Origin of the sequence: Streptomyces sp. NPDC086080, from assembly GCF_044540255.1 — a bacterium.
In the GTDB taxonomy this organism is placed as follows: domain Bacteria; phylum Actinomycetota; class Actinomycetes; order Streptomycetales; family Streptomycetaceae; genus Streptomyces.
This window is the reverse complement of the sequence record NZ_JBITRU010000032.1, coordinates 3,818-119,160: the sequence shown is the minus strand read 5'-3', so window position 1 is coordinate 119,160 and position 115,343 is coordinate 3,818. Positions and strand designations below refer to the sequence as shown.

Here is a 115,343-nt window from a genome sequence, read left to right as displayed (position 1 = left end):
CTCAGGGTACGAAGGGCTTTTTCGGGCGGGCCCGCCCGACGCAGCCGACGAAGGTGACGATGTACTGCGAGTGCGGCTACTGGCACGAGGACAGGCCCCCCGAGTCACCGGATACGGGGTGCGGCGCCTACTGGTCGGTCGACATCTCATGAGTGTCGAGCGCAAGCGGTGGGCCCAGCGTGCCCAGGAGTTGCGGCTCCAGCAGTTGCCGGCCGCACGTGAGCAGGCGGAGGCCTGGCGGGCCGGGCTGGCCGGTATGACCACTCTGCTGGGGGTCGTGTTGGTGGTGAAGGGGCGCGAGACCGTAAGCGATCTGGCTCCCTGGACGAGGGTGACCGTCGCCGTGCTTCTCGTCACGGCCCTCGGCATTCTCGTCTCGGCGACGGTTCTCGCTGTCCGGGCGGCTGCAGGGACGCCCGGCGCGGAGATCCTCCTGACCGGCGAGGGGCTTCGGGAGTGGACCAGGACCGAGGTCAGGGTCGTCGGCCGGCGGATCCGGTGTGCCGCTCTCCTGACCTTGGCGGCGCTCTCGCTGCTGGTGACCGCGCTCGCATTCACTTGGTTCGGTCCGATGCCGGAACCGGCGAAACCGACGGTCCGGGTGGTCACTCGAAGCGAGAGCATGTGCGGTGAACTTGTCGGAACCGCCGGTGGCAATGTCATCGTCAAGGGCGAGAGCCTGAGGCAGGCGCCGGTCGACCTGGTCGTCTCCATCGAGCCCGTCAAGACGTGCGGCCGAGGCGAAGGGTGACCGCGCTGGATCGGGCCGGCGGCCGGGCACGGAGCGGGCCGGTACGGATCGAGCCCGGGCGGGCCGTTCGCAGGGGGCAGCCGGTCACGAGGGCGGCGCACCGGGAGGCGCTGCGGTCCGCGGGTCTGTGGCCGTGACGGCTCGTACAGGCGGTGACAGGGGCGGTTGCTGGCCGCTCACGATGACCAAGGTAGGGAAGAAGTTGCCGACCGACTGCGGGATGCTGCTGTGAACCCAGTCATGTCCGTAGGTTCCGCCCGAGGGGAATCTCATCCGTCAGCTGACGGTGAATCTGACGGCCTCGCTCAGCGACGTTGCCGCACCGTCCAGATCGGCCATCCGGGCCGCGAGCGTGGCCGCGGCCAGACGTGGCGGAAGGGCCTCGCTGAACTTCAGCCCGGTCAGCGCGCGGGGATCCACCTCCGGGAGGCACAGGTGATCGACGGCGTCCGAGGTCGCCCGCTTCCAGTCCTGGGGTGTGATGTCCTCGCGCAGGCGGACGTACGTGTCCGTGGGGCGCTGAAACGGGTCGGTGATGGTGGAAAGGGTGGCGGCCAGAGTGGCGTTGGCGCGGTAGCCCGCCCATGTCCACCACCTCACATTGGTGTCACGGCCTCCACGCATGATGACAGTGCCGTCGCGGTGCACCACCTCGGCGTTCTCGTCGCGCACACGAGCGAGAGTGCTTTCGGCACGGCGAGTGAGTCCGACCGGAGGCGTCGAACCGAGCAGAACGTCGCGGGCCGCCCGCGTCAGCTCGTACGAGCAGGTCCGCGCCAGACCGATGCCGCCCCAGCGAGCCCGGCCGCCGCTTTCCACGGGTTCGACGAAACAGCGACGTCGTGACCAGTCGATGTACGTCACCTGCCAGCTGCGCCCGGCGAGCAGCAGCCGGCGCGGGCCCACGACCTCATCGGTGAGCAGCACGGGATCGGTCGTACCGATCTCGGTGCGGCCGGACAGCACGGTGAACTCCGGTGCGGCTGTGAAGACCGCGGTGAGGTCCATGAAGTGCCGATATCCGAAGCGCTGTTCGGCCTCAGGGCCGATGAACAACAACTCACCGTCCCGGTCCAGATAGCCCTGCTCCACCAGGTGCCGCACGATCGGCTCGGCGGACGGGCCGAAGGGGCCGAGCCCTCCCCACCACTCCTGCCACAGCCGGTCGCCGACCCGGTGCTCCTGGAGACAGAGCGCCAGCACCTGTTGCGCTGTGATGTGCCGTGGCTCCGGAGGAGGAACGACCGGCTCCACCCAGCCGCGCGACCAGAGCAGCAGGAGGGCCGCCGCGGACACCAGGCCGGCGTCGTCGGTCGTCAGGAACAGACAGTTGCGGATGGACCCGGGGCGTCGGCCGGTGCGCCCCAGGCGCTGCAGGAACGAGGCCACGGTGCGCGGTGCGTCGATCTGCACGACCCGGTCGAGGTCGCCGACGTCGATGCCCAGTTCCAGGGTGCTCGTGGAGACGATCACGCAATCGCGGGCCTCCGCGAAGGCCTCTTCCGCCCGACGCCGCTCGTCGGCGGACAGCGAGGCGTGGGACAGGAAGGTGGTCACACCCTTCTCACGCAGCGCCGCACCGAGTTCTTCGACCTGCTTGCGGGACTCGCAGAACACCAGTCGCTTCTCGCCCCTGTGGAGCGCCGCGATCACCGTGGCCGCGTTGGCCAGGGACCCGACATAGTCGAGTTGGATGTCCCCGGGAGGAGGGAGCTTCGGGGCGTCTTCCCGCAGGTGTGGGGCTACGACCCGTGACGCACGCTGCCCTGATGTCGCTCCCTGCAGCCAGGCGAGCAACTCGTCCGGGTTTCCCACGGTCGCGGACAGGCCCACCCGCTGCACCGGGCGTCCGGCCACCCGTTCCAGCCGTTCCAGGACGGCCAGCAGGTGCCACCCACGGTCGTCGCCCGCGAAGGCATGTACTTCGTCCACGACGATCGCCCGCAACCCGGAGAAGAACGCACGGTGATCGACTTTCGCACTGACCAGCATGGCCTCGAGGGACTCGGGGGTGGTCAGCAGCACGTCAGGTCGTTCACGCAGGATGCGCTTGCGGCGGGAGTGCGTCACGTCGCCGTGCCAGAGCGCGGCGGAACGTCCGATCCAGGAGGTGTACGTCTCCAACCGGGGCAGCAGGTTATTGAGCAGCGCTTTCAGCGGGCAGACGTAGAGGACCGATGTGCCGTCCCACTTCTCCTGCGCCATCCGCGACAGCAGGGGGAAGCACGCGGCCTCGGTCTTGCCTCCCGCGGTGGGAGCGATCAGTACGGCGTCCGCTCCGTCGGTCAGAGGGGTGATCGCCTCTTCCTGAAGTGCGCGCAGGCCCGGCCATCCCAGGGTGTTCACGATGTGGTGGACCAGTCCCGGGTGCAGCAGGTCCATCGGGTCGGGCGCGGCTCCGCTCACGGGAGGTCCAGTTCGACGTCGTCGGCGCGATCGGCCGCCGCGGCGTTGCGCTCCACCTCGGTCAGCTCCGCGGCGTTCACGGTGAGCGCGTAGTGCCGGCGCGGGTCGAAGTCCTCGAACTGGTCGACTCTGTCGAGGACATCGCCCACGAGCTTCTTGAGGAATAGCCGTGGTGCGATCCCCACCTTGCCCCCGAGCGCCCCTCCGACCGCCTTGGCCAGGTCGGCGACGTAAGCGTCGTCGACTACGTCCGTGATGTGCGTGGAGGCCGATGAACCTGACGCGTACAAATCCCGGATCGTCCTCCCCAGGTCGATCAGTGAGTCCTGACCGAACCCGGGCAGCCGGAGCTGCACGGCACGCGGGTTGTCGAAGCGTGGGTCGGTGCTGAAGTCGGTGGCCAGACGCTGGGCGAGCGGGGCCAGACGCTGTACGCCCTGACGGCCGTCGAAGAACGCCGGCGTGCCCGTGATCAGCAGGTAGAGGCCGGGGAAGCGCCCGGAGTGCACCTCGTCGATGAGCTGGCGCAGTGCGTTGAGCGCCTTGTCGCGGGCGTCGGAACGCACGCGCTGCAGGGTCTCGACTTCGTCCAGGACGACGAGCAATCCCGAGTGACCTGAGTCGCGCAGGACCGTGAGCAGTCCCTGCAGGAAGCCGAGAGCACCGAAGTGATCGAGGTCGCCACGCACCCCGGCGGTTCTGCGGGCGGCGGCGGCCACGTGCGGCTGTCCACCCAGCCAGGCCATGACGGCCGAGGCGGTGCCCTCGTCGCCTGCCTCGACTGCGGCTCGGTAGCCCCGCAGCGCCGTGGCGAATGACGGGGCGTGCCGGGACACCTCGGTGAGCCGCGCCGTCATCAACTGTTCGACTCTGCGGGGCAATTCTTCCTCGGTGGCCCCGGCGGCGAGCGCGTCCTCTTCGAGGGCGTAGAACCACGAGTCCACGACCGGCCGGAGCGCGCTCGGTGGGAACCCGGGTGTGGCCAGCCGTTCGGTGAGGCGACGGTAGACGGTCTCGAGTCTGTGCAGGGGCGTCTCGGTTTCCGAGATCTGAATCTCGGCGACGGCGAAGTTGCGGCGTTTGGCACGCTCACCGAGCCACCGTGCGAAGAACGTCTTGCCGGATCCGTACTCGCCGCGCACCGCCTTGAACACCGAGGATCCCGACCTGACGGCGTCGAGTTCCCCGTCGAGTGCGGTGCCGAAGTGGTCCAGGCCGGTCGCCAGCAGGTCCAGTCCATTTTCGGGGACCGCTCCTCGGCGCAGGGCGTCGAGCACGCCGCGACGCCGGGCGGCACTGACGGGTCCGCTTCCAGGGCTGTCTGTCCTCACCCGGACAGTCTCCCATTTGACCCGGATGCCTGACTGCCGCCCCGTGGAGGGACTCTGGGCGATGCGGCTGCCCTGGGGACACGGACTCGTGGACGGCCTCTGGAACTGTCCTTCGACCGTCTTGACTAGCCGCAAGTCCGTTGGTGCAATTGCATGTTCACCACAGGTGACCGGTGGCGACTCACCGTTCATGTCCGACACGGGAAGACACAGCGTGGCACTCGACAGTCTGAAACTCAGCGACGCGCTCGCCGACGTCGCATCCGGCGCGTTACAGCTCCCGGACTTCCAGCGTGAATGGAAATGGGACGACGAGCGCATCAGGGCCCTCATCGCGACGGTGACGCTCGACTATCCGCTGGGTGTGGTGATGGCGCTGCAGACCAACGGCACATCGCCGTTCCGCACCCGGACACTCAATGGTGCCGAGGACGCGCGGGCCGCGGTGCCGGATCTCCTGCTGCTCGACGGGCAACAGCGGCTGACGTCCCTGTTCCAGGCACTGCACCGGGACCGCCCCGTCGAGACGGTGGACGCCCGGGGCAAGGAACTGAGGCGCTGGTACTACATCGACATCGCCAAGTCCATCGGCTCGCCGGCCGACCGTGACGACGCCATCGTGTCGGTGCCCGAGGACCGGATCCTGAAGACGGGTTTCAATCGCAGGGACACCATCGACCTGACGACCGTCGAGGGGGAGTGCGCCGCCGGATACTTCCCGCTCCACTTCGTGTTCGACACCCAGCGGGTGAACGCCTGGCACCAGGAGTTCGTCAAGGTCGACGTCACGAACTGGGGGCTGTGGGGGCAGTTCCAGCAGTTCGTGCTCAGCCGTATGCAGTCGTTCCAGGTGCCGATGATCAAGCTTGCGGCCTCGACGACCATGGACGCGGTCTGCGCCGTCTTCGAGCGGGTGAACACCGGAGGTGTGCCGCTCAACGTCTTCGAGCTGCTGACGGCCACCTACGCCGGCAACCAGGAGTACGTGGCCCGGAACGGCGACTACTTCAAGCTCCCCGATGTCTGGCTCGACATCAAGAAGGGCCTGACGGCGTCGTACCCCGTGTTCGGGCGCATGGAGGCCGGTGTCGAGGACGGGCTCAGCAGCAGTGACTTCCTCCAGGCCGTGGCACTCGTCCGAACCTGGGAGCGCAAGCGGCAGGAGTCGCGTGCCGCGGTCTCCTGCAAGCGCCGTGACCTGCTGGAACTGCCGCTCGCCGACTTCAGTTCGCTCGCTCCGCGGGTGGCGGAGGCCTTCGAGTGGGTGGGGTCCTTCCTGGAGCGGCAGTGCATCGTGCGGGCCCCCGATCTGCCGTACCGAACGCAGCTCGTACCGCTGGCCGCCGTACGGACCATCCTGGGCGAGGAGACCGACACCGAGGCGGCCGACGAGCTGCTGACCCAGTGGTACTGGTGCGGTGTGCTCGGCGAGATGTACGGCGGTTCGACGGAGAGCCGTTTCACCCGTGACGTGGAACAGCTCATCGAACGTCTGCGGGGCAACCCCGAGGTGGTCCCGGACACGATCGCCGAGGCAGCCTTCCTGGACGACCGGCTGGACACCCTGAGCACCCGCAACAGCGCGGCCTACAAGGGCATCTACGCCCTCCTGGTCAAGCAGGGGGCGGTGGACTGGTACTTCACCGAGGCGCCCCTGAACGCGGCGCGCCTGGCCGAGTACAGCGTGGACGTGCGTCAGATCTTCCCCAAGGCGTGGATCGACAAGCACCACCGGGCCTACAGCGGCAGGGCCAACTCGATCATCAACAAGACACCCCTGTCCCTCCGGGCGAGCAAGAGCATGACCGGATCGCCCTCCGGTTACCTCAAGACACTCGCGCTGGAGTCGGGCATGCGTCCCGAGTGGTTCGACGACGTCGTCGGCACTCACCTCATCGACCCGGCCGCACTGCACTCGGGCGACTTCGAGCAGTTCTACCTGAGCAGGTCCAAGCAGCTGCTGGAACTGGTCATGTCCGCCATGGGCAAGCGCACCGTCTTCCGCGACGCGAAGGCCGGGTGAAGCGGTCGTGCTCCGGACGCCCCCCGAGGAAGAACTGCTGGCACTCAAAGGCCGGCGTATACCCCTTGTCGAACTCCTGGCCTGCTTCAACACCCGGTTCCGCAACGACCAGGCCATCCTGCACATCGAGCGGATCCTCAAGGACACCGGCCTGTCGACCGTGCCGTACTTCGCCACGTGCGGCAGCCAGACCGAGATCCTCGTCGTGGCCCGCGAGTCCGCCGTCAGTGAGTCCGCCGATGCGGACGCGGACCAGGAGGACGAGGCGGGGCTGTTGCCCGGCGCGCTGCCGCAGCACCCCCTGCGGATCGGCGACCTGCCGTGCGCCCACGCCGGGCTCGCCTCGGTCACCCCGGCCGAGGACCTCACCGATGCGACGTACATCATGCACACCCACAACTACTCCCAGGTTCCGGTTCTGGAGGGTCAGTACACGGTGATCGGTGTGGTGACCTGGCGCTCGCTGGCCAAGGTGCACGCCACGGGAGGAGAGGCGGCACTCGCCAACGCGATCGTGGAGGATCCTCCGGTCGTCCACGCCCACGACGACTTCTTCTCCGTGCTCCCCGCCATCTGCGAGCACGGATACGTGCTGGTCAGGGCGAACAGCGGACAGGTCAGCGGTATCGTCACCGCGGCGGACATCACCCAGCGCTTCGACGCCACGGCCTGGCCGTTCTTCGTGGTCGGAGAGATCGAGTTCCGGCTCCGCAAGTGCCTCGGCGCGAAGCTCGGCGGGGACGCCATCCGCGCCGTCCAGCGCAACGACCAGAAGACCGGGAACATCGCGGACCTCATGTTCGGCCAGTACGTGATGCTGCTGGACGGAGACCAGAGGAACAAGCAGGGGCACCGCAAGGAAGCCCTGTGCACCGCAGCCGACCAGAACTGGACCACGCTGGGCTGGACCGGAGTGAACCGCGTCCAGTTCGTCCGCCAGCTGGACCGGGTGCGCGACATCCGCAATCACATCGCGCACTTCGATCCCGAACCGCTGTCGCCGCAGCGGAGCGAGGAGCTGCGCCAGTTCGTGGGGCTGCTGCGTCAGCTCACCTGACGGGCGAGTGGAGCCCAGCCCTCCTCACGCAGTGCGGCAGGGCAGGGCTCCACCACCGCTCAACCCACCTCGAACTGGTCCCGCAGCAGCCCGGTGTGCAGCCGGAGGGTCCGCCCGTCCGGCAGGGTCTCCAGCACCTGGACACCGTCGTGATTGAGCAGTTGCCGCAACACGGCGGCGAAACCGTCGGCCGGCCGGCTCGCGGGCAGTCCGACGCGCTGGGCGAGAGCGGTCATCGGCAGGGTGCCGCCCGAGTCCAGCAGGGCGCGTACGGCCTTCTCCACGCGCACGAGGTCGGGTTTACGGGCCAGCAGCTGCACCTGAGCCGTGAAGACCTCCGACTCCAGGAGGGCTTCGACCAGGGCGTCCACCGGAGACACGGGGGCGGCGGAGAGCAGCGCGCCGTCCTCGGACGTCGAGGGAACCAACGCCACATCGAACAGCGTCTCGTGGTTCTTGGCGGGTTTCGCCTCACTCCTGGCCTTCTTGGGCGTCGCCTTTCTCGATACCGGAACCGGGGCCGCGGCGGTCTGAGCCCGCGACGGCTGTGCTTCCTCCCGGGGCAGTGACCACCAGGCCGGCTGCTGGCTGCCCAGCTCCCGCCAGCCGCTCGGCGGTTTCGCTCCGAAGGGCAGGAAGGCCAGCACCGGGATGGCGAACTCGGCCAGGGCGACGCCGCCGTGGTATCCGGCCTTGCGGGACGTGTACCGGGCGTCGGCGTCCCACAGGGCGACGATCCGGCTCTCCGGTTCCGGGTCGAGGACCCGGGGGCCCGTCAGCATGATCTCCTGCTCCCCAAGTGGTCGGCCGGGGGCCCGGTGCCGGGCCGAGCGTACGTCGTCGGCGTCGACCCGCGCGGCCCGCCGGTCGACGACGTGCCCGTGGTCGCTGGTGACGATCACGGCTCGGCCCTGGTCCGCGGCGGAGCGGAGCAGGGCGCGCAGCCCTCCTATGTCGGACAGCCGCCAGGCACCGTCGCCGAGTTTCTGCTCGGAGGCCAGCCGGTCGTCCACGGTGTTGAGGACCACCGCCACATGCGTACGGTCGCCCACGAGCGCGTCGTGCAGGTCGGGCCCGAACGGCTCACCGCTGCTCCCGGCGCGCAGGTCGTCCTTGTGGAAGACCGCGACGTCCTCCCCGCCCCAGAAGCGGTGAGCGGGGAACAGCCGCTTCTCGTCGGCCTGCGTGCCCTTCATCAGGCGCGCCGCGAAGAGCGAGGTCCGCGACACGGCGGTGACGGTGGGCAGCGCGGCCGCCATCGCGCGACGCCGGGGGGTGTCCTTCGCCCCCGGCAGCGGGTCGTACTCGGCCCAGTGGTCGCGCAGTTGCTCGCCGAGCTCGGCGGCGACGGCCGCGCTCATCCCGTCGAGCACGAGAAGGAGCACCCTGCGCTCCCTGGCCTTCACCACCGGGGCGACGACCTCGGGAAGGAACGTCTCCACGGCCAGCATCCCGCCGGGACCACGGTCGGTCGCCGACCGTGCGGCGAGCACCCGTGCGAAGTGCCGGTCGATCTCACGCCGACGCTCGCGCGCCGAGGTGCACAAGGTGTCGTACGCGGACCGGAGCGCCGGATCGGGATCGCCGCCGGACTCGATGTGCTCCAGTGCCAGGTCCACCCAGCCCGTCTCGCTGACGTGACGGGCGATGGCGTCCGCCACCGTGGCGGTGTCCACCGGGGGATCGGTCGCGAGCCAGCGTGCCAGCCGCTGTGCCATGCGCACCCGTTCGATACGGATGCCGTGATCGGGATCCGGGGCCAGCCGGTGCCGGCCGAGATCCTTCACCGCGGCGGCGATCCGCTCGGGGTCGCCGCTCGACAGCGCCTCGCCGGCGGCGGTGAAGCGCGCCGCGAGTCCCACCGCGAGCACCGGACTCGTCCCCGCGGCCCGTTCCGCCCCGAACTGCCGCGCCAGGGCGGCGGCCCGGTCGAGTACGGAGTTGGTCAGCCGCCGGGCCTCCGCCGCGGCTTCGTCGCCGTCCGCCCGCCCCGCGAGCAGCAGGGCGGAGACGAACTCCTCACAGGACCGTCCGAAGGCCGCCGCGAGCGCGTCCAGGTGCTCCCCTTCGGCGGGAGGCTCCTCTCCGAACCACCGCTCGGCCCGTCCCCGGGCCCGGTAGTCCTCGGCGTCCGCCGTGGCGTCGGCGTGCCCCCACAGCGCCGCGCAGACCAGCCCGAACGCGACGGCGTCCGGCCCGTGCTCCGCCGTCACGAGGGCGAGCAGGGCCTGCCCCGCGCGTCCGGCCTGCTCCTCCTCGCCCAGAAACCGCACGAGCCCGGTGCGCTCGGGTGTTCTCAGCGCCAGCAGCCGCTCGGGGCCGCCGGGCGTGAGGGACCACCGCAGCAGGGTGTGGATGTCCAGCTCGTCACCGCCGTCCGCCGTGGTGCGGGAGGATTCGGCGTCCGGGTCGTAGCGGCCGATCCCGAGCCTGCGCAGGGCGAGCGCGGTCAGCGCCTCGCGCCGCGACAGCACGCCGCCCGCGAGCTTCGGCCATCCGCCGTGCGGCGGAGCGGCGTCCAGCAGCGCCTCCGCGGCCCAGTTCTCCTCGAACAGCCGGTGGTCGGGGGCGTTCGCACCGAACGCCTCGCGCACGACGTCCCAGGTGTCGACGGCGTTGACCCGCTGCCTATGCACCTTGGCCAGCAGATCGGGACCGAGCTCCGCCTCCTCGCGGTCGGTGAGGACGACGAGCACCTCGGGCCCGTCGGCCGACGGCTTCTGGTGCGCGAGGATCAGCTCGTACACCCCGAGGGGCGAGGGCGCCGCCGCGACCCGGGCCCGCCGCTGCTCACCCCACGCCAGCTCGTCGGGGCCGTCCCAGGAGGGCGCGGCGCGCAGCAGCACGACCCTGCGTTTGTCCGGCTTGAGCCCGGATTCCGATGCCAGGTACTGCGTGATGGTCGCGGCGTTGAGCCGCACCGCGCTGGTGGTGGTCACGGCCGCCGTACTCACTGCTCCCACACCCTCTTCGCTCGTCGCCCGCCGCTCATTCCACGACCCGCCAGCTGATCTCGATCTCCGCGTCCGGCTCGGCGGCCGCCAGCTCGGCCAGTTCGGCCCGCAGCTCGGCCAGCGCGCGGGAGGCCGTGGTCCGGCCCCCGCCCGAGCGGCGTCCCGCGGCACGCCGGCCGTCGCCGGTACCGGGGTGGGCGGAGGACACGGGCGGTTGGCCGGTGCCGGTGCTCAGGCTGATCGCGTCGGGCCGGGTGAGGGGCTCGGTCGGCGCGGGCGCGGCGTACGCCTGTCGCGGGTCGGCGGTGCGTGCCTGGCTGCGTTCGATGACGGCGACGATGGACCGCCGTGCCTCCCGCAGCGCCTCCTTGAGGTCCTTGGTGCGCTGATCGACACGCGCCGCGCCGCGCAGCTCCTCCAGCACGGCCTCGCCCTGCGGCCCGTAGCTGGGCGCGAGCTTGAGCATGTCCCAGGCGGCGGTGGCCAGGGCCGCCGCGACGGCTTCGGCCTGCTTGATCGACGCACCGTAGCGGCTCGTCGGCACCTCGCCGAGATCGAAGCCGGCGAAGGCGGAGATGACCTGCTTGGCCACGGCGGAACCACCGGCCGGGCCCTGATCGAGGCCGCGCAGTTCGTCCAGCAGGTCCCGGGCCCGGCGGGCGATCGCCAGCCGGCCGGACTCGTCGGTGCCGTCCAGACCGAGGAGCGTCGCGTGCTGCTCCAGTTGCGTCACCAGATCGGCCGCGTGCGGCTGGTAGGTGCGGGCCCGCTCCGTGATGCGCCGGGCGAACTGCCCGACCATCCGGCCCCTGCGGAGCCGGGGCGGCTCCTCACCGAAGATCTCCCAGTAGCGGCGCCCGGCCTCCTCCCAGACGTGCTCCTCCGGCAGCGGCTGGGACCGCAGCGCGTCCTGGGGCTTGATCGCCGAGAGGTCGGGCGAGGGGTCGAGGAGCGCGCCGGCCCGTACCCAGACGCGGTCGTCCATCTCCGCGTACGACGCGATGACGAGGTGGGCGAGGAACGGCTCCAGGCCCATCGGTGCGGGACGGTCGATCCACTCGGTGAGGCGGCTGACGCTCAGGTCACCGGGACCGGCCTCGCCGCGCGCCTGGAGGGCGAAGTGCTCCGGCCAGCGGGTGGAGAGCCGGAAGTACGCCTCCTTCTGCTGACCGAGTCCCAGGGGCGTGGCGATGCGCCGCATGAGGTCGCGTTCCTTGCCCGGGATCTCGGTCTGCCGGTCACCTGCCTCCACGGCGGCGCGGATGTGCCCGAGCACGGCCCGCGCGTCGGCGAGCTTGACGAGGGTCCCCGTGCCGTCGGGGTCGAAGCCCGGGTGCGCGGGGAACTGGTGGGCCAGCAGCTTGCCCGCCACGTGCCGGATCGCGTCGCGCAGGGACTGCCCGATGGAGACGCGCAGGTCCGGCACGTCGGGCAGCGGTTCCAGGTGCTCGTTGAAGTCCGGGTTGACGTCGCCCGGCTTCTTGGCCGCGAGGCCGTAGGCCTGTTTGAAGGCCGCCTTCACGGTCTTGGTGAGCGTCTCGCGCTGGTCCTCCAGCAGTGCCTTGGCACGGGCCCGGTTGTCGGCGTTGAGGTGCTGGGCGTAGCTGGTGTCGAAGCGCCGCTGGTCGGCGAGCGCGTAGTGGAGGACGACCAGCCGCTGGAAGTCCTGGAAGCGGCCGGTGGACAGATGCGTGGGAATCCATCCCACGGTGCGCGGCCGGTCCCCGGGGAGCCGACGCAGCTCGGCCATGCGGTTGGCGTCCTCGCGCGGCCCGTACTCGCCCTCGTCGTACGGCAGATCGATGATCATCCGCCACAGCCCGTCCTGGCTGGGGGCGAAGTCGTGGTCCTGCAGGTCGTCGTGGTCGGCGATGTTGCCGAAGACGACCTCCATCGTGCGCTGCGAGCCGCGCCAGACGAACTTCAGCTCGTCCGCGGTGAGCCGTTCCTGGAGCTCGATGCCCAGCTCCTCGGCGAGGAGCCGCTTGGCGAGGGAGCGGCGGTTGGCGCGGTTGTTGTTGACGTTGGCGTTGGCGATGACGGAGTCCACGTCCACGCCGGCCAGTTCGAGCCGTACGCCCGGGTTGGTCTTGGTGCCGGTGGGCTTGATCTCTGCGAAACGCGCCGCCCACTCGTCGACCTTCGACTGGATCGCGCCGACTTCCGCTCCCGGGATGGGGGAGATGACCGAGCCGTGGTTGAGGGCCGCGAGCCGCCGGATCGTCAGGTCCCGCAGCGCGGGCACGCTGGGCGCCAGCGCGGACAGCAGCAGCGTGCACATCAGCCGGTCGTCGCCCACGAACGCCTTGCACCGCTGCAAGAGCCCCTGGTCGGTGACGGTCTCGCGGCGGTGGCGGTAGCGCTCGATGTCCTCCTCGGTGACGTCGTACATCGCGAGCAGGTAGGGCCGAAGCTTGGTGCGGTACAGCTTGTCCGCGGCCTGGAACTCCACCTTCAGACTGTCGACGAAGGGCCGGTCGCCGCCGTCGGCGATGACCGGGTAGAGGTCGCCGAGCGGGATGAGCTGCTCCAGCGTCGCGTCGTTGCGATGGTCGGCCAGCAGCTGGCCCATCAGCTTCAGACCGGTACGGGAGCGCTGCAGCGCCGAGGAGATGTGGACCAGGGTGTCCATGAAGGAGGGAGAAAAGGGATACGTCAGCCGGAAGGACGCCTCGTCGGCTCCGGTCGTCCCCTCGTCGGAGCCCAGCAGCACGTCCCACACCTGCGGCCCGACCCGCTTGATCTTCGCGAAGGCCGCGTCGAGCTGGGCGGCGGCCTCCGCGTCCTTGGGCCGCAGGAGACGGGCGTGGGCGATCTGCGGGAGGTTGCGGTCCTCCAGCGTGATCTTGTCGAAGCGGCCGGAGGCGAGGTTGAGACTGTCCTGGATGGCGGTCTCGGCGGCCCCGGACACCTCCTGGCCGACCAGCTCCCGCAGGTCCCGCTGCCGTGCGATGAACGACACGATCGGGATGGCGCGGCGCGAGTCGGCGCCCTCCACGAAGTTGGTGATCTTGTCGGCTTCGCGGGAGACGAACTTCTGGTCGTGGATACGGTTGGCGAGCCAGAGGATCAGCTCGTCCATGAACAGGATCAGCCCGTCGTACTTGAGCGACTTCGCGTGCTCGGCGATGACGGCGAGACCGGCGTCGAGCGAGATGAAGCCGTGCTCGTCCTCAGCGGCGTTCTTCGCGAAACCGGGGAACCAGCTGGTGCTCGCGTCGTGCACCAGCTTGGCCCGCAGCTCGGCAGGGGTGGTCGGGTTGACCAGGTTGAGGTTGGTCTCGGCACCGTCCAGTTCCTCGGCGGCGAGGGCGGTGTCGAGGAGCGCCGGGGTCCAGGCGAAGGAGTCCCCCCACTCGTCGTCGGTGTCGACGGCGTCCGCGTCGGACGCGGCTCCGGCGAGCCCTTCGATGAACTGGTCGTCGCCCATGCGGTCCCGCAGCGCGCGGATGTCCGCGAAGAGGGAGTCGGTCCGGTAGACCTGCGGAGTGGGCGCCTCGGGGTGCAGCGCCTTGACGTGGCCGACGTACCCGCCGAGCACCCGCTGCTCCAGGGACTTGGCCCCGAGCATGTGGTACGGCACGAGCAGGAACTTCTTCCCGTCGGTGCTCAGCCACTCGTGCTTGGCCAGCACCGGGTCGAAGTCGGTCCGGGCGCGCGCGGCCGCGTCGCCCCGGAGCAGGGCGTGCAGCACGGCCATGAAGTGCGACTTACCGGAACCGAACGAGCCGTGCAGATAGGCGGCCTTCGACGTCTGCCCGTCCAGCGCGGTCCTGATCAGACTCAGCGCCTCGTCGAAGTTCTCGAGCAGGCGCTCGGTGACGACGTAGTCGCGCAGCGCCCGCTCGGCGCCCTCCGGGGTGACGGCCTCGGCCAGCTTCAGGACGAAGTCGGAGGTGGAGATGGACGTCTTGATGTCGATGACATCGCGGAGGAGGGGGGCTGTGGCGGCGGTCGGTGCCATCTCTGTCTCGCGTCTCCTGCTGATCGTGTCCTGCGTCTACGTCCACCGGGCAGCGCGGCGCGTCCCCCCGTCGACCGGAACGACGAGCGACGGCCGGCACCGCGCACTGCCCCGGAAGCACCGTCCCCCACGGTGTGTCGCGTGGGGACGGCCTTCGATCGTATCGGGCGGGTCGGGCATGGGGTGTAGGGGTGAAGGGGACGAGGGGCGAGGGAGGGGGAACGGCCGACCCCCGGATACTCAAACGAGTCATAGTAAGAAGAATGTGAGCAAGCGGCTCACAGCAATCCGTTCTTCCTCGCCCACTCGGGGAAGTCACCGTGACCGCACGGGTAGCGAGCGCCTGACGCGAGCAGCGCGTCGACCAGGGTGGACGCCACGTACTCCGTCGCGCGGCCGTCCCGCACCCCCTCCGCGATCACCCGCAGCACACCCCACACGGTGAGGCCACCGGCGCGGGCCGCCCTGCGCGCGTCCAGGTCGTCGACCACGGCGACCGCGCCGTGCACGTCGGCCCAGGCGAGCACGGTCGCCTCACCGTGGTTGGACTTCTGTCCGGAGACGCGTTCCATCCATCGCACCAGCGCGGTCAGCTCGGCGAGACCGTCCACGTGCTGGACCTCCAGCCACCCCAGACCCGAGACGTCCAGGTCGTAGTGGCGCAGTTCCTCGATGACCGCGGCCGTGGTGACATTGCGGCGGGGTAATCCCCGGTACTCGGCGGCGAGGTCCGCCAGGGTGTCCACGCGTCCGGCTTTGATCGCGTGATGCAGCGGCGACGTGTCCCATACGAGAAGCTGTCCGGCCGGCCTCGTTCCCTCCCCTTGCATGCTCACGGCCCGACGTCCTCCAGGTCCTGCTCCGGCAGCTCGCTCTCCTGCAAGGCGCCGTACAGCAACTCGACCGTGCGTGCCGCCGACACCGCCCCGGCCTTCCAGGCGGCCAGGACCGCCTGTCTCCAGGCCGTTCCGGTGGCGCCCGTTTCGAGGTCCGGTACGGGCTCGGCACCACGGACGGCCAGGAAGTCGCCGCGTACCGGCGTATCGGCCTTGAGGCGGCGAGCGGCGGCCGTGCCCACCAGCCCGAGCCACCGTGCCCTCGACACGGTGGACGACCAGGAGAGCCTGTAGTCCGCGGCGATACCGATCAGGGCTTCCCGGGGGGAGACGCCCCGGTCGACCGCTTGCCGGAAAACGGCGTCGAATTCATCCTCGGGGAGCAGGAACTCCCCGGCGAAGTCGTCGATGGCCTGTTCCCGCTCGTCCCGGCTAGCGGAGACCCCCGCGTCGCTGTGGTATTCGTCCCGCAGCAGGTGGTGTCCGAGCTCGTGGGCGGCGGTCCAGCGTCGGCGGCCGGGGGCCGAGTGGCCGCTGATCACACTGACCCCGTAGGAGTCCAGGAGGAGGGAAGCACCCTCGGAGGGTTCCGGGGCGACGGTCAGATACAGGCCGAAGCGTTCGGCCACGGAGGCCATGGGCCCCAGTGGCCCCGGGGGGAGGCCGGCCACGCGTCGTGCTTCACGTGCCAGAGCGGTCGGATCGGCCTCGGTGCAGCCGAGGAGATTGTCCAGGTGGGGTGGGGTGAGGAAGCCCTCCGTCACCAGCCACTCCGCGTTGCGCGCGTGTTCCTCCAGCCGGATGTCCAGCCGGTAGCTGTCACGCGTGGCCGCGTCGGCGGGGGAGTCGAGCGTCTTACGGCGGGAGACGAGCGCAGCGGGTGGCTGGGTGAGGAAGTGCGCGGGCGGTGCGTCCAGGATCTCGGCGATCCCGAAGAGCTCGAGCGCGGACACCTTGCGCTCGCCCTGTTCCATGCGCACCACCGCAGTGCGGTCGACCCCTATGCGTGAGGCCAGCTCGCCTTGGCTCAACCCGGCTGACTCCCGGGTCTGGGCGATACGGCTACCGATCTCTGCCCAGCTCTGCACGCTCTCCATGTGTGCAATTTTCGCACACCTGGGGGGTGTGTCGAGCTGGTTGCGGTGACTGGGCACGGAGGAGTGAATGAGGAGGGCGTCGGTAGGGCCCCCAGCTGGGGGAGGGGGCGCGCTGCCGTGGTGGTCGGCTCAGCTGAGGTGGTTAACGAAGGCACGCCAGGCGTGAGGGGTGAAGGCGATCATGGGTCCGGAAGGACGCTTGCTGTCGCGAACAGGGATGAGGGTGGGGATGTTGTGGGCGACTTCAACGCACTCGCCTTGCCCGCCGCTGTAGCTGCTGACGCGCCATATCGCTTCCGCGAGGATGGGCGAGGAGAGGAGGTCCCGGCTCATTGTGTGTGCTCCTTGGCGATTCGGCGGATGAGCCTGAGCGATTCCGTTGGTGGCAGCGCCGACGTGCGGGCATCGTCGAAGAGGTCGCGGTAGTGGGCCACCTCGGTCTCCTGCTCCATCCAGATGTTGCCGATCGGGGTTTCTGTCAGGACAAGGTCCAGCGCCGACACCCGCGGGAAGCTCAGCAGTAGGTATGGGCCGAACATACCTGAGTGGGCACCGCGCGAGAACGGCAGTACCTGGACGGTGATGTTGGATTGTTCAGCCATGGTCGCCAGGTGTTCGAGCTGGTCACGCATCACGGCGGGGCCTCCGACCTGCTGGCGGAGTACGCCTTCGGCGAGTACAGCCCAAAGCTCCAACGGCGCCTCGCCGGCCAGCCTTTCCTGCCGGGCGATCCGCACCTGCACGAACTGGTCGATCTCCTCGGCTGTCTTCCATGCGCGAGAAGCCACGGTGATCGCACGTCCGTAGGCGGGCGTTTGTAGCAGGCCTGGAATCAGCTGAGCCTGGAACGTTTTGATGCTGTCGCAGATGCTCTCCATCTCGATGTAGTCCCGGTACGTGTCAGCGAGGACGGCGCCGTACTGGTGCCACCAGCCCTCGCGGCGGCGCCGGTTGGCTCTGCGGGCCAGGGAGCCGAGTCGCTCACGTGTCTCTGAGTCCACCACTCCGTATGTCTGCATGAGGGCGATCAGATCCGGGGTGCGTACGGGCACATGCCCATTCTCGATGCGACTGATCTTTCCCTTGGTGCAGTCGAGCGCCTCGGCCGCCTGCGTCGTGGTCAGACCCGCGGTCTCGCGCAAGCGCCGCAGCTCGTCGCCCAGTTGGCGCCCGAGCACGGTGGACGGTTTCACGTTTGGCATAGGTAACTCCCTACCAGGGCTGTTGTCGGGTTGCTTGCGGATTACCCGAAAGGGTGAATTGCAGCCCCGCTATCCCTTCAACGTTGCGCCGTCTCATCGTTTCACGGCACTCTCGTCGTCGGAAGCCCATCTTCCGCAGCGTTGCTGGGACTTGATCACCAGCTATCGATCCTCAGGGAGCGTCATGGCAAAGAGCCTGGGCTCGAACGAAGTTACGTTCCGGCTGTCGCGTTGTCGTCGAAGTGTGCCGAGATCTCGGGCGGTGCTACATGCAGTGCTCAGTGGCTGGGGCGCAGGCCCAGACGTGCTGGATTCAGCAGAGCTAGTGCTCTCGGAGCTGGTGACCAACGCGCTGCGCGTGCGTGTACCGAGCGACCGGCAGGTGGGCGTACGGATCGCGCAATTGCTTGAGGACGGGCTTCTGAGGCTTGAGGTCAGCGATGCGGGTTCAGGCAGGCCTGAGGTGCGGGCTCCTGGTGATGACGAGACCGGCGGGCGGGGGCTGTTGCTCGTGGAGGCGTTGGCTCACCGCTGGGGAGTTGATGAGCGCGCGGGCGGGATCGGCAAGACCGTATGGGCCGAGCTGAAGGCGCCGGACATCGTGGCTGAGCCCGTCGGACGGGAAGTCGCGGCTGTCATGGTGCGGCCTGGGCAGCGCGTGCGAGCGTGGGGTGAGTGGCACCTCGTCCGCACGGTTCACACCGAGTCGTATGCGGCTGGTGGACTCGCCATCTTGCTCGGACTGGACGGGGGCCCGGCACTACGGGTACACGCGGCCGAACCGTTGACCGTGCGGGACGATGGTGTGCCCTCCACGCGAGGGAGCGGGGAGGGCACACCAGGGTGATCAGCCCTTGGCCGGCTTCCCGGGACGCCAGGCACGCAGGTCGTCGTCGGTCAGTCCGTGTTCGCCCTGCTTGGTCGCCCGATACCCCGCGAAGAAGGCTGCGGGAGAGCCGCCGTACAGGGCATCGAACTCGTCGTGCCACTGGTCGAGCCAGGGTTGGAGTTCAAGGAGGCCGGCGAGCAGCGGGGTCATCTGCGCGTCGGACAACTCGTCGTGGTTCGTGAAGTACGTGCCGAGGGCCTGCGCCTGCTCGCGGTGGTCCCAGCCCGCCCAGCCGAACAGGTCCGGAACGCCGGAGATCGGGCCGGTGGCGTAGGAAATGAACCGCTCCTTCGGTACGTCCAGCTTCCCGCGGGCGCGCCAATAGGACGGCCTGAGGAAATCGGCCGACGTGTACTTCGGCGGCACGGGGATGGAGTCCCGGATCCTCCGCTTGGCGGGCTCGTCCGGGCCGGCGTCTTCCTGTCGCTGAAGATCCCAGACATGCTCCCAGTCGGCACGCTTCCTCAAGCCGCTGGGCTTGTAGCGCAGGGCGGCGAGGAAGGGGACGTGCTCGTTGGCAAGGAGATCCGCGACAACGATCGCCAGCTCCTTGCGAGGTTCGTACAACTCTGCGACGGAGACGAAGTCCTCATCGAGGGAGAGGGCGGAGGTGAGCTGAGCACGGGTGAGGATGGTCGGCTGGTCGTCCTGGAACCAGAGTTCGCGGGTCTCCATGCGGTCGAGTAGCCAGGAGCGCAGGGCCTTCTCCTGAAGAGCATCCCAACTTTCGGTTGCCCAACGACGCTTGTATTCGGGGCGCTCGACCATCCCAATGGCGTGAGAGGACTCGATGACGTGGATGCGCTTCTGGACGACGGCCTTGTACGTGTCTGACCAGTGCTCGGGGAGGGTGGTGATGGGGGTAGATCCGTGCCGCTTGAACCACTCGTCGGACGCCTCGCCCTTCTTAACCCGCCGAGCAAGCACAATTTCGAACGCCCTTTCACCAAGGGTGAGTTCGGGTACTGCGGTCTCCGGGGCGCGGAGGTCTTCGGAATGCAAGCTGTAGAGAGAGTAGACCTGCCAGTCCAGTTCCTCCTGCAAGGCGATCATTTGAGACCGAATGGATTCCCAGCTGGCATGGGCTTCGCGGAGGTCGGATGCGCCAGGTGTGCCAGATGCAGTTATGGCGGATGGGGCAATAGATGCGAGTTGCTGGGCGAGGGCGTCGAGAGAAGTAGCGAGAGAGGTCGAAGGGGTTGCGGAAATAGGAAATTTCTGAAGTTTCGTCCCTGTGAACTCGTAGAAGCGTTCCCAGTCGTGGGACTTAAATCCCTCGTTTACTCCTTGGCTTCCCTTGTCGTGGCTTACCATTTTGAGCCAGAAGCATGCGGTCGAGCTATTGAGTAGTCCTAGCAGTTGGTAATGTTCTTCCTCGCTTGCGTCCTTGTGTAGTTTGATAACTGGCGCGGTGCGAATGAAGACCTTCTCGCCTCGATCTAGTGCGAAGTGATTATGTGTACTTACGAAGGGAAAGGCAATTGACAGTGGGGTCCTGTATCTCTCTTTGAAGAACATTGAGTATTCGAACCAGTTGAGTCCGCGCTCAATTTGCGTCTTGCCGAAAGCGACACGACCGCGGAGTTGGCTGCGGTAGGGCCAGAGTGTGCGTTCAACTGGTGTCGGAGATTGTGCAGATAGGTCCTTGGCGGAGTAAGGCCAGAGTGACTGTACAGGGCTCCATACAAGAAAGTCTCGAACCTCAGTTCCTTCTACGAGGGGGCGCTGGTATTCCGCAGGGATACCTCTACGACGAAGAGTTCCAGATCCGATCATGTAGGCGTTGTCTTCGCGAGTTACGGCTCCGGCTCCGACATCGACTGCAATCGTGGCCAGGGTTGTCTGCGCTGTCGATTCCAACTTTTCGACCATCTCAAGGCCGCCACTGGCCAAAATCCACGGTTGTCTGTAGAAGTGCCGGCGGCGTTCCAGGTCATCCACCGATACCCACTGACTGATGGATCCGGGGCGATCGATTTGGTTCACGATAGCGCTCCAGACCAGTCCGTCCGCTCCATCTTCCGGGGTGGTAGGTTCGCCCTGGATGCTACGCACGGTACGGATTGTCGGCGCGCGCCCACTGCCAGACCGTCGTCGGCCTACGAGGATTACGGTTGGAGTCCCGTGTCCTGGAATATACGTCCCTGACGTATCAATGACCTCAGTCAATTCTACCTTGTGGGCAAAATACTCCTCGATCAGCTTGGATCCGAACTCTCGCTTCATGAATGAGTTTGCGGTAATCTGACCGACGGCGCCGTATCCGTGCCCGTCGGGCTCTCCGACCTTAGCCAATTGAAAGAACCGCTCAGCGAATGGCACGGACAACGCGTACGCGCCTGCACATGATGCGTAAAGATCCCGATATAGGGCGCTGAGTTTTTTGTCCTTGACTGTGATGTAGGGCGGGTTCCCCACCACCACGTCATAACGCCCCTGCTCCAGGATCCCCGGATGCTCGTGCACGTCCTCCGTGGCATACGAAAATTCCGCCAGCGGATCCCTGTATTCCTCATCCCCAAGCGTTAGCTCAAGCTGTCGCGCCTTGATCAGCGAGTCGCCCACCGCCAGATGGATTGGCCAGTCGTACCGCCCCGCCTCCGCTAGTGTCCGTACCCCCGACACCGCCATCGCAGCCACCAACAACCGAAACCGTGCAATAGCCACAGCGAACGGATTGATGTCCACCCCGTGCACGGAGTTCAACGCAGCCCGCACCCGCTCATGCACATCCCGCCCAGAATCCCGCTTCGCCCAGAGCCGGACCATCCGCCGGAACGCACCCAGCACGAAGTGCCCCGACCCACACGTAGGGTCGATCATCTTCAGCTCGCCGAACCGCCCGCCCAGCTCCCGCACCACCGGATCCATCGTCCGGTCGAGGATGAACTCCTCCACGAACTCCGGGGTCTGGAGCAGCGCGTACGTCTTCCGGGCCGCCTCCGACAGATCCTGGTACAGGTCACCCAGGAACCGCGTGTCCCACCCCTTAGTCCCGTCCTCGTTCAGCGAATCGGTGAAGTCGTGGACCAGCTCACCGTCCTCCCGCCGCTCCCGCCAGAACTCGACCAGCGCCCGCGCCCCGTCGTGCGAGATCGGAATCTGATATAGCGGGTTGCGCCGCCTGTCGAACAGCAGCTTGCCGGCCTGCCCGGAGCCCAGCTCCGCGAACGCCTGCTCCAGCCACCCCCGGTACGTGGGGTCCTGCTCGTCCTCCACGTACTGCCGGTACCGAGCCTCCGCCAGATCCCGCCGCTCCGCGTCGGGCCCCGTGAGGTACGGCTCCGGGATCAGCCGGTTGTCCTCGCAGAACCGCACGAACACCGTGCCCAGCACCCACGCCACCGCGACCTGAGTGACCCGCTCGTCCAGCCACGCGCTCCACGTCGCCCCCGTACGCCCCAGCTTGAATGCCTGGTCGTACTCGGCCCGCAGCCTCCCGGCGACCGCCTCCGCCCCCCGCACCAGCTCGGCACGCTCCTCCGGCAGCTCGGCCAGCCGCTCCTCCAGCCAGGCGTCCCACTTGGGGTTCCCTTTGGGATCGGCCTTCTGCAGCTTGCCGTACTCCGTGCGCAGCGGCTTGAGGACGGTCTCGCCGTCCCGTACCTGTCGGCCGAGGTCGGCCTCGACCGCCTTCACCTGCTTGATCAGGTCCGTCAGCAGGGCCTTGGACTTGCGGTCGATCACCTGGACACATCTCCTGTCGTCATCCCCACCCATACGCGAGCGGCTCCGCATGCGGCACTCGCGCTCAGCGCGTCATCCCCGTAGCCCGCCGGCCATGGCATGCTCCGGCTTCGCGCGGTGCGCGTTCCGTACCCAGAACTCGTTCAGCACGATCCACTCACCGAGCCCCGACTGGTACGGCACTGCCACCGTTCCCAACCGCGGCGGCCGGGCCGGGTCGCTCTGCGGGCACAGCAGCCACAGCGCGCGGCCCCCGCCCCGCGACCGTTCCGCCAGCCGCTCCAGCACACCCATCGCGTCGTACCGAGCGAAGACCCCGGCGTCCGTCAGCAGCAACGGAGCGGCAGCAGACCCGCCCCCGCCGCCACCGCCCCTGGAAAGCGCGCCCCCCGGCCCCAGCAGCTCCCCGATCCGGGGCTCCACCAGCCCCCACGCCGTCCCCGCGTACTCGGCGAACTTCATGGCCCCCGGCGTTCCCGGCTTCGCCACATCCGCGCGCAGGATCGTCTCCCACGTCGGCTTGGGCCTGGGGTCGACCAGCTCGTGCAGCGCCCGCACGAACAGCTCGGCCACCGACACCACGACGGCCCCGCCGCCGAAGTCGTCGCGGCCCAGCTCGTCGATCGCGTCCCGCGCCCACTCCGTCGGCACCGTCAACACACGGAACCCGTCCCGCCGCGCCGAGGCCTGCAACCGGTCCTCGGCGGTGCCCGCCGCCGCGAGTTCAGGGTCGTCGGAGTAGCGGTGCGCGGAGACGGTGCCCGTCGGCTGCCGTCGGGCGTCCGACGACAGGTAGACCGACGTGCCGTCCGGGTTGCTCGGCAGGTAGCGCAGCGTCCCCGTGCTCTTGCGCGTCGACAGCACCAGGTCGAAGCCGGCCTCCCGCAGGGCCTTCGTCAGCGGGCCGCCCGTGGGCAGGGCACGCTCGCCACGCTCGTTCAGCAGCTCCGGGAAGCGGGCCCACACCCGCTCGTGGACGTCGTCGGCCGTCAGGCCCGGCTGCTCGGCCTCCGCCATCCCCGGGATGAGCGGCACCAGGCCGGCCTGGGTGAGGCGCAGCGCACGCACCAGCGGCAGCTTGCGCGGGTAGATCTCCAGGCGGGGCGTCGCGGCGGCACGGCGGGAGGCGGCCACCGCGATCTCCACCATGCGCCGGTCGTCCCACTGCACCGCCGCACTCGGCGGCGGCACGGCACTCAGCTCGGCCACGACGGTCGCCGCCGTCGGCAGGGTGTCGAGCTCCGCCATGTCGTCGGCGATACGGCCGAGCCGCTGGGCGTAGTGGAGCAGGCCCGGCGCGGACGGTGTGTCCGGCGCGTCGTCCGCGCCCACCTCCAGCGCCAGCAGCCCCGCGCCCATGCTTTCGTCGGCCGCATCACGGTTCGGGGCGTGCTGGAACTCGGCCTCGTCCGGGACGAGTTGCTCGACCTCTACCACGGCCCGTACGGCGGCCAGGGCCAGGGCCCGGCGCTGCTCGCGTTCCTGGAGCTGGGTGCCGCGCCGTACGGTCAGGGCGTCCGCGATCTCCGCCGCCGAAGCGACCCGGCCCAGGTCGCGCAGCAGGCCCAGGACCTCGCCGCGCAACGCCCGTACCGCCGGGTGCTTCTTCCAGCGAGTCCGCTGGTTCTTCAGCATCTGCGGGATGCGGCCCCGCGACAGCCCGAGCGCGTGCGCGACCTCCGTCTGCGTCGGCCAGACCCCGACCTCCGACGGCACCACACCCTGCTCGTCGGGCAGCCGCAGCAGCAGCCGCACCATCTCGCACTCGTTGCGGTTCGAGCCGTCCTTGCGCAGCGGCGGCACGAACACCGTGGCGAGGGTGTCGAGGCTGACGCCGCGCAGCGCCCGCTCCGGCAGCGCGTCCGCACCGGCACCGCCGTTCGCCGCCACCGCGTCGGCCGCCGCGGCCTCGACGGCCGACAGTTCCTCCTTCGCGGCCCTGCGGCCCTCGGGGGTGAGCGGCGCGGCGGGCTTCTCCGCCAGCCTGAGCCGCCACTGCTTGATGCGGCCCAGGACCTCCTTGCGGGTCTTGGCGCCGAGACCGGGTGCGTTGACGAGCCGGCGCTGGCTGTAGTCGAGCAGCCCGCCGACCGTGTTGACCCCGAGGCCGTACACGAACGACTCCGCGGCCGGGCTCAGGCCCGACGACGAGATCGGGGTGTCCCGGTCGACGCCCTCCGCCAGCCGCTCGCGCTGCTGCTCGGCGCTCTCCTCCTCGGCCTCCGGGATGGCAGCGTCCGGGGCGTGCCGCGCCGCCTCGCCCTGTGCGGGCAATGCCGTGTGGCGTGACGGACGGCGGGACGAGGGCTTCGCCTCGTCCATGGCGAGGAAGATCTTCTTCCAGGCGTCGCGCATCGGCTTGAGGTCGGCGAAGCGCTGGGAGGCGTCCCGATGCAGGGCCTTCTGGAAGAAGGCGACCAGGCCGTCCCGTACCGCCGGGTCGAAGGCGTCGGCGGCGATCCTCGGGTGCGGCTCCTTCTCCGGGTCGGTCTGGCGCGGGGAGACTTTGCCGTCGCCCCATACCGGGAGTTCCCGGGACGCCATCTCGTGCAGGGTGACGGCCAGGGCGTAGCGCTCGGCGTGGGCGTCGTAGACCGAGCGGTCGGTGAGCGTGCCGATGAACGGGTCCAGGTAGCCGTCCGTGCCCGCCGCGGTCTCGTTCACCGGGTAGCCCGCGAGCGAGAAGTCGATCAGTACCAGTTCGCGGGTGCGGTTCGGGCGGACGCGGATCGCGATGTTGTCCGGCTTGATGTCGCGGTGCCACACGCCCTCGCCCTCGAGGAAGTCCACCGCGCCGAACAGGTAGTCGCCGTAGGCCTCGAGCTGGTCCACGGACAGGCGGCCGAACTCGCGCAGCTGCCGGGCGACCGTCTCCTCCCGGCGCCGGCGCTTCGTGCTCGTCGCGGACGGGTCGCCGCTCTCCTCGCGCTCGTCACCGACGTACTCCATGACCAGGACCGTGCGCGGGCCGATGCGCTGCGGCTCCGGCTCGACCAGGCGGATCACCCGGGAGTCGGGGCGGAGCCGGCCCAGCACCTCGGCCTCGCGGCGCAGCACCTCGCCACGGCTGTCCGACGTCGCGACCTTCAGCACCGCCAGCGACTTCGAGAAGCGCACGTCCGGGCCGGCGGTCAGGTCCCGCACCAGGAACGCGCGGCTCGTCGAACCCGTACCGAGGCGGCGCCTGACCTCCCAGCGGCCCGCCAGCACATCGCCCGCGACCGTGTCCAGCGGGTCCTTCTCGGGCTCGGCGGGGCGAGGGACCTCGGCCGTCGGCGGCTCGGTCAGCTCCGCCTCGACGACCTCCAGCATGTCCAGGAAGTCGTCCACCGACGTCAGCCGGACGGAGACGTCGTAGGCGGTGGCCGCCTGCACCAGCTCGTCGATGTAGGGGGAGAGGCCGTCCACGACGGAGCTGGGGCGCAGGCCCTCGCCGGCCTCGTAACGGGCCACCAGTTCGGCCTGGCTGGCGGCCGGCGGCCTTCCGGTGACCAGGAGGTAGGTGAGGACACCGAGTCCGTACACGTCCAAGGCGACCGGGTCGGGCCTGAGCGCGGTCAGCTCCGGGGCCAGGTACGGGTCCGCACCCTCGGCGAGGTGCGCGCCCGCGCGCGAGAAGGTCGTGGGGGCGAACCGCTCGCCGCTTCCGGCCACGCCCTGCTCAGGGCTGCGCTGGACGGCCACCTGCCAGTCGGAGATCTGCAGGTGCGGGCTCGACCAGGCGCCGGTCTCGCCCTCGGAGTCGCCCCGGGCGGTGCGGCCGCGCGGGATGACGTGGACCGCGCGGGCCGCCAGGGTGCGGTGGAAGATCCGGCGGCCGTGCGCCGAACGCACCGTCTCCGCGAGCTGCCGCACCAGTGCCATCCGGCTGAGGATGTCCAGCTTCTCGCCGTACTGGATCAGGTACTCGTCCAGGCGCAGGGTCCGCGGATCGAAGTCGAAGATCAGAGCGGGGCCAGCCGAGTGCCCGGACGGGTCGTACTGCTTGAGCTGGACGACACCGGGATGCCGGAAGTGGCGCAGCACGGCGGCCTCGCGGCGGGCGGCCCGCTCGACGGAGGCCCGCAGCTCGGCGTCGGACCCGCGCTCGCGCAGGTAGACGCGGATGCGGGCGGCCTCCGGCAGCTCACTGTGCTGGGCCAGGTAGTCGGCCCACGTCGGGCCCGAGTCGAACGACTTCCGGCTGAGCAGATAGGGGCCGACCTTGTACTCGGCGTCGCTGCGCGCGATGCCGATGCGCTCCAGGGCCGCCTTGATCCGGCGCGAGCGCGCGGCGTCGATCCGGCGGTGCTCGTCCTTCGGCGGCTGCTTCAGCATCTCGGTGAGCTGGTGGACCGTGAAGACGCCGTTGCGGTCGTGGGCGGGCAGCCGGTTGCGCAGGGAGGAGTCGGTGAAGCAGACGGCCTCCGACACCCACACCCTCTCGCCGTGCTGCTGGAGCAGGGTGGCCAGCTCCTTGGCCTTCTTGTTGGCCAGGTGCAGCGGGTTGCCGTGGGGAACCTTCCGGCCACTGGGCTGCGTCTGCAGCCAGGTGCCGTTGCGGGACTCGACGGAGCCGTGCCAGTCCTTCAGCTCGATCAGGTGGACCCCGCCCGGGGCGATCACCAGCAGGTCCACCTCCCGGACGTGGCCGGTGAGGGCGGTGAAGGTGAAGTTCGACCAGGCTCGCCAGGGATCGTTGTCCGGGAGTTTCTCGCGGACGGCCTCCAGGCCCCGGTGCTCATGCTGGAACTCCGAGTCGGTGACCGCGGTCCACCGGCCGTCCCGCATGTGCCATCCCCGCTTCGTGTCGCTCTGTGTCGGTTGCTGCTGCTCAGGCAGCAAAATTCCCCGCTCAGATCGTAGCGGGACGCAGGAGCAGGGCGAAGGGGATCACGATCTGCCGGGAGGTGCAGCAATTGGACTGAGGCATCTTGGTGATTTCACGGGGTGAAGTTTTCATCTTGGGCCCCTCGCAAGCGGACTGCTCTCACAGCCAAACCGACTGCTGTATGGGGTAGAGTGGCTGTATGACGCTGCGGGACATCTGTGGACCGCCGGTTTGTTGTGCTTTGTCAGCTTGCATGGGGATGGGAGAACGCAGGTGGGTGGGAAGCGCGGAACGACGGTGGCGCTCGCGTTGACGGGGGCGGTGGCGGTGGCGCTGCTGGTCGCCTTCTGGCGCCTGGCGCGGACGGGGGACGTGGACGTGGCCCTCACGAACGGTGGGGCCGCGTTTGTGGCGGCGGTCGGTGTGACTTTCGTGGTGTTGACCTACATGCAAGGGGACTGAGTTCCGCCGGGCATGATGAGGCACATGGGCCTGTGGCCTTGCACTACGAAGCGCGGATGGGAGTCAGGGTGGAGAGAGTGTCCGAGGGACAGTCGCTGGGGCGCGTGCTGGACGCCCTGCGCGGGGCGCTGCCGCCCCGGGACGCCCTCCTCACCGTGATGGCTCTGATTCTGCTCCGGTACGAGGCGGAGAAGGCGCCGGCCGACGAGTGGGACGAGGGTGCGCGGGCCCGCAGGGCGTGGGAGGCACTCCGGAGCGGAGGTCACTGGCGAGAGGGAGGCCGTGGACTGACCGACGCCCTCCACAGCGGACTGCGAACCCGGGAGGAGGGCTTCCCCCTCCGTCTGGACCTGCCGAACCTTGGGAGCGTGCGGGACCGCGAGGCCGCACTTCTGATCAACTGGGTGACCGCGGCCGAGGACCCGACGGAACTCTTCGAGGCCTGCCTGGAGCAGTCGCATGCGCTGGGCAAGGGTGGCGACTACTACACCCCGTCGGATCTCACTCATCTCTTCATCAGCCTGATGGAGCCGGCGGACGATGAAGCGGTCTACGACCCCGTCTGCGGGTCCGGCGGCTTCCTCCTGAAGGCCAGGGAGTACGTCGCGGCTCAAGGCGGACGGCCCGAGGAGCTGGCCCTCTATGGACAGGACGCGAGCAGCACCGCCCTGCTGACCGCTGCCATGAACTTCTCGGTGCACGATGCCGGTGGGAACCTGGCTGGTCCCGCGAGCACACTGGCCGACGACCGGTTCTCCGATCTCACCTTCGACGTGGTCGTCGCCAACCCCCCCTTTAACCAATCGGGATGGGACGAGCATGGCATCCTCCGCGACAGCCCGTCCTGGCCCTACGGGCCTCCGCCCGCGGGCAACGCGAATTTCGCCTGGGCCCAGCACGTCGTGCGGAAGATGTCGCCCACCGGACGAGGCGCGCTCCTCCTGCCCACGGGTGCCGCCTCCACCGCCAAGGGGGCCGAGAGCCAGATCCGGGCGGCTCTCGTCAATGACGACGTCCTCAGCGCTGTCGTGGAACTGCCCGCCGGCCTGATCCCCCATGTGCGCAACCCCGTGAGTCTCTGGCTGTTCAGCAAGAGTAAGAAGCCACATCGCAGTTGGGGCCAGAACGACCGTGCGGGGCAGTTCCTCCTGATCGACGCGCGTGACAGCGCCACGAACGTGAAGCGCGGACGGCGAGTCGTCCCCGAGGAGGCCAGGGAACGCATCACCGCCACCTTCGCCGCCTGGCGCGGAGCACCGGACCAGGCGCCGTACGAAGACGTACCAGGCTGGTGCAGATCGCTGTCCCGGGACGAGATCGCGGAGACGGACTACGACGTACTGCCCTCGCACCACGTTGCGGCTCCACCGGCCGAGTCCGACCTTGCCGACGCACCGGAGCGTGTCGCCGACCTGACCGACGAACTGCTCGGTCTGTTCGCGACGTCACGCCGACTCGAGGACGAATTGCGCGAGTTGCTGGGGGAACTGTGACGCAGGAGAGCCTGGAGCACCGGCTTCAACAACTGCCCGCCGGGTGGAGCGTGTCCCGCCTGGGCGATCTGCCGACCGCACAGGTCATCGGTTACGGCGTCACCCGTCCCGGGCCGCACACGGATGACGGTGTGCCGATGATCCGCTCCGCCGACATCCAGGAGGGGCGGCTGCGCGGCGACGAACCGAGGCGGATCGCCCCCCGGGTCCATGAAGCCAACCTGCGCAGCCGACTTGAGGCCGGCGACATCGTCGTGGTCCTGGTGGGTCGCGTCGGTGAAGCCGCGGTCGTGGGAACGGAGTTCCATCACTGGAACGCGTCCCGGACCGTCGCCGTCATTCGGACGAGCGAACGTGACGAGGCGGCCTGGCTGAACCTGTGGCTCGGATCGCCGGCGGTGCGCGCGTGGTGCCAGCGACAGGCCACCGGTTCGACCCTGCAACGCACGCTCAGTGTGACGGCGCTGCGAAAACTCCCCGTACCGATCCCGCCGGCGGGACTCAGAGCGTCCCTGCTCCGAGCGATGCGGCTTCTGGAGGAGAAAGCGACGACCAACGCACGGATCGCCAGGTGCGCCACAGAGCTGAGCGAAGCGCACTTCGCGCGCCTGGCGAGTGACGGCGCGTCCTGGCCCGAACGGTCCCTGGCGACGCTTGTCCACTTCACCGCCGGGGCAGCGCCACGACCGAGCCCGGACGACGACGCGACGCCCGAGCGCGGTCCGGCTTTCGTCGCCCCCGCGGACATCCTGCAGAGCCAATCGCCCCACCTGTACGCCACCGAGCGACGGTTGTCCCCGGGCAAGAAGGGACGCACGCGCGCTCCCGGGTCCCTTCTTGTGGCATCGAGGGAAGACGGCGTCCGCGCAGTGATGAGTCACGTCCCCGCCGTCATCGGCCGCAATGTGCTCGCACTGGAAGCCGAGTCGGTGTCCGACGCGTACTGGTTGCTGCACGAGATTCGTTCGCGCAGTGCGGAACTGGCCGCTTCCGCACAAGGGTCCGCCGGCCGCGAGCTCGACCGAAAGGCATTCGCCGCGACCGCCGTCATCTGGCCTCCGCTGGAGGTGCGCGAGCACTTCGCACGGCGGGCCGGCCGTCTCCGGCAGCGGGCACGCGTTGCGGAGACCGAGACCGAACGGCTGCGTGAACTGCGAGACCGGATCTTGGACGGCTTCTTGTCCGGGAGCTTCCCGAGGACGCCCACTGCTTGACGATCAAGGGGCAAGAGGAAGGCGGTCACCCTTGGGTCGGCAAAAAAATCAGCTGAGCGGAGAGCTTCCGGCAGGTAGGTTCCCTGGTGTTCGAAGAGGGGGAACGCGACATGGCGAAGCTGAATCAGATCATCGCTGTCGAGAAGGGTGTCAAGAGCAAGTCGCTCCAGGACATCAACGCCGCGCACGCCAAGGTGCAGAAGCCCGCGCTGCTGGCCGGGATCTCGCGGACGTACCAGCCGAAGGACGAGGAGGGTGAGCAGCTGCCGCCCGAGTCGACGCGGGTGCAGGTGCAGGGTGAGGACGTGCTGCGGGAGATGGCCGCCTCGCTGACCCGGCTGTTCGACGTGACCGCCACCAAGGACTGGGCGAACTGCGCGGCCCGCGCGGACGTCACCGTCGACGGGCGGACCGTCGTCGCCGATGTCCCGGTCAGCTACCTGCTCTTCCTGGAGAAGCAGCTCGCCGATCTGCACACCTTCGTCAAGAAGCTGCCCACCCTCGACGCCGCCGAGTCCTGGTCCCACGACCCGTCCACGGACTGGTGGAAGACCGACCCGGTGCGGACCATCCGTACCAAGAAGGTGCCGCGCAACCACGTCAAGGCGGAGGCGACCGACAAGCACCCGGCGCAGGTCGAGGTGTACTACGAGGACGTGCCCATCGGGTACTGGACGACCGTGAAGTTCTCCGGGGCGCTCCCCGCGCGGCGGGTCAACGAGCTCGCCGAGCGGGTCGAGAAGCTTCAGCAGGCCGTGAAGTTCGCCCGTGAGGAGGCCAACGGCGCCGAGGTCACCGACCAGCGGGTCGGCGACGCGGTGTTCGGCTACCTGTTCGGCTGACGCGGCGGCGCGTCACGAGGCAGCACGTCACCACCATGATCGCCCCCGCGTGCGAGCGCGGGGGTGCGCTACGGGGCACGGGCCGGATTGAGGACCGGTTCGCGCCAGGAGCGCAAGCTGAAACTGAAGTTCAGCCTGAAAGCGCGGCTCGCCGGGACGGCGGCCGCGGTCAATCTCAGACTCTCGCTCCAGTCTCAGCATCGCCGCCGATCGCCGGACCGACCGGGGACGGACGAACGCCGTCGGATGCGAGTTCGACTCTCGCCTGCGCCTCTAGCACGGCGCGGTAGTTCAAAGGAAGAACACGACGGCATGATGACTGATCCGTCCTCTTAAACGCGCCGGCGTGCGCAATTGGGTGGCATCCCCAGGGGCCCGGGAGCTGGATACGACTCCCGGGCTCCGCCACGTCATGCCCAGGCCGCGACCAGGAGGACCGGGTAGAGCGCGCCCAGGGATCCCGTGGCGAGGCCGATGCCGCACTGGACCCGGTGGAGTCCGTGCCTCAGGCCGAGCAGCGCGAAGGTGACGGCCAGGCTGCCGAAGACCAGGGAGATCGCCATGCCGAGGAGGCCGGCGAACACGACCGTGACCGCGGCGGCCGTGCCGAGGACGAGTGAGACGGGCCCGTAGAGGGTCGCGGGGCTGTCCGTGGATCCGGTGGCCATGGTGGGCTCCTCGCTGGAGGTGGTCGGCTCGTCGACGACGTGCGGGTGGCGGACGCCCGCACCGCCAGCATGGCACGTCGAGACACTTATTTGAACACGTTCAAAAGAACGGTAGGGTGAGGGCCCCGACGAAGGGCCGGCTGATGAGGATCGTGATTCCCGGGGGCACCGGGCAGGTGGGACGCGTCCTGAACCGCGCGCTGAGCGCTGCCGGGCACGAGGTCGTGGTGCTGACCAGGCGGCCGGCCGCGCCGGGCGAGGTGTACTGGGACGGCAGGACCCCGGGGCCCTGGGCGGACGCGATCGACGGCAGTGACGTCGTGATCAACCTCGCCGGACGCAGCGTGAGTTGCCGTTACACCCCCGCCAACCTCCGCGCCATGATGGACTCGCGGGTGGAGTCCACCCGCGTCGTCGGCGAGGTGATCGGCGCCGCGGCCCGCCCGCCGCGGGTCTGGCTCCAGATGAGCACCGCCACCGTCTACGCCCACCGCTTCGACGCGCCCCACGACGAGACCACCGGCGTGATCGGGGGATCGGAACCGGACGTCCCGGGTTACTGGTCCTACAGCGTCGACATCGCCAGGGCCTGGGAGCGGGAGCAGGAGGAGGCCGTGACCCCGGGGACCCGCAAGGTGGCCCTGCGCTCCGCCATGGTGATGAGTCCCGACCGGGGTGGCGTCTTCGACGTCCTGTCGTGGCTGGCCCGGCTCGGACTCGGCGGGCCGGTCGCGGGCGGTGGGCAGTACGTGTCGTGGATCCACGACCACGACTTCGTCCGCGCGGTCGAGTTCCTGATCGACCAGGGGGATCTGACCGGTCCGGTGAACCTCGCGGCCCCGGAGCCCCTTCCGCAGCGGGTGTTCATGCGCGGCCTGCGCGAGGCGTGGCGTATGCCGGTGGGGCTTCCGGCGACGCGGTGGATGGCCGAGGTGGGCGCGTTCGTGCTCCGCTCGGACACCGAACTGCTGCTCAAGAGCCGCCGGGTGGTGCCCGGACGGCTGCTGGACGAGGGCTTCGCCTTCACCCACCCGACATGGCCACAGGCGGCCCACGACCTGGCACGGCGCCGACGGGACGGAGGGAGGGACGCTCCACGTACTATCCTGTAGTACATGGAGACGACCGCGCGTGACTTCAATCAGAACGCCTCGAAGATCCTCGCCGCGGCCGAGCGCGGCGAGCGGATCACGGTGACCAAGAACGGACGGCCGGTCGCCATACTGTCGCCGGTCACGGAGGAACCCGTACCCGATCACCCCACGGACCCGATGGGCGATGACGACGACATCCCCGTGTTCCGCAGTGGCTCCAGGATCGACTGGTCCCAGGGGCGCGGTTCCTACCTGGAGGGGTTCGGCGCATGACCGTGCTCATCGCCGACACCTCGGGCCTGTTCTCCCTGTTCGACGCGGACGATCCCGAACACGGGGCCTGCCGCAAGGCCGTCGCGGCCGCCTCCCACCTGGTGGTGACGCCGCTGGTCCTCGCGGAGCTCGACTACCTGCTGAGCACACGTGTGGGGCCCGAAGCCGCACACGCGGCACTCAGCCATGTCCGCGACCGTGCTGCCGTGCGCCGGTACGCGGTCCCGGAGATCGAACCGCACCTGTCGACGGCCCTGGTCACCATGCGCGGGTACCCGCAGATCGGCCTCACGGACACGATGAACGTGGTGATGGCGGCCGAGTACCACACCGACGCCATCCTCACCCTGGACCGTCGCCACTTCCGCATGGTGCGCCCCTTGACCGGGCACGCCGCGTTCCGGCTGTGGCCCGACGACCAGTGACGTCGGGCGGCGTCCGGACAGGGCCCCGGGGTCGCGTCGGGGTGCCCGTGCCGCTGAGGACCGGCCGCCCGGTGGCTTGCCTTCGCGCGCGCTCGAACTCCTAACGTTCCGGGCCATGGACACCACACGCACACTGGGACGCAGCGGTATCGAGGTCAGCGCCGTCGGCTTCGGCTGCTGGGCGATCGGCGGCGAATGGCAGGACCCGGACGGTCAGCCCCTGGGGTGGGGGAGGGTCGACGACGAGGAGTCGGTACGGGCGATCCGGCGCGCCCTCGACCTGGGCGTCACCTTCTTCGACACCGCCGACGTCTACGGCACGGGGCACAGCGAAGAGGTACTGGGCCGTGCCCTCGGCCGCCGCCGGGACGAGGTCGTCGTCGCCACCAAGTGGGGCAACCTCTTCGACCCGGACACCCGCACCCTCACCGGCGCCGACGACTCCCCGGAACACCTCCGTCGTGCCCTGACCGCCTCACTGCGCCGGCTCGGCACCGAGTACGTCGACCTCTACCAACTCCACATCGCCGACGCCGACGTCGGCCGGGCGGCCCGGCTGCGGGACGCCTGCGAGGACCTGGTGACCCAGGGGCTCATCCGGTCGTACGCCTGGAGCACCGACGACCCGGAGCGGGCCGCCGTGTTCGCCAAAGGGCCGCACTGCACCGCCGTGCAGCACGCGCTGAACGTGCTCACCGACGCGTCCGAGATGCTCCGGCTGTGCGAGGAGGCCGACCTCGCCTCCGTCAACCGCAGTCCGCTCGCGATGGGCCTGCTCACCGGAAAGCACGCCGGACGGGGGACACTCCAGCAGGGGGACATCCGCAGCAGGCCGCCCGCCTGGCTGCGGGGGTTCGGCGCGGGGTCGGGCGCGGACCCGGAGTGGCTCGCGCGCGTCGAGGCGCTGCGGGACGTCCTCACCAGTGACGGGCGCACGCTCGCCCAGGGCGCCCTCGCCTGGCTGTGGGCGCGCAGTCCGCGCACCGTGCCCATCCCCGGCTTCCGGTCGGTCGCCCAGGCGGAGGAGAACGCGGGGGCGTTGGAGAAGGGCCCGCTCAGCGATGCGCAGATGGCCGAGGTGGGGCGGGTTCTCGCCGTCCGGTAGGGGTGGGGCCGAAACAGGCGCCCGGTCCGTGCACCGGGCCGGGCGTCAGTCCGTGCGCCGGTCCGGGCGTCATGCCCCGGCGTTAGGTGCGGCAGCCGTTCCACCCGTCGGTGCGCATCCGCGGTCCCACGCGGATCCACCCCCACCCGACGGTGTGGAACGGCTGCCGTGCCCCCCTGGAGATGGCCTGCGGAAGCGCCCTGCTCCACGTGTGAAAGTGTGAAGCTTTCGTGTTCAGCAGAGTTGAGCATAAGGCCGTTACCGGCCGCAATGGGGCGGACGTACAAACTCCGTTTGTGGAAGGTCCACCTGCCGGTGCGGCCGGCCGGGGTCCTCAGCCCCGGCCCACGTACGGCATCGCCGTCGCCAGGATCGTCGCGAACTGCATGTTCGCCTCCAGCGGCAGCTCGGCCATGTGGCGCACCGTGCGGGCCACGTCCGCGACATCCATCACCGGCTCGGGAACGGTCTGCCCGTTCGCCTGGAGCGCGCCGGTCCCCATGCGCCGCGTCATGTCGGTCGCCGCGTTGCCGATGTCGATCTGGCCCACCGCGATCCTCGTCCGTCCGTCCGTTTCCTTGGGGTTCATGGCCCCGCAGCGTACGGGAGGGACCGCCATACGGAACTCATCCGACCGTCATCCGAGTGCCGTGGAGGTGTCAACGCAGGGTCGTCCGCGGCCAGTCGAATACCTTCCGCATCCACAGCCAGGGGAGGAACGGATGACACCCGAGGTCCGTCAGTCAGTGCACGCCCCCGAGTTCCGCGCCGCCGCACGCCACTTCGGCCGCCGCCGCTTCCTGACCACCACCGGAGCCGCCGCCGCACTCGCCTTCGCCGTCAACATCCCCGGCGCGGGCACCGCGGCCGCCGCCGAACTCGACGCCGCCCGGATCACCGACGACCCCTTCACCCTCGGTGTCGCCTCAGGCGACCCCCACCCGGACTCCGTCCTGCTGTGGACCCGGCTGGCCCCCGACCCGTACCGGGCCGACAGCGGACTGCCCGCGCAGCGTGTCACCGTCGACTGGGAGATCGCCCTCGACGAACGGTTCCGCCGGATCGTCAGACGGGGCAAGGCCACCGCCCACCCCGAGTTCCACCACGCCGTGCACGTCGAGGCCGGCCACCTGGCCCCCGGCCGGGTCTACTACTACCGCTTCCGGGCGGGCCGCTTCGTGAGCCCGGCCGGCCGTACCCGCACCGCGCCCGCCACTCGCGGCCGGACCGCCGCCCTCACCTTCGGCGTGGTCTCCTGCCAGCGCTACGACCAGGGCTACTTCACCGCCTACCGGCACCTCGCCGACGAGGACCTGGACGTCGTCCTCCACCTCGGCGACTACCTCTACGAGTACGCCGTCAACGACGTGGCCGGCGCCCGCGCCTACCCGGCCGGCACCCTGCCCGACCTGTTCCGGCGTGAGACGGTCACGCTGGAGGACTACCGGCTGCGGTACGCCCTCTACAAGTCCGACCCCGACCTGCGGGCCGCGCACGCCGCGCACCCCTTCGTCGTCACCTGGGACGACCACGAGACCGAGAACAACTACGCCGGCGACATCCCGGAGAACAGCGTCCCGCCGGAGGAGTTCCTGCTGCGCCGGGCCGCCGCCTACCGGGCCTACTGGGAGAACATGCCGCTGCGCCGTCCCCAACTCCCCGACGGACCGGATCTGAGGCTCTACCGCCGGCTGCACTGGGGCCGGCTGGCCCAGTTCGATGTGCTCGACACCCGGCAGTACCGCTCCAACCAGGCCTACGGCGACGGCTGGCAGTACCCGGGCCCCGAGTCCCAGGACCTCTCACGCACCCTCACCGGCGACGCCCAGGAGCGCTGGCTGATCAACGGCTGGCACCGCTCGGACGCGGTGTGGAACGTGGTGCCCCAGCAGGTCACGTTCGCGCAGCGGTTCAACTCGACCACGGCGCCGTCCAAGGTCTCCATGGACTCCTGGGACGGCTACCCGGCCTCCCGCGAGCGGGTGCTGGCGGGCGCGCGGGCCGCCGGTGTCGACAACCTCATGGTCCTCACCGGCGATGTGCACGTGCACTACGGCTTCGACATCAAGCGCGACTTCTCCGACCCGGACTCGCAGACCGTGGGCACGGAGATCGTCACCTCCTCCGTCAGCAGTGGCGGCAACGGCTCCGAGAAGCCCGCCAACTGGCAGACATACATGGCCGCCAACCCGCACCTGCGGTTCTACAACGGGCTGCGCGGCTACACGACGGTGTCGCTCGGCCGTGAGCTGGCGCGCGCCGACTTCAAGACGGTCTCCCACGTCACCACGCAGGGCGCGCCGCTCACGACCGCCGCCTCCTTCGTGACGGAGGCGGGGGAGCAGGGGCTCAAGCCGGCGTGACCACCGGGTCCTGTACGGCGTCCTGCGGGTAGCGGACGCCGACGCGGTCCCGGATCGCGTCGAGCGTCCGCATCACGGCGAGGGTGCCGTCCAGCGGGACCAGCGGTGACTCGGTCTCGCCGGCCCGCAGGGCCCGCATCACCTCGGCCGCCTCGTGCTTCAGGCTGCCCCGGTCGCCGTCGGCCGGGTCGGCGGTGAACTCCTCGGGGTCACGGCCGGACCGGTGCAGGGTGAACCGCTCCGGGAAGAAGAAGCCGTACGGGATGTCGATGCGGCCCTTCGAACCGGTGATCGACGCGGAGGTCGCCGTACCGCCGACGATGGAGCAGTGCACCGAAGCGAGAGCACCGCTCTCCCAAGAGAGCAGTGCACCCGTCTGGAGATCAACGCTCTCCTCCGAGAGCACCGCTCGCGCGGTGATGTCCGACGGCTCTCCCAGCAGCAGCTGGGCGAACGACACCGGGTACACCCCCAGGTCCAGCAGCGCGCCCCCGCCCAGCGCCGGATCCCGCAGCCGGTGCGAGGCGGGGAAGGGCCCCTCGAGACCGAAGTCCGCGTGCACACTGCGCACCTCACCGATCGCCCCGTCGTCGACCAGCGCCTTCAGCCGCCGCACCATGGGGTGGCAGTACATCCACATGGCCTCCATCAGGAAGCGCCCGTTGCCGCGCGCCAGCGCGACCAGCTCGTCGGCCTCCCGCGCGTTCAGCGTGAACGGCTTCTCGCACAGCACGTTCCGCCCCGACTCCAGCATCAGCCCGGCCGCCGCGCGGTGCGCCGAGTGCGGAGTGGCGACGTAGACGACGTCGATCTCCTCGTCCCGCGCCAGCGACTCCCAGTCGCCGTACGCCCGCGGTATCCCGAACCGCTCGGCGAACGCCTTCGCCGGCTCCGCCGACCGCGACGCGACCGCCACGATCTCCGCGTCCGGCATGTCCACCAGATCCGCCGTGAACGTCGCGGCCATCCCGCCGGTCGCCAGGATTCCCCAGCGCACCTTCTGTTCCGTCATTGGTCCCACCCTGCTCGTGTTCCGTCCACGCGTCGTCGATGGACTGCTGTGGAAGCGCTCCCATGACATCGTCGTCGACGCCGGGCACTCCGTACGAGCTGAGAGCATAGGGAGCTGACGGCATGAAAAGGGAGGGGTCACATGCCCGAGGGTGGGGCGTTCATATCGAAATCACCGGAAAACAGGGCACCGGACACCGTGCCGGCAGCGGCCGTGAACAGCGGGACCGATGTGACCGACGGGACAGACATCACCAATGGGGCAGGTGTGACCGGCGCCGCCGGAGGGATGGCTGTGACTCGTGTCACCGCCGGTACGACCGCGGGTGTCACCGGCGGTCCGGCGACGTCGTCGGCGCACCGCACCACCACCGGGGCCGCCACGACCACTACCGCCACGGCCACCGCCGCCACTCGCCGTACGAGCCTGCTGGTCACCCTCCTCCTCGGCGGCCTGACCGCCGTACCACCGCTGTCGATGGACATGTACCTCCCCGCCCTTCCGGAGGTCACCCGCTCCCTGCACGCGTCCGCCGCCACCGTCCAGCTCACGCTCACCACCTGCCTGGCCGGCATGGCGCTCGGGCAACTGGTGGTCGGTCCGATGAGCGACCGCTGGGGCCGCCGCCGCCCCCTGCTCACCGGCCTCGCGATCTACGTCGTCGCCACCGCGCTGTGCGCGTTCGCGCCGACCATCGAACTCCTCGTCGCCTGCCGACTGGTGCAGGGCCTGGCGGGCGCGGCGAGCATCGTCATCGCGCGGGCGGTCGCGCGTGACCTGTACGACGGCGTGGCCCTGGCCCGCTTCTTCTCGACCCTCATGCTGATCTCAGGAGTCGCGCCGATCGTCGCGCCGCTCATCGGCGGGCAGGTCCTGCGGGTCACGGACTGGCGGGGCGTGTTCGTCGTCCTCACCGTCCTCGGTCTGCTGCTGACGGCCGTCGTCTGGGTGAAGCTGCCGGAGACACTGGCGCCCGCCGACCGGCACGACGGAGGCGTCGGCGAGGCCCTCGGCTCGATGCGCCGCCTGCTCGCCGACCGGGTCTTCACCGGGTACATGCTCGTCGGCGGATTCGCCTTCGCGTCCCTCTTCGCCTACGTCTCGGCCTCCCCGTTCGTCATGCAGGAGATCTACGGAGCCTCCCCGCAGACGTTCAGCCTGCTGTTCGGGCTCAACTCGGTCGGCCTGATCGCCATGGGCCAGATCAATGGCAAGGTCCTGGTCGGCCGGGTCCGGCTGGACAAGGTGCTCGGACTCGGGCTCGCCGTCGTGGTCGTCGCCGCGATCGCGCTGCTGCTCATGTCGACGGGCGTGTTCGGTGAGGTGGGGCTGGTGCCCGTGGCCGCCGCGCTGTTCGTGCTGATGTCCGCGATGGGCATCACCATGCCCAACACCCAGACCCTCGCCCTGGTGCGCACCCGGCACGCGGCCGGCTCCGCGTCGGCCCTGCTCGGGACGACGTCGTTCCTCGTCGGCGCGGTCGCCACCCCGCTGGTCGGGGTGGCCGGGGAGGACACCGCCGTCCCGATGGCCGTCGTCCAACTGGTCGCCGCCCTGGTGGCGCTCGGCTGCTTCCTGGGAATGTGCCGCCCGTGGAACGGGCGGACGGACCTGAAGGGCGGGGGCATCTGAGCGCCCCGCGACTGCGCCACGGCACACCCCGGCAGGCCGGGCTCGACGCCGGGGAACTCCGGCACCTGGTCCGGGAGGTCCGGGCCCGCACCGGCGGGGAGCGGCCCTGGGCGGCCGGGGCGGTCGTGGTCGTCGGGCGCGGCCCGGTGCTCGCCGTGCAGGAGGCGGCGGGCTGGGCGGTGCGCTACGCGGCGTACGACGAGGAGACGGACACCCCGGTCGAACTGCCGCCGGACGACCGCGTCCCGATGACCGTGCACACGCCCTTCGACCTGGCGTCCCTGACCAAGCTGTTCACCTCCGTGGCGGCGGTGCAGCAGATCGAGCGCGGCACACTGGGCATCGACGCGCGCGTGAGCGCGTACCTCCCGGACTTCACGGCGGCGGCACGGCACGGCGTCACCGTGCGCCAGCTGCTCACCCACACCTCCGGACTGCGGCCCGAACTCCCGCTGTACGACTGCGCCGACGACGCGGAACGCCTGGCGCTGCTCCGCGCGGAGGCCCCGGCCGGGGCGCCCGGCACGTACTGCTACTCCGACCTGAACATGCTCCTCCTCCAGCACGTGCTGGAACGCCTCACCCGCCGCAGGCTCGACACCCTGGTCCGCGAGGGCATCACCCGGCCGCTCGGGATGACCGCGACCGCCTTCGGACCGTGCCCGTCCGCGGCGGCGACCGAGGACCAGCGGCGGCCGTGGGCCAAGGCGGACCGGGGGATGCTGCGGGGCGAGGTGCACGACGAGAACGCGTGGGCCCTGGGCGGTGTGGCCGGTCACGCGGGACTGTTCTCCACGGGCCGGGACCTGGCGGTCTTCTGCCGCACCCTGCTGGCGGGCGGTTCGTACGGGCCCGCCCGCATCCTCGGCCCCGAGTTCGTGGACCTGCTGTTCACCCCGCCGGGCCTGGGCTTCGCCCTGGACCAGCCGTGGTTCATGGGCGAGTTGTCCGGCCGCGGCGCCGCAGGCCACACCGGCTTCACGGGCACGTCCTTGGTCCTCGACCGTGCCACCGACGCCTACGTGATCCTCCTGGCCAACACCGTCCACCCCCGCCGCCCGCCCTCCCCGGACAGCCGCCCGAGAGCCCAGACGGCGACCCGCGTGGCACGGGCGGCACGGGGGAGGTGAGAGGGCACGCCCTCTCCGGCCCGCCCGGACCGCCCGCGCGACCCGCGAGCGGCCACCCCGTCGCCGGCCGCATCCCACGCGGGTACCGCCGCTTGGTCGCCTCCGCGGGCAGTCGTGCGAGCGCCGCTCGGTCGCTTCCGCGGGCAGTCGTGCCGCCGCTTGATCGCTTCGGCGGGTAGTGGTGCCGCCGCCGCTGCGACGCCTGGGCAGTGGTGCCAGCGCCGCTTGGTCGCTTCCGCGGGCAGTCGCGCGGGCGCCGTTTGGTCCCTTCCGCGGGCAGTGGTGCGGGCGCTGCTCAGCCGCTTCCGCGGGCAGTCGTGCCGCTGGGGCGGCACGGGTGGGCGCGACGGCACCCCGCAAGCGCCGGGTTGCGCACACATCCCCCGGCCACTCACCACACGGGCACCCGTGCAACACCGGGCGTGAGCTCGGCCGACGGCCACAGCCGGGGCCACGACCACAGCCACGCACGCCCCCACCCCCGTAGAATCGCCGGGTGAACGCCCCCGCCTCCGCCCTCTCCACCGCCGAGACCCTGCGCTCCGCCCTCGCCGGGCTGCTCGACGGGCTTCCGCCGAGGCAGGCCGCGCAGGCCGTCGAGCGGCTGATCGCCACCTACCGCGGGGCAACCCCCACCCACACCCCCATCCTGCGCGACCGTGCGGACGTCGCCGCGTACGCCGCCTACCGCATGCCCGCGACCTTCGCGGCGGTGCGCTCGGCACTGGAGGCGTTCGCCGACGCCGTACCCGGATGGACGCCAGGCGACCACATCGACCTCGGGGGCGGCACCGGCGCGGCCGCCTGGGCCGTGAGCGCGACCTGGCCCGGGGACCGCCCCGTGACCGTGCTCGACTGGGCCGAACCCGCCCTCGCCCTCGGTCGGGAACTCGCCGCCGCGTACCCCGCGCTGCACCGCACCCGCTGGCACCGCTCTCGTATCGGAGCAGCGCTCTCCATCGAGAGCACCGATCTCGTCACCGTCTCCTACGTTCTCAACGAGCTCACCGCCCCCGACCGCGCCGCCCTCGTCGACGCGGCCGCCGACGCCGCGCGGTCCGTCGTGATCGTCGAACCCGGTACCCCCGACGGCTACGCCCGTGTGATCGAGGCCCGCGACCGCCTCGTCGCCGCCGGCTTCCACGTCGCCGCCCCCTGTCCGCACAGCGCCGCCTGCCCCATCGCCCCCGGCACGGACTGGTGCCACTTCTCCGCGCGGGTCAGCCGTTCGTCCCTGCACCGCCAGGTCAAGGGCGGGTCCCTCGCGTACGAGGACGAGAAGTTCAGCTACGTGGCAGCCACCCGCGCCCCGGTCACGCCGGCCCCCGCCCGGGTCGTCCGCAAGCCACAGATCCGCAAGGGCCAGGTCCTCCTCGACCTGTGCGAGAAGGACCCGTCCCTGAGCCGCGCCACGGTCACCAAACGCCACGGCGACCTGTACCGGGCGGCCCGGGACACGACCTGGGGCGCCCCCTGGCCCCCCGACGCCGACGCGTGAGCGCCCGTCGCCGAGGCCCAAGCGCCTGACGCCGAGCGCCCGACCCCGCCGCCCGAGCGCCCGACCCCGCCGCCCGAGCGCTCGGCGGCGACGCCGAGTCCGGCCCGGGACAAGGGCCGGGGCGACGTGTGGCCGCCCGGTACCGACGTGTGAGCGCCCGGTGTCGACGACCCAGCACCTCGCGCCGCGCCCCAGCACCCCGCGCCGACGCCTAAGCGTCTGACGCCGCCCCCTTCCCCTCCTCCCGCCTCTCCTGCAGCTTGCGCAGCAACCCCCGCTTCTGTGCCCGCGCGTCGAGCCCGCCCCCGATACGCCCGCCGCGCCCGCCCCCGCGCAACTCCTCGCGGCCGAGGTGCCGTCGGGTGCCGCCGACGCCCAGCATGTTTCCGGCTCCGCCTCGCGTCATCGTTCGAGCCCCTTCCGTCTCTCATCCACCTCTTCGATACGAGACGTATCGTCTCGCCGTCCGGTGCCTCCACTGTGCGGCGAGACGCATCGTCTTGTCAACCTGATAAATTCGACCCATGGCCTCACACCAGCCCGCCGGCCAGCCGGCCCCCGACGCCACCCGCCGCAGCGAGCGCTCCCGGCGGGCCATCTACGACGCCGCCCTCGCCCTGGTCGCCGAGGTCGGCTACCCGAGGACCACCATCGAGGGCATCGCCTCCCGCGCCGGTGTCGGCAAGCAGACGATCTACCGTTGGTGGTCGTCGAAGGCGGACGTGCTCCTGGAGGCGTTCCTCGACCTGAGCGACCGGGCGGCCGAGGAGGCCCGGACCGCGGACCAGCCCGCGTACGCCATCCCCGACACCGGTGACCTCGCCGCCGACCTCAAGTACGTCCTGCGCGCCACGGTCGACGAACTGCACGACCCCACCTTCGAGGCCCCCTCCCGCGCCCTGGCCGCCGAGGGCATCGTCAACGAGGAACTCGGCCGCCGGTTCGTCGCCACACTGCTGGAGCCCCAGCTCCAGCTCTACGTCGACCGCCTGCGCTCGGCCCAGGCGGCCGGAGACGTCCGCGCGGACATCGACCCGCGCATCGCCCTGGAACTCTTCGTCTCCCCCCTGGCCCAGCGCTGGCTCCAGTACACCGCCCCCATCACCTACGACTACACCGACACCCTCGTCGACTACGCCCTGTACGGCCTCGCACCCCGCTGACCCGCCGCCCGCCGCCCCCAAGCCCCTCAGCCCTTCAACGCCCCAGCGCCGCACTCACCACCCCCGGCCCCCGCACCGGATGCCGGGACAGGCGCCCGGGAACGTCCGTGATGATGCCGTCGCAGCCGAGGGAGAGGGCGCGGTCGCGCTGGGCCGGGGTGGCGACCGTGTGGGCCCAGACGCGGGGGACACCGGAGCGCACCGCGCGGGTCAGATCCGCGTCGCGGGCCTTGACGTCGACATCGAGGAGATCGACGTAGGAGCGCCAGCGCTCGGGGCGGTCGGTGCGCAGCTGGCGGGCCGAGCGCCACAGCTGGGTCAGCAGGCCCAGGCCGTGGACGCGGCGGGCGACCGCGGGGTCGTTGGTGTTCACGAACACCGAGCGGGTCAGACCGCGGGAGCGGATCAGCGCGGCCAGCCGGTCGAGGCCGCTCGGGTCCTTCGCCTCCAGCATCAGCACGACCCGCCCGCCGAGACGGTCCAGCACCTCGGCGACCGTCGGCGGCCGCTCCGCGCGCCAGCTCACCGGCAGCCCGTCGCGCGGACGCAGCCGTACGTTCCGCCACTCCCCGGCGTCCAGTCCGCGCACCTCGCCGCCCAGGAAGGTCGTACGGTTCAGGGTCGCGTCGTGGAAGACCACCGGTGTCCCGTCCCGCAGTACCCGGGTGTCGAAGTCGAGCACCTGCGCCGTACCGCGCCGGTACGCCGCCATCAGCCCCGACATGCTGTTCTCCGGCACCTCGCGGGCCCCGCCCCGATGAGCGACGTACGGCACCCGGGGCAGCGAGTCCACCGTCAGCGGCCCCGTGCCCCACTCCAGCGGAGAGCCGCCGGCGTGGCCGCCCGTGAGGGTCAGCGCGACCACGGAAGCCGCAGCCGCCAGGCCGGTCGACGCGATCGATGTGACCATGCCGAACACGGTAGGCGCGGGTGTCCGGCCGGACCGTGCAGTGACACCCCCTCCCGCCCGGGTGCCCCGCTCCCCACCCCGCGCGCTCGTCCCGCGGGCCCGCCCGCGCGCTCGCCCCGCGGGCCCGCCCGCGCGCTCGTCCCGCGGGCCCGCCCGCGCGCTCGCCCCGCAGGCCCGCTCGGGCACTCGCCCCGCGGGCCCGCCCCGGGCACTCGCCCCGCAGGCGTCCTCTTCGTCCCCTCGGGCCCCCCTCGTCCGTTCGGGTCACCCTCGTCCCACCTGCGGCGATTGTGGGCTCCGGCCCCCCGATGCGCACGGCGGTGGAACCATAGGGCATGCTGGGGACGCAGGACGGCGAGGCGAGGAGATAGATGAGCGCGGAGTTCGGTGGACGGAGCGGCCGGAACGGCAGAATCTCCCAATGGCTGCGCGGACGCCGCCCGAAGACGGACGCCGACGAGGGCGGCCGTGAGGCCCTGCTGCTCGCCGCCGCCGACGCGGGACTGCCACTCGCACCCGCCGCGCACCCCGCCACCGCGTACGGCTGCTCCTGCGACCGCGTGGGCTGCCCCACCCCGGCCCGGCACCCGGTGTCCTTCGCCTGGCAGACGCAGTCCACCACCGACCGCGCCCAGATCGAGCGCTGGGCCCGTCACCAGCCGCAGGCCAACTTCATCACCGCGACCGGCATGGTGCACGACGTCCTCGACGTCCCCCTCGACGCCGGCCGCGAGGCGCTCGGCCGCCTGCTCGACGCCGGTGTCGAGGTCGGCCCCGTCGCCGAGAGCGACGACGGCCGCGTGCTGTTCTTCACCCTCACCCGCGGCACCCCCGAGGACGAGGACGAGTGGTGGCCGTGCGAGCTGGACTGCCATCCGGAGACCATGGACGAGCATCCCGGGCTGCGCTGGCACTGCCGCGGCTCCTACGTCCTCGTACCGCCCGCCCGCCTGCCCGGCGACGGCGACCGGTCGGTGCACTGGGTACGTGGCCCCGAGCATCCGCTGCCGGACCCGCTGACCCTGCTGGAGTTCCTCACCGACTCCTGCGCCCGCCACATCGGTGAACAGTCCGACCACACGGCCACGGCCTGGCCCCTGCGCCGCTGAGACAGCCCGTGCACGGGCGCCCGGCGAGCAGCCGCCGGCGTCCGGCGATCAGCCGCCCGGTGTGATCTGCGACCGCCCGCCCCACCCACGGCGGTACCGCACCCCGGCGACCCGTACGCGGCATCGACCCAGCCGCCCCCGCAGCAGGCGCGGAACCGCAGCCCCCGCCGCCCCCGCAGGGTGCCGGACAGGACCGCCCGCCCCGGCCGACGACAGCGCCCGCCCCGGCCATGGATCCAGCAGGTCGATGGAGGTCCGTGGAGTCCGGCGGAGTCCGGTGGGCCGCGGTCGTACCGGCAGGGCCTACTCGCCCTTCGCCGACGTCAGCCCCTGGATCCGCCCCAGGACCTCCACCTCGCCGTCGGCCGGATCCAGCGCCACCTCGTTGGAGACGAACTCCATCGTCAGCGACTGCCGTATCTCCCCGGTCGTCAGCGCCAGCACGTCCCCGTTCGGTACCGGCACCGACGCTCCCTCCGCGGCCGTCTGCTTCTCGAAGTGGCGCGTGGCGAAGAACACCAGCGCCCCGCCGTCCGCGGTGCGCAGCGCCAGCGGCGCGTAGTCGCCGTCCCTCATCGGCTCGTCCAGGTACTGCCTGGCCAGACCCGGCTGTTGCGACTTCTTCGCCCGGGTGGCCCGCCATGCGCTGGTGTGCGGACCGTCCGCGAAGACCTCCCCGCCGTCCGTGAGGAACGTCGTGTACTCCTCGCTCAACTCGCCCGGCGGCACCGCCACATCGGTCGAGTCCGCGGGCACGGCCTCCGCCCAGCCGTCCCGGTCCGTTGTGAACTCCGGTATCTCGTCCGGGGCCACCAGCGTCAGATACGCCACTTCCCACGGCTCGTCCAGCCCGCCGCGGGTGAACACCAGCAGCCAGCGGACGTCGCCGCCCTTGTTGCCCTCGGCGTCGGCGAGGAACCAGCGCGGCCAGCCCGCCTTCGCCGGAATGGTGAACTTCGCGTCCGTCAGCTCCAGCGGCGAGTAACCGGGATTTCCCTCCGGGCTGTTGGCCCGCCCGGCCTTCAGCCGGGCCCCGTCGATGTCGGCGAGGGCGCCGGTGGTGTGATCGGCGTCCAGGGAAGAGTCGTACGCCTTGTCGGCCTCGTTGTACGCCGCGGTGAACTCCGCCAGCGCTTCGGCGGCTTCGGCGCGGGTCGTGGCCGGGAGCACCTCGCGCTCACCGTGCACCACCACGCAGCCGCTCGCCGTCAGCGACAGAGCGGCCACGAGCGCCCATGTGTCAAACCTGCGGTGCCTGCGGAGCCTTCGAAGGCCGTGATCCCTGCTCATCCGGTTCCTTCACCTTCCCCTTCCCGGAGGCGAACCCTACCGGGGCGAGGAACAGCGCGAGCGTCGGGACCAGGTACAGCAGCCACACCGTGACCTGGACCACGGTGGGGTTGGGCTGGAAGTTGAACACGCCCTTCAGCAGGGTGCCGTACCAGCTGTCCGGCGGGATCGCGCCGCTGATGTCGAAGGCCCGGTTCGTCAGGCCGGGCAGCCAGTCGGCTTCCTGCAGGTCGTGGACGCCGTACGCCAGCACACCCGCCGCCACGACCACCAGCAGGCCGCCGGTCCACGTGAAGAACTTGGAGAGGTTGATCCGCAGCGCACCCCGGTAGAACAGCCAGCCGAGCACCACCGCCGTCGCCAGCCCCAGCGCCACCCCGATCAGCGGGCGCGGGCTGCCGTCCCCGGCCGCGTGCACGGACGCCCACACGAACAGGGCGGTCTCCAGGCCCTCGCGGCCCACCGCGAGGAACGCGGTGGCGACCAGCGCCCCCGTGCCCATCGCGAGCGCGGCGTCCAGCTTGCCGTGCAGTTCCGCCTTCAGATGCCGGGCGGTGCGCCGCATCCAGAAGACCATCCAGGTCACCAGGCCCACCGCGAGGATCGACAGCGTACCGCCGAGCGCCTCCTGTGCCTCGAACGTCAGCTCCTGCGAGCCGAATTCGAGCGCGCAGCCGAACCCGAGCGCCAGGGCGACCGCGACCCCGATACCGGCCCACACCGGCTTCAGCGCGTCCCGCCGCCCGGTCTTCACCAGATAGGCGATCAGGATGCAGACGACGAGGCTGGCCTCCAGGCCCTCGCGCAGACCGATCAGATAGTTGGAGAACACGGCTCACGCCTCCTCGGTGAACAGGGACCGGCCCCACCAGTCGTCCCGGTCGCGGACGCCCGGCGGAACGGCGAAGACCGCCGAACCCACGTGCTGGATGTACTCGTTGAGCGCGTCACCGGCCAGGTTCCGCTGGATGCGGATGAACCCGGTCCGCGGATCGCGCTGGTAGGCGAGGAAGAACAGCCCCGCGTCCAGCCGGCCGAGTCCGTCGGTGCCGTCGGTGAAGGAGTAGCCCCGGCGCAGGATCGTCGCCCCGTCGTTGGCCTCGGGGTGGGACAGCCGTACGTGCGAGTCGGGCTTCATCGCCTTCAGGAACGGCTCGTCGTGCTCCTTCGCCCTGCCGACCGGCGCGCCCTCGCCCTTGTCACGGCCGAAGATGTCCTCCTGCTCCCGCAGCGAGGTGCGGTCCCAGGTCTCGATGTGCATCCGGATCCGCCGGGCCACCAGATAGGACCCGCCCGCCATCCAGCCGGGACCGTCCTTCTCCCCGACCCAGACGAACTTGTCGAGGCGGTCCCGCTCCGTCCCCGAGATGTTGCGGGTGCCGTCCTTGAAACCGAACAGGTTCCGCGGGGTCTGGGCGTCGGGAGTCGTCGACGACGTCTTGCCGAAGCCGAGTTGCGACCAGCGCACCACGACCCGGCCGAACCCGATGCGGGCGAGATTGCGGATCGCGTGCACGGCGACCTGCGGATCGTCCGCGCACGCCTGCACACACAGGTCACCACCGCTGCGGTCGCGGTCGAGGTTGTCCCCGGCGAACTTCGGCAGCTCGACCAGCGCTTCGGGGCGCCGCCCGGACAGGTCGAACTTCCCGAAGAGCGACGGCCCGAAGCCGACCGTCAGGGTCAGCCGGGACGGCTTGAGGTCCAGCGCCTCACCGGTGTCGTCCGGCGGCGCCTCGGCCGGACCGCCGTACGCGCCCTCACCGACCGCATGTCCCGCGGTCATCAGCCGTGCGGCCCGCGTCCATTCCTTCAGCAGCTCGACGAACTCGGCGCGGTCCTCGGTCGTCACGTCGAACGCGGCGAAGTGCAGCCGGTCCTGTACCGGGGTCGCGATGCCCGCCTGATGCGCGCCGTGGAACTCCACCGCCGCGCCGGCCTCCGCCCGCGGTTCGTCCCCGGTACGGGCCACCGCGACCGCGCCCCCGGCCGCGGCGGCACCGAGCGCGAGCCCGGCCCCGCCCCAGCCGAGCAGCGAACGCCGCGAGGGCGCCTGTGCGTTGCTGTCCGTCATCGTCACCGCGCTCCCTTGCTTCTACTTCACCACGGCCGCGGCGAGCTGCGACAGCGGCTCCGCGAGCGCGTTGACCGCGTCCGACAGTTCCTTGCGGTCGGCCTTGCCGACCTTGTCGTACGAGGTGAAGTCGTACGACGTCGCGTTCGGCCGGTACCGGTCGAGCAGCGTGTTCAGCGCCGCGAACTGCCGGTCGAGGTCCTTCACCAGCTCCGGGTCGTTCTCCCGGGCGACCGGCTTCAGCAGCGCGTACGACTTCTCGGCGCCCTCCACGTTGGCCTTGAAGTCGACCAGGTCGGTGTGCGAGTAGCGCTCCTCCTCGCCGGTGACCTTGCCGGTGGCGACCTCGTCGAGGAGTTCCTTGGCTCCGTTGGCCATGGACGTGGGGGTGATGTCGGCCTTGCCGACCCGCTTCTGCCAGTCCAGCAGGTCGGTGATCAGCTGATCCGCGAGTTCCTTCTCCCGGTCGCCGATCTTCTGGTCCTGCCAGAGGGCCTTCTCCAGTCGGTGCCAGCCGGTCCAGTCGGTCGCCGGGTCCTGGCCGTCCTCCAGACCGTCCTCGCGGACGTCGACCTTGGGGTCGATGTCACCGAAGGACTCGGCGACCGGCTCGGTGCGCTCCCAGCCGATGCGGGAGGGCGCGTACGCCTTCCGCGCGGCCTCGACGTCGCCTGCCTTGACGGCCTCGGCGAACTCCTTCGCCTTCGGCAGCGTCTCGTCGGCCTGCGCCTGCACGTACGCGCGGTAGGCGGCCACCGCCGTGTCCAGGCGCGGGTCGCGCTCGACGGTCTTGCCGCCGGACGCCTTGACAGCCTGGCGTATGCCCTTGCCGCGCATGCCCGGCTTGCAGGCGATCAGGTAGTCGCCGGCCTTCACCTCGGCGGTGACGCGCTGCTTGGTGCCGGGGCCGATGTTCTCCCGCTCGGTGACCACCCGGTCGTCGGGGAAGAGCAGGTAGACCTCGGTGACCTTGGAGCCCTTGTTCTCGATGGCGAGCTCGACGTGCCCGGCCGGGAACTCCTTCTTCGACACCTCGCACGTGTCGTCGGTGGCCGTCACGGTGACGACCTGTTCCCCGTCCCCGCCGCCCTTCTCGGTGCAGCCGCTGACGGCGGCGAGCGCCGCCACCGTGGCGACGGCGGTGAGGAGGGGCAGTCGGGCGGGTCGGGCGGATCGCATGAAGGCTCCCGTGTGGCCGAAATGATGCGCAATCAGCCCCACGTAAAGAAGGTGAGGCTCACCTAACATACCGAGGCATCGGCTGAGTGATGCCCGCGGGTTCTGTGATCCGCCTCTCATGGACGGCTATGGGCGCGGAACGGTTACGGTGACTCAAAACCGACGCCATGACCAGGTCAAGCAACGGTCAGGGCGGGTCAAGCGGAGGTCAAGCCGTCCGCTCCGGAAGCACCAGGACCGAGCCCGTCCGGGGGTGCGGGAACACCTCGACCGGCTGGTCGTACACCTCCGACAGCAGCCCTTGCGTGAAGACCTCCTCCGGCGGGCCGTCGGCCGTGGGCCGGCCGGCGCGCAGGATCGCCACCCGGTGCGCGTAGGCCGCCGCGAGCCCGAGGTCGTGCAGGACGACGACCACTGCGGCACCGGCGAGCGCCCGCTCCCGGCACAGCCGCAGCACCAGCTCCTGGTGCCGCAGGTCGAGTGCGGCCGTCGGCTCGTCGAGCAGCAGCAGGGGAGTGTGCTGGGCGAGCACCCGGGCGAGCGCCACCCGGGCCCGTTCGCCGCCGCTGAGCGCGGAGAAGGGGCGCGCGGCGAAGCCGGTCACCTCGGTGGCGGCCATCGCCCCGGCCACGGCCGCCGCGTCCTCGTCCGGCCGGGCGGCCGCCCAGGGCGCGCGGCCCATCCGGACCACCTCCTCGACCGTGAAGGGAAAGGAGAGGGAGGCGGACTGGGGCAGCACGGCACGGCGCAGCGCGAGTTCGGGCGCGGACCAGTCGGACGCCGGACGCCCGTGGATCCGTACCGCACCCGCGGTGGGCGTGATATCGGCGGCGAGGACGCTCAACAGGGTCGACTTGCCCGCCCCGTTGGGCCCGACGAGGGCCAGCACCTCACCGGCCCGGACCCGGACGTCGACATCGGCCAGGACCTCGCGGGCACCGAGCCGGACGGACAGCCCCTCGGTCTCGGCGAGCACCTCACCGGACTCGGGAGCGGCCGGGGGCACGGGACGACGGCGCGGACGGATCATGCCCAAGGGACGCTTTCTGTCTCGCTTCCCGTCCGGCTCCATGTCCGGCTCCATGTCCGGCTTCCTGCCCGGATTCCTGTCCAGAGGGCGCTTCATGCCCAGCCTCCCTGCCTGCGCCGGGTGCGGCGCAGCAGCCAGAAGAAGAACGGGCTGCCGAGCAGCGCCGTGAGAACACCGAGGGGGAGTTCGGCGGGCTCGGCGACGGTACGGGCCGTGAGATCGGCCGCCAGCAGCACCAGCGCGCCCAGCAGCGCACTGCCCGGCAACAGGAACCGGTGCCCGGGACCGGCCGCCATCCGCAGCAGATGCGGCACGACCAACCCGACGAACCCGATGATCCCCGACACGCTCACCGCCGCCGCCGTCAGCAGCGCGATGATCAGGACCAGTACGATCCGCAGCCGCTCCACGTCCACGCCCAGGTGCCGGGCCGGGCGTTCGCCGAGCGCCAGCAGGTCGAGCCGGCGGGCGTACAGGGGCGCGACGATCAGCCCGAGCGCCGCGCACGGCACGACCGCGAGCACCTTCGGCCAGGTGGCCTGGGAGAGCGAGCCGAGCTGCCAGAAGGTGATCTGGTTGATGGCGGCGGTGTCCGCGAAGAACAGGAACAGCCCGATGAGGGCGCCCGCGAAGGCGTTCACCGCGATCCCGGTGAGGATCAGCGTCACCACTTCCGTACGGCCGCCCGAGCGGGACATCCCGTACACGAGCAGCACGGTGCACAGCCCGGCGGCGAACGCCAGCACCGAGACCGTCCAGTTCCCGGCGAAGTCCATCCCCAGCGCGATGGCCGCCACCGCGCCCACGGCCGCGCCGGAGGAGACACCGATGACGCCCGGTTCGGCGAGCGGATTGCCGAACACACCCTGCATCAGCGCGCCCGCGCACCCCAGGGACGCCCCGACGAGCAGGGCGAGCACGATCCTCGGGAACCGTACGTTCCACAACACCGACTCGGCGACCCGGTCCAGTTCGGTGCCGCCGAGCCCGATCCGGTGCTGTACGGAGGTGAGGACGTCGCCGACGGGCACGGGATAGGCGCCGGTCCCGGCGGCGACCGGGACGAGGGCGAGCAGACCGGCGACGAGTCCGGCGGTCAACAGCCAGGCGGTGGTGCGCCGCTCGCGAGGCCGTTCCGGAGCCGTCCGCACCGGTCCCGGCACGTTCTTCTCGTTGTTCTCCTTTTCGGTCTTCTCAAGGATGCTCACGCGTCACCGCCGTACAGCTGCTGCACGACCGATGTGAGCGCCTGGTCCGTACGCGGCCCGTAGTTGAGCAGGACGCCGTCCTCGACGGAGACGACCCGGCGGTCCATTCCGGCAGGCGTCTGCGCGATTCCGGGAATCTTCATCAGCCCGTCCATGCCCCCGACGGACTCCAGTCCCTTCGCCATCACGAGGATGGCGTCCGGCGCCGCCTTCACCAGCGCCTCACTGGTGATGGCGGTGAAATCCTTCTCCAGTCCGGACTCGGCCCCGGCGTCGGCCGCTCCCGCCGCCTCGATCAGGGACGTGGCGCCCGAACCCTTGCCGCCGATGAGATACACGGACGCGGAACCACGCAGGTAGAGGAACGCGACCCGCGGCCGGGTCCTCTCCCGTGGCACCGACGCGCTCACGGCCGCGATCCGCTGCTCGGTGCGGCGGGTCAGTTCCCTGCCCGCGTCCGGTACGCCGAGCGCCCGGGCGACGCTCCCGATGCGCGGACCCACGTCGTCGAGCCCGGTCGCCCCTTCCACGACCAGGATCGGAATCCCGGCGGCGCGGATCTGGTCCATGGCCTCCGCCGGTCCGGTGGTCGACTCGGCGATCACCAGGTCGGGCCGCAGGGACAGCACGCTCTCGGCGGAGACGTCGTGTCCCCGTGTGACGACGGGGAGTTCGGCCGCCTGCTCGAAGGTGGCGGTCACATCGCGGGCGACGACCCGCTCCCCGAGGCCCAGGGTGAACACGATCTCGCTGAGGCTTCCGGAGAGCGGTACGAGCCGCTCGGCCCGCTCGACCGTCAGCTTCCGGCCGTCGGCGGAGCGGACGGTGACCGGAAGTTCCGGTTCCGGTGTGCCGGTGAGGGGTTCCACGCGGTCGGGCCGCGCGGCGGAGTCCTTCGCCGGGGGAGCGGCCGCCGCGTCGGAGGAGCCTCCGCAGGCGGTCGTGGTGAGGGTGAGGGCGATTACGGACAGCAGTGCTCCCGCCAGTCCGGTGCGCAAGCGTCGCACGGTTCCGTCCGATCCTTCCGGCAGTGGTGGATATTGACCAAGGTGCAGCTTAGGTTAGCCTTACCTTTGTTCGCTACCGGCTGTCGTCTCCGGAGGACCTCCCATGCCCACCCGCCTCCGCGCCCTGGTGACCGTGCTCTGCGCGGCCGTCCTGGGGGCGCTCCTCCCGGCCGCCGCGGCCCACGCCGAGAGCCGTACCGTCCAGGGCGGACGGCTCGACTGGGGCATCAAGACGTCCTTCCAGCGCTACATCACCGGCCCGGTCGCGAACGGGAGTTACTCCCTCACCGGCGGCGCGGCCACCGTCGGCGGCAGCGGCTTCCGCTTCCACTCGGCGACGGGAACCTACGACGGCGACACGGGCACCTTCCGCGCCGCCTTCTCCGGCGGGGTGCGCTTCGCCGGCCACCCCACCGATTCCGGGGCGTATCAACTCGACCTCACCCTCAGCCGTCCCACCGTGAGCATCTCCGGCTCGACCGGCACGCTCCATGTGGACGTCACCAGCAAGGCGAAGGACACCGGGGCGGTCACGACGTCCCACCAAGTGCCCTTCGCCTCCCTCTCCCTCGGCGGGATCGACATGCGGGGCGGCGGCACCTCCGTCGTCCTCAACAACCTTCCCGCCACCCTCACCGCCCAGGGCGCCCGGTCCTTCGCCGGCTACTACACGGCCGGGACGGCACTGGACCCGGTGAGCCTCTCGGCGGACGTACGGCAGGCGGCTCCGCGGGAGCCGTCGAGCGCACCGACGACGAAGACCCCCCAGCCCAAGACGACTTCGAACGCCTCGAAGGCCGGAAAGCTCACCGACGGAGCCGTCGACTGGGGCGTGCGCCGCACCTTCCGCGAGTACGTCACCGGAGACATCGCCAAGGGACGGTGGACCCTGTCCTCCGGCGCCCTGGACGGCGGCGCCCTCTTCCGCTTCCCGGACAGCGAGGGAACGTACACCGGCGGCGACCTGACCGCCTCCTTCAAGGGCACGGTCCGCTTCACCGGCGCACACGGCCTCGACCTCATCCTGAGCGGCATCCGCGTCACCGTCGCGGACGACAAGGGCACCCTCTACGCCGATGTGAAGTCGCCGGACCACACCGGCAGGAAGGTCCCGCTGGTCACCTTCACGGCCAAGGACCTCCAGCCGAAGAACGGCCTCGTCACCCTCACCGAAGCCCCCGCGAAACTCACGGCGAACGGCGCGAAGGCCTTCGCCGGCATGTACCCCGAGGGCACCGCGATGGACCCGGTCTCCCTGGCCGTCGCCCTCACCGCGAACGCCGAACTCCCCGCACTGCCGGACCTCGGCAGCACCCCGGCGGCGTCTCCATCGGCGTCCGATGCCTCGTCCGATGCCTCGTCCGATGCCTCGTCCGATGCCTCGTCCGAGCCGGTGGTGAAGGCCGCGCAGCAGGACGTCGGCGACGACGGAACTCCCGCCCTCCCCCTCGCCATAGCGGCCGGATCACTGCTGGCGCTCGCCGCAGCCGCCGCGTTCACGGTCCGCAGGCGCCGCGCACGACCCGCTGCCGCGGACACCCCGCAGCACGACTGAACCCCTTCACCCCAAGGAGTACCGACCATGTCCGCAAGACGACGCCGCTCCCTCGCCCTCGCCGCCGCGGTGGCCACGGCGGCGGGCCTCGGCGCCACCGTCGCCCCCTCCGCCTCCGCCGCCGAAGTCCCCCTGACCGGATATGAGTTGACCTGGGGCATCAAGCAGTCCTACCGCACCTACGTCGCCACCTTCGCGAAGGGCACGTTCACCCCCTCGGAGGGTGCCTCCCAGGCCGAGGGCAACGGCGTGTTCACCTTCCCCGAAGGCGCCGGCACCTACGACTCCACCACCCACCGGATGTCCCTCACCTTCAAGGGCGAGCTGACCATCAAGTCCGAGGCACACGGGTTCGAGATCGGCCTCTCCGACGTGAAGTTCGACAGCGTGGACGCCGAGATCACCGCGGACGTCACGCGGGGCGGCACCACGGAGGACGACGTCCCGCTCGCGACCGTCACGGTCACCCGCCAGATGACGGACATGGCGACCACGCTGACTGAGGAGGCCGGAACGGTCTTCGGCAGCGCGAGCTACGCGGGAGCGGCGGGCGACCCGCTGACCCTCGTGAAGAAGACCGTGCCGGAGCCGACCCCGTCCGCCACGCCGCCCACCACCCCACCGACGTCACCGGGCCCCGAGCCCACCCCGACGACCACGGCCACGACCGCCCCGCCGACGACGAAGGCCCCGACCCCGGCCCCGGACCCGTCCGCCACGCAGTCGCAGACGACCGCCCCCGCCACCAAAGGCGAGATAGCCGACGGCACGCTCGGCTGGGGCGTGAAGCAGTCCTTCCGTACCTACGTCACCGGCCCGGTGGCCAAGGGCAGGATCACCGCGTCGGCCGGCGCGACGCAGGCCACCGGCAACGGCGCCTTCACCTTCACCGGCGCGAGCGGCACATACGACATGAAGGCCGGCACGCTGAAGGCCGCCTTCAAGGGCGCGGTGAACTTCAAGGGCCACGAGGAGAACGGCACGTACGGCCTCGACCTCACCCTGACCGACCTCAGGGCGACCCTCGCCGACGGCACCGGCACCCTGTCCGCCGACGTGAACCGCCTCGGCGAGGCCTCACAGGACGTGGTCCTGGCCGAACTGAAGGCCAAGTCCCCCGCCCTGACCGCGAAGAACGACGTCATCACGGTGAACGACGTGACGGCGACCCTCACCGGGGCGGGCGCGACGGCCTTCGGCGACTTCTACACGGCCGGCACGGAACTCGACCTGGTCAACCTGTCCATGGCCCTCACCGACGACGCGAAGCTCCCCGACGGCACGGGCGGCTCCGGCGGCAGCACCGGTTCCGGCACCACGGGTGGCGGCTCCGGCGGCGCGGGCCCCACCGGTTCGACCACCGGCGGCGTCGGCTCGACCATCGGCGGCAGCCTCGCCAGCACCGGTTCGGACGTCCCGGCCGGCGCCCTCGGCGCGGCAGCCGGCGCGGCCGTGGCGGCGGGCGCCGGCATCGTCCTCGCACTCCGCAGGCGGGGTACGACGACCGAGTGAGCCAAGAAGAGGGGTGCCCCCACCAAGGGCACCCCGTTCCCATTGACCCGATTCGTCGCTGGTGAAACGCATTTACCGATAAGTGTGATGCGGTACCCTGGCGCGGGATTGTCGACATCGCCCAGAAGCTGACAATTGGGGGACACGGGTGCGTTGGGACGTCTTCGTCAGTCACGCCTCGGAGGACAAGGAGTCCGTGGCCATCCCTCTGGCAGAGGCGTTGACCGCGCGTGGCCTTCGGGTGTGGCTCGACCGGCACGAGCTCAAGATCGGAGACAGCCTCCGACAGAGCATCGACGAGGGCTTGGCAAAGAGCCGGTTCGGGGTCGTTGTGCTGAGCGAGGCCTTTTTCGACAAGCGTTGGTCAGTGAGGGAACTCAACGGCCTGGTCGCGGTGGAGAGCCTCGGTGTGAAGGCGATTCTGCCGGTGTGGCACGGCATCGACCACGCAACCCTGGTGAAGCATTCGCCGATGCTCGCCGACCGGGTCGCGGGGAATACGGCGAACGGGATCGAGCCCCTCGCCACAGCGATCACCACCCTGGTCCTCGCCGAACCGGGTGGAACACCGGCGGTGGACACCCCGACCGTCGGCGGGCGTCTGCTGGACCTGGTGTGTCGTGACGACCGGGCCGCACTGGAAGAGTTCCTCGCCCTCCACCCCACCATCCTGCGTAACGCGTTCGGCCGGTCCTGGACCGAAGTGCGCCGTGGGGTGAAGATCGAGGACACCGGGATCGAGCTGTGCGTGGGCTCCTTTCAGCTGACCCCGAGGACCTGGCGGTGGCGCGGTGTCATCCTCGGATCTCCGTCCGCATCGCCTGTCGACCGGCACGGTACCGTCTCCGAGAAGTTGCACGACTTGGCCACGCTCACGGCACGCGTGAGATCCGCGCCGAGCCGGTACGGGCCACTGCGCCACCTGGAGGCGTCGCCCCACCTCCGGCCACGTCTACCCGACTTCAGGCCGGCTGATTTCGAGCTGACTGCGGTCACCGGCCGACGCGGCACACTCGGCACGGAGCAGGCTGCGGCGTTGGCCGAGTTCAATGACCTTCACCACGGTTTCCGTGTCCGTACCTACGACTGGCTCATCGACGCGGCGATGGACCTGACGTGATCGACGAAGAGTGGCTCGAGGCGCAGCGATTCACCACGTTCGACGGCCACAGGGTCGTCGGTCTTCTCGGCATCGGAAGCGAGCACGTGACATTCGAGGTGCGAAAGCGGGACGGCACGGGCGTCGCACGCCAAACGCGCCTTGAGCACCTCGGCTACCACATCAGAGAGCTACCGCTGTTCCTGACCGGTGAGCCGGCGTACGATCTCGACCGGCTTGCGCGGAAGCTGGCCGGACTCCGCGGTGCCACGGCGCTGGACGCCATGACCAAGCAATACAACCGCCTGCACTGTGCGGTCATCAAAGTTCTTCACCAACACGGTGTCACTGGTGTCCTGGCTGCCGCGTTCGAAATGATCACCTTGGACTTCGTCGTCTTCCTGCTGAAATCGCCCGGCGTGCGGCGAAGACTGACTGAGTTCACCGAGCTTGCGGACCGGGTGGAGCACCGCGGGTTCGTGCTGACCGATGTCAAGGTCAACGAACCCTTTCCGATCCATGATCAGCGCGTCCATCTGAAGCGGTGGGCGGCGTCAATGGTGGACCACATCGACGAGCTCAGCATGGAGAGCGACCACCTGCATCCGGACCTGCTTCCTGACAACCCGCTGTATGTGTGGGGTGCGGCCCTCACGGACGGGTTCGTCACCGACGCGGAGATGGAAAGGGCTGCCGCGTTCGTCGACAGGCCCTTCACCGGCCCCGATCAGCCGGATGTGACCCTGCGGTACCAAGAGCAGGCGCTCGCTGTTGCTCACCTCCTGGACCACTTCCTCACGGACACACACGTTGAACGTTTCGTTCAGTTCTGCCGGCTCGCCGGCTACGAGTTCCCGCTCAACCGTTAAAAGGGGGCCGAGCCGGGTCACCGTCCGCAGCGACCGTCAGCCGACGGCGAACGGTCTCGCAGGCTGCGCGGTGCTTGAATGCCCCCGTGACTGATTACGACGTGCTGCGTGTCTTCTGTGGGCCCCGGGGCGGGTACGGCAACGAGCTGGGGGTCGTCCGCAACGGCGCCGTGATGCCCGAGCGGGAGGAGCGGCAGGAGTTCGCCGCGAAGCTCGGGTTCAGTGAGACCGTGTTCGTCGACGACCCCGAGCGCGGGGTGATCGACATCTACACGCCCACCCTGCGGCTGCCCTTCGCCGGGCACCCCTGCGTCGGTACGGCCTGGCTGATCGACGTACCCGAACTCGTCGTGCCCGCCGGGGTGGTGGGGGCCCGGCAGGACGGGGAGTTCTGCTGGATCGAGGCGCGGGCGGAGTGGGTGCCGCCGCGCACCCTGCGCCAGTACGGCACCGCCGCCGAGGTCGACGACCTGCCCGTGCCGCCGAAGGGGGAGTGGATCTACGCCTGGGCCTGGCTGGACGAGCCCGCCGGCCGGATCCGCGCCCGTGCCTTCCCCGGCCGCGACGACGGCATCGACGAGGACGAGGCGACGGGCGCGGCGGCACTGCTACTCACCGACCGCCTGGGCCGTGCCCTGAACATCACCCAGGGCACGGGCTCCCAGATCCTCACCGCCCCGCAGCCGGAGGGCTGGACGGAGATCGGCGGCCGGGTCTATCTGGAGCGCTGAGCGGGTGGAACCCGGCAGACCGGTCCGTCACTTTGACATGATGAAGTCCAGCGCGCCGCCGGAAGCCGTCGTCCAGTAGGTGACGAGCTGGCCGTCGTCTGCGTACAGCGGGCCGTCGGGCAGGGGGACGTTGATGGGATCGCTTCCCTTGCTGCCGAGCTCACGGCCGTGCAGCGTGAGGGTGATGCTCTTCGCCTCGTACTCGTCCCGGCCGCCCCCGGCCACGAGCAGCGCGACGTGGGCTTCCTCCATCGGGGCGATGGTGACGGGCTTCCCCGGATCCGGGGAGCTGTTCTCGATCACGGGAACCATGCCCTGGGCGTCGGCGCCGAGCCGTACGTGGGGGTAGTGGTACAGATCGCACTTCTTGTCGCCGACGTTCTGGACGGTGAGGAGGAGCTGCCTGGCTTCCGTGCTGCCTGCGGGTTCCCGTACGGAGGAGGCCGCGAGGTTGTCCCCGGTGCAGGGGGCGATGGCGGCGTTGTTGCCGTTGCCGTTGACGCCCGGGGTGTCGTCGTCCGGCTTGTGCTTCGGCTTCGACGCGCCAGGCCGCTTCGTGGAGCCGGTCTTGTGCGAGCCGCCGCCCGCCTCCGACTGGCACGCGGTGGACGCGAGCAGCGCGGTGACGACGGCGGCGCCGATGGCGTAGGCCCGCCAGCCTCTGGAGTTGGCGCGGTTCGTGCGGGCAGTGGTGTTCATTGCGTTCCCCCGTGATCGGTCGTGGACGGCCGCTCACAAAAACCCGGCCGCAGACAGATTTTGGGCCGGATTCCCCGTCCGCAACCGTGGCTCGCCGGTCTGTTACCGGGCAGGTACACGGAACTGACCGTTTCGTGGGAAGCGCCGGCCCTCACTGGTGCCGTGCGGGAGAGGCGGGCGGCCGTGCCTACTCGGAACGCCCACCGCTCAACTGCGCGACGAAGACGCCCCAGGCGTCACGGCTGAAGGGGATCACGGGACCGGCCGGGTTCTTGCTGTCGCGCACGGGGGCGAGGGTGGTGCCCTGGGCCAGTTCGAGGCAGTCACCCTGCCCGCCGCTGTAGCTGCTCCTTCTCCATATCGCTGTGTCGGGGATCGTGCGGTCGAGGCCTGCGTGGCTCATGATTTGTACTCCTTGGCGACGTGTCGGATCAGCGCGAGTGAGTCCGTCGGTGGCAATGCTGCCATTCGGGCGTCGTCGAAGAGCGCCTGGTAACACGCCACTTCGGGCTCCCGCTCCATCCAGAGGTTGCCGGTCGGCGTCTCGGTGAGGACCAGATCGAGTGAGGCCATCTGCGGAAAGGCGAGCAGGAGGTACGGCCCGTACATGCTCGAGTGCGCACCACGTGAGAACGGGAGTACCTGAATGGTGATGTTGGGGCGTTGCGCCATGGTCAGGAGGTGGTCCAACTGTGCCCTCATCACGTCCGTACCGCCCACCCGCTGGTGCAGAACGCCTTCCGCCAGCACCGCCCAGTACTCGATGGGGCCTTCGCCGGTGAGCCGTTCCTGGCGGGCGAGGCGTACTCGAACGAACTGGTCGATCTCCTCCGGCGTCTGCCACGCCCGTGAGGCGACGGTCACCGCCCGCCCGTACTCCGCCGTCTGCAAAAGGCCGGGAACCAGTTGTACCTGGTACGTCCGGATGCTCTCGCAGATGGACTCCATCTCGATCTGATCGATGTACGTATCGCTGAGCACGGAGGCGTACGCGTGCCACCACCCCTCCCTGCGCCGTCGATTGGCCCTGCGGGCAAGCGCCACGAGGCGGTCCTGCGCCGCCCGCTCTTCCACCCGGTATGTCTGCATGAGCGCGATCAGGTCGGGGCTGCGCACAGGGACGTGACCGTTCTCGATGCGGCTGATCTTCCCCTTCGTGCAGTCGAGCGCCTCAGCGGCTTCAGCCATGGACACGCCTGCCGCTTCGCGGAACTTCTTCAGTTCGTCACCGAGTTGGCGCCCCAGCACGGTGGACGGTTTGACAGTGGGCATGGACAACTCCCTATCAGAGGCGTACTCCCCAACGGACCGCCTCATACCCGAAAGGGTGAAGCAAACTTCGTATAGCCGTGCAATGTTGCGCCAGTACATATGCTGCGGAGCATCTCACCAGCAACGACCCCATGGGGGTGCCATGGCTTACCGCTCCGGTACTGACGACATCACCTTCCGGCTGCCTCGCAGCCGGCGCAGCGTCCCCCGCGCCAGAGCGCTGCTGCATGCCGTGCTCGGTGACTGGGGCGTGGGTCAGGAGACGCTGGACAACGCCGAGTTGGTGCTCTCGGAGCTCGTCACCAACGCGCTGCGCGTCCCCGTGCCGGGGGACCGGCAGGTGGGCGTGCGGATCAGCCGCTCCGTGGCGGACGGACTGCTGCGGCTGGAGGTGAGCGATGCCGGAGGCGGCCGGCCCGAGGTGCGGGAGCCCGGGGAGGACGAAACGGGCGGGCGGGGGCTGCTGCTGGTGGCGGCGCTCTCGGACCGCTGGGGCTGTGAGGAGCGCGCGGCCGGGATCGGGAAGACGGTGTTCGCGGAGCTGAAGGCTCCGGACATCATGGCCGGACCCGCGGTGCGCGAGGTGGCGGCGGTCATGGTCCGGGCCGGGCAGACGGTGCGGGTGTGGGGGGAGTGGCGGTCCGTGCTCCGCGTACGCAGTGATCAGTACGCGGCCGGCGGCCCTGCCATGGTGCTGGAGTTCGACGAGGGCCCGGCACTGCGGGTGCACGCGGCGGAGCCGCTGGCCGTACGGTCGGCGGATCGCGGCGCATAGCCCGGCGCAGAGCTGCCGCACTGGGCGGGCGGTGCGACGCGGAGCGCGTTCGCGGGCGTCACGCCGACAGGGGGAACTCCTTGCCCAGGGTGCGGAAGAGGTCCGTGTTGAGGGTGAACGCGCGCTTGCATTCCGCCACGATGCGCTGCTTCTCCAGGTCGTCCACCGGGACCGCGTCCAGCAGTTCGCGGTAACCGCGCTTGAAGGCGGCCGGGTTGGGGATCCCCTCGAAGACGTAGAAGCGGACGCCGTCGCCCTTGCGCTCGAAGCCCCAGGTCTTCTCCGCCTTGCCGCGGATGATCTGGCCGCCGGAGAGGTCGCCCAGGTAGCGGGTGTAGTGGTGGGCGATGTAGCCGGCCGACCAGGTGCGGGCGCACTCGGCGACACGGGCCGCGTAGGCCTCGGTGGCGGGCAGGGCGGTCAGGGTCGAGCGCCAGTCCGGGCCGCGCAGGTGGGTCAGGTCCCGCTCCAGCGCGGCCAGCCGGAACAGTTCCGGCCGGATGAACGGGCCCGCGACCGGATCCGACGCCAGCTCCCGCACGCCGGACTCCAGCGCCTCGTACACGAACCACAGCTGCTCGGTGTAGCGCGCGTACGCGTCCACGCCCAGCCGGCCGCCGAGCAGATCGCTCATGAACGTCGAGGTCTCCGCCTCCACGTGCTGCTCGTGGGAGGCGGTGCGTATGAGGGTCGAGAAGGAGTCCATGGGCTGATCTTCTGTGGTTAGGCTTACCTAAGTCAATACTTTCCCGACGGCTTGTCGGGAACGTCCCCTCCATTCTCCCCCCACGAACAAGAGCCCGCCCTCCGGGGAGAGCGGGCCAGGGGAAATGCCGGCGGTGCCTACGGGAGGGTCAGGATCTCCGCCTCCGTGTCCGTCACCACCAGTGTGTGCTCGAACTGGGCCGTCCGCCTGCGGTCCTTCGTCACGACCGTCCAGCCGTCGTCCCACAGGTCGTACTCGTGGGTGCCCAGCGTCAGCATCGGCTCGATGGTGAAGGTCATCCCCGGCTGCATCACCGTCGTCGCGTGGGGACTGTCGTAGTGCGGGATGATCAGGCCGGAGTGGAAGGACGAGTTGATCCCGTGACCGGTGAAGTCACGGACCACCCCGTAGCCGAACCTCTTCGCGTACGACTCGATCACCCGGCCGATGATGTTGATCTGCCGGCCCGGCTTGACCGCCTTGATCGCGCGGGCGAGGGACTCGCGGGTGCGTTCCACCAGCAGCCGACTCTCCTCGTCCACGTCTCCGACCAGGTAGGTCGCGTTGTTGTCGCCGTGCACCCCGCCGATGTACGCCGTCACGTCCAGGTTGACGATGTCGCCGTCGCGCAGCACCGTCGAGTCAGGGATGCCGTGGCAGATGACCTCGTTGACCGACGTGCACAGGGACTTGGGGAAGCCGCGGTAGCCGAGCGTCGACGGGTAGGCGCCGTGGTCGCACATGTACGCGTGCGCCACCCGGTCCAGCTCGTCCGTGGTCACACCGGGAGCGATGAGCTTCGCGGCCTCCTCCATCGCCCGCGCCGCGATCCGGCCGGCGGTCCGCATCGCCTCGATCGTCTCGGGCGTCTGCACCTCCGGCCCGGTGTACGGCGTGGGGGCGGGCTTTCCGACGTACTCGGGACGGCGGATGTTCCCGGGCACGGGACGGGTGGGGGACAGTTCCCCCGGAACGAGCAGTGACTGGCCAGACATGCCGGCGAGTCTAATTCAGCGGCGATGGGGGACCATCTTCCTGGCAGGACGGCGAGATGGTGACGTGCGGTGAGAGGAGACGGTCATGGCCCTGTTCAAGAAGCGGACGGTCGGGAAACCGGGTGAGTGGTACTACTGCCTGGAACACCAGAAGGTCGAGGAGGGTCCCGACTGCCCCGGCAAGGACCGCTTCGGCCCGTACGCGAGCCGCACCGAGGCCGAACACGCCATGGAGACGGCCCGCGAGCGCAACCTCCAGTGGGAGAACGACCCCAAGTGGCACGACGCCGCGGCGGCCGAGCGGGACGACGACTGACCGCTCCGGGGCGGAGAGGGCGAACGGCCACGCGCTCCGAGTCGCTACCAGCGGGTCGGCGGCGGCGCCGTCAGCAGGTCGGCCAGCCGGGACAGGCGGTCGCGGAAGCGGCGGGGACCCCTGGGCGCGGGCAGGGCGTTCTCCCCGGCCGCCGCACTCACCAGGTGCTGCACGGTGTCCAGATCCAGCTCCGACCCCTCGGGCACGGGCAGGATCTCGTGGGCCAGCGCCGGCAGCTCGCCCTCGCCGGGGCCCAGCGACAGCAGGGTCGCCCCGGCCCGGCGAGCGTCACAGATCCGTTCGAGCAGCGGTGCGGGCGGCTCCCCGGGTGCCACCACCAGCAGCGTCTCGCCCCGCCGCGCCGCCTCCAGCCGCCCCGGGCCCACCGCCAGATGCGCGGGATCCGAGGGGCGTGCGTCATGCCGTACGAGCGTGGGGGCCAGTTCCGGTGTGCCCGACCAGGCGGCCTCGTCCACCAGATGCGCCGCCAGATGCCACGGCTCGTACTCCGGCGTGCCCACGAGCAGCAGCCCGCCGCCGTGCGAGAGCACCGATCCCCGCAGTGTCGCCGCGAAGTGCCGGGTGTCGTCCAGCCACCCCGTCCCGGCGAGCACGTCCCGCAGCAGCGCGACCCGTACGGCATCCATGAGGCCGCATCCTGCCCCAAGCGCTCACCGCTGTCCCGGCGTTCGCCCGGGATTCCCCCGACCCGGGGACACCACCCGCCGCCGGGTGACGGCGCTCACGCGGGCCGGAAACGGTGCCACCTCGGACGTAGGGTCGGCCCATGACCTCTACCGACAGTGCACAGCAGCCCGCGAATGCGCCCGCGAAGGCCCCGGCCAAGGACCCCTGGGACCTGCCCGATGTGTCCGGGCTCGTCGTCGGCGTGCTCGGCGGCACCGGACCGCAGGGCAAGGGCCTCGCGTACCGGCTCGCCAAGGCCGGCCAGAAGGTGATCATCGGTTCCCGGGCCGCCGAGCGCGCGCGGTCCGCCGCCGACGAGCTCGGATACGGCGTCGAGGGCGCCGACAACGCCGAGACCGCCCGGCGCAGCGACATCGTGATCGTCGCCGTGCCCTGGGACGGACACGGCGGGACACTGGAGTCCCTGCGCGAGGAACTGGCCGGCAAGCTCGTCGTCGACTGCGTCAACCCGCTCGGCTTCGACAAGCAGGGCGCCTACGCGCTCAAGCCGGAGGAGGGCAGCGCCGCCCAGCAGGCCGCCGTGCTGCTCCCGGACTCCCGGGTCACCGCCGCCTTCCACCATCTGTCGGCCGTCCTGCTCCAGGACCCGGAGATCGACGAGGTCGACACCGATGTGATGGTGCTCGGCGAGGTCCGCGCCGACGTGGAGATCGTGCAGGCCCTGGCCGGCCGCATCCCGGGCATGCGGGGCATCTTCGCCGGGCGGCTGCGCAATGCCCACCAGGTGGAGTCGCTGGTCGCCAACCTGATCTCCGTCAACCGCCGCTACAAGGCACACGCGGGGCTCCGGGTCACGGACGTATGAGGCGATGGGGGACACTGGACACCGTAAGCGCGGGTGCGCGGCACCCGTAGCCGTACCGGAAGCAGTGTCCCCCGACAGGAGCCCGCACCATGCCCCGTCTCGCTCTCTATGCCCTCGTCCTGTGCATCCTCGCCGTCGCCGCGGCCGTCGTCTCCTTCGTGCAGGGCAATGTGCTCATCGGTGTCGTGTGGGTGCTGCTCGTGGGCCTGTCGTCCAACATGACCTGGTACTACATCAAGCGGGGGCGGGCCGCGCGGGGCGAGGGCCCCGTCACGGGCTGACCGAGCAGACGCCGCTGGTTCCGCTCCAGAAGCGGAACAGGTCGTAACCGCAGTACGTGTCGAACTCGTGGATGCCGAGCGTCCCCAGCAGCGAGTCGACGACGCCGAAGAACGCGCCGTTCACCTCGGGCACCCACAGCAGCGCGAACACGAACAGCAGACCGAACGGCGCGAACGGCTCCACCTGCCGCCGGACGCCGTGCGACAGCCAGGGTTCGATCACGCCGTAGCCGTCCAGTCCTGGCACCGGCAGGAAGTTCAGGATCGCCGCCGTCACCTGGAGCAGCGCGAGGAAGGCCAGCGCGAACCGGAAGTGGGCCGGCACGCCGTCCAGCGCGTCCAGCCAGAACGGGGCCGTGCACACGATCGCGAACAGCACGTTCGTCAGCGGACCGGCGGCCGAGATCAGGCTGTGCCGCCAGCGCCCCTGGATCCGGCCGCGCTCGATGAACACGGCACCGCCCGGCAGGCCGATCCCGCCCATGATCACGAACACCACGGGCAGCACGATGCTCAGCAGGGCGTGGGTGTACTTCAGCGGGTTCAGCGAGAGGTAGCCCTTCGCGCCGACCGAGATGTCGCCGCTGTGCAGGGCCGTGCGGGCGTGCGCGTACTCGTGCAGACACAGGGAGACGATCCAGGCGGCCGTCACGAACAGGAACACGGCCACGCCCGGCTGCTCCGCGAACCCGGTCCAGGTGGCCCACCCGGTGACCGCCGTCACGGCCAGGATCCCCAGGAAGACCGGGCTGATCCTCCGGTCGCTGTGACGGGCGGCGGCGGTGGTCATCGGACTCCCTGGGCTGTCGGGTGCGGGCACACGGAGGGCACGCGGGGACTGCCCGACGGTACCGGGCGCACCGGGGGAACGTCTCGCGCCGCCGACGCGTTCCGCCGGGGCGGCCGCCCGGGGTCACGAGGCCCGGCGCCCGGCGCCCATCGCCGCCGCCGACCGGGACGGTCCGGTGCCGGATCCGCCGTTCCGTGCTTCGCGGACGAATCCGCCCGCCACTCCGGTCGGCCCCTGTGACCGCCGTGACGGTCACCGGAGAGAATGGCCCCCGTGCGCTATCGCATCCTCGGTACCACCCAGGCACTCCGCCCCGACGGCGGCGCCGTCCCCGTCGGGGGAGCGCGGCTGCGCGCGCTGCTGACCGTGCTCGCCCTGCGGCCGGGCCGCGCGGTCCCCGTGGCCCTGCTGGTCGACGAGGTCTGGGACGGTGATCCGCCGGCCGACGCCGTCGGGGCGCTGCAGGCCCTGGTCGGGCGGCTGCGCCGGGTGCTCGGCGCGGACGCCGTCGCGTCCGTCGACGGCGGCTACCGGCTGACCGCCGCCGCCGACGACATCGACCTGCACCGTTTCGAGCGGCTGGCCGGCGAGGGCCTGCGCGCCCTGGCCGGCGGCGATCCCGTGAAGGCGGCCGCCGTACTGGACGACGCCCTCGCCCTGTGGCACGGTGACCCGGCACTCGCGGGGCTGCCCGGCCGTACCGCGGAGGCGGCCCGGGTCAGGACCCGGCACCTGGACGTGCTGCGCGCCCGGCACGCCGCCGCCCTCGCCCTCGGCGAGGCCGAGCAGTCCCTGCCCGAGCTGACCGCGCTGTGCGACGGTCACCCCCTCGACGAACCCCTCCAGGCACTGCGGCTGCGCGCCCTGCGTGACACCGGCCGCACCGCCGAGGCGCTGGCCGCCTACGAGGACGTACGACACCTGCTCGCCGACCGTCTCGGAACCGACCCCGGCGCCGAACTGCGCTCCCTGCACGCCGCGTTGCTGAAACCCGGGCCGGATCCCACTGCCCGGCCGGAGCCCGCCGCACCGCCGGAGTCCGCCGCCCCGCCGAAGCCCCCGGGGAATCTGCCGCCCGGCAACCTGCGGGCCCGGCTGACCTCGTTCGTCGGCCGGGAACGGGACATCGAGACCATCCGGGCCGACCTCGCCGCCGCCCGCCTCGTCACGCTGCTCGGACCGGGCGGGGCCGGCAAGACCCGGCTGTCCCAGGAAGCCGCCGAAACCGTACGGGGGACCACCCCGGACGGTGTGTGGCTCGCCGAACTCGCCCCGGTCGACGACCCCGACGCCGTCCCCGAGGCCGTACTCACCGCTGTCGGCGCCCGTGAGACCGTGCTGTACGGCGCCGGCGCCGAGAGCATGCGGGCCGTCACCGATCGGCACGCCGACCCCGTGGCACGCCTCGCCGAGCACTGCGGCCCCCGCCGCATGCTGCTGATCCTCGACAACTGCGAGCACCTGGTCGAGGCCGCCGCCCGTCTCGTCGAGACGCTGCTGGAACGCTGCCCCGGCCTCACCGTGCTCGCCACCAGCCGTGAACCCCTCGGGGTGCGCGGGGAGTCGCTGCGCCCGGTCGAGCCGCTGCCGGAACCGGTCGCCCTGCGGCTGCTCGCCGACCGCGGCGCCGCCGCCCGCCCCGGCTTCCGTACCGACGCCGACGAGGACACCGCGGCGGCCTGCGCGGAGATCTGCCGGCGCCTCGACGGACTCCCGCTCGCCATCGAGCTAGCCGCCGCCCGGCTGCGGATGCTCACCCCGCGACAGATCGCCGACCGGCTCGACGACCGCTTCCGGCTGCTCACCTCCGGCAGCCGTACCGTCCTGCCCAGGCAGCAGACCCTGCGGGCGGTCGTCGACTGGTCCTGGGACCTGCTCGACGAGGACGAACGCGACGTCCTGTGCCGCCTGTCGGTCTTCGCGGGCGGCTGCGACCTCGCCGCCGCCGAGGCCGTCTGCGGACCGGCCGCACTCGACGCACTCGGCTCCCTCGTCGACAAGTCCCTCGTGGTGGCCGCCCCTTCGGGGGACGACGGGATGCGCTACCGGCTCCTGGAGACCGTCGCCGAATACGCCGGCCGGCGGCTCGACGAGTCCGGCCGGCGCGCCGACGCGGAGCGCGCGCATCTGACGTACTACCGCGAACTCGTGCGCACCACCGAGCCGATGCTGCGCGGCCCCGAGCAGCCGGCCGCCATCGCACGGCTGGAGCGGGAGTACGAGAACGTACGCACCGCCCTGCGCCACGCCGTCGCCCTGCGCGACGAGCAGGAGGCGCTCTGCATCACCCTGTCCCTCACCTGGTACTGGCAGATGCGCGATCTGCGCATCGAGGCCCGCACCTTCTGCGCCGAGGTCATGGCCCTGGGCCCCGACCCGTTCACCGAACCGGTGCGGCCCGCCGCCCCGCTCCGGCAGCGCTGCACCGACGCCCCGCCGCCCATGACCGGCGAGGTCCTCGCCGAGGCCCGGCGCGGGGTGCACCTGGCCCATCTCGCCCACATGGACACCGAGCTGGACGACTGGCAGACCCCCCAGGCACAGCACAAACTGCGCCTGATCGGCGCGACGTACGAGCCCGGCCTGCCGCAGGTGTGCCGGCCGCCCGGCCTGCTCTGGGTGTTCGCCGTGATGCTGACCGGCGACATGGAGCGGCTGCGTCACGTGGTCGACGCGGCGATCCGCACCTGCCGGGAGACCCCCGGCTTCGAGTGGGAACTGGCCTGCAACCTCCAACTGCGCGCCAACTTCCTCGCCAACCGCAGCGACTGGGCCGGTGAGGCCCGCCGCGCCGCCGACGAGGCCCTGGAGATCCACCGCAGGCTCGGCGACAGGTGGGGCATCGCCGAGGCGCTCTCCGCGCGCGGCGAGGCCCGCGAACGGTCCGGGGCGTACGAGGACGCCGCGGCCGACTTCGAGGCGGCGATCGAGTACGCCGACCGCCTGGGCGCCCGCGCCCATACGGGGGTGCTCGCCACCCGGCTGGGCAGCGCCCTGCTGGAATCGGGTGACCCGGAGCGCGGTGAGCGCCTGCTGCGCAAGGTCATCGAGGACACCAGGGGCCGGCACACCGAGGCCCTGCCCGCCGCCCGGCTCTTCCTGACCGGCTGGCTCTGCGTGACGGGGCGCACGGTGGAGGCGCGGGAGCATCTGCGGGCCCTGCGCGAGGAGTTCCGCATCGCACACTTCGTCGTCTTCGACGCGTTCATCCTCGGCGCCGAGAGCTGGCTGGAGGTGGCCGAGGGCAACGACGAGCAGGGCCTGGTCCTCATTCGCGAGGCGATCCGCCAGGCCGGCGATCCGCTGGCCGCCGCCATGGCCCCCCACATGCGCGCCGCGTACCTCACCCTCGGTGGCCTCGCCCTGGCCGGACTCGACGGCGGGCGGCACTCCCGGGACGCGGCCCGCTGCGTCGGCGCCGCCGACTCCTTGCTGCCGCCCGGACACCACGCCCCGCTCGTGGAACGCGAGGTGCGCGAACGAGCCGAGGCGCGAGCCCGGGCGGCCCTCGGCGACGCGGCGTACGAGACCGCGTACGCCGAGGGCGACGGTCTCCCCGTGGAGGAGGCCGTCGCCCTGCTCGGACCGGAGTGATCAGGTCTTCGTACGGAACTTGTGGATCGCGACCGGGGCCATCACCGCGGTGATCCCCACCGACCAGGCCAGCGTCATCCACAGGTCGTGCGCGACCGGGCCGCCCACCATCAGCCCGCGCGCGGCGTCGGCCAGCGAGGAGAGCGGGTTGACCTGGGTGAAGGACTCCAGCCAGCCCGGCATCGACTGGGTCGGCGCGAAGATGGACGAGCCGAACTGCAGCGGCATCAGCACCAGGAAGCCCATGGCCTGCACCGACTGCGCGTTCTTCAGCACCACGCCCAGGGTGAGGAAGATCCACATCAGTGCCGAGCCGAACACCGCGGACAGTCCCACGGCGGCGAACAGCCCGGGCCAGTCGGTGATGTCGAAGCCGACGAGCACGCCGACGACCATCAGGATGGCGGTCGCGATCAGCATCCGCATCATCTCGACCGAGATCTTGGCGAACAGCACCGAGCCGCGCCCGATCGGCAGCGACCGGAAGCGGTCCATGACCCCGCTGTTGAAGTCCTGGTTGAACCCCGTGCCCACCCCCATGGCCATGTTCATCCCCATCATGGCCATCAGTCCGGGCACGATGTACTGCACATACGCCTCCTGTCCGCCGCCCAGCGACTGCCCGATCGAGCCGCCGAAGACGTACACGAACAGCAGGGTGAAGACGATCGGGAACAGCACGGCGTCGAACATCGACTCCGGGTCCTGCCGGATCCACAGCAGGTTGCGGCGGACCAGAGCCCCGGTGTGCCGCAGATGGGAGCGCAAGGGGATACGCCCGTCCGCGCGGAGACCGGCCACGGCGGCGGTGGCGTCGGTCGTGGTGGTCGTGTCGGTGGTGGCGGTGGCGGCGCTCATACGGCGACGGCCTCCTCGTGGCTCGCGGCGGGCACGGCGTCCTGCGGGGCACCGGCACGGTGGCCGGTGAGGGACAGGAACACCTCGTCCAGGCTGGGCAGTTCGGTGCTGATGGAGCTGAGGGTGATCCCGCGCGCGGTGACCGCGCCGACCACGGCGGTCAACTGCTCGTCACTCAGCACCGGAACGAGCACGACACCCCGCTCGCTGTCCACGGTGGTGGTGGCGAGCCCGGTGATGCCCAGCGCGTCGAGGGCCTCCGCCAGCGGGCGCAACCGCAGCGGGTCGGCCGGGCGGATCCGCAGCGTACGGCCGCCGACCTTGGCCTTCAGCTCCTCGATACCGCCGCTCGCGATGACCTTGCCCCGGTCCACCACGGTCAGCTCGGACGCCAACTGCTCGGCCTCCTCCATGTACTGGGTGGTCAGCAGCACCGTCACCCCGTCCCCGACCAGCCGCCGGACCTCCTCCCACACCTCGTTGCGGGTACGGGGGTCGAGGCCCGTGGTCGGCTCGTCCAGGAACAGCACGGACGGCCGGCCGATCATCGAGGCGGCCAGGTCGAGGCGCCGCCGCATACCGCCCGAGTAGGTGGCCACCGGGCGCCGGGCGGCCTCGGTGAGGGAGAACCGCTCCAGCAGTTCGTCGGCGCGGGCCCGTGCCGCCTTGCGGGGCATGTCGAGCAGCCGGCCGATCAGATACAGGTTCTCCCAGCCCGCGAGCTTCTCGTCCACTGAGGCGTACTGCCCGGTCAGCCCGATCACCCGGCGCAGTTGCCGGGGCTGGCGGAGCACGTCGTACCCGGCGACGGTGGCGTGTCCCGCCGTCGGAGCGAGCAGGGTGGACAGAATCCGTACCAGCGTGGTCTTCCCGGCCCCGTTCGGCCCGAGCACCCCCCGCACGGTGCCCTCCCGCACCTCCAGGTCGACCCCGTCCAGCGCCTTGGTCTCCCCGTAGTGCTTGACCAGCCCCCGCACGGAAACGGCGCTTCCCGCGCCCCCCGATTCCTTGTCGTTTCGCGTCATGCCCCGACGCTCCCACCCCCCACCGACAAACCCCCGACACCCCACCGACACCCCGCCCCGACGCGAGCCGCGCCCCTACCGCTCCCGCGGGCAGTCGTGCCGCCGGCCCTCCGCCCGCCGGCCCCCCGCCCTCCGCGGGCAGTCGTGCCGCCGGCCCTCCGCCCGCCGGCCCTCCGCCCGCCGCGGGCAGTCGTGCCGCCGGCCCTCCGCCCTCCGCGGGCAGTCGTGCCGCAGGGCGATGGGGGTCCCCCCGCTCGAGCGAAGCCGAGAGTGGGGGAGGGTGGGCGCGACGGCACCCCGCAAGCGCCGGGCTGCGCACACACCCCCCGCCCAGCACCAACGCGGGGGAACGGGTGAAGCACCGGGGGTGTCCAGCACCCGTGCCCACCCCCGGCGCCCCGCGCCCACGCGCCGGCCCCGCCGACGGGGGAAGATCGACGGGGCCGACAGGTGGTGCCGCAATGGCTCAAACGCGCGGCGAAGCCGCTCAGTGCACGGAGTGCGCCTCCTCCGGGAACGCCCCGCCCACCACATCCTCGGCGAACGCCTTCGCCGCCCCGCTCATGACCTCACGCAGATCCGCGTACTGCTTCACGAACTTCGGCACCCGCCCCCCGGTGAGCCCCAGCATGTCCGTCCACACCAGCACCTGCGCGTCCGTCCGGGCCCCCGCCCCGATCCCGACGGTGGGAATCTGCAGCACCCGCGTCACCTCGGCCGCCAGCTCCGCCGGCACCAGCTCCAGCACCACCGCGAACGCCCCCGCGTCCTGCACGGACTTCGCGTCCCGCAGCAGCTGCTGCGCCGCCTCCTCGCCGCGCCCCTGGACCCGGTAGCCCATCGCGTTCACCGACTGCGGGGTCAGGCCGATATGGGCCATCACGGGGATCCCGGACTCCACCAGCAGCTCGATCTGCTGGTGCGACCGCTCGCCGCCCTCCAGCTTGACCGCGCCCACACCGGCCTCCTTGATCAGCCGGGTCGCCGAGCGCAGCGCCTGCACCGGACCCTCCTGGTAGGAGCCGAAGGGCAGGTCGGCCACGATCAGGGCGCGCGAGGTACCGCGCACCACCGCGGCCGACAGCATGGTCATCTCGTCGAGGGTGACGGGCACGGTGGTCTCGTACCCGAGGTGGCAGTTGCCCGCGGAGTCGCCGACGAGCATGACCGGGATGCCGGCCTCGTCGAACACGGACGCGGTCATCGCGTCGTACGCGGTGAGCATGGGCCACTTCTCACCGCGCTCCTTGGCGGCGGCGATGTCACGGACAGTGATGCGGCGGGTGCCCTTGCCCCCGTACAGCGTCTTGCCGCCGGAGGAGGAGCCGGGTGTCATCCCGGTCTGGGCAGCGGAAAGCTGCGTCATGGAACTGTCTCCCAACACGTCATCTCGAGGCGCCCTGACGGCGTCCCCGGACCACGTCCATGGTGGCACCTCGACCGGCGGAGGGCCAGAGGGGGCCCGACGACCTCTCCCACGGCCCCGCGGGCCGCGCCGCCCGAGAAGAACCGGGCAACACGCAATCCGTACGAGAACGTCTCGTACCGGAACTTTCTACGCTGATCCGCATGACTTCTCCTGCCGTCCCCGCCCGCCGGATCCCGGAAGCCGTGCACCGGCGCCGCTGGGTGATTCTCGGCGTGCTGATGATGAGCCTGTTGATCGTCGTCCTGGACAACTCGATCCTGAACGTCGCCATCAAGACGATCTCCACCCCCGCCCCCACCGGCCTGGGCGCCACCCAGAGCCAGGTGGAATGGGCCATCAACGCCTACACGCTCGTCTTCGCCGGCCTGCTCTTCACCGCGGGGCTGCTGGGCGACCGGCTCGGCCGCAAGAAGGTGCTCATCTGCGGTCTCGCCGTGTTCGGTGCCGGTTCGGCACTCGCCGCGTTCTCCGGTTCCCCGGCCGAGCTGATCGGTTTCCGCGCGATCATGGGCCTGGGCGCGGCGTTCGTCATGCCGGCCACCATGGCCGTCCTCATGTACGTCTTCGAACGCGACGAACAGCCCAAGGCCATCGGCATCTGGACCGGCGGAGTGGGCCTCGCCATCGCCATCGGCCCGATCACCGGCGGACTGCTCCTCGACCACTTCTGGTGGGGTTCGGTGTTCCTCGTCAACGTGCCCATCGTCGCCCTCGCCGTCGCCCTGATGCTGTGGCTGGTCCCCGACTCCCGCGATCCGAGCCCTGGCCGGATCGACCCCGTCGGAGTGGTGCTGTCCGTGGCGGGCCTGGTCCTGCTCGTGTACGGCATCATCATGGGCGGCCGACTCGCCGACTTCACCGACGTCACCGTGCTGTCCACGATCGGGGCCGGTCTCGCCGTACTGGCCGCGTTCGTGATGTTCGAGAAGCGCAGCGACCATCCGTCCGTCGACATCTCCGCCTTCGGGAACAAGGTGTTCTCCGCTTCGATCGCCGCGATCGCGCTGGTCTTCTTCGCGCTGATGGGCGTGACCTTCTTCGCGGTGTTCTACCTCCAGAGCGTGCGCGGCCACTCGCCGCTGGAAACGGGCGTGCTGATGCTGCCGCTGGCCGCCACGCAGATGCTCTTCGCGCCCCGGGCCCGCCTCATGGTGGACCGCATCGGCAGCAGGATCACCACGACCGCCGGTCTGGTGGTGCTCGCGGCGACGCTGGCCGCGTTCGTGCTCCTGGACAGGGACACGCCGATCTGGTTCCTGGAGGTCGTCTTCTTCCTGATGGGCACCGGCATGGCGTACGTGATGACGCCGGTCAGCGTCGTCGTCATGCAGGCCCTGCCGCGCGAGAAGGCCGGGACGGCCTCCGCGCTCAGCAACACCTTCCGCCAGGTCGGCGGCGCCCTCGGCATCGCCATCCTCGGCTCGGTGCTGTCCACCGCCTACCGCGGGGACATCGAGGAGGAGCTGGGCCTGCTGCCGCCCGGCGCCCGGCACGCGGCCGGCGAGTCCATCGAGGCCACCCTGGCGGTGGCGGACCGGCTGGGCCCACGCGGCGAGGCCCTGGCCGGTGCGGCCGGCGACGCGTTCCTGCACGCGATGCACGTCACGGCGCTGTGCGGAGCGGTCGTCGCGGTACTGGGCGCGGTCGTCGTCGCCGCGTTCCTGCCTGGCCGCACGCCGGTGGTGGAGGGCGACGGCCGGGAACGGGAGCCGGTGACGGTGGCGGACTGAGCACCCCGGCGGGCGGCGGAACGCTGCCGCCGCCCGCCGGGGGAATCGCCGCAGAGGGGCGGCCGAGCGCACCGTCGTCGGGGGAGCGGCGCGGGACGGCCGTGGAGTCCGGTGGCCCGCGCGACACGGGACGTGTCGCCCTCGTGCCTCCGGGCGTTCACGGTCGAGCACCGGCGGATCGCCGCCGCCCGCCGTGGACCGTGATCACCCGCGGCGGCGGCCCGGCGGCCCGGCGGACCGGGCCGCGCGGTCACCCGCTCTGCCGGGCCTCGACCCCATTGCGTGCGATGACGTCCGCGTACCAGCCCGCACTCTTCTTGGGGATGCGCCGCTGCGTGGCGAAGTCGACGTACACGATGCCGAACCGCTTGCTGTAGCCGTACGCCCACTCGAAGTTGTCCAGCAGCGACCACAGGAAGTAGCCCCGCACATCGGCGCCCTCCTCGATCGCCCGGTGCACGGCGGTGAGGTGGCTGTGCAGATAGGCGATCCGCTCCGGATCGTGGACCTGCCCCGACGGGTCGGCGTAGTCGTCGTACGCCGCGCCGTTCTCGGTGACCACCAAGGGGAGGCCCGGGAGGTCGTGACGCAGCCGGATCAGCAGCTCGTACAGTCCGTCGGCGTCCACGGGCCAGTCCATGGCGGTCCGGGGCCCCGGTGCGGGCAGGAACCGGACGTGCCGTTCCGCGCCGGCCCAGGGGGACGGCGACTCGGACCGGCCGGCGGCGACGACGGTGGGGGAGTAGTAGTTGATGCCGAGCGAATCGATCGGCGTCGAGCTGGTGGCGAGGTCACCGTCCCGCACGAACGACCAGTCGGTGATCCCCGCCGTGTCCCGGACCAGGTCCTCCGGGAGGCGCCCGTGGAAGACGGGGTCGAGGAAGACGCGATTGGCGACCGCGTCGATCCGCCGGACCGCGTCCAGGTCCTCGGCCGACCGGGTGAGCGGACGCAGGGCGTGGAGGTTGAGCGTCAGGGACAGGTGTGAGCCGGGCGGCAGGGTGTCGCGCAGCACCCGCACCGCGGCGCCGTGCGCGAGGTTGAGGTGGTGGGCCGCGCGCAGGCTGGCCGGCGGGCTGGTGCGGCCGGGGGCGTGCACCCCGTTCCCGTACCCGAGGAAGGCCGCGCACCACGGCTCGTTGAGGGTCGTCCAAGTCCCGATCCGGTCGCCGAGCGCGTCGGCCACCAGGGCGGCGTAGTCGGCGAAGCGCTGTGCGGTCTCCCGCTCGGGCCAGCCGCCCGCGTTCTCCAGCTCCTGGGGCAGGTCCCAGTGGTAGAGGGTGGCGACCGGCCGGATACCGGCGTCCAGGAGTGCGTCGGCGAGCCGCCGGTAGAAGTCGAGGCCCTTCTGCACGGCCGGCCCGCGACCGGTCGGCTGCACGCGGGGCCAGGCGATGGAGAACCGGTAGTCGGTCAGCCCGAGGCGGCGCATCAGGGCGACGTCCTCGTGCATGCGGTGGTAGTGGTCGGCGGCGATGTCACCGGTGTCGCCGTTGCGGACCTTGCCCGGGACGCGGCTGAAGGTGTCCCAGATCGAGGGCGAGCGGCCGTCCTCGGCGGCGGCGCCTTCGATCTGGTAGGCGGCCGTGGCGGTTCCCCAACGGAAACCGTTCGGGAACCGAAGGACGGTCGTGTCGCCGGTGCGTGTGTCAAGTACGGTCATGGACTGAGGGCTCCGAAGGCGCGGTGGGGGACGGGTGGGGAGCGGAGACGAAGGGGGCCGGGCTCAGCCCTTGACGGCTCCTTGCATGATGCCGCCGACGATCTGCCGGCCCAGGAGGCCGAAGACCAGAAGCACCGGAAGGGTGCCGAGGAGCGTGCCGGCCATGATCACGGACTGGTCGTGGACGTAACCGCCGCCGAGCTGGCGCAGGGCCACCTGCACGGTCGGCTCGGACGAGGACAGGGCGACGATGGGCCAGAAGAAGTCGTTCCACGCGGCCATGAAGGTCAGCAGGCCCAGCACGGACATGCCCGGCCGGGCGACTGGCACCACGATGGACCAGAAGATCCTGGCGGTGGACGCGCCGTCGACCCGTGCCGCCTCGATCAGCTCGTCCGGCAGCGACTGCACCAGGTACTGGCGCATGAAGAACACACCGAACGCGGAGACCAGGCCGGGGAGGATGACGGCCTGGAGCTGGTTCACCCACTGCAGTTCGGCGATCAGCATGAACAGCGGGATGACGCCCAGCTGCGGCGGGATCATCATCGTGCCCACGGTGATCGCGAGCAGCGCGCCCCGTCCGCGGAAGCGCAGCTTGGCGAAGGCGAAGCCCGCGAGCGTGCAGCAGAGCACGGTGCCGACGGTGATCGAGCCGGACACGATGAAGGAGTTCAGCAGCGCCTTGCCGATGTCCGCCTCCTCCAGCACCGCCTCGAAGTTGCGCAGCAGGTTCGGACCGGGCAGAAGTGACGGCGGAACCTGGGCGAGGTCGGCGTTGGAGCGGCTGGCCGCCACGATGGTCCAGTAGAACGGGAAGGCGGAGACCAGGACGGCAACGGTCAGGACCGCGTACGTGAGCTTGCCGGCGTGGTTGGTGCGTCCGGCGCGGGACCGGCGGCGGGGCGGCTGCTGCCGCGGGGTGGGAGACGTGACCGGCGGGTCGGCGAGCGTGGTCATCGCACGGCCTCCTTGCGGGTACGACGGTACGCGAGCGCGGCGTTGACCCCCACGATCACCACGATGAGCAGGAACATGACCCAGGCGATGGCCGCGGCCCGGCCCAGGTGGAAGAAGCCCCAGCCCTGTTCGTACATGTACAGGCCGAGGGTCTGGTACTGGTGCGAGATGCCACCCGAGATCGACCCCTCGAACAGCAGCGGCTCGCCGAACAGCTGCGTGGCCCCGATCGTGGAGACGATCACGGTGAACACGATCGTCGGACGCAGTCCGGGCAGGGTCACATGGAAGAACTGCCTCCACTTCGATGCCCCGTCCACCTCGGCGGCCTCGTACAGCTCCTGCGGGATGGACTGCATGCCCGCCAGGTAGATCAGGGCGTTGTATCCGGTCCACCGCCAGATGACGATGGTGGAGACGGCGATCTGGGAGGCGACGGTGCCGGTCTGCCAGTCGATCGGGCCGATGCCGACGAGCCCGGCGACGTAGTTGATGAGCCCGAAGTCCCGGCCGAAGAGCTGCGCGAAGACCAGGGTGGCCGCCGCCACGGACGTCGCGTACGGCAGCAGCATCGCCGTGCGCAGGAACGTACGGCCGCGCAGACGGTAGTTGAGCAGGTGCGCGAGCCCCAGGGCCATGACCAGCTGAGGAACCGTGGAGATGACGCCGATGGTGAACGTGTTGCGCAGCGAGGTCCAGAAGAAGTCGTCGGTGAACAGGGCCGTGTAGTTGTCCAGCCCTCGCCATTCCATGTCACCGGGGGTCTGCAGCTCGACCCGGTACAGGGACACGAACGCCGTGTAGATCAGCGGGAAGAGGCCGAAGGCGGCGAACAGGGTGAAGAACGGCGCGATGTAGGCGTAGGGCGACATCTTCTGCCACGCGCGCCGTACGGGGCTCGGCGGGGAGGGTGGGGGAGGCGGGGTCGGCGGAGCCGGCGCCTCGATTGCGGAAAGGGTCACAGGGCGGCCTTCGGGAAGGGTACGGCGGGCGAGGGGACCTCCGCCGCCGCCGGCGGGGCACGCAGCGGCGGTGGCGGAGGCGCGGGGTGGCGGAGGCGCGGGGTGGCGCTCGGGGCGCGGACGCCGGGGGCCGGAGCTCCGGCTCGGCTCGGCCCCGCTCAGCCGAGGGTGTTGGCGACGCCCTTCGAGGCGTTCTTCCAGGCCTTGTCGGGATCGGTGCCCTTGCGCTCCACCTCGCTCAGCGCGTTGGTGATCTGCTGGGCGATGCTCTGGTCGTGCAGACCCAGGACCTGCACGGGCGCCGCCTTGGCCGCGTCACCGAAGATCTGGCCGATCGGGGCGTTCGAGAAGTACGGGTCCGTCGCGCCGGCGACCTTGTCGATGGCACCGGTGCTGGAGGGGAAGTTGCCCTGCTTGCGGAAGAGCTTCTCCTGCTGCTCGGGCGCCGTGAGCCACTTGATGAGCTCGTACGCCTCCTTCTTGTGTTCGGCGGCGCGGGGGACGGCGAGGTAGGAGCCGCCCCAGTTGCCGGCGCCGCCGGGCAGCGCGGCGATGTCCCACTTGCCCTTGCCCGCGTCACCGGCCTGGCCCTTGATGTAGCCGAGCATCCAGGCGGGGCACGGGATGGTGGCGAAGGAGCCGGCGGCGAAGGCCTGGTTCCACTGCGGCGACCACTGGTCGAGCTCGGCGCTCAGCCCGCTCTCCGCCGCCTCCACGGAGCGGTCCCACGCCTCGAGCAGGGCGGGGTTCTTGTCCCAGATCAGCTCGCCGGACGCGTTGTAGTAGCGCTCCTTCTGCTGCCCGATCATGATCGAGTAGAGGCTGCCGACGCTGTCGAGCCAGGCGCTCTTACCCGGGGCCTTCGCCTTGTACTTCTTGCCGAGCTCCAGGTAGCCGTCCCAGCTGGACCAGCGCTGCGCGAGCTCGTCGCGGTCGGTGGGCAGCCCGGCCTTCTTCAGCAGGTCGGTGCGGTAGCACATGGCCTCGGGGCCCACATCCGTCCCGAGCCCCAGGACCTCGCCGCCCTTGCCCGTGGCGGCGGCCCACTTGGCCTCGGCGAACTGCCCCTTCAGGGACTCCGCGCCGTACTTCTTCAGGTCCTCGAACTTGTCGGCCTGCTGCTGGGTAACGGTGGCGATCCGGCCCACCTCGATGCCCTGCACGTCCGCGAGGCCGCCGCCGCCCGCGAGGCGGGTCTGCAGCGACTTCCAGTAGTCGGCCTCGTCCTCGGTGTCCGTCTGCTTGATCGTGATGTTCGGGTGCAGCTTCTCGTACTCCGTGTAGAGCCCGGCCTCCTTGTAGCCGAAGGAGCCGAAGAGGTCCACGGTGAGGGTGATCTTGCCGTTGCCGCCGTCGGCGGAGTCGGCGTCGGACGAACCTCCGCACGCGGCGAGCAGAGCTCCGGTCAGGACGACGGCCCCCAGACGGGCGACGGCTCTTCTTGCGGCACGGGCTGTGGGCATGGGTGGGCTCCTCGGCTCAGTGGCGTGAGAGCGCTCTGAGAGCGCTCTCAATGGTGCGAGTGGAGAGTGCCCGGCCGGTGCGCCACACGTCAAGGCTCCGCACACGTCGGCATCGAAATTTCCGGCGCGGGACCCGCCCTGCCGGACCGTCGCCCGAGGTCCGTCCGCCGCGCCGGAACGCCGCCCGACCTGCGGACGGTGGTGTGGCCGGAGGCGGAGCGTGCGAGGCGCCGGGCGGCCTCGACGGGCCCGGCGACCGAAGGGGGGACGCCGGGGGTCCGTCCGGCCCGGATCAGGGGCCCGTTCGGCGGATCATGCCGAAGACGGCGGGGCCGGTGCGTCCGGCCGCAAGGCGGAGGAGGACGCACCGGCCCCGCCGGCCGGCACGATCCGCCGCGTGGACCCTGAGGGTGGAGGCGGGCAGGACGGCGCGCTCCCGGGTGCCGCCCGAGAGCCGGTTCTCACGCCGAGGCGCGCCGGACCAGGGTCGTCGGCATGATCACCGATGCGGGGATGTGGCCGGCCGATCGGTTCAGCAGCTTGATCAGCAGCCTCACCGACAGCCTGCCCAGGCCCTCGACGTCCTGGCGCACCGTGGTGAGCGCCGGGTCACTGACGCGCACCACCGCCTCCATGTCGTCGAAGCCGACCACGGCCACGTCCTGCGGCACCCTGAGGCCCCGTTCGCGCAGCACCCGCAGGGCGCCCAGGGCCATGAGATCGCTGGCCACGAAGACGCCGTCGACATCGGGCCGCCGGTCGAGCAGCTCGGCCATGGCCCGGGCGCCGCTCTCCTCGGTGAAGTGGCCTTCGCACAGCAGTTCCGGATCGGGATCGATCAGTACGTCGTGATAGCCGGCGATCCGGTCCAGCGCCGAGGTCTGGTCGCTCGGCCCCGCGATGTGTGCGATGGTGCGGCGCCCCAGGGAGACCAGGTGGCGCACGGCCTCCCGTGCGCCGCCCCGGTTGTCGCTGTCGACGTACGGCAGGGGCGGGCCGGCATCCGTCCCCGGCCGGCCGCCGAGGACCGTGGGTACCTTGCTCTCGGTGATCAGCGCCGGCAGGCGGTCGTCGCCGTGCAGGGAGAAGGCGATCGCTCCGTCGACGTGACCGCCGGCGAGGTACCGGGCGATCCGCTCGTGATCGGACGCGTTCTCCACCCAGAGCAACACCAACTGGATGTCGTTGGCGGTCAGTTCGCGGCTGATCCCGCGGAGCTGCTGCGCGAAGAACGGGTCGGAGAAGAGCCGGAACTCGGGTTCCGCGATGATCACGGCGACGGCGCCGTGGCGACGGGTCACCAGCGAGCGCGCCGCGTGGTTGGGGACGTACCCCAGCTCGTCGACCGCCGCGCGCACCTTGTCGACCAGCGGCTGACGCACACCGGCGCCTCCGTTGACCACGCGTGACGCCGTGGCCCGCGATACGCCCGCCAGCGCAGCGACAGCCTCCAGCGTCGGACGGTTTACTGCTGTCTGCTCGGGCAAGGGGTCTCCTGGTCTGCTGCGCGGCACCTCGTCGCCTGCCGCTCCTCCCAGTAGACAGGATAGATGCCCTGCTCCCGCTGTGAGAGCGCTTTCAGTCCGGGGGCCGGGCCCGCGCGCGACGGCGGTGGCGTCGCCGCCGACCGGTCCACGATGCGAGTGTTTGTCCGGTTGGGCACCTGCCGGTGACGGGTGCGTGCGGCTCCGCGTTGTGCGCGGCTGCGGCTGCGGCTGCGGCTGCGGTTAGGACCGCCGGGCCGGGCCGGGTCGGGTCGGGTCGGGCCGGCCGGGCCCGCACTCCGCGGCCCCCGTGACGGTCGCGTCCCCGGTGTGCGCGCGGGGCGGCGACACGCCTGCCCGCCTGCGGCGGAGGACCCCATCGCGTCATTCGATCCGGTGATCCGTCCCGTCCACCACCGCCGATCCGCGCGCGAACCGCAGGCCCCAATTCCTGTTTGAAGCATTGACCGTCCTTTGCCCGATGCTTACGTTGCCCCCGACGTGAGAGCGCTCTCAGAGAGGCTGCGCATGAGATTCCGGAGACCCCTGGCACTGCTGTCGGCGGCCGCGATGGCCGCAGGAGGCCTGGTGGCCACCGTCGGCAGTGGTGTCGCCTCGGCAGCCACCATCGAGGTGGGCAAGGGAACCTACAGTGACGTCCGGCCGCCCGGACGGCAGGGTCCGTCCAACAACGGCGGCCAGGCGGTCAAGCCGAAGGTCACGCCGCGCATGGCGGACACGCCGGTACCGACCAACGACTGGTGGTCCTCGCTGGCCTTCCAGCGGTTCTCCGCCAACCCGTGGTCGGAGAACATGTACGGGCACCCCCTCACCTACAAGGCGGTGTCCGGCGGCCTGGAGGTCGGCTACCCCACCGACCATCAGATCGTGGGCGGCGGGCGGCAGTACGAGTTCGCGCACGAGGCCGATCTGACCCTCGGCCTCGCCGGCCTCAACTCCCCCGACGCGAAGGCGGACGGGTGGAGCGACTGGACCGTGACCCCCTACTGGAACGACGGTGCGCGCACACTGCGGACGACCATCGGCCACGGCATGCCGTACGTGTACGCCGAGGGCACCGGCGGCGCGGCGCAGATCAAGGCCGCGGCCCCGCCCACGGTCTTCGCCGACCAGGGCAACGTCCTCGGCGTCACCATCTCCGGCCACGACTACGCGCTGTTCGCCCCGAGCAGCAGCGACTGGACCGTGTCCGGCAACGAGATCCGGGCCGACCTCGGCTCGAAGGACTACTTCTCCCTGGCCGTCCTGCCCAGCGAGGATGCGCTCGCCGACTACGAGAAGTACGCCTTCAGCTTCGTGACCGGCTCCACCGTGGACTGGGAGTACCGGGAGGGTGCCGGAGAGGTCGAGGCGACGTACTCGCTGATCACCGAACCGAAGGAGGGCACGGAGAAGGGCACCCTCCAGGCGCTCTACCGCCACCAGTGGCTGCACACCTCCGACCCGCTGACCGACCACCGCTACGTGTCCTCACGCGGGGAGATGAAGGTCCGCGAAGGCACCTCGTTCACCACCGTGCAGAAGGTGAACGGCGTCCTGCCGGGGCTGCCGAGCGCCGCGGGCGTCGACAAGGCCAAGCTCAGGACGTACATCAACGACGTGCTGACGCAGGGCGACCCGTTCAGCGGCGCCATCGACACCTACTGGACCGGCAAGGCCCTGGGCAAGCTCGCCCAACTCGTGCCGATCGCCGACCAGATCGGTGACACCGCGAACCGCGACAAGCTCATCGAGCTGATCGAGGGCCGCATGGAGGAGTGGTTCACCGTCGGCGGGCCCTCGGAGTTCTCCTACGACAAGGACTGGCGCACGCTCATCGGCTACCCGGCCTCCTACGGCAGCGACCAGGAGCTGAACGACCACCACTTCCACTACTCGTACTACGTGATGGCCGCGGCGATCGTGGCGCAGTACGACCCCCAGTGGGCCGCCGACTCCGAGTGGGGCGGCATGGTGAAGGAGCTCATCAAGGACGCCGCCAACCCGGCCAGGGACGACTCGAAGTACCCGTTCCTGCGCGGCTTCGACGTCTACGCCGGTCACAGCTGGGCCGCCGGTCACGAGGCCTTCGCCGCCGGCAACAACCAGGAGTCCTCCTCGGAGTCGATCAACCTCAGCGCCGGCCTGATCATGTGGGGCTCGGCAAAGGGGGACAAGGCGCTGCGCGACCAGGGCGTCTACATGATGATGACCGAGTCGGAGTCGATCGCGCAGTACTGGTTCGACGCCGACCAGCAGGTCTACCCCGAGGACTTCACCCACGACGTCGTGGGCATGGTCTGGAGCAGCGGCGGCGCCTACGCCACCTGGTGGACCGCCAACCCCGAGGAGATCCACGGCATCAACTTCCTCCCCATGACCGGCGGTTCGCTGCACCTGGCCCGCGAGAAGGACATGCTGCGCCGCAGCGTGACCGAGATGGAGAGGGAGAACGGCGGCCCGGCCGTCGAGTGGAAGGACATCTTCTGGCAGGTCCACTCCCTCTACGACCCGGCCAAGGCGATGCAGTACTGGAACCAGTGGAACGGCGGGTACGTCCCCGAGGCCGGCGAGACCAAGGCCCACACCTACCACTGGGTCTCCACGATGAACTCCATCGGCGCCCCGGACATGACCGTCACCGCCAACTCGCCGACGGCCGTCGCCTTCGACAGGAACGGCACCCCGACCTACGCCGCGCACAACTACGGCGCCGAGGAGTGCTCGGTCCTCTTCTCCGACGGCGGCGTGCTGAACGTCCCGGCGAAGTCGACCGCGTCCGGAGCGGGCGACGACACCGAGCTCGGCACCCTGTGCGGCGCCCCCGGTGACGACAGGCCCGGCGCGCCCGGCACCCCGGTCGCCGGCGACATCACCGACGACTCCGTCGAGCTGACCTGGGAGGCGGCGACGGACGACCTCGGCATCAAGGACTACGACGTCTTCCGCGGCGACGACAAGGTCGCCACCGTCACCGACACCACGTACACGGACACCGGGCTGGCCTCGGGAACGGAGTACACCTACCGCGTCCGGGCCCGCGACACCTCCCACCAGGTCGGCCCGCCCAGCGACATCGTGACGGTCACCACCACCGGCACGCGCGACCAGCCGCCCGGCGCGCCCGGCACCCCGGTTGCCGGCGAGGTCACCAGCACCTCCGTCGTACTGACCTGGGAGGCGGCGACCGACGACAAGGGCGTCAAGGACTACGACGTCTTCCGCGGCGGCACCAAGGTCGCCACCGTCACCGGCACCACGCACACCGACACCGGGCTGACGGCCGGCACCGAGTACACCTACAGCGTCAGGGCCCGCGACACGGCCGGCCAGGTCGGCCCGGCGAGCGGCACGCTGAACGTGACCACGGCCGGCGACCCGCCGGTCACGGGCGACACCTTCTACCCGCAGCCGGGCGGCGGACTCGCCACCGAGGCGGACGCGACCGGTTCCGCCGACACCATCCCCTCCGCCGGAGGCACCAACAACGACGGAACCCCGAAGAACCCGCTCGTCTACGAGGTCGAGAACGTGGGCGGCGCCCTGAAGCCGGGTGCCGGCACCGCCTTCACCTTCAAGGTGGACGCGGGCAGTTCCGTCGGCCACGCCCAGCAGGCCCGGGTGTCGTACGACCTGACCGGCGACGGCACCTTCGAGCGCGTCGAGACCTTCCGTTACTTCGCGACCGACCCGCTGCCCGGCTGGGAGGAGTACTCCTCGGCCCGCCAGGGCCTGCACTCCTCCTCGGGCACCCTGGGCGACCTGGACGGCGGCACCGTCCGCGTCGAGATCTGGAGCGCCCTGGGCAACGGCCCCTCCACCCTCCAGGTGGGCACGGGCTCCGTCCTCACCATCCCGTACGCCTGACGGGACACCCGGTCCGGCCTACGGCACGCACGGTGACCCCGCCCACGCGACCCCCGTCCCGCGGTCGGGAGACTCCGGCCCGGCCCCGGCACCCACCCCCACCGGGACACCGACGCTCCCTCCCACCGGGGACACCTTCTTCCTCCACACCGGTGGACGGTTGCGCACCCGGGCGGCGGCTCCGATCCGTCGCCCCGCGCGTTTCGCCACAGAGGGAACAATCACCCTCCTCGCCCGGAACTCCCCGGGCGCCGCCAGGCGTCCTCGCCCTCGTACGGCCGCCGAGGGGCGGCGAGAACGGAGCCGATCATCCCCTAGTGTCTTCACACACAGGGGTGACGGTGTGCACGGCGGGTTGTGAGGCAGCGGTATGGCGCAGCAGGCGTACATGACGGAGACGGACGGCCAGGGCTCGGGGCCCGAGCGCCCGGCTTCCCGGTTTCGGCGCCTGGTGGACCGGTTGAGCAGAGGCTGGCGGGGTGACCGCCGCGTCTGGCGCCGGGGTCTGATCCTGGCGGTCTGCGCGGGGCTGCTGGCCCTGGTCATGCTGGCCCACTCCCGCATCCCGAACGTGATCGGCAACCTGGGCAGCCTGATCGAGACGTTCCTGCCCTGGCTGGGACTGTTCATCCCGGTGCTGCTCGTCCTCGCGCTCATCCGCAAGTCGGCGACGGCGCTGATCGCGACGGTCCTGCCCGCCGTCGTCTGGCTGAACCTCTTCGGCGGCCTGCTCAGCGACAAGAACGCGCCCGGCGGCGATCTGACGGTGGTCACGCACAACGTCAACGCCGACAACCCGGACCCCTCCCGCACGGCCCGGGACGTGGCCGCCGCGGGCGCGGACATACTGGCCCTGGAGGAACTGAAGGCGTCGAAGGTCGCCGCCTACGAATCGGCGCTGGCGGCGACGTACAAGCACCACGCGGTGGTGGGCACCGTGGGTCTGTGGAGCAAGTATCCGCTGACCGACGTGAGGTCGGTCGACATCCGGCTCGGCTGGAAGCGGGCGATGCGTGCCACGGTCACCGCCCCCGCCGGCCGGGTGGCGGTCTACGTCGCCCACCTTCCCTCGGTCCGCGTGAAGATGGAGGCCGGCTTCACGGCCCGTCAGCGTGACAAGAGCGCCGATGCGCTGGGGGAGGCCATCTCCGGCGAACGGCTGGAGAACATCGTCCTGCTCGGCGATCTGAACGGCACGATGAACGACCGTGCGCTGAACGCCGTCACCTCCCAGATGCGTTCCACCCAGGGCGCCGTGGGCAGCGGCTTCGGCTTCAGCTGGCCGGCCTCGTTCCCGATGGCGCGGATCGACCAGATCCTGGTCAAGGGCGCCGAACCGGAAAGCTCCTGGACCCTCCCGGCCACGGGGAGCGACCACCTCCCCGTCGCGGCCCGCGTGAGGGTCGCCGCACCCGAGGACTGACCTCGTCCCCCTGGCCGGGGACGGGGGCCGGGGGCCGCCGCGAGGACGGCCCCCGGGTGGGTCAGCTCGCGTACGTCTCGAACTCGGCGATCCTCGGGGTGCCCGAGGAGCCGGTGATCTCGAAGGTGATCTTCTTCAGGGAGGTCGCGGAGAAGCTGATGACGCCCGCACCGCTGCCCGAGGCCAGGACGGCTCCGGTGTCGTGGTTGATGACGCGGTAGGAGCCGATGGCGCCGGTCGCGCCCGATGCCTCACGGATGTTGATCTTCGAAACCGTGGTGGCGGAGCCCCACTTGACCGAGACGGAGCCGGTCGAGCCGGACGGCGACCAGTAGGTGCTCATGTTGCCGTCACGGACGTTGCCGTAGCTGGTGCCGTCGGCCTTGGAGGAACCGTCGGCGCCCGCTCCGAGGCTGAGGTTGGTACCGGTGGGCGGGTCGGTCGGGTCCGGGTCGGTGGGGTCGGGGCCGGGGTCGGTCGGTCCGGGGTCGGTCGGGTCGGGGTTCTGCGGGGTGCAGCTGCCGTCCGAGACCTTCAGGCCCTTGTTGGCGCCGGCCGTCTGACTCACCACGCTCGGCACGCAGTTGGCCGCGTCGAGGGAGTACGCGTACGGGATGCTCACCGAGGTGTTCGACGTCGGGTTCGGGCCGGCCGGGTTGGTGTCGCCACCGGGCGAGGACCATGTCACGTTGTCGAAGATGTTGCCGCTGACCTGCCAGTAGCCGGCCTCGCTGGTGTAGAAGGTGCCGAGGACGTCCTTGGAGTCCTCGAAGTAGTTGTTGTCGACCTTCGCGCGGGCACCGGCCCGGGAGTTGATCCCGGACTCGTTGAGGTTCTTGTAGTGGTTGTTGTAGATGTGCGCGATGCCGCCGCGCAGCAGGGGGGTACGGGAGTCGATGTTCTCGTACAGGTTGTGGTGGAACGTGATGTAGCCGTTGGAGCGGTCGCTCTCGCTGGAGCCGATGAGACCGCCGCGGCCGGAGTTGCGCAGGGTGCTGTAGGACAGCGTCACGTACTGGGTGTTGTCCTTCATGTCGAACAGGCCGTCGTAGCCCGCCGACTCGCCGCCGGAGGCCTCCAGGGTGGTGTGGTCGACCCAGACGTTGCGGACGTCGCTCTCCATGCCGATGGCGTCCCCGCCGTTCGACGTGGGCGAGCCGGACTTCTTGACGTTCCGGACGGTCACGTTCTGGATGATGATGTTGCTGGCTTCCCTGATGTGGATGCCCAGTTGGTCGAAGACGGCACCGTTGCCGACACCGACGATGGTGACGTTGCTGATCTGCTTCAGCTCGATCTTGTCGGCGGCGGTGTTGCAGCTGTTACCGGACACCTTGGTGGTGTTGCCGTGGTTGATGGTGCCCTCGACCTGGATGATGATCGGGGTGGAGCTGCTGGCCCGGCCGCACAGGGCCTGGTGGATCGCGGTACCGGTGGTGGCGCGGACCGTCTGGCCGCCCGCGCCGCCGGTGGTGCCGCCGTTCTGGGTGGCGTAGCCGGTGACACCGCCGGTCGCGGCGGACGCGGTGGAGGTGGACAGGGCCACTCCGGTCGCGGCCGCGAGGGCTCCCGTGGCCAGTAAAGCGGAGAGTCGCACGGCGACTGATCGTTTCATTGTGGTCTTGCCTTTCGTCCTCTGAAGTCAGGGGGTGACTGCGTGCCGGTGGTGCGTGTGCCCATGTCATGGGCATGACAGTGAGACCGACGGGAGGAGGCGGGGTGAGCCGGACCCATCGGTGAGAAAGCGCTTTCTTTCTGTTCGTCGCGACAGTAGGGCCACGCCCGAGGGGCTGGCAAGGCTCCGTGCAGTTACGGAATGTCGAACTCCGGTTCAATGCCGCAAAGGCGCACACACGGCAACCGGGGCAGGCGGTCCATGACCGCCTGCCCCGGTTGCCGTGTGCGTCGGGGGCGCCTCAGAGCACCGGCAGGTTCTTGCGCAGTTCGAAGGCGGTGACCTCGGAGCGGTACTCCTCCCACTCCTGGCGCTTGTTGCGCAGGAAGAAGTCGAAGACGTGTTCGCCGAGGGTTTCGGCGGCCAGGTCGCTGCGCTGCATCAGGGCCAGGGCCTCGCCCAGGTTCTGCGGCAGGGGCTCGATGCCGAGCGCGCGGCGCTCCGCGTCGGAGAGGGCCCAGACGTCGTCCTCGGCGCCCGGCGGGAGTTCGTAGCCCTCCTCGATGCCCTTGAGGCCGGCCGCGAGGAGCAGGGCGTAGGCCAGGTACGGGTTGACGCCGGCGTCGAGGGAGCGGACCTCCACTCGTGCCGAGCCGGTCTTGCCGGGCTTGTACATCGGCACCCGGACCAGGGCCGAGCGGTTGTTGTGGCCCCAGCAGATGTAGGACGGTGCCTCGCCGCCGGCGCCGGCCGTGCGCTCCGAGCCGCCCCAGATGCGCTTGTAGGAGTTGACCCACTGGTTGGTGACCGCGGCGATCTCCGCCGAGTGCCGCAGCAGGCCCGCGATGAAGGAGCGGCCGACCTTGCTGAGCTGGTACTCCGCGCCGGACTCGTAGAACGCGTTGCGGTCGCCCTCGAAGAGGGAGAGGTGGGTGTGCATGCCGGAGCCCGGATACTCGGAGAACGGCTTGGGCATGAAGGTCGCCTGGACGCCCTGCTCCAGTGCCACCTGCTTCATGACCAGGCGGAACGTCATGATGTTGTCCGCCGTGGAGAGCGCGTCCGCGTAGCGCAGGTCGATCTCCTGCTGGCCGGGGGCACCCTCGTGGTGGGAGAACTCCACCGAGATCCCCATCGATTCCAGCATGGTGATCGCCTGGCGGCGGAAGTCCATGCCGACGTTCTGCGGGGTGTGGTCGAAGTAGCCGGAGTTGTCCGCCGGGGTCGGGCGGCTGCCGTCCAGCGGCTTGTCCTTCAGCAGGAAGAACTCGATCTCCGGGTGGGTGTAGAAGGTGAAGCCCAGGTCGGAGGTGCGGGCGAGGGCGCGCTTGAGGACGTAGCGCGGGTCCGCGAAGGACGGGGAGCCGTCCGGCATCAGGATGTCGCAGAACATACGGGCCGTGCCGGGGGTCTCGGCGCGCCAGGGGAGGACCTGGAACGTCGACGGGTCCGGCTTGGCGATCATGTCGGATTCGTATACGCGGGCGAAGCCCTCGATGGCGGAGCCGTCGAAGCCGATCCCTTCGTCGAATGCCTGTTCGAGCTCGGCGGGGGCGACGGCCACGGACTTGAGGAAGCCCAGTACGTCGGTGAACCACAGGCGCACGAACCGGATGTCGCGCTCCTCCAACGTCCGGAGCACGAACTCCTGCTGCTTGTCCATCTTCCGCTTCCCCATCCTTGCCGGTCAGGCCGCCTGTCCGCGTGCGTCCGCACCCGTGCCCCGGAGGTGGGCGGGTGCCCGGGCGGGCACACGGGCATCCCACCACACCAGCGTTTCATACGCGTTGCCGACCTTGATCGGTCGGCCGGCCGTGGCGTGAACGCCTCCCACCCGTCAGGTGTACCGCTCTGCAGCACATCTTGCCTGTTCGCGCCCGCATCCGGAACGGGCGGCTCATGGCCGCGGGGGGATACCCAGCAGAACGGGGCCGGCCGGATCGGCGACGAGGTCCGCCACCGTGACCGGGTCCAGCGCGGCGTAGAACGCCTCCTGGGCCCGGCGCAGGGCGCCGCGCAGCCGGCAGGCGGAGCTCAGCGGGCAGGGGGCCGAGGTGGCGGTGCCCTCGCAGTCGACGACGTCGCCGTCGCCCTCGAAGGCCCTGACCAGGCCACCCACCGAGGCGTTACGGCCCGCCTCGGTGAGGGCCAGGCCGCCGCCCCTGCCGCGCCGGGTCGTGAGCAGCCCCATGTGCTGGAGCTCGGCGACCACCTTCGCGGCATGGGTGTACGGCGCGTCCGTGGCCGTCGAGACGTCCCGTGTCGTCGGGTTGGATTCGTCGGTCACGGCGAGGCGCATGAGGACCCGGAGAGCCAGGTCGGTGGAGCGCAGAAGCCGCATACCAGGCAGCGTAGGTAATGCGCATCCGGGGTTCAAATTATTCGCGGTGGAGGATCTGTGCGGAGGCTGTGGTCGTACGTCCCGGCCCGATGTCCCCGCCCTCTACGACGCGCCACACCTTCCCTACTACGATCAGCTGATCCGTTCGTCCCACGCCTCCCCGAAGGGCATTCCCCATGGGCTCCGCCAAGAAGAGCAGCGCCGCACGCACGGCTCGCATAGAGGAGATGCGGCGCGCCGAACAGGCCCGCGAGCGCCGCAACCGGATCCTCACCATCGTCGCCAGTGCGGTGGTCGTCGGCGGGCTCGTCGCCGGGGGAGTGGTGCTCGTCCGGTCGCAGTCGGACGACGGGGGCGGCACCGCGGGCGGCTCCACGAGCGCGGGCAAGCTCGTCACCGGCAAGGACGGCGTGCGTACCTGGAAGGGCGAGCTGGGGCGCAACCATGTGACCAAGGCCGTGGACTATCCCGTCGCCCCTCCGGTGGGCGGTGACCACAACCCCGCGTGGATGAACTGCAACGGGGACGTCTACACCGACGAGATCAACGACACCAACGCCGTGCACTCGCTGGAGCACGGGGCGGTCTGGGTGACGTACAACGCCGACGCGGAGAAGGCCGACGTCGACGCGCTGGCCGCGAAGGTGAAGAAGACGCCGTACACGCTGATGAGTCCGGTGGACGGGCAGAAGGAACCCCTGTTGCTGACCGCCTGGGGGCACCAGCGGGCGGTGACCGGTGCGGACGACCCGGCCGTGGACACGTTCCTCGAGAAGTTCGTCCAGGGCGAGCAGACCCCCGAGCCCGGGGCGGCCTGCACCAACGGGCTGTCCGGATGAGGCAGTGGGGGCTGGTCGCGGGCGCCGCGGCGACGGCGCTCGTCGCGGCCGGCGCGATCACCTTCGCGGTGGCCGGGGACGAGGGCTCCTCGGACTCGGTGCCCACCGCCGGCTCCGCGGACGCCGGGTTCGCCCGGGACATGGCCGTGCATCATCAGCAGGCCGTCGAGATGTCGTACATCGTGCGCGACCGGACGGACGACGAGGAGGTCCGGCGGCTCGCCTACGACATCGCCCAGACGCAGGCCAACCAGCGGGGCATGCTGATCGGCTGGCTCGACCTGTGGGAGCTGCCCAAGGTGTCCGCGGATCCGCCCATGACCTGGATGGGGATGGGCGACACCGCGTCCGGCGAGGACGGGGCGCTGATGCCGGGGATGGCGACCCATACCGAGATGGAGCGGCTGGGGACGCTGGACGGGAAGCGGGCCGAGGTCTTCTACCTCCAGCTCATGACGGACCATCACAAGGGCGGGGTGCACATGGCCCAGGGGTGTGTGCGTGCCTGCGAGGTCGGGGTCGAGAAGCGGCTCGCGCGGGGGATGGTCGAGGCGCAGGAGTCGGAGATCGCGCTGATGGCGTCGATGCTGAAGGAACGGGGCGCGGCTGCCCGGCCGTAGCGGCCGGCCACGGGGGACCCGGGGACCCGAGACATCGTGTCGGTTTGACGATTACACTGGGCCGCGTGCCTCAACTACGTCTCGCCCTGAATCAGATCGACTCGAGCGTCGGCGACATCGCCGGCAACGCCGAAACGATTGTCCGCTGGACCCGGCACTCCGCCGAGCAGGGGGCGCACCTCGTGGCGTTCCCCGAAATGGTGCTGACCGGGTATCCCGTCGAGGACCTCGCCCTGCGGTCGTCCTTCGTGGAGGCCTCGCGCGCGGCGCTGCGCTCGCTCGCCGCGCGGCTGGCCGAAGAGGGCTTCGGGAAACTGCCGGTGGTCGTCGGCTACCTCGACCGCAGCTCCGCCGCCCAGCCGAAGTACGGGCAGCCGGCGGGCGCGCCGCAGAACGCCGGCGCCGTGCTGTACGGGGGCGAGGTGGCGCTGACCTTCGCCAAGCACCACCTGCCGAACTACGGCGTCTTCGACGAGTTCCGGTACTTCGTGCCCGGTGACACCATGCCCGTGGTGCGGGTACGGGGTGTCGACGTCGCCCTCGCCATCTGCGAGGACCTCTGGCAGGACGGGGGGCGGGTGCCGGCGGCGCGCTCGGCGCGGGCCGGGCTGCTGCTGTCGGTCAACGCCTCGCCGTACGAGCGCGACAAGGACGACACCCGGCTGGAGCTCGTGCGCAAGCGGGCGCAGGAGGCCGGGTGCACGACCGCGTACCTCGCGATGATGGGCGGACAGGACGAACTCGTCTTCGACGGGGACTCCATCGTGGTCGACCGTGACGGCGAGGTGGTGGCGCGGGCGCCGCAGTTCTCCGAGGCGTGTGTCGTGGTCGATCTCGAACTGCCGGCCGCCGCGGCCGACGCGCCGGTGGGGGTGGTGGACGACGGGCTGCGGATCGACCGGGTCGTGCTGTCGGAGGAGCCCGTGCCCGCGTACGACGCCGCGTCGCCCGGCGGGTACGCCGAGCGGCTCGACGACGACGAGGAGGTGTACTCCGCGCTGGTCGTGGGGCTGCGGGCGTACGTCGCGAAGAACGGGTTCCGGTCCGTGCTGATCGGGCTGTCCGGGGGGATCGACTCGGCGCTCGTCGCCGCGATCGCCTGTGACGCGGTGGGTGCGGAGAACGTATACGGCGTGTCCATGCCGTCGAAGTACTCGTCGGAGCACTCCAAGGACGACGCGGCGGAGCTGGCGCGGCGGACGGGGCTGAACTTCCGGACGGTCGCCATCGAGCCGATGTTCGACGCGTACATGGGCGCGCTGGGGCTGACCGGGCTCGCGGAGGAGAACCTGCAGTCACGGCTGCGGGGGACGCTGCTGATGGCGATCTCCAACCAGGAGGGGCACATCGTGCTGGCTCCGGGGAACAAGTCGGAGCTGGCGGTGGGGTACTCGACGCTGTACGGCGACTCGGTCGGGGCGTACGGGCCGATCAAGGACGTGTACAAGACATCGGTGTTCCGGCTGGCCGAGTGGCGCAACCGCGCGGCGGCGGAGCGGGGGCAGACGCCGCCGATCCCGGAGAACTCGATCGCGAAGCCGCCGAGCGCGGAGCTGCGGCCAGGACAGGTGGACACCGACTCGCTGCCGGACTACCCGGTGCTGGACGCGATCCTGGCGCTGTACGTGGACCGGGACCGCGGGGCCGACGAGATCGTCGCCGCCGGGTTCGACGCGGAACTGGTGGCGAAGACGCTGCGGATGGTGGACCGGGCGGAGTACAAGCGCCGGCAGTATCCGCCGGGCACGAAGATCTCCCCGAAGGGCTTCGGCAAGGACCGCCGCCTGCCGATCACCAACGGCTGGCGCGAGGGAACACCGGCCTGACGCGCGGGGCGGTCCCCTCCGGAACGGCGGACATCCGACGGACGTGCACGTCCAACCGTGAACGGCCACCCGCCCCTGCCGCACCGTCCCACCCGTCGATCTTCGTCCGCTGCTCCCCGGCGAGCCGGCGCGCGGGCGCGCGGGCGCGCGGGCTCGCGGGCTCGCCGGCTCGCCGGGGAGATGACGGCACGCCGAGCGGCACAAGGGAGCTCCACCTGGGCCGTCCGCACGGCCGGTGCGGGGCTCCCTCAACCCGGGTTTCTCTCATGGGGAGCTGATGTAACGCGGCGCCGGAGCTGGTCACGCGGGCCACCACCGAGTCCGCGCGGCAGGCGACGCGCACCGGCCCAGGGCGACAGACACCCGCGGCCAGGCCGGTCGGTCGACCGGTCATGCTCATGGCTCCGGCCTTGATGGGGCGAGCCGTACGATGAGGCGTGACGGTAAGGCACATCGACATCGACGTCGACGACAGCGATCTGCAGCTGATCAAGGAGGCTGCCGCCCGCCGGGGGGTGTCGGAGGCGGAGATGATCCGCGAAGGCATTCACCAGATCGCCATGGCGTACGGCGTTCGGGCCGGGCTGTTCGTGGCGGATGAGGAGAATGAGGAGACCTTCACCCCAGGGGTGTCCGACATCGGGGCCCGCGGTGATTGACAGACGGGCGGGAGATGCTAGAGATCGTCGGGGAGGAGCCGGAAGGCCGCGTGTGAGGTGAGCGGGCGGACGGTTCGGAAGTCCTTCCGGTCGAGCGTGAGTACGGCGTCCGTGGCGTACTCGCGAGCCATGACCGCGATCATCGAGTCGGCCAGGTCGAGGGCGAGTTCCCGGTACCTGCGCTGAATGAGTCTGGCGTCCGCGAGCAGCCCGACGTGCGTGTCACCCAGGACGTAGCGTCCGGTTCTGGCTTGTGCCACGAGCGTGTCCAGGACCTGCCCCGCGGCGTCCTTGCCGAACCGGCGGCTCAGCAGGTGGTCCAGCTCGGCGAGGACGAGCTGGGGAACCACCAGCAGGCCTGCCGTGTCCATCACGTGACGGGCTGCCTTGTGCTCGGTGCAGCTGCGGTCCACCGAGGCGATGATCCCCGACGTGTCGGCGATGACGATCACTTACGAGGCCTCGTTCCATCGGCCGAAGCCCGTCTCGCCGAGTATGTCGTCACCTCGCTCCGCGAAGCCGGGGTCGCCGCTGTCGAAGACGGGAAGTCCCACGGGCTCGTCCCAGACCCGATTGCGCGCGATGGCGAGGCGGACGCCCTCACGGATCAGCTCGGCTTCGCTGACTCCTTGCCGCGCAGCCGTGTCCTTGAGGTCGTGAAGATCGTCTTCCTCGAGGTAGACCGTGGTTCGCTTCAGGCTCATGAACGTATGGTACCTCTGCCATACGCGGGTGACGTGCCTAGTTCTCCGCCTGCTCCCTCAGCACCTTGTGCAGGGGCTCCTCCCCCCGCCTGCGGTACTCCTGCACCGCCCAGCCGTTGCCGTCCGGGTCGGTGAAGTACATGAACGTGGCGCCGTCGGCCTCGGCGTACCGGACCGGTTCGGAGACGTCCAGGCCCCGTTCGACCAGTTCCGCGCGGGCCGCGTTGATGTCGGCGACGCACAGCTGGAGTCCTTGGTAGGTGCCGGGGGCGGGGGTGGGGCCGGGGGTCGACTCCCACAGTGTGTCACCGAGGGCGATGGAGCAGCCGGAGCCGGGCGGGGTCAGCTGGACGATGCGCATGCCCGGCATGACCTCCTGGTCGATGTCGACGTGGAAGCCGACCTTGTCCCGGTAGAAGTCCCTGGCCCGGTCGATGTCGCTCACCGGGAGCGGGATCACTTCGAGGGTCATGTCCATGAAACGAAAGACTCCTTCTCGCGTACGGCGTCGGGCGAACCGTCACCCGGTCCGGGGCGGCGGCGGCTCCCCCTTACCGAACCCGATCACGGCCCGCGGCGCCACCGAAACCGCCCATCAGGGCACAGCCGCCTCGCCGCCCGTCCTGGACCTCGCGGTGTCGGGAGCCGCTGTACCCGGCTCGCGCGGGCGCGGTCCGTACGGCGTCGCCGCCCGCGACCGCGGCGTGGCCCCTTGTGCCAGGTGTCGGAGCCGGTGGCAGGCACGATCAGCCGGTGGTCGGCACGATCGGCGGGTGCCGCGCCGGGCTGTGGGTCTCGCGCTCGTCCGGCCGGCCGGTGCGGAGGTGCGGCCTGCCCGCCTGCCGGACGGCCGGGAACGGGGCGACGTGGGCGGGCCTGGGAGGTCCGGAAGAGTCCCGCCCCGGTGATCAGCCGCCGCACCGTGGAGCAGGGCGGTGCGCCCGGTTCCGGATCGCCGCGGTGCGGGCCGTGGCGGGGCTCGGGGGCGTCGCTCACGGGGGACTCCGTGCGGCCCCCGGCGGCCCGCGTACCTCCACCGGACTGAGTCCGGCTGTGGAGCCCGGTCCCGGAGCCCGGTTGTGGAGCCCGGTCCCGGAGCCTGGTCCCGGAGCCCGGTTGTGGAGCCTGGTTCCGGAGTCCGGCTGTGGAGCCTGGTTCCGGAGTCCGGCTGTGGAGCCTGGTCCCGGAGCCCGGTCTCGGAGTCCGGCTGTGGAGCCTGGTCCCGGAGCCCGGTCTCGGAGCCCGGCCCTGGAGCCCGGTCTCGGAGTCCGGTCTCGGAGTCCGGTCTCGGAGTCCGGCTGTGGAATCCGGTCCCGGAGCCCGGTCCCGGAACCCCGCTCCGGGACTCGTTGCCGGTCACGCCCGGGCCGCTCGTCCGTACTCCGGCTAGGCTCATGGCCGTACGACCGTGATCGATCCGAGGCATGAAGGAGGCCGGGGATGACGTCGGCGCCGGGGCGCAGGAGCAGTACTTTCACGCGGCTGCTGCGGCACGGTTTCACCGACCCCTCCGCCGCCGAGCGGCTGCTGGACAGTGCCGGCCCGGCGCCCCTGCGCGACGATCCCGTGCTGCTGGACGCGCTCGGCGCGACCGCCGACCCGGATCTCGCGCTGCTCGGGCTCGTGCGGCTGCTGGAGGCGCAGGACGGGGCCACCGCCCGCCAGGAACTGCTGGACACCCTGATAGCGGCCAAGCCGCTGCGGGACCGGCTGCTCGGGGTGCTGGGCGCGTCCGAGGCGCTCGCCGATCATCTGGCCCGGCACCCCAGCGACTGGCAGGCCCTCGTCACCTACGAGCCGCGTGATCTCCATCCCGGCGTCCTGGAGTTCGAGCGAGGTCTCGCCGAAGCCGGCGATCCGGTCCGGCTCCGGGTCGCCTACCGGCGCTGTCTGCTGTCCATCGCCGCCCGTGACGTCTGCGGCACCATCGAGGTCGCCCAGACCGCCGCCGAGCTCGCCGACCTCGCCACCGCCACCCTGCGCGCCGCCCTCGCCCTCGCCGAGGCCGACGCGCCCGAGGATGCCGCGCTGTGCCGGCTCGCGGTGATCGCGATGGGCAAGTGCGGGGGACACGAGCTCAACTACGTCTCCGACGTCGACGTGATCTTCGTGGGCGAGGCGGCGGGCGGGGCCGACGAGGACAAGGCACTGCGCGCCGCGACCCGGCTCGCCTCGCACATGATGCGGATCTGCTCCGAGACCACCGTCGAGGGCTCCATCTGGCCCGTCGACGCCAATCTGCGCCCGGAGGGCCGCAACGGGCCGCTGGTGCGCACCCTCGCCTCCCACCTCGCGTACTACCAGCGCTGGGCGAAGACCTGGGAGTTCCAGGCGCTGCTCAAGGCCCGCCCGGTCGCCGGTGACCGCGCCCTCGGCGAGGAGTACCGCGCCGCGGTCCGGCCGCTGGTGTGGCAGGCCGCCGAGCGGGACAACTTCGTCGCCGACGTGCAGAAGATGCGCCGCCGGGTGGTGGAGAACATCCCCGCCGCCGAGATCGACCGCCAGCTCAAGCTCGGCCCGGGAGGCCTGCGGGACGTCGAGTTCGCCGTGCAGCTGCTCCAGCTGGTGCACGGCCGCGCCGACGCCACCCTGCGCAGCGGAACCACCCTCGACGCGCTGAAGGCCCTCGCCGCCGGCGGCTACGTCGGCCGTGCGGACGCCGCCCAGCTCGACGACGCCTACCGCTTCCTGCGCTCCATGGAGCACCGCATCCAGCTCCACCGGCTGCGCCGCACGCACCTGGTCCCCGAGGACGAGGCCGATCTGCGCCGGCTGGCCCGCTCGCTGGGTCTGCGCACCGAGCCGGTCACCACCCTGAACCGCGAATGGAAGCGGCACGCCTCCGTCGTACGGCGGCTGCACGAGAAGCTGTTCTACCGGCCGCTGCTCGACGCCGTCGCCGCGCTCGCCCCCGGTGAGGCCCGGCTCAGCGCGGAGGCCGCGCGCGAGCGCATGGTGGCCCTCGGGTACGCCGACCCGGCCGCCGCGCTGCGCCACCTGGAGGCGCTGGCGTCCGGCGTCACCCGCAAGGCCGCCATCCAGCGCACCCTGCTGCCCGTGCTGCTCGGCTGGTTCGCGGACTCCGCAGACCCGGACGCCGGTCTGCTCACCTTCCGCAAGGTCTCCGACGCGCTCGGCAAGACCCCCTGGTACCTGCGGCTGCTGCGCGACGAGGGAGCCGCCGCCGAGAACCTCGCCCGGGTGCTCTCCGCCGGACGGCTCGCCCCGGACCTGCTGATGCGCGCCCCCGAGGCGGTGGCGCTGCTCGGCGACGGGGACGGCGGGGGACTCACCCCCCGCTCCCGCGCCGCCCTTGAGCAGGAGATGCTCGCCGCCGTCCGCCGCGCCGACAACGCCGTCCAGGCCGTCACCGCCGCCCGCGGGGTGCGCCGCCGCGAACTGTTCCGTACCTCCGCCGCCGACATCGTCGGCTCCTACGGCACCGAGTCGCAGCCCGCCGAGGCCGACCAGGGCGCCCTGGTGGACCTGGTGGGCGGCGCGGTGTCCGACCTGACGGCCGCCACCCTCGCCGGTACGCTCCGGGCCGTGGTCCGGGAGGGCTGGGGGGACACGCTCCCCACCCGGTTCGCGATCATCGGCATGGGCCGCTTCGGCGGACACGAGCTGGGCTACGGCTCCGACGCGGACGTCCTGTTCGTGCACGAGCCGCGCGACGGCGTGGACGAGCGGGAGGCGTCCGAGGCCGCGAACAAGGTCGTCGCCGAGATGCGCCGGCTGCTCCAGGTCCCCAGCGCCGACCCGCCGCTGCTGATCGACGCCGACCTGCGCCCGGAGGGCAAGCAGGGTCCGCTGGTGCGCACCCTGAAGTCGTACGAGGCGTACTACCGCCGCTGGTCGCTGGTCTGGGAGCGGCACGCGCTGCTGCGCGCCGAGCACGTCGCCGGGGACGAGGAACTGGGCCGCCGCTTCATCGAGCTGGTCGACCCGCTGCGCTATCCGGCAGGCGGCCTGGACGAGGAAGCCGTCCGGGAGATCCGGCGGCTGAAGGCCCGCATGGAGTCCGAACGGCTGCCGCGCGGCGCCGACCCCAAGCTGCACACCAAGCTGGGGCCCGGCGGGCTGTCGGACGTGGAGTGGACCGTGCAGCTGCTCCAGCTGCGGCACGGCGCGGAGGAGCCCGGCCTGCGCACGACGCGGACGCGCGAGGCGCTGGCCGCCGCCCGCACGGCCGGGATGATCTCCGAGGAGGACGCCCACGTCCTCGACGAGGCCTGGGTGCTGGCCACCCGCGTGCGCAACGCGGTGATGCTGGTCCGGGGCCGCGCGGGGGACACCTTCCCGACCGCGCCCCGGGAACTGGGCGCCGTCGGCCGCTACCTGGGCTACGGCCCGGGCCACGCGGGCGACATGCTCGACGCCTACCGGCGGACGGCGCGGCGGGCGCGGGGTGTGGTGGAGGAACTGTTCTACGGAGGGTCGTAGAGCCCTTCCCGGGTGAACCCTTCCCGGGCAAGCCCTCCCCGGACGGGAGGTCCCGTACTCATCCCTGCTTGGGCACCGGAATCCGCTCCGGCTTCCGCTCCGGCTCCCGCTCCGGTGTCCGCTCCTGCTTCCGCTTCTCCCGTTCGGGGGCGCGTCTGGGCAGGGCGTACGGCTGACATCCGTACCAGAGCAGCGCGATCCCGTAGCCGACGGACAGGCAGATCACACCGCCCACCGCGTCCAGCCAGAAGTGGTTGGCGGTGGCGACGATGACCACCAGGGTGGCCGCCGGGTACACCAGACCCAGGACCCGCACCCAGGGAACGGAGGCCAGGGCGAAGATGGTCAGACCGGCCCAGACCGACCAGCCGATGTGCATCGAGGGCATCGCGGCGTACTGGTTGGACATGTTCTTCAGGTCCCCGGAGGCCATCGAACCCCAGGTCTGGTGCACCAGCACGGTGTCGACGAAATCCTGGCCGTTCATCAGCCGGGGCGGGGCCAGCGGATACAGGTAGTAGCCGACCAGGGCGAAGCCCGTCGTGGTGAACAGGACCAACCGGGTCGCCGCGTACCGGCCGGGATGACTACGGTAGAGCCACACCAGAACACCCAGCGTGACCACGAAGTGCAACGTGGCGTAGTAGTAGTTCATACCGACGATGAGCCATGTCACCGAGTTCACGGCGTGGTTGACGGACTCCTCGAAGGCCAGGCCCAGTTGCTGCTCCGCCCGCCAGATCCAGTCGGCGTTGCGCAGCGCCTCGGCCCGCTGTTCGGGTACGGCGTTGCGGATGAGCGAGTACGTCCAGTAACTGATCGCGATCAGCAGGATCTCGAACCACAGCCGGGGGCGGCGGGGCGTGCGCGCACGGGGCAGGAAGCGCCGCCCTGTCGTCTCGTCCGCGACGGGGGGTGCTGCGGCCTCCTGCCGGCCTTCCAGCGTGGTCACGGTCGGTTCACCCATGGGCACAGAGTCTGCCAGAAAAGATGTCCCCCTAGGATCATCCCTCGGTCGGGCCGGACCCGCACGTTCTCCCTCCGGGGGCGGGCGGTCGCCCTCCTCCCGGAGAGGTGCGTGAATGGCCGTTCCTCCACCCTAGGAACGACCCCGGTCCCCCGGCGCCGACGCGGTCGAACCGCGCACCACCAGCTCCGGCATGAACACGAACTCGCTGTGGGGTGCGGGCGTTCCGCCGATCTCCTCGAGCAGGGTGCGCACCGCGGCCTGGCCCATCGCCGGGACCGGTTTACGGACCGTCGTCAGCGGTGGGTCGGTGAAGGCGATCAGCGGGGAGTCGTCGAAGCCGACCACCGAGATGTCCTTCGGCACGTCCAGACCGCGCTGCCGGGCCGCCCGTATCGCGCCCAGCGCCATCATGTCGCTCGCGCACACCACCGCCGTGCAGCCGCGGTCCATCAGCGCGCTGGCGGCCGCCTGGCCGCCCTCCAGGGTGTACAGCGAGTGCTGGACCAGCTCCGTCTCGACCGTCTCGGCGCTCAGGCCCAGTTGTTCCTGCACGGCGCGGACGAAGCCCTCTATCTTGCGCTGCACCGGGACGAACCGCTTCGGCCCGAGCGCGAGCCCGATCCGGGTGTGACCGAGGGAGGCGAGGTGGGTGACGGCCAGCGACATCGCGGCCCGGTCGTCGGGGGAGATGAACGGCGCCTGCACCTTCGGCGAGAAACCGTCCACGAGCACGAACGGAACGCCCCGCGCCCGCAGCCGCTCGTAGCGCTGCATGTCGGCGGTGGTGTCCGCGTGCAGTCCGGAGACGTAGATGATGCCGGCCACGCCGCGGTCCACGAGCATCTCGGTGAGCTCGTCCTCGGTCGACCCGCCGGGGGTCTGGGTGGCGAGCACCGGGGTGTATCCCTGACGGGTCAGCGCCTGCCCGATGACCTGGGCCAGTGCCGGGAAGATCGGGTTCTCCAGCTCGGGGGTGATCAGTCCGACCAGGCCCTCGCTGCGCTGCCGCAGCCGCACCGGGCGCTCGTAGCCCAGGACGTCGAGGGCGGCGAGCACGGACTGGCGGGTGGTGGCGGCGACGCCCGGCTTGCCGTTGAGGACCCGGCTGACGGTCGCCTCGCTCACCCCCGCCTGAGCAGCGATATCAGCAAGCCGAGTGGTCACAGGAGTGGACTGTAGCTGCCGGTTCGCACCTTGCACACCGACAGGACGCCTGGTGCGCGCCGTCGGACGGCCCGCTGTGGGCTGCTGGGTCATCGCGATCCCTCGTGTCGTGGTCGGCGTCCGGTCCGCAAGGGATGATTCCCCCGGCGGTGACGGATGGCAAGTGCTTGCAGAGTCTTGCACAACAGTGCGAACCCCTGCCGTACGGGCGGAAACCCGGGTCGCGCCACGGTCGAGAACAGGTCACGGCGGCATAACTCTCGACCTGGCTTGCAAAACTTTTCTGCAAGGTCTTTCGAAAAGGTTCCGGCGCTGTTACGTTCACGTCGCCCGGCCGCCGCAACGGCGCAGTCGGCACTTCGCAGGACGGCAGACGGGGCCGGCCTGCACGGGCTTTCACCCTCAAGGAGAACCTCATGCGGCGTGGCATAGCGGCCACCGCGCTGGTGGCGTCCCTCGCCCTCGCGGCGACGGCCTGCGGCGGAGACAGCGACAGCGGCGACAAGGCCGAAGGACCGGTCACCATCACCTGGTGGGACACCTCCAACGCGACCAACGAGGCGCCTACCTACCAGGCCCTGGTCAAGGAGTTCGAGGCCGCGAACAAGGACATCAAGGTCAAGTTCGTCAACGTCCCGTTCGACCAGGCGCAGAACAAGTTCGACACCGCCGCCGGTTCCAAGGGCGCGCCCGACGTGCTGCGCTCCGAGGTCGGCTGGACCCCCGCCTTCGCCAAGAAGGGCTTCTTCCTGCCGCTGGACGGCACCGAGGCCCTCGCCGAGCAGGACAAGTTCAAGTCCAACCTGCTGGAGCAGGCCAAGTACGAGGGCAAGACCTACGGCGTCCCCTTCACCACGGACACCCTCGCCTTCGTCTACAACAAGGCGCTGTTCGCCAAGGCCGGCGTCGAGGCCCCCAAGACCTGGGACGACCTGAAGAAGGCCGCGGCCACCATCAAGGCCAAGACCGGCGTCGACGGCTACTGGGGCTCCACGGCCGGCTACTACGCCCAGTCGTTCCTCTACGGCGAGGGCACCGACATGGTGGACGCCGAGGCCAAGAAGATCACCGTGAAGTCGCCCGAGGCCAAGAAGGCGTACGGCACCTGGCTGAGCCTCTTCGAGGGCAAGGGCCTGCACAAGGCCGACGTGACCGCGGACGCCTACGCCCACATCCAGGACGCGTTCGTCAACGGCAAGGTCGCCTCGATCATCCAGGGCCCGTGGGAGATCACCAACTTCTACAAGGGCACCGCGTTCAAGGACAAGAACAACCTCGGCATCGCCACCGTCCCGGCCGGATCGGCCGGCAAGGCGGGCGCCCCGACCGGCGGCCACAACCTCTCGGTCTACGCCGGCTCCAGCAAGGAGAAGCAGGAGGCCGCGCTGAAGTTCGTGAACTTCATGACCTCGGCCAAGGCGCAGGAGACCATCGCGCTGAAGAACTCCACGCTGCCCACGCGTGACGACGCCTACACCGACCAGGTCAAGGCCGACCCGGGCATCGCCGGCTACCAGACGGTCCTCGCGGCCGCCCAGCCGCGCCCGGCGCTGCCCGAGTACAGCTCGCTGTGGGGTCCGATGGACGACGAGCTGCCGCAGATCGCCGGCGGCAAGGAGTCCCTGGACAAGGGCCTCGGTGACGCGGAGATCGCGATCGCCAAGCTGGTGCCGGACTTCAGCAAGTAACGCCCGTGTGGCCGCCGGACCCGCTTCCAGGAGGGGAGGGTCCGGCGGCCGCCGGCCTGTGTGCCGTCCTCCTTGACCATCCAGAAGGTGCCGAACCATGACAGTCGCCATCGACCGTGCGACCGGCAAGCGCCGCGGTGACCGCGCGCCCCGCCCCGGGCCGGTCAGCCGCCTGAAGCGCGGATACCAGAAGTACTGGTACGCCTACGCCATGATCGCGCCGGTGGCGCTGGTGCTCGGCGTCATCGTGCTGTACCCCCTGGCGTACGGCTTCTACCTCACGCTCACCGACGCCGACAGCCTCAACTCGGCGCGCACCATCGGCGTCAACGAGATCGAGGCCACCTGGAAGTTCATCGGCATCGACAACTACGCCGACATCCTGTGGGGCGAGACGGCCTACGACCGCTTCTGGTCCAAGTTCATCTGGACCATCGTGTGGACGGCGGCCTGTGTCGCCCTGCACTACAGCATCGGCCTGGGCCTGGCGCTGCTGCTCAACCAGAAGCTGCGCGGCCGTACCTTCTACCGGCTGGTCCTGATCCTGCCGTGGGCCGTGCCGACCTTCGTCACCGTCTTCGGCTGGCGGTTCATGCTCGCCGACGCCGGCATCATCAACTCCGGCCTGGACTTCCTCGGCCTGCCCACCCCGGCGTGGCTGGAGGACACCTTCTGGCAGCGGTTCGCCGCCATCATGGTCAACACCTGGTGCGGCGTGCCGTTCATGATGATCTCCCTGCTCGGCGGGCTGCAGTCCATCGACGCCACCCTGTACGAGGCGGCCGAGATGGACGGCGCGACCGCCTGGCAGCGCTTCCGCCATGTCACCCTGCCCGGCCTGCGCTCGGTCAGCTCCACCGTGGTCCTGCTCGGTGTCATCTGGACCTTCAACCAGTTCGCCGTGATCTTCCTGCTGTTCGGCAACACCGCCCCGGAGGCACAGATCCTCGTGACCTGGGCCTATCAGCTCGGCTTCGGACAGCAGCCGCGCGAGTTCGCCGAGTCGGCCGCCTACGGCATGCTGCTGCTGGCCATCCTGGTCGTCTTCACCTCCTTCTACCGCCGCTGGCTGAACCGCAATGACCAGCAGCTCGCGATCTGAGGCAGGAGTCCCCATGAGCACCTCCACCGTCACCACCACTGCTCCGGCGGACCGGCCCGCCGACGACAAGGCCCCGGCCCGGCCGTCCCGCCGGCGCGGCGAGGTCGGCCCGCTCGCGAAGCTCACCTCGCACGGCGTCCTGACCGTGGCCGGTCTGATCGCGCTGTTCCCGGTCGCCTGGCTGCTCTTCCTGTCCCTCGGCCCCGACAAGGACGACTATCTGCGTCCCGGCGGCATCTGGGGCAAGATGACACTGGACAACTACACATACGTCCTGCAGAACACGAACTTCTTCGACTGGCTGAAGAGCTCGCTGATCGTCTCGCTCGGTACCACGTTCATCGGCGTCCTCGTCGCGGCCACCACCGGCTACGCGGTCTCCCGCATGCGCTTCCCCGGGTACAAGAAGTTCATGTGGGTGCTGCTGCTCACCCAGATGTTCCCGGTGGCCGTCCTGATGGTCCCGATGTACCAGATCCTCTCGGACCTGCAGCTCATCGACACCTACCTCGGACTCATCCTCGTCTACTGCTCGACGGCGGTGCCGTACTGCGCCTGGCTGATGAAGGGCTACTTCGACACCATCCCGTTCGAGATCGACGAGGCGGGACGCGTCGACGGGCTGACCCCGATCGGAACGTTCGTGCGGTTGATCCTGCCGCTCGCCCGGCCCGGTCTCGCGGTCGCCGCGTTCTACAGTTTCATCACCGCGTTCGGCGAGGTCGCCTTCGCCACGACGTTCATGCTCGACGACGAGAAGTACACCCTCGCCGTCGGTCTGCAGAGCTTCGTCAGCGAGCACGACGCGCAGCGCAACCTGATGGCCGCCACCGCGGTCCTGATCGCGATACCGGTCTCCGCGTTCTTCTACCTCGTGCAGAAGAACCTGGTCACCGGCCTGACCGCCGGCGGCACGAAGGGCTGACCCCCTTCCCGGCACGACTCCCGCGCGCCTGATACGCGCGGGTAGGCGGCCGCGGTGCCCATCCGACCCCGCTGTCACCGCGGCCGCCTCGTCTCCCGCCCCTGCCGCCGACCCCACTCGCTCCCCCGACCGCACTCGTATCAAGGACGACATGAGCCAGCAGCACTCCGCCGCCCCGGCCCCGACCCCCACGACCGACGTGGCCGTCGCCACCGTCTCCCGGCGCCGTGACTGGTGGCGGGACGCGGTGATCTACCAGGTGTATCCGCGCAGCTTCGCCGACAGCAACGGTGACGGCATGGGCGACCTGGAAGGCATCCGTTCCCGCCTGCCGTACCTGCGCGACCTCGGGGTGGACGCCGTGTGGCTGAGCCCCTTCTACGCCTCCCCGCAGGCCGACGCCGGCTACGACGTCGCCGACTACCGTGCCGTCGACCCGATGTTCGGCACCCTGCTCGACGCGGACGCGCTGATCCGTGACGCCCACCAACTGGGCCTCAGGATCATCGTCGACCTGGTGCCCAACCACTCCTCCGACCAGCACGAGTGGTTCAAGCGCGCTCTCGCCGAGGGCCCCGGATCGCCCTCGCGCGACCGCTACTACTTCCGCCCCGGCAAGGGCGCCCACGGGGAACTGCCGCCCAACGACTGGGAGTCGATCTTCGGCGGCCCGGCCTGGACCCGCGTCACCGAGCCCGACGGCACCCCGGGCGAGTGGTACCTGCACCTCTTCGCGCCCGAGCAGCCCGACTTCAACTGGGAGCACCCGGCGGTCGGCGACGAGTTCCGCTCCATCCTGCGCTTCTGGCTGGACATGGGCGTGGACGGCTTCCGCATCGACGTCGCCCACGGCATGGTGAAGGCGGAGGGCCTGCCCGACCTCGGAGGCCACGAGCAGCTGAAACTGCTGGGCAACGATGTCATGCCGTTCTTCGACCAGGACGGCGTGCACGACATCTACCGCCAGTGGCGGCTCATCCTCGACGAGTACTCGGATGCACTGGGGCCCGCAGGGCCTTCCGCAGAAGGGCGGGGGCGGGAGACGGGCGGGCGGATCTTCGTCGCGGAGGCGTGGACCCCGACCGTCGAGCGCACGGCGAACTACGTCCGCCCCGACGAGCTGCACCAGGCGTTCAACTTCCAGTACCTGGGCACCCACTGGGACGCCGGGGAGCTGCGTACGGTCATCGACCGCACCCTGGACGCCATGCGCCCGGTCGGCGCCCCCGCCACCTGGGTGCTGTCCAACCACGACGTCACCCGGCACGCCACCCGCTTCGCCAACCCGGCGGGCCTGGGCACCCAGATCCGGCTGGCCGGCGACCGCGAACTGGGTCTGCGGCGGGCGCGCGCGGCGACGCTGCTGATGCTGGCGCTGCCCGGCTCGGCGTACGTCTACCAGGGCGAGGAGCTGGGCCTGCCGGACGTCGTGGACCTGCCGGACGAGGTGCGCCAGGACCCGGCGTACTTCCGGGGCGCGGGCCAGGACGGCTTCCGCGACGGCTGCCGGGTGCCGATCCCGTGGACCCGCGAGGGTTCCTCCTTCGGCTTCGGCGACGGTGGCAGCTGGCTGCCGCAGCCGGCGGGCTGGGGCGAGCTGAGCATCGAGGCGCAGACCGGCGACCCGGGCTCCACCCTGGAGCTGTACCGCAGCGCGCTCGCGGTGCGCCGGGACCGGGCCGACCTCGGCGCGGGTGACGCGGTGGAGTGGCTGCGGGCCCCGGAGGGCGTCCTGGCCTTCCGTCGCGGTGACGTCGTCTGCGTCGCGAACACCACGGGCGTGCCGGTGACCGTGCCGGCGTACGGCCGTGTGCTGATCGCCAGCGGAGAGGTCGCCGAAAGCGGTGGCGAGGCGACGGTCCCGGCGGACACCACCGTGTGGTGGACCGCGGGCTGACGAACGTCCCGCGACTTTTTCCTTGAAGTTGGTACGGCCCGCTGCCCTTTCGGGTGGCGGGCCTCTACCATCTGCGTTGCCGGAATGTTTCTGAAGGTTTCAGCAAGAAGCTTCAGTCGGCGCCATCCCCCACGCCCTTCGATGAAGAAGGAACCCCACATGGCACGCAGAACCCTCGCCGTGGTCACCGCACTCGCGGCAGCCATGGTTGTCATGACCCCGACCGGGGCGCAGGCGACCCCGCCGGGCAGCAAGGACGTCACGGCCGTCCTGTTCGAGTGGAACTTCGCCTCCGTGGCCCGCGAGTGCACCCACACCCTCGGCCCCGCGGGCTACGGATACGTCCAGGTCTCCCCGCCCGCCGAACACATACAGGGCGCGCAGTGGTGGACGTCGTACCAGCCCGTCAGCTACAAGATAGCCGGACGGCTCGGCGACCGGACCGCCTTCAGGAACATGATCGACGCGTGCCACGCGGCCGGCGTGAAGGTCGTCGCCGACACGGTCATCAACCACATGTCCGCCGGCAACGGCACCGGTACCGGCGGCTCGTCGTACACGAAGTACACCTACCCGGGCCTGTACTCCTCGTACGACTTCGACAACTGCACCTCGCAGATCACCGACTACGGTGACCGCTGGAACGTCCAGAACTGCGAACTGGTCGGCCTCGCCGACCTCGACACCGGCGAGGACTACGTCCGCGGAGCCATCGCCACGTACATGAACGACCTGCTCTCCCTCGGGGTGGACGGCTTCCGCATCGACGCGGCCAAGCACATGCCGGCCGCCGACCTCGCCAACATCAAGTCCCGCCTGACCGATCCGAACGCGTACTGGAAGCAGGAGGTCATCCACGGCGCCGGAGAGGCCGTGCAGCCCACCGAGTACACGGGCAACGGAGACGTCCAGGAGTTCCGTTACGCCTACGACCTCAAGCGGGTCTTCAGCAACGAGAACCTCGCCTACCTGAAGAACTACGGGGAGGGCTGGGGCTACCTGAACAGTGGTGTCTCCGGCGTCTTCGTCGACAACCACGACACCGAGCGCAACGGCTCCACGCTCAGCTACAAGGACAACGCCACTTACACCCTGGCGAACGTCTTCATGCTGGCCTGGCCCTACGGCGCCCCGGACATCAACTCCGGCTACGAGTTCTCCGACCACGACGCTGGACCGCCGAACGGCGGCCAGGTGAACGCCTGCTGGCAGAACGGCTGGAAGTGCCAGCACGCCTGGCCGGAGATCAAGTCCATGGTGGCCTTCCGCAACGCCACCCGGGGGCAGTCGGTCACCAACTGGTGGGACAACGGAGGCGACGCCATCGCCTTCGGCCGGGGCAGCAAGGGCTTCGTGGCCATCAACCACGAGTCCGGCTCCCTGACCCGCACCTACCAGACCTCCCTCCCGGCGGGCACGTACTGCAACGTGCAGAGCAACACCGCGGTGACGGTGAACGGTTCGGGACAGCTGACCGCCACGCTGGCCGGCAACACCGCCCTCGCGGTGTACGCCGGCAAGTCCGGCTGCTGAACCCGCGCCGGTCGCACCGCCGTTCACGGGCGGCGGCGCGACCGGCGTCATCGATGCAACTCCTTACCGTTACTTGCAGAACCCTTGCTGTAAAGCTTTCAACGGCGATAGCGTCACGCCCGGCGCCCGGTGACGTGGCCGAAACAGGCCGCCGCCGTGGCGTGGGGTCGGACCCAATGAGCCGTAAGCGCAAGGAGTTCACGCCTTGATACCCAGATGGCCCGCGTCCCCGGGGCGCCGCACCGCACGGGGCCGGCGCGTCGCCGCCGTCACCGTGGCCGCGCTCGCCGCCGCGCTGGTGCAGCCGGTCGCCGCCCGTGCCGCCACTCCGCCCGCGCCGCCCTCGGACGCGAAGCTCGCCCAGGCGCCCGCACGGCACGACCTGACCCGCGAGCAGTTCTACTTCGTCCTGCCGGACCGTTTCGCCAACGGTGACCCGAAGAACGACCGTGGCGGACTGACCGGTTCGCGCCTCACCCACGGATACGACCCCACCGACAAGGGCTTCTACCAGGGCGGCGACCTCAAGGGCCTGACGAAGAACCTCGACTACATCAAAGGGCTGGGCACCACCGCCATCTGGATGGCGCCCCTCTTCAAGAACCAGCCCGTGCAGGGCACCGGCAAGGACGCCTCCGCCGGCTACCACGGCTACTGGATCACCGACTTCACCCAGGTCGACCCGCACTTCGGCACCAACGAGGACCTCGAGACCCTCATCGACAAGGCCCACGCCAAGGGCATGAAGGTCTTCTTCGACGTCATCACCAACCACACCGCCGATGTCGTCGACTACGAGGAGAAGTCCTACGGCTACCTCTCCAAGGGCGCCTTCCCGTACCTGACGAAGGACGGCAAGCCCTTCGACGACGCCGACTACGCCGACGGCACCCGCGCCTTCCCACGCGTGGACACCGGTTCCTTCCCGCGCACCCCCGTGGTGCCCGGCGCGAAGAAGCGGATCAAGGTCCCGTCCTGGCTCAACGACCCGGAGATGTACCACAACCGGGGCGACTCCACCTTCGCCGGAGAGTCCAGCGAGTACGGCGACTTCTCCGGCCTCGACGACCTGTGGACCGAGCGTCCCGAGGTCGTCGGCGGCATGGAGAAGATCTACCAGCGGTGGGTGAAGGACTTCGACATCGACGGCTTCCGGATCGACACCGTGAAGCACGTCAACATGGAGTTCTGGACCCAGTGGGCCACCGCCCTGGACGCCTACGCGGCCAAGAAGGGCCGGGACGACTTCTTCATGTTCGGCGAGGTCTACTCCGCCGACACGGACGTCACCGCCCCGTACGTCACCGAGGGCCGCCTCGACGCCACCCTCGACTTCCCGTTCCAGGAGGCGGCCCGCCAGTACGCCTCCCAGGGCGGCAGCGCGAAGAAGCTCGCCGCCGTCTTCGGCGCCGACCACAAGTACACGACCGACAAGGCCAACGCCTACGAGCAGGTCACCTTCCTCGGCAACCACGACATGGGCCGTATCGGGACGTTCCTGAAGCAGGACAACCCGCAGGCGTCCGACGCGGAGCTGCTGAGGAAGGACATGCTCGCCAACGAGCTGATGTTCCTCAGCCGCGGCAACCCGGTCGTCTACTACGGCGACGAGCAGGGCTTCACCGGCGCCGGCGGCGACAAGGACGCCCGCCAGACCCTCTTCGCGTCCCGCACGGCCGACTACCTCGACGACGACCTGATCGGCTCCGACCGCACCCACGCCGAGGACATCTACGACACCCGCTCGCCGCTCTACCGGCAGATCAGCGCGCTGGCGAAGCTGCGCAAGGCCCACCCGGCGCTGACCGACGGCATCCAGCAGGAGCGGTACGCCGCCGACGGCGCGGGCGTCTACGCCTTCTCCCGCACCGGCACGGGCAAGGACACCACCGAGTACGTCGTCGCCTTCAACAACGCCGGTGAGGCGCGGCAGGCCACCTTCGCGACCGGCTCCGCGTGGATGACCTTCAAGGGCATCCACGGCACCGACGCCACCGTCACCAGCGACGCCGACAAGAAGATCACCGTCACCGTCCCGGCCGGCCGCGCGATCGTCCTCAAGGCCTCCGGCCCGCTCGGCAAGCCCGCCGCGAAGCCCACGATCACCCTGACGGCCCCCGGGGCCGGCGCCACCGGCACCGTCGAGCTCACCGCCGACGTCGAGGGCGGACAGCTCAACCGGGTCGTCTTCGCCGCCCGGACCGGCAACGGGACGTGGCGGACCCTCGGCTCCGCCGACCACGCCCCCCACAAGGTCACCCACACCATCGGCGAGGACGTCCCCGCCGGCACCGCCCTGCGCTACAAGGCGGTCGTGATCGACTCGGCCGGCCGCACCGCGAGCGCCCTGGCCGCCTCCACCACCGGCACACCGCCCGTGGCGGAGCCGCCCACCGCCGCATCCCGCGACTACGCGATCGTCCACTACCAGCGCCCCGACGGCGACTACGACGACTGGGGCCTGTACGCGTGGGGCGACCTCGCGGACGGCGAGGCCACCGAATGGCCGGACAGCCACCCCTTCACCGGCCGCGACGCCTACGGCGCCTTCGCCTACGTCAAGCTCAGGCCCGGCGCGTCCGACCTCGGCTTCCTCGTCATCGACAAGGAGGGCAACAAGGACGTCGCCACCGACCGCACCATCGACCTCACCCGGACCGGCGAGATCTGGATCGAGCAGGGCGAGGAGACCGTCACCACCGAACGGCCCGAGTACCCCGCCCAGGACACCACCAAGGCGGTCCTGCACTACCACCGCGCCGACGGGAACTACGACGGCTGGGGCCTGCACACCTGGACCGGTGCCGCCCACCCCACCGACTGGTCGAAGCCCCTGGAGCCGGTGAAGACTGATGCCTATGGCGCTGTCTTCGAGGTGCCGCTCACCGAGGGTGCCACCAGCCTCAGCTACATCATCCACAAGGGCGACGAGAAGGACCTGCCGTCCGACCAGTCGCTCGACCTCAGGGCCAACGGGCACGAGGTGTGGCTGTTGAACGGCCAGGAGAAGTACCTCCTGCCGCAGCCCGTGGGCTCCGCGGCCGCCCTCGACCCGACCACCTCCAAGGCGGTCTGGATCGACCGGGACACCCTGGTCTGGGACGGCTCCGAGGCCGCCGCCTCCACCCAGCTCCTCGCCTCCCGCACCGGCTCGGTCACGGTGCGGGACGGCACCCTGGAGAGCGGCGACGCACGCTGGCTGCGCCTGACAAGTGCGACGCTCACCGAGACCCAGAAGGCGAAGTTCCCGCACCTCGCCAAGGGCACCGCCTGGTCCGTCGACCCGCGCGACCGGGACCGGGTCCGCGAGGCCCTGCGCGGCCAGGTCGTCGCCACCCAGCGCGCCGCGAACGGCGCCGTGCTCGCCGCCACCGGCGTGCAGATCGCGGGCGTCCTCGACGACCTCTACGCCTCCGGTGCCACCAAGGCCGCCCTCGGCCCGGTCTTCCGCCACGGCCGGCCCACCCTCTCCGTGTGGGCGCCGACCGCGCGGAACGTGTCGCTGGAGATCGGCGGCCGCACCGTCCGGATGAGCCGTGACGGCTCCACCGGCGTCTGGTCCGTCACCGGCCCCCGTTCCTGGCAGGGCGAGGAGTACCGGTACAAGGTCACGGTGTGGGCGCCCAGCACCCAGGAGATCACCACCAACACCGTCACCGACCCCTACTCGGTCGCGCTGACCACCGACTCCGAGCGCAGCCTCGTCGTCGACCTCGGCGACCGGCGCCTCGCCCCCAGGGGCTGGACGTCCCTCGCCAAGCCGAAGGCCGTCCCGCTGAAGGACGCCCAGATCCAGGAACTGCACATCCGCGACTTCTCCGTCGAGGACCGCACGGCGAAGAACCCGGGCACCTACCTGGCCTTCACCGACAAGGACAGCGACGGCAGCAGGCACCTGCGTGAGCTGGCGGAGTCCGGCACCTCGTACGTGCACCTGCTGCCCGCGTTCGACATCGCCACCATCCCCGAGAAGAAGTCCGACCGGTCGACCGTCGACTGCGACCTCGCCTCCTACCCGGCCGACTCCGACCAGCAGCAGGCATGCGTGGCGAAGGCCGCCGCCAAGGACGCCTACAACTGGGGCTACGACCCGTACCACTACACGGTGCCCGAGGGCTCCTACGCCACCGACCCGGACGGCACCGCCCGCACGGTCCAGTTCCGCGAGATGGTCAAGGCGCTCAACGAGGACGGCCTCAGGGTCGTGATGGACGTGGTCTACAACCACACCGCCGCCCACGGCCAGGCGAAGACCTCGGTCCTGGACCGGATCGTGCCCGGCTACTACCAGCGGCTCCTGGCCGACGGGTCCGTCGCCAACAGCACCTGCTGCTCCAACACGGCCCCCGAGAACGCCATGATGGGCAAACTCGTCGTCGACTCGGTCGTCACCTGGGCCAGGGAGTACAAGGTCGACGGCTTCCGCTTCGACCTCATGGGCCACCACCCGAAGGCCAACATGCTCGCCGTGCGCGAGGCCCTCGACGAACTGACCCTCGCGAAGGACGGCGTCGACGGCAAGAAGATCATCCTGTACGGCGAGGGCTGGAACTTCGGCGAGATCGCCGATGACGTCCGCTTCGAGCAGGCCACACAGAAGAACATGGCCGGCACCGGCATCGCCACCTTCTCCGACCGGGCCCGTGACGCCGTGCGCGGCGGCGGCCCCTTCGACGAGGACCCGGGCATCCAGGGCTTCGCCTCCGGTCTCTACACCGACCCCAACTCCTCGAAGAGCAACGGCACCGAGGCCGAGCAGAAGGCCCGGCTCCTGCACTACCAGGACCTGATCAAGGTCGGGCTCTCCGGCAACCTCGCCGGCTACACGTTCACCGACACCAGCGGCAAGGAGGTCAAGGGCTCCCAGGTCGACTACAACGGCGCCCCCGCCGGATACGCGGCCGCGCCCGGCGACGCCCTCGCCTACGCCGACGCGCACGACAACGAGTCGCTGTTCGACGCGCTCGCCTTCAAGCTGCCGAAGGACACCCCGGCCGCTGACCGGGCGCGCATGCAGGTCCTCGCCATGGCGACGGCCGCCCTCTCGCAGGGCCCCGCCCTCTCCCAGGCGGGCACCGACCTGCTGCGCTCCAAGTCCCTGGACCGCAACTCCTACGACAGCGGCGACTGGTTCAACGCCATCCACTGGAACTGCGCGGCGGGCAACGGCTTCGGCCGGGGTCTGCCGCCGGCCGCCGACAACAAGGACAAGTGGCCCTACGCCACGCCCCTGCTCGGCACGGTGCGGGTCGGCTGCCCCGAGATCCGGGGCACCACGGCCGCGTACCAGGACCTGCTGCGGATCCGTACGACGGAGCAGGTCTTCTCCCTCGACACCGCGGAGCAGGTGCAGTCCCGGCTCTCCTTCCCGCTGTCCGGGAAGGACGAGACGCCCGGTGTGATCACCATGAGACTCGGTGATCTGGTCGTGGTCTTCAACGCCACGCCCGAGCGGCAGGAACAGCGCGTCGACGCGCTCGCCGGAACCGGCCACCGGCTGCACCCGGTGCAGGAGTCGGGCGGGGACGCGGTCGTGAAGACCTCGTCGTATGCGCGGGCGTCCGGCACGTTCACCGTTCCGGCGCGCACCGTCGCGGTGTTCACCACGGCCGGCTGAGCCCGCGGGACGCCGCGGCTAGTGTGAGCCCTCCTGACCTTGAACAGGAGGGCTCATGCCGCAGATCACCGTCGACTACTCGGAGCGCCTGGCGGACGGCTTCGACCGGCCCGCGTTCGCGCGGGACCTGCACACCGCCGTGGTGGAGATCGCGGCCGCCAAGCCGCCGGCGTGCAAGACCCGGTTCCGGCGGACCGAGGACGTCCTGGTCGGCCCCGACACCGACGGGCACGCCCTCGTGCACGTCCACATCGCCCTGCTGGCCGGCCGCGTGACGAGACCAAGGCCCGGCTCACCGAGACCGTGCTGGAACTGCTGCGGCGGTACGTCGAACCGGCCGAGGGCCTGACGCTGCACGCCTCCGCCGAGGTCCGTGACCTGGACCCGTCGTACCGGAAGTTCGAAGGCGAGTAGCCCCGCACCGGGCGGCGGGCGGGATCAGGACAGGCCGGTACGGTCCAGCCACGCCGGTCGCACCGGGATCCCGTCCTCGTCCCGCTCGTCCGGGTCGTACGCCGGCCCGGACGGTGCGTCCGGCTCGGGCCCCGGCCCGGACGGTGCGTCCGGCTCGGGCCCCGGCCCGGACGGTGCGTCCGGCTCGGGCCCCGGCCCGGACGGTGCGTCCGGCTCGGGCCCCGGCC

At 70.6% G+C, this 115,343-nt stretch carries 87 protein-coding genes and 3 pseudogenes (1 of these 90 cut by a window edge); 44 read left to right on the top strand and 46 right to left on the bottom strand.

Features of this window, described 5'->3' with window-relative positions; all coding sequences use genetic code 11:
* Positions 1–152 carry the 3' portion of a hypothetical protein gene (locus tag ACIF9R_RS30500; protein WP_399985622.1) on the top strand. 151 nt of this gene lie to the left of the window's left edge, so only the last 152 of its 303 coding nucleotides appear in the window; its start codon lies beyond the left edge, outside the window; the stop codon is at positions 150–152.
* Positions 149–751, top strand: a complete 603-nt coding sequence (locus ACIF9R_RS30495; protein ID WP_399985621.1) for a hypothetical protein — start codon at positions 149–151, stop codon at positions 749–751. The genes ACIF9R_RS30500 and ACIF9R_RS30495 overlap by 4 nt, the downstream gene beginning before the upstream one ends.
* A gap of 276 nt (positions 752–1,027) precedes the next feature.
* On the opposite strand, the gene ACIF9R_RS30490 is transcribed toward ACIF9R_RS30495, so the two are convergent.
* Both ACIF9R_RS30490 and brxD read right to left on the bottom strand, forming a co-directional pair.
* Positions 1,028–3,133, bottom strand: coding sequence for a DEAD/DEAH box helicase (locus ACIF9R_RS30490; protein ID WP_399985627.1), 2,106 nt, complete (start codon positions 3,131–3,133; stop codon positions 1,028–1,030).
* A 20-nt stretch (positions 3,134–3,153) separates the two neighbouring features.
* The gene (gene brxD / locus ACIF9R_RS30485; RefSeq protein WP_399985620.1) at positions 3,154–4,488 is read right to left on the bottom strand and encodes a BREX system ATP-binding protein BrxD; all 1,335 of its coding nucleotides are present in this window, start codon (positions 4,486–4,488) and stop codon (positions 3,154–3,156) included.
* A gap of 214 nt (positions 4,489–4,702) precedes the next feature.
* On the opposite strand from brxD, the gene ACIF9R_RS30480 reads away from it, so the two are divergent.
* The gene (locus tag ACIF9R_RS30480) at positions 4,703–6,511 is read left to right on the top strand and encodes a DUF262 domain-containing protein (RefSeq protein ID WP_399985619.1); all 1,809 of its coding nucleotides are present in this window, start codon (positions 4,703–4,705) and stop codon (positions 6,509–6,511) included.
* 7 nt (positions 6,512–6,518) lie between these two features.
* A complete protein-coding gene (locus tag ACIF9R_RS30475) occupies positions 6,519–7,568 on the top strand; it encodes an HPP family protein (protein ID WP_399985618.1) in 1,050 nt (349 codons plus the stop codon).
* A 59-nt stretch (positions 7,569–7,627) separates the two neighbouring features.
* On the opposite strand, the gene pglZ is transcribed toward ACIF9R_RS30475, so the two are convergent.
* The 6 genes from pglZ to ACIF9R_RS30445 form a co-directional block, all read right to left on the bottom strand.
* The gene (gene pglZ / locus ACIF9R_RS30470; RefSeq protein ID WP_399985617.1) at positions 7,628–10,522 is read right to left on the bottom strand and encodes a BREX-2 system phosphatase PglZ; all 2,895 of its coding nucleotides are present in this window, start codon (positions 10,520–10,522) and stop codon (positions 7,628–7,630) included.
* 34 nt (positions 10,523–10,556) lie between these two features.
* The gene (locus ACIF9R_RS30465; RefSeq protein WP_399985616.1) at positions 10,557–14,486 is read right to left on the bottom strand and encodes a phage resistance protein; all 3,930 of its coding nucleotides are present in this window, start codon (positions 14,484–14,486) and stop codon (positions 10,557–10,559) included.
* Positions 14,487–14,764: 278 nt separating this feature from the next.
* Complete coding sequence (locus ACIF9R_RS30460; RefSeq protein WP_399985615.1) at positions 14,765–15,322, bottom strand: hypothetical protein; 558 nt, start codon at positions 15,320–15,322, stop codon at positions 14,765–14,767.
* Positions 15,319–16,419: a helix-turn-helix domain-containing protein gene (locus tag ACIF9R_RS30455; RefSeq protein WP_399985614.1), complete on the bottom strand. Its 1,101-nt coding sequence runs from the start codon at positions 16,417–16,419 to the stop codon at positions 15,319–15,321. Before ACIF9R_RS30455 ends, ACIF9R_RS30460 begins: the two co-directional genes overlap by 4 nt.
* Positions 16,420–16,548: 129 nt before the next feature.
* Positions 16,549–16,752, bottom strand: coding sequence for a DUF397 domain-containing protein (locus ACIF9R_RS30450; RefSeq protein ID WP_399985613.1), 204 nt, complete (start codon positions 16,750–16,752; stop codon positions 16,549–16,551).
* Entirely contained in the window at positions 16,749–17,621 is an 873-nt protein-coding gene (locus ACIF9R_RS30445) for a helix-turn-helix domain-containing protein (protein ID WP_399985612.1), read from the bottom strand. The genes ACIF9R_RS30450 and ACIF9R_RS30445 overlap by 4 nt, the downstream gene beginning before the upstream one ends.
* A 184-nt stretch (positions 17,622–17,805) precedes the next feature.
* Between ACIF9R_RS30445 and ACIF9R_RS30440 the strand changes: the two genes are divergently transcribed.
* Complete coding sequence (locus ACIF9R_RS30440; RefSeq protein ID WP_399985611.1) at positions 17,806–18,468, top strand: ATP-binding protein; 663 nt, start codon at positions 17,806–17,808, stop codon at positions 18,466–18,468.
* Here the strand turns inward: ACIF9R_RS30440 and pglX are convergent, their stop codons facing one another.
* Entirely contained in the window at positions 18,469–22,197 is a 3,729-nt protein-coding gene (pglX, locus tag ACIF9R_RS30435) for a BREX-2 system adenine-specific DNA-methyltransferase PglX (protein WP_399985610.1), read from the bottom strand.
* A 72-nt stretch (positions 22,198–22,269) separates the two neighbouring features.
* Positions 22,270–26,967 (bottom strand): BREX system serine/threonine kinase PglW, encoded by a 4,698-nt coding sequence (pglW, locus tag ACIF9R_RS30430; RefSeq protein WP_399985609.1) that lies wholly within the window; start codon positions 26,965–26,967, stop codon positions 22,270–22,272.
* A 313-nt stretch (positions 26,968–27,280) separates the two neighbouring features.
* Between pglW and ACIF9R_RS30425 the strand changes: the two genes are divergently transcribed.
* From ACIF9R_RS30425 to ACIF9R_RS30410, 4 genes are all read left to right on the top strand, one after another.
* Entirely contained in the window at positions 27,281–27,469 is a 189-nt protein-coding gene (locus ACIF9R_RS30425; RefSeq protein ID WP_399985608.1) for a hypothetical protein, read from the top strand.
* A 77-nt stretch (positions 27,470–27,546) separates the two neighbouring features.
* Positions 27,547–28,962 carry an N-6 DNA methylase gene (locus tag ACIF9R_RS30420; protein ID WP_399985607.1) on the top strand — a complete coding sequence of 472 codons (1,416 nt, stop codon included), beginning with the start codon at positions 27,547–27,549 and terminating at the stop codon, positions 28,960–28,962.
* Complete coding sequence (locus ACIF9R_RS30415; RefSeq protein WP_399985606.1) at positions 28,959–30,176, top strand: hypothetical protein; 1,218 nt, start codon at positions 28,959–28,961, stop codon at positions 30,174–30,176. Before ACIF9R_RS30420 ends, ACIF9R_RS30415 begins: the two co-directional genes overlap by 4 nt.
* Before the next feature lie 110 nt (positions 30,177–30,286).
* Positions 30,287–31,018 (top strand): hypothetical protein, encoded by a 732-nt coding sequence (locus ACIF9R_RS30410; protein WP_399985605.1) that lies wholly within the window; start codon positions 30,287–30,289, stop codon positions 31,016–31,018.
* Positions 31,019–31,428: 410 nt separating this feature from the next.
* Here ACIF9R_RS30410 and ACIF9R_RS30405 read toward each other — a convergent pair whose 3' ends face one another.
* Positions 31,429–31,686: a hypothetical protein gene (locus ACIF9R_RS30405; RefSeq protein ID WP_399985604.1), complete on the bottom strand. Its 258-nt coding sequence runs from the start codon at positions 31,684–31,686 to the stop codon at positions 31,429–31,431.
* Positions 31,687–31,829: 143 nt separating this feature from the next.
* Here ACIF9R_RS30405 and ACIF9R_RS30400 point away from each other — a divergent pair, with 143 nt between their 5' ends.
* The 4 genes from ACIF9R_RS30400 (at position 31,830) to ACIF9R_RS30385 (ending at position 34,583) form a co-directional block, all read left to right on the top strand.
* Positions 31,830–32,798, top strand: a complete 969-nt coding sequence (locus ACIF9R_RS30400; RefSeq protein ID WP_399985603.1) for a TIGR01777 family oxidoreductase — start codon at positions 31,830–31,832, stop codon at positions 32,796–32,798.
* A 3-nt stretch (positions 32,799–32,801) separates the two neighbouring features.
* On the top strand, positions 32,802–33,053 hold the full coding sequence (locus ACIF9R_RS30395) for a type II toxin-antitoxin system Phd/YefM family antitoxin (protein ID WP_399985602.1): 252 nt from the start codon (positions 32,802–32,804) through the stop codon (positions 33,051–33,053).
* Positions 33,050–33,478: a PIN domain-containing protein gene (locus ACIF9R_RS30390; RefSeq protein WP_399985601.1), complete on the top strand. Its 429-nt coding sequence runs from the start codon at positions 33,050–33,052 to the stop codon at positions 33,476–33,478. The genes ACIF9R_RS30395 and ACIF9R_RS30390 overlap by 4 nt, the downstream gene beginning before the upstream one ends.
* A 115-nt stretch (positions 33,479–33,593) precedes the next feature.
* Positions 33,594–34,583 (top strand): aldo/keto reductase, encoded by a 990-nt coding sequence (locus ACIF9R_RS30385; RefSeq protein WP_399985600.1) that lies wholly within the window; start codon positions 33,594–33,596, stop codon positions 34,581–34,583.
* A gap of 334 nt (positions 34,584–34,917) precedes the next feature.
* On the opposite strand, the pseudogene ACIF9R_RS30380 reads toward ACIF9R_RS30385, so the two are convergent.
* Positions 34,918–35,154: pseudogene (locus tag ACIF9R_RS30380) on the bottom strand (3-oxoacyl-ACP reductase); the annotation flags it as partial.
* Between the two features lie 151 nt (positions 35,155–35,305).
* Between ACIF9R_RS30380 and ACIF9R_RS30375 the strand changes: the two are divergent.
* On the top strand, positions 35,306–36,946 hold the full coding sequence (locus ACIF9R_RS30375) for an alkaline phosphatase D family protein (RefSeq protein WP_399985599.1): 1,641 nt from the start codon (positions 35,306–35,308) through the stop codon (positions 36,944–36,946).
* Here ACIF9R_RS30375 and ACIF9R_RS30370 read toward each other — a convergent pair.
* Positions 36,933–37,958 carry a Gfo/Idh/MocA family protein gene (locus ACIF9R_RS30370; protein WP_399985598.1) on the bottom strand — a complete coding sequence of 342 codons (1,026 nt, stop codon included), beginning with the start codon at positions 37,956–37,958 and terminating at the stop codon, positions 36,933–36,935. The genes ACIF9R_RS30375 and ACIF9R_RS30370 overlap by 14 nt on opposite strands.
* 288 nt (positions 37,959–38,246) lie before the next feature.
* Between ACIF9R_RS30370 and ACIF9R_RS30365 the strand changes: the two genes are divergently transcribed.
* The 3 genes from ACIF9R_RS30365 to ACIF9R_RS30355 all read left to right on the top strand — a co-directional run bounded on the left by ACIF9R_RS30365 (position 38,247) and on the right by ACIF9R_RS30355 (position 42,218).
* Positions 38,247–39,590, top strand: a complete 1,344-nt coding sequence (locus tag ACIF9R_RS30365; protein ID WP_399985597.1) for a multidrug effflux MFS transporter — start codon at positions 38,247–38,249, stop codon at positions 39,588–39,590.
* Complete coding sequence (locus tag ACIF9R_RS30360) at positions 39,542–40,720, top strand: serine hydrolase domain-containing protein (protein ID WP_399985596.1); 1,179 nt, start codon at positions 39,542–39,544, stop codon at positions 40,718–40,720. The genes ACIF9R_RS30365 and ACIF9R_RS30360 overlap by 49 nt, the downstream gene beginning before the upstream one ends.
* A gap of 496 nt (positions 40,721–41,216) precedes the next feature.
* Positions 41,217–42,218, top strand: coding sequence for a small ribosomal subunit Rsm22 family protein (locus tag ACIF9R_RS30355; RefSeq protein ID WP_399985595.1), 1,002 nt, complete (start codon positions 41,217–41,219; stop codon positions 42,216–42,218).
* Between the two features lie 211 nt (positions 42,219–42,429).
* On the opposite strand, the gene ACIF9R_RS30350 is transcribed toward ACIF9R_RS30355, so the two are convergent.
* Complete coding sequence (locus ACIF9R_RS30350) at positions 42,430–42,624, bottom strand: DUF6243 family protein (protein ID WP_399985594.1); 195 nt, start codon at positions 42,622–42,624, stop codon at positions 42,430–42,432.
* 118 nt (positions 42,625–42,742) lie between these two features.
* Here ACIF9R_RS30350 and ACIF9R_RS30345 point away from each other — a divergent pair, with 118 nt between their 5' ends.
* Positions 42,743–43,381, top strand: coding sequence for a TetR/AcrR family transcriptional regulator (locus tag ACIF9R_RS30345; protein WP_399985593.1), 639 nt, complete (start codon positions 42,743–42,745; stop codon positions 43,379–43,381).
* 34 nt (positions 43,382–43,415) lie between these two features.
* Here ACIF9R_RS30345 and ACIF9R_RS30340 read toward each other — a convergent pair whose 3' ends face one another.
* Positions 43,416–44,291, bottom strand: coding sequence for a glycerophosphodiester phosphodiesterase (locus tag ACIF9R_RS30340; RefSeq protein ID WP_399985592.1), 876 nt, complete (start codon positions 44,289–44,291; stop codon positions 43,416–43,418).
* A gap of 371 nt (positions 44,292–44,662) precedes the next feature.
* On the opposite strand from ACIF9R_RS30340, the gene ACIF9R_RS30335 reads away from it, so the two are divergent.
* Positions 44,663–45,400, top strand: a complete 738-nt coding sequence (locus ACIF9R_RS30335; protein WP_399985591.1) for a bifunctional DNA primase/polymerase — start codon at positions 44,663–44,665, stop codon at positions 45,398–45,400.
* A 303-nt stretch (positions 45,401–45,703) separates the two neighbouring features.
* On the opposite strand, the gene ACIF9R_RS30330 is transcribed toward ACIF9R_RS30335, so the two are convergent.
* From ACIF9R_RS30330 to ACIF9R_RS30300, 7 genes are all read right to left on the bottom strand, one after another.
* Positions 45,704–46,690 (bottom strand): hypothetical protein, encoded by a 987-nt coding sequence (locus tag ACIF9R_RS30330; protein WP_399985590.1) that lies wholly within the window; start codon positions 46,688–46,690, stop codon positions 45,704–45,706.
* Positions 46,641–47,522, bottom strand: coding sequence for an iron uptake transporter permease EfeU (gene efeU, locus ACIF9R_RS30325; protein WP_399985589.1), 882 nt, complete (start codon positions 47,520–47,522; stop codon positions 46,641–46,643). The genes ACIF9R_RS30330 and efeU overlap by 50 nt, the downstream gene beginning before the upstream one ends.
* 3 nt (positions 47,523–47,525) lie before the next feature.
* Positions 47,526–48,764, bottom strand: coding sequence for an iron uptake transporter deferrochelatase/peroxidase subunit (gene efeB / locus ACIF9R_RS30320; RefSeq protein ID WP_399985588.1), 1,239 nt, complete (start codon positions 48,762–48,764; stop codon positions 47,526–47,528).
* A 21-nt stretch (positions 48,765–48,785) separates the two neighbouring features.
* Complete coding sequence (gene efeO / locus ACIF9R_RS30315) at positions 48,786–49,943, bottom strand: iron uptake system protein EfeO (protein ID WP_399985587.1); 1,158 nt, start codon at positions 49,941–49,943, stop codon at positions 48,786–48,788.
* 208 nt (positions 49,944–50,151) lie between these two features.
* Positions 50,152–50,973, bottom strand: a complete 822-nt coding sequence (locus ACIF9R_RS30310) for a heme ABC transporter ATP-binding protein (protein ID WP_399985626.1) — start codon at positions 50,971–50,973, stop codon at positions 50,152–50,154.
* A 92-nt stretch (positions 50,974–51,065) separates the two neighbouring features.
* A complete protein-coding gene (locus ACIF9R_RS30305; RefSeq protein WP_399985625.1) occupies positions 51,066–52,136 on the bottom strand; it encodes a FecCD family ABC transporter permease in 1,071 nt (356 codons plus the stop codon).
* 41 nt (positions 52,137–52,177) lie between these two features.
* The gene (locus tag ACIF9R_RS30300; RefSeq protein WP_399985586.1) at positions 52,178–53,188 is read right to left on the bottom strand and encodes a hemin ABC transporter substrate-binding protein; all 1,011 of its coding nucleotides are present in this window, start codon (positions 53,186–53,188) and stop codon (positions 52,178–52,180) included.
* 103 nt (positions 53,189–53,291) lie between these two features.
* On the opposite strand from ACIF9R_RS30300, the gene ACIF9R_RS30295 reads away from it, so the two are divergent.
* The 5 genes from ACIF9R_RS30295 (at position 53,292) to ACIF9R_RS30275 (ending at position 58,954) form a co-directional block, all read left to right on the top strand.
* On the top strand, positions 53,292–54,743 hold the full coding sequence (locus ACIF9R_RS30295; protein ID WP_399985585.1) for an HtaA domain-containing protein: 1,452 nt from the start codon (positions 53,292–53,294) through the stop codon (positions 54,741–54,743).
* Positions 54,744–54,770: 27 nt separating this feature from the next.
* The gene (locus ACIF9R_RS30290) at positions 54,771–56,255 is read left to right on the top strand and encodes an HtaA domain-containing protein (RefSeq protein WP_399985584.1); all 1,485 of its coding nucleotides are present in this window, start codon (positions 54,771–54,773) and stop codon (positions 56,253–56,255) included.
* 148 nt (positions 56,256–56,403) lie between these two features.
* Positions 56,404–57,375 (top strand): toll/interleukin-1 receptor domain-containing protein, encoded by a 972-nt coding sequence (locus ACIF9R_RS30285; RefSeq protein WP_399985583.1) that lies wholly within the window; start codon positions 56,404–56,406, stop codon positions 57,373–57,375.
* Positions 57,372–58,223, top strand: coding sequence for a hypothetical protein (locus ACIF9R_RS30280; RefSeq protein ID WP_399985582.1), 852 nt, complete (start codon positions 57,372–57,374; stop codon positions 58,221–58,223). The genes ACIF9R_RS30285 and ACIF9R_RS30280 overlap by 4 nt, the downstream gene beginning before the upstream one ends.
* A gap of 86 nt (positions 58,224–58,309) precedes the next feature.
* Positions 58,310–58,954 (top strand): PhzF family phenazine biosynthesis protein, encoded by a 645-nt coding sequence (locus ACIF9R_RS30275; protein WP_399985581.1) that lies wholly within the window; start codon positions 58,310–58,312, stop codon positions 58,952–58,954.
* 27 nt (positions 58,955–58,981) lie between these two features.
* Here ACIF9R_RS30275 and ACIF9R_RS30270 read toward each other — a convergent pair whose 3' ends face one another.
* The 3 genes from ACIF9R_RS30270 to ACIF9R_RS30260 all read right to left on the bottom strand — a co-directional run bounded on the left by ACIF9R_RS30270 (position 58,982) and on the right by ACIF9R_RS30260 (position 60,925).
* On the bottom strand, positions 58,982–59,653 hold the full coding sequence (locus ACIF9R_RS30270; RefSeq protein WP_399985580.1) for a DUF4232 domain-containing protein: 672 nt from the start codon (positions 59,651–59,653) through the stop codon (positions 58,982–58,984).
* Between the two features lie 187 nt (positions 59,654–59,840).
* A complete protein-coding gene (locus tag ACIF9R_RS30265) occupies positions 59,841–60,056 on the bottom strand; it encodes a DUF397 domain-containing protein (RefSeq protein ID WP_399985579.1) in 216 nt (71 codons plus the stop codon).
* The gene (locus ACIF9R_RS30260) at positions 60,053–60,925 is read right to left on the bottom strand and encodes a helix-turn-helix domain-containing protein (RefSeq protein WP_399985578.1); all 873 of its coding nucleotides are present in this window, start codon (positions 60,923–60,925) and stop codon (positions 60,053–60,055) included. Before ACIF9R_RS30260 ends, ACIF9R_RS30265 begins: the two co-directional genes overlap by 4 nt.
* Positions 60,926–61,067: 142 nt before the next feature.
* Between ACIF9R_RS30260 and ACIF9R_RS30255 the strand changes: the two genes are divergently transcribed.
* A complete protein-coding gene (locus tag ACIF9R_RS30255) occupies positions 61,068–61,700 on the top strand; it encodes an ATP-binding protein (protein ID WP_399985577.1) in 633 nt (210 codons plus the stop codon).
* A 58-nt stretch (positions 61,701–61,758) separates the two neighbouring features.
* On the opposite strand, the gene ACIF9R_RS30250 is transcribed toward ACIF9R_RS30255, so the two are convergent.
* A complete protein-coding gene (locus ACIF9R_RS30250) occupies positions 61,759–62,406 on the bottom strand; it encodes a heme oxygenase (biliverdin-producing) (protein WP_399985576.1) in 648 nt (215 codons plus the stop codon).
* A 137-nt stretch (positions 62,407–62,543) separates the two neighbouring features.
* A complete protein-coding gene (gene map, locus ACIF9R_RS30245) occupies positions 62,544–63,401 on the bottom strand; it encodes a type I methionyl aminopeptidase (protein WP_399985575.1) in 858 nt (285 codons plus the stop codon).
* A gap of 85 nt (positions 63,402–63,486) precedes the next feature.
* On the opposite strand from map, the gene ACIF9R_RS30240 reads away from it, so the two are divergent.
* Positions 63,487–63,717 (top strand): hypothetical protein, encoded by a 231-nt coding sequence (locus tag ACIF9R_RS30240; protein ID WP_399985574.1) that lies wholly within the window; start codon positions 63,487–63,489, stop codon positions 63,715–63,717.
* A 44-nt stretch (positions 63,718–63,761) separates the two neighbouring features.
* Here the strand turns inward: ACIF9R_RS30240 and ACIF9R_RS30235 are convergent, their stop codons facing one another.
* The gene (locus ACIF9R_RS30235; RefSeq protein WP_399985573.1) at positions 63,762–64,364 is read right to left on the bottom strand and encodes a hypothetical protein; all 603 of its coding nucleotides are present in this window, start codon (positions 64,362–64,364) and stop codon (positions 63,762–63,764) included.
* A 140-nt stretch (positions 64,365–64,504) separates the two neighbouring features.
* Between ACIF9R_RS30235 and npdG the strand changes: the two genes are divergently transcribed.
* Both npdG and ACIF9R_RS30225 read left to right on the top strand, forming a co-directional pair.
* Positions 64,505–65,230, top strand: a complete 726-nt coding sequence (npdG, locus tag ACIF9R_RS30230) for an NADPH-dependent F420 reductase (RefSeq protein WP_399985572.1) — start codon at positions 64,505–64,507, stop codon at positions 65,228–65,230.
* 89 nt (positions 65,231–65,319) lie between these two features.
* Positions 65,320–65,511, top strand: a complete 192-nt coding sequence (locus ACIF9R_RS30225; protein WP_399985571.1) for a hypothetical protein — start codon at positions 65,320–65,322, stop codon at positions 65,509–65,511.
* Here the strand turns inward: ACIF9R_RS30225 and ACIF9R_RS30220 are convergent.
* Complete coding sequence (locus tag ACIF9R_RS30220; RefSeq protein ID WP_399985570.1) at positions 65,501–66,301, bottom strand: site-2 protease family protein; 801 nt, start codon at positions 66,299–66,301, stop codon at positions 65,501–65,503. The genes ACIF9R_RS30225 and ACIF9R_RS30220 overlap by 11 nt on opposite strands.
* A gap of 264 nt (positions 66,302–66,565) precedes the next feature.
* Between ACIF9R_RS30220 and ACIF9R_RS30215 the strand changes: the two genes are divergently transcribed.
* On the top strand, positions 66,566–69,895 hold the full coding sequence (locus ACIF9R_RS30215) for an AfsR/SARP family transcriptional regulator (protein ID WP_399985569.1): 3,330 nt from the start codon (positions 66,566–66,568) through the stop codon (positions 69,893–69,895).
* Here the strand turns inward: ACIF9R_RS30215 and ACIF9R_RS30210 are convergent, their stop codons facing one another.
* The 3 genes from ACIF9R_RS30210 to panB all read right to left on the bottom strand — a co-directional run bounded on the left by ACIF9R_RS30210 (position 69,896) and on the right by panB (position 73,144).
* Entirely contained in the window at positions 69,896–70,753 is an 858-nt protein-coding gene (locus tag ACIF9R_RS30210) for an ABC transporter permease (protein WP_399985568.1), read from the bottom strand. It lies immediately after the preceding gene.
* Complete coding sequence (locus ACIF9R_RS30205) at positions 70,750–71,778, bottom strand: ATP-binding cassette domain-containing protein (protein ID WP_399985567.1); 1,029 nt, start codon at positions 71,776–71,778, stop codon at positions 70,750–70,752. Before ACIF9R_RS30205 ends, ACIF9R_RS30210 begins: the two co-directional genes overlap by 4 nt.
* 487 nt (positions 71,779–72,265) lie before the next feature.
* Positions 72,266–73,144 (bottom strand): 3-methyl-2-oxobutanoate hydroxymethyltransferase, encoded by an 879-nt coding sequence (gene panB, locus ACIF9R_RS30200; protein WP_399985566.1) that lies wholly within the window; start codon positions 73,142–73,144, stop codon positions 72,266–72,268.
* 203 nt (positions 73,145–73,347) lie between these two features.
* Between panB and ACIF9R_RS30195 the strand changes: the two genes are divergently transcribed.
* Positions 73,348–74,937: an MFS transporter gene (locus tag ACIF9R_RS30195; protein ID WP_399985565.1), complete on the top strand. Its 1,590-nt coding sequence runs from the start codon at positions 73,348–73,350 to the stop codon at positions 74,935–74,937.
* A gap of 250 nt (positions 74,938–75,187) precedes the next feature.
* On the opposite strand, the gene ACIF9R_RS30190 is transcribed toward ACIF9R_RS30195, so the two are convergent.
* From ACIF9R_RS30190 to ACIF9R_RS30170, 5 genes are all read right to left on the bottom strand, one after another.
* The gene (locus ACIF9R_RS30190) at positions 75,188–76,600 is read right to left on the bottom strand and encodes a GH1 family beta-glucosidase (RefSeq protein ID WP_399985564.1); all 1,413 of its coding nucleotides are present in this window, start codon (positions 76,598–76,600) and stop codon (positions 75,188–75,190) included.
* Positions 76,601–76,663: 63 nt separating this feature from the next.
* A complete protein-coding gene (locus ACIF9R_RS30185; RefSeq protein ID WP_399985563.1) occupies positions 76,664–77,560 on the bottom strand; it encodes a carbohydrate ABC transporter permease in 897 nt (298 codons plus the stop codon).
* On the bottom strand, positions 77,557–78,432 hold the full coding sequence (locus tag ACIF9R_RS30180) for a carbohydrate ABC transporter permease (protein ID WP_399985624.1): 876 nt from the start codon (positions 78,430–78,432) through the stop codon (positions 77,557–77,559). Before ACIF9R_RS30180 ends, ACIF9R_RS30185 begins: the two co-directional genes overlap by 4 nt.
* A 248-nt stretch (positions 78,433–78,680) precedes the next feature.
* Positions 78,681–79,985 (bottom strand): extracellular solute-binding protein, encoded by a 1,305-nt coding sequence (locus ACIF9R_RS30175; protein WP_399985562.1) that lies wholly within the window; start codon positions 79,983–79,985, stop codon positions 78,681–78,683.
* 461 nt (positions 79,986–80,446) lie between these two features.
* Positions 80,447–81,472 carry a LacI family DNA-binding transcriptional regulator gene (locus ACIF9R_RS30170; RefSeq protein WP_399985561.1) on the bottom strand — a complete coding sequence of 342 codons (1,026 nt, stop codon included), beginning with the start codon at positions 81,470–81,472 and terminating at the stop codon, positions 80,447–80,449.
* A 525-nt stretch (positions 81,473–81,997) separates the two neighbouring features.
* Between ACIF9R_RS30170 and ACIF9R_RS30165 the strand changes: the two genes are divergently transcribed.
* On the top strand, positions 81,998–85,336 hold the full coding sequence (locus tag ACIF9R_RS30165) for a glycosyl hydrolase (protein WP_399985560.1): 3,339 nt from the start codon (positions 81,998–82,000) through the stop codon (positions 85,334–85,336).
* A gap of 370 nt (positions 85,337–85,706) precedes the next feature.
* Positions 85,707–86,759, top strand: coding sequence for an endonuclease/exonuclease/phosphatase family protein (locus ACIF9R_RS30160; protein WP_399985559.1), 1,053 nt, complete (start codon positions 85,707–85,709; stop codon positions 86,757–86,759).
* A gap of 61 nt (positions 86,760–86,820) precedes the next feature.
* On the opposite strand, the gene ACIF9R_RS30155 is transcribed toward ACIF9R_RS30160, so the two are convergent.
* The 3 genes from ACIF9R_RS30155 to ACIF9R_RS30145 all read right to left on the bottom strand — a co-directional run bounded on the left by ACIF9R_RS30155 (position 86,821) and on the right by ACIF9R_RS30145 (position 90,715).
* A complete protein-coding gene (locus ACIF9R_RS30155; protein WP_399985558.1) occupies positions 86,821–88,374 on the bottom strand; it encodes a polysaccharide lyase family 1 protein in 1,554 nt (517 codons plus the stop codon).
* A 301-nt stretch (positions 88,375–88,675) separates the two neighbouring features.
* Complete coding sequence (locus ACIF9R_RS30150) at positions 88,676–90,037, bottom strand: glutamine synthetase family protein (RefSeq protein WP_399985557.1); 1,362 nt, start codon at positions 90,035–90,037, stop codon at positions 88,676–88,678.
* A 234-nt stretch (positions 90,038–90,271) separates the two neighbouring features.
* Positions 90,272–90,715 (bottom strand): RrF2 family transcriptional regulator, encoded by a 444-nt coding sequence (locus tag ACIF9R_RS30145; protein WP_399985556.1) that lies wholly within the window; start codon positions 90,713–90,715, stop codon positions 90,272–90,274.
* 176 nt (positions 90,716–90,891) lie between these two features.
* Here ACIF9R_RS30145 and ACIF9R_RS30140 point away from each other — a divergent pair, with 176 nt between their 5' ends.
* The 4 genes from ACIF9R_RS30140 (at position 90,892) to ACIF9R_RS30125 (ending at position 94,659) form a co-directional block, all read left to right on the top strand.
* Positions 90,892–91,554, top strand: coding sequence for a DUF3105 domain-containing protein (locus ACIF9R_RS30140; protein ID WP_399985555.1), 663 nt, complete (start codon positions 90,892–90,894; stop codon positions 91,552–91,554).
* The gene (locus ACIF9R_RS30135; RefSeq protein ID WP_399985554.1) at positions 91,551–92,174 is read left to right on the top strand and encodes a DUF305 domain-containing protein; all 624 of its coding nucleotides are present in this window, start codon (positions 91,551–91,553) and stop codon (positions 92,172–92,174) included. The genes ACIF9R_RS30140 and ACIF9R_RS30135 overlap by 4 nt, the downstream gene beginning before the upstream one ends.
* Positions 92,175–92,239: 65 nt before the next feature.
* Positions 92,240–94,000, top strand: a complete 1,761-nt coding sequence (locus ACIF9R_RS30130; protein WP_399985553.1) for an NAD+ synthase — start codon at positions 92,240–92,242, stop codon at positions 93,998–94,000.
* A gap of 437 nt (positions 94,001–94,437) precedes the next feature.
* Positions 94,438–94,659, top strand: coding sequence for a CopG family transcriptional regulator (locus ACIF9R_RS30125; RefSeq protein WP_399985552.1), 222 nt, complete (start codon positions 94,438–94,440; stop codon positions 94,657–94,659).
* Between the two features lie 17 nt (positions 94,660–94,676).
* On the opposite strand, the gene ACIF9R_RS30120 is transcribed toward ACIF9R_RS30125, so the two are convergent.
* Genes ACIF9R_RS30120 through ACIF9R_RS30110 form a run of 3 tightly spaced genes read right to left on the bottom strand, consistent with a single transcriptional unit; the run spans position 94,677 to position 95,841 of the window.
* On the bottom strand, positions 94,677–95,111 hold the full coding sequence (locus ACIF9R_RS30120) for a type II toxin-antitoxin system VapC family toxin (RefSeq protein WP_399985551.1): 435 nt from the start codon (positions 95,109–95,111) through the stop codon (positions 94,677–94,679).
* Positions 95,112–95,363 carry a CopG family transcriptional regulator gene (locus tag ACIF9R_RS30115; RefSeq protein WP_399985550.1) on the bottom strand — a complete coding sequence of 84 codons (252 nt, stop codon included), beginning with the start codon at positions 95,361–95,363 and terminating at the stop codon, positions 95,112–95,114. It lies immediately after the preceding gene.
* 37 nt (positions 95,364–95,400) lie between these two features.
* Positions 95,401–95,841, bottom strand: coding sequence for a VOC family protein (locus ACIF9R_RS30110; RefSeq protein ID WP_399985549.1), 441 nt, complete (start codon positions 95,839–95,841; stop codon positions 95,401–95,403).
* 962 nt (positions 95,842–96,803) lie between these two features.
* On the opposite strand from ACIF9R_RS30110, the gene ACIF9R_RS30105 reads away from it, so the two are divergent.
* Positions 96,804–99,806, top strand: coding sequence for a bifunctional [glutamine synthetase] adenylyltransferase/[glutamine synthetase]-adenylyl-L-tyrosine phosphorylase (locus tag ACIF9R_RS30105; RefSeq protein WP_399985548.1), 3,003 nt, complete (start codon positions 96,804–96,806; stop codon positions 99,804–99,806).
* A 58-nt stretch (positions 99,807–99,864) separates the two neighbouring features.
* Here ACIF9R_RS30105 and ACIF9R_RS30100 read toward each other — a convergent pair whose 3' ends face one another.
* Together ACIF9R_RS30100 and ACIF9R_RS30095 are read right to left on the bottom strand one after the other, a co-directional pair.
* A complete protein-coding gene (locus ACIF9R_RS30100) occupies positions 99,865–100,773 on the bottom strand; it encodes a phosphatase PAP2 family protein (protein ID WP_399985547.1) in 909 nt (302 codons plus the stop codon).
* 132 nt (positions 100,774–100,905) lie between these two features.
* Entirely contained in the window at positions 100,906–101,940 is a 1,035-nt protein-coding gene (locus ACIF9R_RS30095; RefSeq protein WP_399985546.1) for a LacI family DNA-binding transcriptional regulator, read from the bottom strand.
* A gap of 416 nt (positions 101,941–102,356) precedes the next feature.
* Between ACIF9R_RS30095 and ACIF9R_RS30090 the strand changes: the two genes are divergently transcribed.
* From ACIF9R_RS30090 to ACIF9R_RS30060, 7 genes and pseudogenes are all read left to right on the top strand, one after another.
* Positions 102,357–103,628 (top strand): extracellular solute-binding protein, encoded by a 1,272-nt coding sequence (locus tag ACIF9R_RS30090; protein ID WP_399985545.1) that lies wholly within the window; start codon positions 102,357–102,359, stop codon positions 103,626–103,628.
* Between the two features lie 97 nt (positions 103,629–103,725).
* A complete protein-coding gene (locus tag ACIF9R_RS30085) occupies positions 103,726–104,730 on the top strand; it encodes a carbohydrate ABC transporter permease (RefSeq protein WP_399985544.1) in 1,005 nt (334 codons plus the stop codon).
* A gap of 13 nt (positions 104,731–104,743) precedes the next feature.
* Positions 104,744–105,655 carry a sugar ABC transporter permease gene (locus ACIF9R_RS30080; RefSeq protein WP_399985543.1) on the top strand — a complete coding sequence of 304 codons (912 nt, stop codon included), beginning with the start codon at positions 104,744–104,746 and terminating at the stop codon, positions 105,653–105,655.
* A 151-nt stretch (positions 105,656–105,806) separates the two neighbouring features.
* Positions 105,807–107,552 carry a glycoside hydrolase family 13 protein gene (locus tag ACIF9R_RS30075; protein WP_399985542.1) on the top strand — a complete coding sequence of 582 codons (1,746 nt, stop codon included), beginning with the start codon at positions 105,807–105,809 and terminating at the stop codon, positions 107,550–107,552.
* Positions 107,553–107,711: 159 nt separating this feature from the next.
* A complete protein-coding gene (locus tag ACIF9R_RS30070) occupies positions 107,712–109,085 on the top strand; it encodes an alpha-amylase family protein (RefSeq protein WP_399985541.1) in 1,374 nt (457 codons plus the stop codon).
* Positions 109,086–109,290: 205 nt separating this feature from the next.
* Positions 109,291–114,702: a pullulanase-type alpha-1,6-glucosidase gene (pulA, locus tag ACIF9R_RS30065; protein ID WP_399985540.1), complete on the top strand. Its 5,412-nt coding sequence runs from the start codon at positions 109,291–109,293 to the stop codon at positions 114,700–114,702.
* Positions 114,703–114,757: 55 nt separating this feature from the next.
* Positions 114,758–115,116 (top strand): annotated as a pseudogene (locus tag ACIF9R_RS30060) (5-carboxymethyl-2-hydroxymuconate Delta-isomerase).
* Between the two features lie 24 nt (positions 115,117–115,140).
* Here the strand turns inward: ACIF9R_RS30060 and ACIF9R_RS30055 are convergent.
* Positions 115,141–115,343, bottom strand: a pseudogene (locus ACIF9R_RS30055) (hypothetical protein); the annotation flags it as partial.

Coding starts and splice junctions, on each gene's coding strand:
- ACIF9R_RS30175 (WP_399985562.1), bottom strand. CDS start 79,985: ATGCCCACAGCCCGTGCCGCAAGAAGAGCCGTCGCCCGTCTGGGGGCC.
- ACIF9R_RS30190 (WP_399985564.1), bottom strand. CDS start 76,600: ATGACCGTACTTGACACACGCACCGGCGACACGACCGTCCTTCGGTTC.
- ACIF9R_RS30165 (WP_399985560.1), top strand. CDS start 81,998: ATGAGATTCCGGAGACCCCTGGCACTGCTGTCGGCGGCCGCGATGGCC.
- ACIF9R_RS30110 (WP_399985549.1), bottom strand. CDS start 95,841: ATGGACATGACCCTCGAAGTGATCCCGCTCCCGGTGAGCGACATCGAC.
- ACIF9R_RS30220 (WP_399985570.1), bottom strand. CDS start 66,301: ATGACCACCGCCGCCGCCCGTCACAGCGACCGGAGGATCAGCCCGGTC.
- ACIF9R_RS30365 (WP_399985597.1), top strand. CDS start 38,247: ATGGCTGTGACTCGTGTCACCGCCGGTACGACCGCGGGTGTCACCGGC.
- ACIF9R_RS30160 (WP_399985559.1), top strand. CDS start 85,707: ATGGCGCAGCAGGCGTACATGACGGAGACGGACGGCCAGGGCTCGGGG.
- ACIF9R_RS30450 (WP_399985613.1), bottom strand. CDS start 16,752: ATGAGCCGGGACCTCCTCTCCTCGCCCATCCTCGCGGAAGCGATATGG.
- ACIF9R_RS30295 (WP_399985585.1), top strand. CDS start 53,292: ATGCCCACCCGCCTCCGCGCCCTGGTGACCGTGCTCTGCGCGGCCGTC.
- ACIF9R_RS30440 (WP_399985611.1), top strand. CDS start 17,806: ATGGCAAAGAGCCTGGGCTCGAACGAAGTTACGTTCCGGCTGTCGCGT.
- ACIF9R_RS30310 (WP_399985626.1), bottom strand. CDS start 50,973: ATGATCCGTCCGCGCCGTCGTCCCGTGCCCCCGGCCGCTCCCGAGTCC.
- ACIF9R_RS30155 (WP_399985558.1), bottom strand. CDS start 88,374: ATGAAACGATCAGTCGCCGTGCGACTCTCCGCTTTACTGGCCACGGGA.
- ACIF9R_RS30070 (WP_399985541.1), top strand. CDS start 107,712: ATGGCACGCAGAACCCTCGCCGTGGTCACCGCACTCGCGGCAGCCATG.
- ACIF9R_RS30345 (WP_399985593.1), top strand. CDS start 42,743: ATGGCCTCACACCAGCCCGCCGGCCAGCCGGCCCCCGACGCCACCCGC.
- ACIF9R_RS30495 (WP_399985621.1), top strand. CDS start 149: ATGAGTGTCGAGCGCAAGCGGTGGGCCCAGCGTGCCCAGGAGTTGCGG.
- ACIF9R_RS30395 (WP_399985602.1), top strand. CDS start 32,802: ATGGAGACGACCGCGCGTGACTTCAATCAGAACGCCTCGAAGATCCTC.
- ACIF9R_RS30205 (WP_399985567.1), bottom strand. CDS start 71,778: ATGACGCGAAACGACAAGGAATCGGGGGGCGCGGGAAGCGCCGTTTCC.
- efeO (WP_399985587.1), bottom strand. CDS start 49,943: ATGCGATCCGCCCGACCCGCCCGACTGCCCCTCCTCACCGCCGTCGCC.
- ACIF9R_RS30195 (WP_399985565.1), top strand. CDS start 73,348: ATGACTTCTCCTGCCGTCCCCGCCCGCCGGATCCCGGAAGCCGTGCAC.
- efeB (WP_399985588.1), bottom strand. CDS start 48,764: ATGACGGACAGCAACGCACAGGCGCCCTCGCGGCGTTCGCTGCTCGGC.
- ACIF9R_RS30210 (WP_399985568.1), bottom strand. CDS start 70,753: ATGAGCGCCGCCACCGCCACCACCGACACGACCACCACGACCGACGCC.
- ACIF9R_RS30105 (WP_399985548.1), top strand. CDS start 96,804: ATGACGTCGGCGCCGGGGCGCAGGAGCAGTACTTTCACGCGGCTGCTG.
- ACIF9R_RS30405 (WP_399985604.1), bottom strand. CDS start 31,686: ATGGCCACCGGATCCACGGACAGCCCCGCGACCCTCTACGGGCCCGTC.
- ACIF9R_RS30085 (WP_399985544.1), top strand. CDS start 103,726: ATGACAGTCGCCATCGACCGTGCGACCGGCAAGCGCCGCGGTGACCGC.
- ACIF9R_RS30260 (WP_399985578.1), bottom strand. CDS start 60,925: ATGCCCACTGTCAAACCGTCCACCGTGCTGGGGCGCCAACTCGGTGAC.
- ACIF9R_RS30375 (WP_399985599.1), top strand. CDS start 35,306: ATGACACCCGAGGTCCGTCAGTCAGTGCACGCCCCCGAGTTCCGCGCC.
- ACIF9R_RS30250 (WP_399985576.1), bottom strand. CDS start 62,406: ATGGACTCCTTCTCGACCCTCATACGCACCGCCTCCCACGAGCAGCAC.
- ACIF9R_RS30335 (WP_399985591.1), top strand. CDS start 44,663: ATGAGCGCGGAGTTCGGTGGACGGAGCGGCCGGAACGGCAGAATCTCC.
- ACIF9R_RS30400 (WP_399985603.1), top strand. CDS start 31,830: ATGAGGATCGTGATTCCCGGGGGCACCGGGCAGGTGGGACGCGTCCTG.
- ACIF9R_RS30145 (WP_399985556.1), bottom strand. CDS start 90,715: ATGCGGCTTCTGCGCTCCACCGACCTGGCTCTCCGGGTCCTCATGCGC.
- ACIF9R_RS30330 (WP_399985590.1), bottom strand. CDS start 46,690: ATGAGCAGGGATCACGGCCTTCGAAGGCTCCGCAGGCACCGCAGGTTT.
- ACIF9R_RS30290 (WP_399985584.1), top strand. CDS start 54,771: ATGTCCGCAAGACGACGCCGCTCCCTCGCCCTCGCCGCCGCGGTGGCC.
- ACIF9R_RS30340 (WP_399985592.1), bottom strand. CDS start 44,291: ATGGTCACATCGATCGCGTCGACCGGCCTGGCGGCTGCGGCTTCCGTG.
- map (WP_399985575.1), bottom strand. CDS start 63,401: ATGTCTGGCCAGTCACTGCTCGTTCCGGGGGAACTGTCCCCCACCCGT.
- ACIF9R_RS30100 (WP_399985547.1), bottom strand. CDS start 100,773: ATGGGTGAACCGACCGTGACCACGCTGGAAGGCCGGCAGGAGGCCGCA.
- ACIF9R_RS30465 (WP_399985616.1), bottom strand. CDS start 14,486: ATGGCACCGACCGCCGCCACAGCCCCCCTCCTCCGCGATGTCATCGAC.
- ACIF9R_RS30410 (WP_399985605.1), top strand. CDS start 30,287: ATGGCGAAGCTGAATCAGATCATCGCTGTCGAGAAGGGTGTCAAGAGC.
- ACIF9R_RS30455 (WP_399985614.1), bottom strand. CDS start 16,419: ATGGAGAGCGTGCAGAGCTGGGCAGAGATCGGTAGCCGTATCGCCCAG.
- ACIF9R_RS30225 (WP_399985571.1), top strand. CDS start 65,320: ATGCCCCGTCTCGCTCTCTATGCCCTCGTCCTGTGCATCCTCGCCGTC.
- ACIF9R_RS30490 (WP_399985627.1), bottom strand. CDS start 3,133: ATGGACCTGCTGCACCCGGGACTGGTCCACCACATCGTGAACACCCTG.
- ACIF9R_RS30090 (WP_399985545.1), top strand. CDS start 102,357: ATGCGGCGTGGCATAGCGGCCACCGCGCTGGTGGCGTCCCTCGCCCTC.
- panB (WP_399985566.1), bottom strand. CDS start 73,144: ATGACGCAGCTTTCCGCTGCCCAGACCGGGATGACACCCGGCTCCTCC.
- ACIF9R_RS30255 (WP_399985577.1), top strand. CDS start 61,068: ATGGCTTACCGCTCCGGTACTGACGACATCACCTTCCGGCTGCCTCGC.
- npdG (WP_399985572.1), top strand. CDS start 64,505: ATGACCTCTACCGACAGTGCACAGCAGCCCGCGAATGCGCCCGCGAAG.
- ACIF9R_RS30370 (WP_399985598.1), bottom strand. CDS start 37,958: ATGACGGAACAGAAGGTGCGCTGGGGAATCCTGGCGACCGGCGGGATG.
- ACIF9R_RS30385 (WP_399985600.1), top strand. CDS start 33,594: ATGGACACCACACGCACACTGGGACGCAGCGGTATCGAGGTCAGCGCC.
- ACIF9R_RS30235 (WP_399985573.1), bottom strand. CDS start 64,364: ATGGATGCCGTACGGGTCGCGCTGCTGCGGGACGTGCTCGCCGGGACG.
- ACIF9R_RS30270 (WP_399985580.1), bottom strand. CDS start 59,653: ATGAACACCACTGCCCGCACGAACCGCGCCAACTCCAGAGGCTGGCGG.
- ACIF9R_RS30350 (WP_399985594.1), bottom strand. CDS start 42,624: ATGACGCGAGGCGGAGCCGGAAACATGCTGGGCGTCGGCGGCACCCGA.
- ACIF9R_RS30390 (WP_399985601.1), top strand. CDS start 33,050: ATGACCGTGCTCATCGCCGACACCTCGGGCCTGTTCTCCCTGTTCGAC.
- ACIF9R_RS30180 (WP_399985624.1), bottom strand. CDS start 78,432: ATGTCGCCCTACGCCTACATCGCGCCGTTCTTCACCCTGTTCGCCGCC.
- ACIF9R_RS30135 (WP_399985554.1), top strand. CDS start 91,551: ATGAGGCAGTGGGGGCTGGTCGCGGGCGCCGCGGCGACGGCGCTCGTC.
- ACIF9R_RS30185 (WP_399985563.1), bottom strand. CDS start 77,560: ATGACCACGCTCGCCGACCCGCCGGTCACGTCTCCCACCCCGCGGCAG.
- ACIF9R_RS30140 (WP_399985555.1), top strand. CDS start 90,892: ATGGGCTCCGCCAAGAAGAGCAGCGCCGCACGCACGGCTCGCATAGAG.
- ACIF9R_RS30150 (WP_399985557.1), bottom strand. CDS start 90,037: ATGGACAAGCAGCAGGAGTTCGTGCTCCGGACGTTGGAGGAGCGCGAC.
- ACIF9R_RS30445 (WP_399985612.1), bottom strand. CDS start 17,621: ATGCCAAACGTGAAACCGTCCACCGTGCTCGGGCGCCAACTGGGCGAC.
- ACIF9R_RS30080 (WP_399985543.1), top strand. CDS start 104,744: ATGAGCACCTCCACCGTCACCACCACTGCTCCGGCGGACCGGCCCGCC.
- ACIF9R_RS30240 (WP_399985574.1), top strand. CDS start 63,487: ATGGCCCTGTTCAAGAAGCGGACGGTCGGGAAACCGGGTGAGTGGTAC.
- pglW (WP_399985609.1), bottom strand. CDS start 26,967: ATGCGGGACGGCCGGTGGACCGCGGTCACCGACTCGGAGTTCCAGCAT.
- ACIF9R_RS30075 (WP_399985542.1), top strand. CDS start 105,807: ATGAGCCAGCAGCACTCCGCCGCCCCGGCCCCGACCCCCACGACCGAC.
- ACIF9R_RS30265 (WP_399985579.1), bottom strand. CDS start 60,056: ATGAGCCACGCAGGCCTCGACCGCACGATCCCCGACACAGCGATATGG.
- ACIF9R_RS30115 (WP_399985550.1), bottom strand. CDS start 95,363: ATGAGCCTGAAGCGAACCACGGTCTACCTCGAGGAAGACGATCTTCAC.
- ACIF9R_RS30215 (WP_399985569.1), top strand. CDS start 66,566: ATGGCCCCCGTGCGCTATCGCATCCTCGGTACCACCCAGGCACTCCGC.